Source organism: Mycobacterium sp. 852014-52450_SCH5900713 (assembly GCF_001667075.1).
Taxonomy (GTDB): Bacteria; Actinomycetota; Actinomycetes; order Mycobacteriales; family Mycobacteriaceae; genus Mycobacterium.
Genome location: NZ_LZIL01000006.1, coordinates 1 through 106,099, shown reverse-complemented (window position 1 = coordinate 106,099; position 106,099 = coordinate 1). Strand labels below are relative to the sequence as shown.

Below are 106,099 nucleotides of genomic sequence, written 5' to 3'. Positions count from 1 at the left end.
ATGGCCGGCGTCAGCTCGTCGGCGAATTGCTTGCCGGCCTCCTTGGCGGCGGTCAGCCGGTCGGGCGGGACGTCGGTGGAGGCCATGGACTCCGACACGTCGATGACCAGCATGACGACCGCGCGGTTGAGCGGGATCCGGACGTCGGAGGTCGGCCCGGCCATCGCGGTGGTCAGCAGCACCAGCGACACGGCCAGCAGGATGGTCGGCACGTGCCGCCACCGGCTGGGGTGCGCCGGTGCGACCCGCTCGAGCACCTCCATGTTCGCGAACCGCAGCACCCTCCGGCGGCGGGCGAACTGCAGCACGACGTAGAGGCCGAGGACCAACAGAACGAGCAGCAGGAACAGGAAGAACCACGCGTTCTGGAAGCCGGTGACCGAGACGGGGCCCAGCAGGGGCAGCTTCATGTGCAGCCACACTATGCGCGAACTGTGGACCGCGCACGGCCCGCCGGGTCAGCCGGCGACGAGGTCGCGGCGCTGCGTGAACTTGATGTCGAGGCTGCGCAGGTGGGTCTGCAGCCCGGCGTCCTGGATCGGGATCAGGTGTGCGGGCTGGTCGGTCTCGTTGTAGTGGGCGTGCCACATGCCCGGCGGGGTGGTGAACGCGCAGCCGGCCCGCCAGTCCACCCGGGTCGGGTCGACGATGTCGCCGTGCTCGTCGAGGCGGGTGCCCAGCAACGTGTAGCAGCCGCTGGCCGGCGCGTCGAGGATGAGGTCGAGGGCCACCGACTGGTGCCGGTGCGGGCGCTGCACCTGGTTCGGGGGCAGCACGCCGAACATGGCCCACAGGACGTGGGTGATGGTCAGCGTCTGTTCCTGGTTGGCGTTGGCCAGCAGCACGCTGACCCGGCTCTTCTCGTTGGCGCCAGGGCGCGACGCGATCTCCTCCAGCTTGGCCACCGCATCCGAGCGGCGGAACTTGGTCGCCCGGAACCGCGGCTGCGTCGCTTCGGCGCCGAGGTATCGCATCAGCGGCTCGTCGTGCACCCAGTACATGGCGGTGTCGGCAGCGGCGTAGAAGACCGAGCGGGTGCCCGCGGGAAGGGTGAGGAAGTCGCCCTTCTCCCACTGCACCAGGTGGCCGTCGACCGCGGCGAAGCCGCGCCCGTAGAGCACGTAGTACAGCTGCGAGGTGGCGTTGGGGCTGGTGTCGACCTGCTCGCCCGGCCGGATGCGCACGAAGTTGGCCAGCAGCGCGGGGCTGGTCGCCGCGCCGGTCTCGATCTGCAGTTCCTTGGACAGATCCAGCGGAATCACCCCGGTGGGCTGGTCGGTGTAGACATCCGCATCGAACCGGGTAACCGGAACCTGCGGGACGTGTCCCGAGCCGATGGGGTTGGCGGCCTTGGAGTATTCGAAATACTCGGCGTCGGAGGCCCAGTCCTGGAAGCGACCTTCGAAGCCGTACTCGGCCACGTTGATCATCGGCGCGGGAATTGTCGGATCCAGGTTCGGGGTCAGGGCGGTTTCGGTGACGGACATTTCGCGTCTCCTTCGGACTGCTCGCGGGCTTCGTCGCTGCATCTCATGTTTCTTTCGTATCTATCTTGTATCTCAGTTGTCGCCCTGTCAAGGGTGGCGGTGGTGTACGGTCACGACACTGCTGGGATACGACTTAGCTACCGGAAGGCTGGATGGCAACGAGTGACCCGCGGCCGGGCACGGCCAAGGACCGCGCGCTGGATTACGTCAAGACGCAGGTCCTCACCGGCGCGTTCCCGGGCGGGGAGCTGATCAGCGAGGGTGACGTGGCCACCGCCCTTGGGATGTCGCGCACCCCCGTGCGCGAGGCGTTCCTGCGGCTGGAGGCCGAGGGGTTGCTGCGTCTGTACCCGCAGCGCGGCGCCCTGGTGGTCCCCGTTTCGCCCGACGAGGTTCGCTCGGTGATGGAGGCGCGGCTGCTGCTGGAGCAGTTCGCCGCCACCAAGGTGGTGGGCCGCGGGCCCGCGGCGTGCGCCGCGGTTTTCGAGCGACTGTCGGGCGAGCTGCTACGGCAGGGTGCCGCCGTCGACCGGTCCGACTGGGCCGAGTTTCTCGACGCCGACCGTGCCTTCCACGCCGTCACGCTGGCCGAGTCGGGGAACGCCATCTTGTCGGGTTTCTATGGGTCCCTGCGGGATCGGCAGATGAGGATGATCGGCGAATCGGCGCTGCGCGAGCCCGACCGGGTGACGACGATCCTCGACGAGCACCGCGAAATCGCCGAGGCGCTGCGCGACGGCGACGCCCAGCGCGCGCTGCGCGCGGTGCAGACGCACCTGGCCGGCACGGTGCGCGCGATCGGGCTCGCGGCCGACCTGAACTGACTTCCACACGAATTGTGTTAGAAGTCCGTATTTTCGGGGAAATCCTTCTCGCAGATGGCGCCCACCCCGGGTGCCGTTACGACAGGAGCTGAAATGGTCGGATCCATCATCCTCGCCATCATCGTGGGCGCGATCGTCGGTGTGGTCGCTCGCCTGGTGATGCCGGGGAAGCAGAACGTCGGCATGATCATGACCGTCGTGATCGGCGCCGTAGGCGGTTTGATCGGCTCGGCGGTCGCCAGCCAGTTCGGATACCACAACGCCAACGGTGGCATCGCGTGGGTTCCGTTCTTCATCGGAGTCGGCGCCGCGATCGTCCTGATCGCGCTCTACGAAGCGCTGACGGGACGTCGCACCGGCACGCGCCTCACCCGCTGAGCCGAAAGCTGCGCCGCTCGCCCGCTTTTCGGGCGAGCGGTGTCAGCCTGCGATGAGCACGGCGTAACGCGGTTTGATCACATCGTCGATGATCGCCAGCCGCTCGTCGAACGGGAGGAACGCCGACTTCATCGCATTGATGGTGAACCGCTCGAGGTCGCTCCAGCCGTAACCGAAAGCCTCGACCAGTCGGCACATTTCAAGGCTCATCGTGGTATCGCTCATCAGCCGGTTGTCGGTGTTCACGGTGACCCGGAACCGGGTGCGGGCCAACAGGTCGAATGGGTGGTCCGCAATGCTCTTCACCGCGCCGGTCTGCACGTTGGAGCTCGGGCACAGCTCCAACGGAATTCGCTTGTCCCGCAAAATCGATGCCAGCCGGCCGAGCCGAACCCGGCCGTCGCCGAGGACTTCGATATCGTCGACGATGCGCACGCCGTGGCCCAAGCGGTCGGCGCCGCAGAACGCGATCGCCTCGTGGATGGACGGCAGACCGAACGCCTCCCCCGCGTGAATGGTGAAGCGCGCGTTGTGGTCTCGCATGTACTCGAAGGCGTCCAAGTGCCGCGTCGGCGGGTTCCCCGCCTCGGCGCCGGCGATGTCGAATCCGACAACCCCCTTGTCCCGGAACCGGATTGCCAGCGCGGCGATCTCCCGGGACACTGCTGCGTGCCGCATGGCCGTGACCAGCAGCCGCACCACGATCGGCCGGCCCGCGGCGGCGCAGGCCTTCTCGCCGTCGGCGAAGCCGGCCAGCACGGCGTCGACGATCGCGTCGAAGGACAGCCCACGGTCGATGTGCAGCTCGGGCGCGAATCGGATCTCGGCGTAGACGACCGAGTCGGCGGCCAGGTCCTCCACGCATTCGTAGGCGACGCGATGCAGAGCGTCGGACGTCTGCATCACCGCAACGGTGTGCGAGAACGGCTCCAGGTAGCGCTCCAGCGAGCCGCTGTGCGACTGGGTGCGAAACCAGGTGGCCAGCTCGTCGACGTCGGTGGTGGGCAGCCCGTCGTAGCCGGTCTGGCCGGCGATCTCGACCACGGTCGACGGGCGAAGCCCCCCGTCGAGGTGATCGTGCAGCAGCGCCTTGGGCGCCTTCTTGATCTGCTCGAGTCCCAGGGGTGTGGTCACTTGACGATCCGATCGATGATCAGCGGCCGCGAGACCGGTGGCGTGTCGCCGATGCTGTAGCCGCCGTCCAGTTCGGCCAGCGCCGCGGCGAAGCGCTCCGGGGTGTCGGTGTAGAGGGTGAACAGCGGCGCGCCCGCCGCGACCGGTTCGCCGGGGCGGCGGTGGATCCGGATGCCGGCGCCGGCCTGCACCCGTTCGCCCGGACGGGACCTGCCCGCGCCGAGCCGCCAAGCCGCCAGCCCCACTGCCATCGCGTCGATATCGCCCATTGTGCCGCCCCGGGCGGCGGTCACGGTGTCGGAATGCGCACCGATCGGCAACGGAACCGACAAATCGCCGCCCTGCGCGGCGATGAGCCGGCGGAACCGGTCCATCGCGGTGCCGTCGCGCAGCGTCTCGGCGGGGTCGCGACCGTCGACTCCGGCCAGCTCGAGCATCTCGGCGGCCAGCCGCAACGTCAGCTCGACCACGTCGGGCGGGCCGCCGCCGGCCAGCACATCCAGCGACTCGGCGACCTCGACGGCGTTGCCCACGGTCGCGCCCAGCGGGCCGTTCATGTCGGTCAACAGCGCGCGGGTGGGCACCCCGTGCGCCGCACCCAGCTCGACCATGGTGTGGGCCAGCTCGCGGCACCGGTCCGCGGAGCGCAGCAGCGCCCCCGCACCGACCTTCACGTCGAGCACCAGCGCGCCGGTCCCCTCGGCCAGCTTCTTGCTCATCACCGAGCTGGCGATCAGCGGCAGCGACTCGACGGTGGCGGTGACGTCGCGCAGGGCGTACAGCTTGGCGTCGGCCGGCGCCAGCTCTCCGGCCGCGAAGATGGCGGCGCCCACATCGCGGAGTTGGTCGCGCACCCGCCGGTTGGACAGGGCGGCGGTGAACCCGGCGATGGACTCGAGCTTGTCCAGGGTGCCGCCGGTGTGCCCCAGGCCCCGCCCCGACGCCTGCGGCACCGCGGCGCCACAGGCGGCCACGACGGCCACCAGGGGCAGGGTGATCTTGTCCCCCACGCCACCCGTGGAGTGCTTGTCCACGGTGGGCTTACCCAGGTCGTGGAAGTCAAGCCGTTCGCCGGACGCCAGCATCGCCGCGGTCCAGCTGGCGGTCTCGCCGCGGTCCATGCCGCGCAGGAAGATCGCCATCAGCAGCGCCGACATCTGTTCCTCGGCCACCCGGCCGCGGGTGTAGGCGTCGACGACCCATTCGATGGCGGCGTCGGACAACCGGCCGCCGTCGCGCTTGGTTCGGATCACCGTCGGCGCGTCGTATGCCGGCCGAGTCACGGGGTCGCCTGCGGTCTCAGGGCGCGGTCACGTTCTCTTTGACGAACGACGCCAGCGCGCCGACCAGCTGGCCGGAGAACGGCAGCGGCTTCGTATAGCCGGTCGCGGCTCCGCTCGGGTCCTCCTTGAGGACATGATTGACGCCGGTCAGGTGGACGTAGTCGGTCTTGGTGGCCGCCCCGGCCAGCCCGGAGGCCAGGTGGTCGACGTCCTGGCAGGTGATCTGGCGGTCAGCGTCGCTGCAGGTGAGCAAGACCGGCATGCCCCGGGGCAGCTTGGCCGCCAGGGCCACCGGGTCGAGCGCGTCCTCCTCCAACAGGGCCCGCGCGTTGGCGGCGTTGATGATCGGCCGCAGCCCCGGGGGCTCGTTCGGCGGGACCTGCCCGGTGTCGCGAAATTCTTGGATGGCGCCATCGACCGCCGCGGTGCTTTCGGCGGCCTGCGCGGCGGTGAGGCGCCCGGCCTGCACCGCCGCGTCGGCCTGGGCGTGGGCCTGCTCGGATACGAGGTCAAGCAGGCGCCGGCTCGCCGGTTCCACCAAACCGAGGGCGCGCACCGGGGGGACGATCCCGGGCGCGGCGGTGGCCAACGTCAACGCGTACAGGGCGCCCTCGCTGTGCCCCACCACCATCAGGCGCGACCGGTCGATGCCGGGTTGCCCGGCGAGAAACTGCAGCGCCGCGGTCGCCTCGCCCTGGAACGCGCCGATGTTGACCTTCCCCGGGTCCGCCGCGTAGGGGCCCAGGCCGGTCTGACCGGTGCCGAGCTTGTCGTAGCGCAACGTGGCGACGCCGTCGTCCGAGAGCGCCTGCGCCAGGTTGCGCAGCGTGTCGACCTGACCCGGCATCAAAGCCGAGTCGCCGTTGCGGTCCGTCGGCCCGCTGCCGGCGATCAACAGCGCCGCCGGCACCGTGGCCCGCCCCGCCGGGTGACGGAACGTGCCGTACACCGTCATGTCCGCCACCGAGAACGAGACCGCGTCGTCCACCCACCCCGCCTGCCCCGCCGAAGCAGTCGGCGACGGCGGCCTCGCGGCGGGCGGTTCCGACGCGCAGCCCGCCAAACACGGGCCGGCCGCGATAAGCGCGGCGCCCAGCACCACGGGCGCGATGCGGCGCCCCGTGCTGAGGCCGATCATCGGCGCCCCCGCTCCACGTCGGCGGCGCCGAAGGCGTCGGGCAGCAGCTCGCCAAGGCGGCGGGGCCCGGCCGGATCATCGATCAGCAACTCGGGGCCGCCGTGCTCGAGAAGTACCTGGCGGCACCGCCCGCACGGCGTCAGCGGGAACCCCCGCCCGTCGACGCAGGCCAGTGCGATCAGCCGGCCGCCGCCGGTCGTGTGCAGGGCGCACACCACGCCGCATTCGGCACAGAGACCAAGGCCATATGAGACGTTCTCCACATTGCAGCCGGTGACCACGCGACCGTCGTCGACCAGGGCGGCCGCCCCCACCGGGAACCGCGAGTAGGGCGCGTATGCCGCCGCCGCGGCGCCGATTGCCTTGTGGCGCAGCGTGTTCCAATCGACATCCGGCATACCTGACCCCGCTTCGCTCATGCCACGTGAGACTGCCACCCTAACCCTGACACGCGACTTCGCTTGGCGGACTGCTCGGCACGGGGCGTCGCCGCGCCGGGTTAGGCTGAACTGCGTCGATGTCAGAAGGTGGTGAGGACTGGGTGACCACACAGGCGACAACCGCGGATCCGGCAAAAGAATCTGCACCCTCGCGCAGGCGGCGTCCACCCCGGACCCTGTATCGGGGCGACCCGGGCATGTGGTCGTGGGTGTTGCATCGCATCAGCGGCGCGACCATCTTCTTCTTCCTGTTCGTCCACGTGCTGGACGCCGCGATGCTGCGGGTCAGCCCGCAGACCTACAACGCGGTGATCCACGACTATCAGACCCCGGTGGTCGGCCTGATGGAGTACGGGCTGGTGGCCGCGGTGCTCTTCCACGGGCTGAACGGCATCCGCGTCATCCTCATCGACTTCTGGTCCGAGGGCACCCGCTACCAGAAGCTGATGTTCTGGATCGTCGGCGTCGTGTTCCTGCTGCTCATGGTTCCGGCCGGGGTCGTCACCGGCATCCATATCTGGGAGCACCTCCGATGAGCGCCCCCGACCTGCAGCTGGGCCGGGGCCAGGTGGCCCCGGTGCACCAGCGCAGCCACGACCGGCCGGCCAGCCTCGACAACCCGCGTTCGCCGCGCCGCCGGGCGGGCATCCCGAACTTCGAGAAGTTCGCGTGGCTGTTCATGCGGTTCTCCGGCGTCGCGCTGATCATCCTGGCCGTCGGCCACCTGTTCATCATGCTGATGTGGGACAACGGCGTTTACCGCATCGACTTCAACTACGTGGCGCAGCGCTGGGCCTCGCCGTTCTGGCAATTCTGGGATCTGGCGCTGTTGTGGCTGGCGCAACTGCACGGCGGCAACGGCCTGCGCACCATCATCGACGACTACAGCCGCAAGGACAGCACCCGGTTCTGGCTCAACAGCCTGCTGCTGCTGTCGATGGGATTCACGTTGGTGCTCGGCACCTATGTGCTGGTGACATTCGACCCGAATATCGGAGGCTGACCGGTGATCCAGCAACACCGCTACGACGTGGTGATCGTCGGCGCCGGCGGCGCGGGCATGCGCGCGGCGGTGGAAGCCGGCCCACGCGTGCGGACCGCGGTGCTGACCAAGCTCTACCCCACCCGCAGCCACACCGGCGCCGCCCAGGGCGGGATGTGCGCGGCGCTGGCCAACGTCGAGGACGACAACTGGGAATGGCACACCTTCGACACCGTCAAGGGCGGCGACTACCTCGCCGACCAGGACGCGGTGGAGATCATGTGCAAGGAAGCCATCGACGCGGTGCTCGACCTCGAGAAGATGGGGATGCCGTTCAACCGCACCCCCGAGGGCCGCATCGACCAGCGCCGGTTCGGCGGGCACACCCGCGAACACGGTAAGGCCCCGGTGCGCCGGGCGTGTTACGCAGCCGACCGCACCGGACACATGATCCTGCAGACCCTCTACCAGAACTGCGTCAAGCACGACGTGCAGTTCTTCAACGAGTTCTATGCGCTGGACCTGGTTTTGACGGAGACGCCGAGGGGCCCTGTGGCCACCGGCGTGGTGGCCTACGAGTTGGCCACCGGCGAGATCCACGTCTTTCACGCCAAGGCCGTGGTCCTCGCGACCGGCGGGTCGGGCCGGATGTACAAGACCACCTCCAACGCACACACGCTCACCGGTGACGGCATCGGGATCGTGTTCCGCAAGGGACTCCCGTTGGAGGACATGGAGTTTCACCAGTTCCACCCGACCGGTCTAGCGGGGCTGGGCATCCTGATCTCCGAAGCGGTGCGCGGCGAGGGCGGCCGGCTACTCAACGGCGAGGGCGAGCGGTTCATGGAACGCTACGCGCCGACGATCGTCGACCTGGCGCCGCGCGACATCGTCGCCCGCTCGATGGTGTTGGAGGTACTGGAGGGCCGCGGCGCCGGCCCGCACAAGGACTACGTCTACATCGACGTCCGCCACCTCGGCGAGGACGTGCTCGAGGCCAAGCTGCCCGACATCACCGAGTTCGCCCGCACCTATCTGGGCGTAGACCCCGTGCACGAGCTGGTCCCGGTCTACCCAACCTGTCACTACGTGATGGGCGGCATCCCCACCACTGTCACCGGACAGGTGTTGCGGGACAACACTTCTACGGTGCCGGGCCTGTATGCGGCCGGCGAATGCGCGTGCGTGTCGGTGCACGGGGCCAACCGGCTGGGCACCAACTCGCTGCTGGACATCAACGTCTTTGGCCGCCGCGCCGGCATCGCCGCCGCTGACTACGCCGATGGGCACGACTTCGTCGACATGCCGCCCAATCCGGAGGCGATGGTGGTCGGCTGGGTCGGCGACATCCTGAACGAGCACGGCAACGAACGGGTGGCCGACATCCGCGGCGCGCTGCAGCAGTCGATGGACAACAACGCCGCCGTGTTCCGCACCGAGGAGACGCTGAAGCAGGCGCTGACCGACATCCACGCACTCAAGGAGCGCTACTCCCGAATCACCGTGCACGACAAGGGAAAGCGCTTCAACAGCGACCTGCTGGAGGCCATCGAACTGGGCTTCCTGCTGGAGCTCGCCGAGGTCACCGTGGTGGGCGCGCTGAACCGCAAGGAATCCCGGGGCGGGCATGCCCGGGAGGACTACCCGAACCGCGACGACGTCAACTACATGCGCCACACCATGGCCTACAAGCAGGGCACCGATCTGCTGAGCGACATCGCGCTGGACTTCAAACCCGTCGTGCAGACCCGCTACGAACCGAAGGAACGGAAGTACTGATGACTGCAGGCGAGTCCGCCGAACCCCGCGTGGAGCCGCCACTTCCGCCCATCCCCGAGGGGGCGGTGATGGTGACGTTGAAGATCGCGCGATTCAACCCCGACAATCCCGACGCCTTCGCGGAAACCGGTGGCTGGCAAAGCTTTCGGGTGCCGTGCCTGCCGAGCGACCGGCTGCTCAACCTGCTGATCTACATCAAGAGCTACCTGGACGGCACGCTGACCTTCCGGCGCTCCTGCGCCCATGGGGTGTGCGGCTCGGACGCCATGCGCATCAACGGCGTGAATCGGCTGGCCTGCAAGGTGCTGATGCGCGACCTGCTGCCAGGAGAGCGGCGCAAGGCCAAGAAAGGTGGGCTGACCATCACGGTCGAACCGATCCGCGGCCTGCCGGTGGAGAAGGACCTGATCGTCGACATGGAGCCGTTCTTCGACGCCTACCGCGCGGTCAAGCCGTACCTGGTCACCAGCGGGAATCCGCCGACGCGGGAACGCATTCAAAGCCCCACCGACCGCGCCCGCTACGACGACACCACCAAGTGCATCCTGTGCGCGGCCTGCACCACCAGCTGCCCGATCTTCTGGCACGAGGGCAGCTACTACGGCCCCGCCGCGATCGTCAACGCGCACCGCTTCATCTTCGACAGCCGCGACGAGGCGGCGGCCGAACGCCTCGACATCCTCAACGAGGTGGACGGGGTATGGCGGTGCCGCACCACCTTCAACTGCACCGAGGCCTGCCCGCGCGGGATCCAGATCACCAAGGCGATCCAGGAGGTCAAGCGCGCGCTGATGTTCACCCGCTGACCAGCCCGGCGCGTCAACAAAGTTCGTGATGACTAGTTCGGTTGCCCCCCAACCGTTTTGCCTGATACATCGCCGCATCGGCGGCGGTGATCAGCTCGCGTAGAAGAGCTTGCGGTTCGACCGCGGTGTCGTCGAGGCGGGCGCACGCGGTGCCGATGCTGGCGGTGACTCCCGCGGTCGAGGCCGCGATCGCCCGGCACATCCGCGCGGACAACGACTCGGCGTTGCAGCCGGCCGAAGTGCCGGCCAACAGGAATTCCTCACCGCCGCTGCGCGCCGCCACCGCCTGATCGTCGGCGGCGGCCAACAGCGCCTGGGCGACTTGGACCAGAGCGTGGTCGCCGGCGGCGTGGCCGCACCTGTCGTTGAGGGCCTTGAAACTGTCGAGATCGATCAGCATGACCACGAGGTGCGAGTCGATGCCCCGGCGCGCCAGGATCATCCCGAGCGCCTCGTGCTGGAATGCACGCCTGTTGAGCAGGCCCGTCAACGGATCGCGGTCCGCGGTCAGCAGGTCTCCCGACAGGGCGCGCACCAGGACTCGGATCGCCAACGGCAGCGCGATGTTGACCTCGATCACCAGCCACAAATCCACCCCGGCCAGGCTTGGGTGCCCGGATCGCGCCAGCGACAACGCCTCCCAGGATCCGACGGCGGCGGCGACCGCGAAGTTGTACAGCACGAATCCCGTCGTGTGGAAGAAGGCCATGTAGGCGCCGAAGGTCGCGAAAGCGATGCACCCAATCAGGGCGGCCAGCGGGTTCGGGTGCGCCAGACACGCCAGGGCGACCGCGATGTTGCACGTGACGGCGAAGGCGACCGACTGCCGGCGGGTGGGCCAGCGCCACACCCACAACAGCACTCCCGCGACCCCGCCGGCGACGGCAACCCACATCATCGCCACCGGGACCTGCCCGCGCGGGCCATCCGAGCCGGCCAGCAGCGCGAGCAGGCACAGCACCATCGACGCGGCGATGGACGCCATCACGGCCCGGGTTGCTCCGCTGAGGCGCCGCGAAGCGAGGTAACCCGAGAGCCAGTCATACTGGTCGGCCCGCCACCATGGGGTGAACAGCGCGGTCATCGTCGGCTCCCCATCGCTACCACTGATCCTCGATGTCGAGTGGCTAGCGGCATGCTACGACGCTCGCGCGGTCGACGAGGCGGATTGCCGCCTCTTAGCGGGGACGCCTACCGCGCGGTGGCCTTCGTCATCGCGGTCGGTTTCGGGCATCTCGGTCGCGGGTTGCTCGTCGGCCGGGGACTGGCTGGCACCGCCGGGCGTGCTCGACGGGCTGGGCGACCTGAAGCCGGTGTCCGTCTGGGGGCCGGTCGCGCCGCCCGTGCCTTACGCGCCGCCGGCCGCACCCTGTTGGCGTCCCTCGTATGGCGGCACCGCGCTTCCCGTGTCCTGCGGAGGCAACTCGCCCGTTCCGCCGTAGGTGTCCGACGCCGTCGAATCGCTCATGGGCGGATTGGCGTCTTCGTCGACCGTTCCGACGGGACGGTCCGCGCGGCCCGGCTCGGGCGTGTCCGAACCGGTGTCGCGCGCGCCGCCGCCAACCTCGGGATCATCGAAGTGTTCCAGCCGCGGATTCTCGGACTGCTGATCGTTTTGAGAGGTCATTCCAGTCTCCTCACCCTCTCATCGCGCCGCACCAGATCGCGGCGCCGATGGGAGACGGGTTACCCGAGGCGACCATGGGGAAACGCTCGCGGGCGCGCCCGTCACACTTGTCCGACCCGTCTCGTCTTCAGGGGTATGACACAGAAAACCCGCATCGAGCCCCTGTCCCCCAAGCGCGCCGGGCTGCTGACCCGCGCCATGTACCGGATCGCCAAACGGCGCTACGGCCAGGTACCCGAGCCCTTCACCGTGACCGCCCACCATCGCAAGCTGATGATCGCCGGCGCCGTGCACGAGACGATGATCGACCGGGCGTCCAAGGTGCTGCCGGTCAGCGTGCGCGAGCTCGCCGTCCTGTGGACCGCGCGCAGCGTCGGTTGTTCCTGGTGCGTCGACTTCGGGTCGATGCTGCAGCGCCTGGACGGCCTCGACATCGAGCGGCTCAAAGAGATCGACAATTACGTCACCTCAACGGCGTTCACCGACGACGAGCGCGCCGCGATTCGCTACGCCGACGCGATGACGACCGATCCGCACACCGTCACCGACGAGCAGGTCGCCGACCTGAGGGCCCGGTTCGGCGATGCCGGCGTCATCGAATTGACCTATCAGATCGGCGTGGAGAACATGCGGGCCCGGATGAACACCGCGCTGGGCATCACCGAGCAGGGCTTCAACTCCGGGGATGCCTGCCGCGTGCCCTGGGCTAGCGAGACCGCAGCGGAGAGCCGGTGAACTTGTCCGGGTTGGCGATATCCCAAAGCGCGCAGACCTTTCCGTCACGCACCGTGAACACCATGATCCGCGGCAGCATCTCCCGGTAGCCGTCCGACGCGGGGCAGCCGGCCGTGTAGACGCCCAGTTCGCCGTTGACCAGCCCCAGCTCATACGAGCTGAACATCGCCGATCCGTAGCGCTGCGCGAGGCCCAGCATGAACCGGACCACCTTGTCCGGGCCGCGGATGGTCTGAACGGCCGTGGGGGCCTTGCCATTCGAATCGCCGGTAAAGGTGACGTCGGGATGCAGCAACGAGACCACAGTGTGCAGGTCGCCGGCGGCCATGGCGGCCAGCAACCGGCCGACGACCTCGTCGTGCGACGGGTCGGGCTTTGGCGGCGGTTCCGCCGTGACGGCCTTGCGGGCCCGCGACGCCAGCTGCCGGGCGCCGGCCTCGCTGGTGCCCAGCACGTCGGCCACTTCAGCGAAGGGCACCGCGAACCCGTCGTGCAGCACGAAGGCGACCCGCTGGTCGGGCGACAGGCGTTCGAGCACCACCATCGCCGCGAACCGGGCGTCCTCGCGGGCCACCACGGCGGCCAGCGGATCAGCGGGGTCGAGCCCGGTCACCACCGGCTCCGGCAGCCAGTTGCCGGTATAGGTCTCGCGCCGGTGTGCGGCCGAGCGCAGCTTGTCCAGGCCCAGCCGGCTCACCACCGTGGTCAGCCACGCCCGCGGATCGGTAATGGTGGCTTCCCGCCCGTCGAAGCGCAGCCAGGCTTCCTGAACGATGTCCTCGGCGTCGGCCACCGTGCCGGTGAGCCGGTAGGCGACTGCCATGAGGTGCGGCCGCAGCGCTTCGAAGAGTGAGACCTGTTCGGTCCCGGTCATATCCCGAGCCTAGCGTGAAGACGGCGAGCGCCGGAACGGCGCGAGTAACGAACCGCGCCATAAAGCCGAGCGCTACGCTCACGGTCACCATGACAGAACACTTGTGGCTGCACTTCGCCCGGCACGGCGCCGGCATCGCGCCGCCGGTCATCGTCCGCGGCGACGGCGTGACCATCTTCGACGACCGCGGCAAGAGCTACCTCGACGCGCTGTCCGGGCTGTTCACCGTGCAGGTCGGCCACGGGCGCACCGAACTCGCCGAGGTCGCCGCGCGACAGGCGAGCACGCTGGCGTACTTCCCGCTGTGGGGTTACGCCCACCCGACCGCTATCGAGCTCGCCGAGCGCCTTGCCCACTACGCCCCGGGTGATTTGAACCGGGTGTTCTTCACCACCGGCGGCACCGAGGCCGTCGAGACCGCGTGGAAGCTGGCCAAGCAGTACTTCAAGCTGACCGGAAAACCCGGTAAGCACAAGGTGATTTCGCGGTCGATCGCCTACCACGGCACCACCCAGGGCGCCCTCGCGATCACCGGCCTGCCTTCCTACAAGGCGCCGTTCGAACCGGTGACGCCCGGCGGATTCCGGGTGCCCAACACGAACTTCTACCGCGCGCCCGACCCGTTTGCCAACGACCCCAAGGCGTTTGGGCAATGGGCCGCCGACCGGATCGCCGAGGCGATCGAGTTCGAGGGCCCGGCGACCGTCGCCGCGGTGTTCCTGGAACCGGTGCAGAACGCGGGCGGCGCCATTCCCCCTCCGCCGGGCTATTTCGAAAGGGTGCGGCGGATCTGCGACGAGTACGACGTGCTGATGGTCTCCGACGAGGTGATCTGCGCGTTCGGCCGCATCGGGTCGATGTTCGCCTGTGACGACTTCGGCTACGTGCCCGACATGATCACCTGTGCCAAGGGGCTGACGTCCGGCTACTCTCCCCTGGGCGCGATGATCGCCAGCGAGCGACTGTTCGAGCCGTTCAACGACGGCAAGACCACGTTCCCGCACGGCTATACCTTTGGCGGACACCCGGTTTCGACGGCCGTGGGGCTGGCCAACCTCGACATCTTCGAGCGCGAGGGCCTCAACGACCGCGTCAAGCAACACGCGTCCGGTTTCCGCGCCATCCTGGAGAAGCTGTACGACCTGCCCATCGTCGGCGACGTGCGCGGCGAGGGCTACTTCTACGGCATCGAGCTGGTCAAGGACAAGGCGACCAAGGAAACGTTCAGCGCGGAAGAATGCGAGCGCGTGCTGCACGGGTATGTGTCGCCAGCACTCTTCGAAGCGGGCCTGTATTGCCGCGCCGACGACCGCGGCGATCCCGTCGTCCAGGTGGCGCCGCCGCTCATCAGCGGCCAGGCCGAGTTCGACACCATCGAATCGGTATTGCGCGGCGTGCTCGCGGAGGCGTCCAACAAGATTTAGCGGCGCTTCACCGCGTCGGCCGCAACCAGAACCTCCCGGGAATGCGCCGCCGTCGGGTTGCTCACCATCCGGGTCACCGCGTTGCACAGCCAGGTGAGCGCTTCCCGCAGGCCGGCGTCGGACGTGGCGTCACGATGTTGCTGCAGTTCGGTCAGCACGCCTTCCAGGCCGGAGCGCCGTACCTGCGTCGCCTTCTCGACTTCCTTGACCAGCTGTTGCAGCGACCGCGGAGCATCGCGGTTCCGCCGCAACCGGGACCAGAGACGATCGGTGTGAATGGCGGGCCCTCGGTCTCGGCGGGAAGATTCGTTGCTGTCACGCTGACGGCATGCCCAGCGTAATGGCTCGGCGGCGTTCCCGCGCGATCCGGCGGCTTCGCAACTTCCGTACCACCAGTCACAGCGCGGCTCCCTCGAATCGAGCCTGTGATCGCCTAGTCTGCACAAGCAATGAACTTCCTACGCCCCGCATCGTGCCTGGCAGCGGCCGTTTTCCTGATCGCTGCCCCGGTGACGCTGGCCGCCCCCGCCGCCCATGCCGAGCCCGGCGCCGGACCCAACGCCGCACCCGCGAACTGCCCCTTCAAGGTGAACACCCCACCCGCAGTGGATTCGTCGGAGGTTCCGCAGGCCGGTGACGCGCCGATCCCGCTGGCGGTGCCCCCCAAGCCGGTCGGCGGCGAGGCGCTGGCCGGCTGCGGCATCGTCGCCGCCCCCGATACACCGGCGCTGCCCACCGACGTCTCCGCCGACGCCTGGCTGGTGGCGGACCTGGACAGCGGCGCGGTGATCGCGGCCAGGGACCCGCACGGGCGGCACCGCCCCGCCAGCATCATCAAGGTGCTGGTCGCGATGGCATCCATCAATGCGCTCAACCTGAACAAGTCGGTGCCCGGCACCGCCGACGACGCGGCCGCCGAGGGCACCAAGGTCGGCGTCGAAGAGGGCGGGGTGTTCACCGTCAACCAGCTGCTGCACGGCCTGCTGATGCACTCCGGCAACGACGCCGCGCACGCGCTGGCCATGCAGCTCGGCGGCATGCAGCAGGCCGTGGAGAAGATCAACGTGCTGGCCGCCAAGCTCGGCGGCAAGGACACCCGGGTGGCGACACCGTCCGGGCTGGACGGCCCCGGCATGAGCACGTCGGCCTACGACATCGGCCTGTTCTACCGCTACGCCTGGCAGAACCCGACGTTCGCCGACATCGTCGCGACGCGGACGTTCGACTTCCCCGGTCACGGCGACCACCCCGGCTACGAGCTGGAAAACGACAACCAGCTGCTCTACAAGTACCCGGGCGCGCTGGGCGGCAAGACCGGCTACACCGACGACGCCGGCCAGACCTTCGTTGGCGCGGCGAACCACAACGGGCGCCGCCTGATGGCCGTCCTGCTGCACGGGACGCGGCAGCCGATCGCCCCGTGGGAGCAGGCGGCGCACCTGCTGGACTACGGATTCAGCACGCCGCAGGGCACCCAGGTCGGCAACCTGATCGAACCCGACCCCTCGCTGGCACCCGCCAAACGCGACAGCGCGGCCGACCGGCAAGGCAACGGCGCGCAGGCCGCGGGGCTCATCCCGTCGGCGGACGCGCTGCCGATCCGGGTGGGCGTCGCCGTCATCGGAACCATCATCGTGTTTAGTTTGATCATGGTCGCACGCTCGATGAACCGCCGACCGCAACACCGGTGAGATCGCGGCCCACCCGATCGCCGCGGGGATTGCTGGTCGGGCTGACCGCCGCCAGCATCGGCATCATCTACGGCTACGACCTGTCCATCATCGCCGGCGCGCAGCTGTACGTCACCGAGGACTTCGGCCTGTCCACCCGGCAACAGGAGCTGCTGACGACCATGGTGGTGATCGGCCAGATCGCCGGGGCGCTCGGGGCGGGTGTGCTGGCCAACGCGATCGGGCGCAAGAAATCGGTGGTGCTGCTGCTGGTCGCCTACGCGGCGTTCGCGCTGCTCGGTGCGCTCTCGGTCTCGCTGCCGATGCTGTTGGCGGCGCGGGTCCTGCTGGGCCTGACCCTCGGCGTGGCGGTGGTGGTCGTGCCGGTCTACGTCGCGGAATCGGCCCCGACGGCGGTGCGCGGGTCGCTGCTGACCGCCTATCAGCTGGCCATCGTCAGCGGGCTCATCATCGGCTACCTGACCGGATATCTGCTGGCCGGGACCCACAGCTGGCGCTGGATGCTGGGGCTGGCCACGGTGCCGGCAATGTTGTTGCTGCCGTTGCTCATTCGCGCGCCCGACACGGCCCGGTGGTACGTGCTGAAGGGCCGGCCCGACGAGGCCCGCGCGGCGTTGCTGCGCGTGGAACCCGACGCCCGGGTCGACGAGGAGCTCGCCGAGATCGGCCGCGCGCTGAGCGAAGGGAGCGGCGGCTGGTCCGAGATGCTGCGCCCGCCGTATTCGCGGGCCACCGCCTTCGTGGTCACGCTCGGTTTCCTGATCCAGATCACCGGTATCAACGCGATCATCTATTACAGCCCACGGATATTCCAGGCGATGGGCTTCACCGGCAACTTCGCGCTGCTGGCGCTGCCGGCCGTGGTCCAGGTCGCCGGGTTGGCCGCGGTGGGGGCGTCGCTGCTGCTCGTCGACAGGGTGGGCCGGCGCCCAATCCTGTTGTCCGGCATCGCCATGATGATCGCCGCCGACGTCGTGCTGATGGGCGTGTTCGGGCGGGGCATCGGCGGCGCGGCACTCGGGTTCGCCGGCATACTGCTGTTCATCATCGGCTACACCATGGGGTTCGGCTCCCTGGGCTGGGTGTACGCCAGCGAGAGCTTCCCGTCCCGGTTGCGGTCCATCGGGTCGAGCACGATGCTCACCTCCAACCTGGTGGCCAACGCGATCATCGCCGCCGTCTTCCTCACCATGCTGCATTCCCTCGGTGGCGCAGGCACTTTCGCGGTGTTCGCCGGCCTGGCGGTGGTCGCGTTCGTCGTCGTCTACCGGTTTGCGCCCGAGACCAAGGGCCGCCAGCTGGAGGAAGTCCGGCACTTCTGGGAGAACGGCGGCCGATGGTAGTGATCGCCGCGGGCACCATGGTGCTCGACGGGCAGGTCCGCCGGCCGGGCTGGCTGCAGACGGACGGCGGGCGAATCGTGGCCTGCGGCGCGGGCGTCCCGCCCAGCCCGGCCGACGCGCACTTCCCCGACGCCACCGTGGTGCCCGGGTTCATCGACATGCACGTGCACGGCGGCGGCGGCGCCTCCTACACCGAGCGCGACGGTATCACCGGGGCGGCGGAATTCCATCTGCGGCACGGCACCACGACGACGCTCGCCAGCCTGGTGACCGCCTCGCCCGCGGAGTTGCTCGCCGGCGTGCGTGCGCTGGCCGAAGCCGCCCGGCACGGCACGGTCGCGGGCATCCACCTCGAGGGGCCGTGGCTCTCCCGGGCCCGCTGTGGGGCGCACGACCCGGCCCAGCTGCGCGACCCGGACCCGGCCGAGATCGACGCCGTGCTCGACGCGGGCGGCGGCGCGATCCGGATGGTCACCCTGGCGCCCGAGTTGCCGGGGGCCGACGAGGCGATCCGGCGCTTTCTCGGCGCCGGAGTGATTGTGGCGGTTGGGCATACGGACGCCACCTACGAGCAGACCGAACACGCCATCGCGCTGGGTGCCACGGTGGGCACCCACCTGTGCAACGCGATGCCGCCGCTGCACCATCGCGAGCCGGGGCCGGTACTCGCCCTGCTGCGCAACCCGGGAGTCACGGTCGAACTGATCGCCGACGGCGTGCACGTGCATCCGGCCGTCGTGCGCGCGGTGATCGGGGCGGCGGGGCCCGAACGGGTCGCTGTCGTCACCGACGCCATCGCCGCGGCCGGCCGCGACGACGGGGCGTTCCGCCTCGGCGCGGTGGCCGTCGACGTGGTGTCCGGTGTGGCGCGGGTGCGCGGGACGTCGACGATCGCGGGCAGCACCGCCACCATGGACCGGCTGTTCCGCGCCGTGCATGCCGATGCGGGACTGGCCGTCGCGGCGCAGACGACTTCGGCGACGCCGGCGGGGGCGCTCGGCCTCGAGCGGGTGGGCAGCCTGCGCGCCGGCTACGACGCCGATCTCGTTGTGCTGGACCGCGATCTGCGGGTCAGCGCGGTCATGATTCGGGGCGACTGGCGGGTGACTGCCTAATCGGTGTCACGTCATGCGGCCCTGCCGCGTCATAGAGGTGAACAGCCATCGACGTGGGAGGTCATGATGAATTTGTTGCTATGGACGTTGCAGGTGGCGCTCGCCGCGCTCTTTGCCGCGTCGGGCCTGGCCAAGATCAGTCAACCGAAAGATCGGCTGATCGCCAGCGGACAAACGGGCGTCACGCCGTTCCCCTTACCGGTGATCCGTGTCACCGCGTTCTGTGAACTGCTGGGCGCCATCGGCATTGTGTTGCCCCGGCTGGTCGGTATCGCGGCGTTCCTCACCCCGCTGGCGGCTTTCGGGTTCGCGATCGTCATGGTGGGCGCCATCGGCTCGCACGCATACCTTCGCGAACCACGCAACGTCGCCGCGACCGTCACGATCTTCGCCGCCGCCGTCACGGTGGCCGTCGGCAGGGCGCTCGGCCTGTGAGCGGCCACCCGTTCCGTCGCGCCGTGGAAGCCGGCGAATTCAACCGCATCGGAAGCCTATTCGCGCCCGACGCGGTGCTGCACAGCCCCATCGCGCACCGGCCCTATCGGGGGCCGGACGTGATCGCAACCATCGTCTCCGCTGTCGCCCACGTGCTGACGGGCTTTCGCTTCGAAAAGGAGCTCTCCGGTGTGGGCACCGGCGATCACGCGCTCATGTTCAGGGCCGCCGTTGCGGACCTGGAATCCAGGGCTGCGACTTCGTGCACACGCGCGCGGACGGCCTCATCGACGAGATCACCGTGATGGTCCGCCCGCTGAGGGCGGCGACGGTGTTCGCCGAACGGATGCGCACGGCCCTGGGCGGCTAGCGCAGCCGCCGGGTGACGCGGGAGAGGGCCAGCGCCCCAACGGCTCCCATCGCCATCGCGGTCAGCGTCTGCCGCGTGCTGATCCCCTCATCGGGTTGCACGCGCGGGGCGATGATCGCCGGGGCGGGCGGTGCGACGTGGCGGGTGCGCGGGTGATCGGATGCCGTCGCCGCCCACGCCGTGCAGAAGAGCACGAGATACGAGGTGATATATGCGAACACCATCAGACCCAGCACCGGGCCGAACGTGGCGCCCGCGGGGCTGCGCAATACCACCCGCAGATAGATGGAACCCACCTGCTTGAACGCTTCGAACCCGACGGCCGCCATCAGCGCGCCGCGCGCCGAGTCGGCCAGGCTGACCTTCTCGCGCGGCAGCCGGGCGATCATCCAGGTGAACAGCATCCACGAGATGGCCGTGGAGATCACGATCGACAACAGCCAAAACAGCCAATCCAACACCGAAAGCTGCGGCACCCCAAGCCATTTCAACAGTGCAGCAAGGGGCGCGTCATGGCCCACGGTGGTCAGCCCGACGGTGGCCACGATCACCGCGAATGTTCCCAGCATGGCCAACAGATCGGAAAGCTTGTTGCGCACGAAGCCCGGCGACTCGATGCGCTCGTCCCACCACATCTCCGTCAACGCCTGGCGCAGATGCGATATCCAGCCCAGACCCGCCCACACCGCGGTGGCCAGGCCGATGACACCCACCGACGCCCGCGCATTGATCGCCGAGTTCATCAAGTCGAGCAGCTGATCGCCCAGGGCGCCGGTCACCTGGGACCGGATGTGGTCGTCGATCGTTTTCAGCAGTTCGGGCCGCCTGGCCAGGATGAACCCGAAGGCCGCGAAACCGACCATCAACAAAGGGAATAGCGCGAAGATCGTGTAATAGGTGAGGCCGGCCGCGAAGAACCCGCCGTTGCGGTCGTCGAAGCGCTGGTAGGCACGCAGGACGTGGTCGAGCCAGCCGTACCGGGCCCGCAGCCGGTCGAGGGCACCCGCCTTGGCCGGCTCGCTCATGGTGAACTCATCCTCGCTGCGGAAGGAAACCTAACCGATCGTAGACCCGCCGAACGGTTTGGCCGGCCACATCCTCGGCCCGCTGGGCCCCGGCCGCCAGGATCCCCTCCAATTCGGCTGGGTCAGCCAGCAATTCGTCGACGCGGGCCTTGATCGGGCTGACGAACTCGACGACCGCTTCGGCGGTCTCCTTCTTCAGGTCGCCGTAACCCCGTCCGGCGTAACCTTCCACGAGCTTGTCGATGCCGACGCCGGTGACCGCGGACTGGATGGTCAGCAGGTTGGACACGCCCGGCTTGGCGTCGGTGTCGAAGCGGATCTCGCGCTCGCTGTCGGTGACCGCCGAGCGAATCTTCTTCGCGGACGCGGCGGGATCGTCGAGCAGGTTGATCAAGCCGGCATCGGTGGCCGCCGACTTGCTCATCTTCGATGTCGGGTCCTGCAGGTCATAGATCTTGGCGGTGGCCTTGGGGATCAGCAGGTCGGGAACCACGAACGTGTCGGGGAACCGGCTGTTGAACCGCTGCGCCACGTCGCGCGCCAGCTCGAGGTGCTGGCGCTGGTCCTCGCCCACGGGCACCAGCTCGGCGTCGTAGGCCAGGACGTCGGCGGCCTGCAACACCGGATAGGTGAACAGGCCCACGGTGGTGGAGTCGCCGCCCTGGCGGGCCGACTTGTCTTTGAACTGCGTCATCCGCGAGGCCTGCCCGAAGCCGGTGAAGCAGCCCAGCACCCAAGCCAGCTGGGAGTGCGCGGGCACGTGGCTCTGCACGAAGATCGTGCTGCGGGCGGGGTCGATGCCGAGCGCCAGGTATTGGGCGGCCGTGGCCAAGGTCCGGCGGCGCAGCGCGTCGGGATCCTGGGGGATGGTGATGGCGTGCAGGTCGACCACGCAAAAGAACGGCTCGTGATCGTCCTGCAGCGTGACCCACTGGGTGATGGCACCCAAGGCGTTCCCCAGGTGAAGCGAATCGGAGGTGGGCTGCACGCCGGAGAAAATCCGGCGGGATCCGGTAGCGGTGCTCATGATGCACCGATCTTTTCACGCGGGCCTTTCCGGGGACCCGCCACCGCCGAGTGTGCGGCTAGCTTCACACTCGCCGCCGAGTGTGCGGACAGCTTCACGCTCGCGAGCCGGGCGGTGCCCCGACCTCGCGGAGCTCCGCTCGCTTGCGGTACCGGCGGTACCGCCTTTAATGTCGGCGGTATGGGGAGCAAGAGGACGAACAGCAACACGGGGACGCGGCCACCGATCCACCTCGGTTCGGGAGAGCCGGTTCTGTTGCTGCACCCGTTCCTGCTGTCCCAGGCGGTCTGGGAGGACGTCGCCCGGCGGTTGGCCGACACCGGGCGGTATGAGGTCTTCGCCCCCACGATGGCCGGCCACAACGGCGGGCCGCCCGCGGGGACCTGGTTCCTGTCCTCGGCGGTGCTGGCCGACCACGTGGAGCACCAGATGGACGAGCTGGGCTGGGATACCGCCCACATCGTCGGCAACTCGCTGGGCGGCTGGGTCGCGTTCGAACTCGAGCGGCGCGGGCGGGCGCGCAGCGTGATGGGCATCGCCCCGGCCGGCGGGTGGACGCGCTGGAGCCCGGCTAAGTTCGAGGTGATCGCCAAGTTCATCCTGGGCATTCCGCTGCTGGTGCTGGCCTGGCTGTTCGGCCCGAAAGTAATGCGACTGCCGTTCAGCCACCGGCTGGCCACGTACGCGATCAGCGCAACGCCGGAGGGGGTCAGCGACTCTCAACTGCTCGGCTGCATCGACGACGTCGCCCACTGCCCGGCCTACTTCCAGCTGCTGGTCAAGTCGCTGCTGCTGCACGGGCTGCAGGAGCTGGCGGAAAACGCCGTCCCGGCGCACCTGGTGATCTGCGAGAAGGACCGGATTGTGCCCGCACCCAGGTTCAGCCGGCATTTCACCACCCATTTGCCCGACGACCACCAGGTCACCGAGCTCGACGGCGTGGGGCACATCCCGATGTTCGAGGCGCCCGAGCGCGTGGCCGAACTGATCACCGAGTTCCTCGACGAGTGCACCACCGCCAGCCGGGGCGCCAACCCGTCGGCTAGTTAGCCAGCGTTTTTTCCAGGTTCTCGGCGATCGAGTTGAGGAACTCCTCGCTCTGCTGCCATTCCTGGTCGGGGCCGATGAGGATGGCCAGGTCCTTGGTCATCTTGCCGCTCTCCACCGTCTCGACCACCACGTTTTCCAGCGTCTGGGCGAACTCGATCACCTCCGGGGTGTCGTCGAGCTTGCCGCGGTGCTGCAGCCCACGCGTCCAGGCGAAGATCGAGGCGATCGGGTTCGTCGACGTCGGCTTGCCGGCCTGATACTGCCGGAAGTGCCGGGTGACGGTGCCGTGCGCGGCCTCGGCCTCGACCGTCTTGCCGTCGGCGGTCATCAGCACCGACGTCATCAGACCCAACGATCCGTAGCCCTGCGCGACCAGGTCGGACTGGACGTCGCCGTCGTAGTTCTTGCAGGCCCACACGTAGCCGCCCTCCCACTTGAGGCAGGCGGCCACCATGTCGTCGATCAGCCGGTGCTCGTAGGTCAGCCCCTCGGCCTCGAACTTGTCCTTGAACTCCTCGTCGTAGATGCGCTGGAACTCGTCCTTGAACATGCCGTCGTAGGCCTTGAGGATGGTGTTCTTGGTGGACAGGTACACCGGCCACTTGGCGTTCAGGCCGTAGGCCAGCGAGGCGCGCGCGAAATCCCGGACGGATTCCTTGAAGTTGTACATCCCCATCACGACACCGCCGTCGTCGGGGATGGAGACCACTTCGTGCACCATCGGCTTGCTGCCGTCCGACGGTGTGAACGTGATCGAGACGGTGCCCGGCTTGTCGACCTTGAAGTTCGTCGCCCGGTACTGGTCACCGAAGGCGTGCCGGCCGATGACGATCGGCTTGGTCCAGCCCGGCACCAGGCGCGGCACGTTGGAGATCACGATCGGCTCGCGGAAGATGGTGCCGCCCAGGATGTTCCGGATCGTGCCGTTAGGCGACAGCCACATCTTCTTCAGGTTGAATTCGGAGACGCGGGCCTCGTCGGGTGTGATGGTGGCGCACTTGACGCCCACCCCGTGCTTCTTGATGGCGTACGCGGCGTCGATCGTCACCTGGTCGTTGGTGCGGTCGCGGTTTTCGATGCCGAGGTCGTAGTAGTCCAGGTGGATGTCGAGATGCGGCAGGATCAGCATGTCCTTGATGAACTTCCAGATGACGCGGGTCATCTCGTCACCGTCGAGCTCGACTATGGGCCCCTTGACTTTGATCTTGTGTTCGCCTGACATATCGAGCCCGACTTTCTCTTGGCGGCCCCTTGACCTTACGAGCCTTGCGAAGCGGCTAGCGCCTCATTGAACGTCTTGCTCGGCCGCATCACCGCAGTCGTCTTCTCGCTGTCCGGGTAGTAATAGCCACCGATGTCGACCGACTCGCCCTGCGCCTCGGCGAGCTCGGCCACGATGGTGTCCTCGTTGTCGCCCAACGACTTGGCCAGCGCGGCGAAATGCTCGCGCAGCTCTTCGTCGTCGGATTGCGCGAGTTCGGCTGCCCAGTACAGCGCCAAATAGAACTGGCTGCCACGGTTGTCGAGTTCGCCGGCCTTGCGCGACGGACTCTTGTTGTTCTCCAGCAGCTTGCCGATCGCCGCGTCCAGCGTCTTGCCCAGTATCTTGGCGCGCTCGTTGTCGGTCTTGATCCCGATGTCTTCGAAACACGCTCCGAGCGCGAGGAATTCACCGAGGGAATCCCAGCGCAGATGGTTCTCCTCGAGGAGCTGGTGCACGTGCTTGGGCGCCGAACCGCCCGCCCCGGTTTCGTACATCCCGCCGCCGGACATCAGTGGCACGATAGACAGCATCTTGGCGCTGGTGCCCAGCTCGAGGATCGGGAACAGGTCGGTGAGGTAGTCGCGCAGGATGTTTCCGGTCGCGGCGATGGTGTCCTGGCCGCGCATCGCGCGCTCCAGCGTGTACCGCATGGCCCACACCTGCGGCATGATGTTGATGTCCAGGCCCTCGGTGTCGTGTTCCTTCAGGTAGGCCTTGACCTTCTTGCGCAGCTCGACCTCGTGCGGCCGTTCGGTGTCCAGCCAGAACACCACCGTCATGCCCGAGTTCCGCGCCCGGGTGACGGCCAGCTTGACCCAGTCGCGGATCGCCTCGTCGGTGACGATGGGCATCCGCCAGATGTCGCCCTCTTCCACGTTCTGGGTGAGCAGGACTTCCCCGGTGTCGAGGTCGACGATGTCGGCGACACCGTCCTCGGGGATTTCGAACGTCTTGTCGTGCGAGCCATACTCCTCGGCCTGCTGCGCCATCAGGCCGACGTTGGGCACGGTGCCCATCGTCGTCGGGTCGAACTGCCCGTGGGTTTTGCAGAAGTTGATGATCTCCTGGTAGATCCGCGAAAAGGTCGACTCGGGGTTGACGGCCTTGGTGTCCTTCTGCCGACCGTCGGCGCCCCACATCTTGCCGCCCGCGCGGATCATCGCCGGCATCGACGCGTCCACGATCACGTCGCTGGGCGAATGAAAGTTGGTGATGCCCTTGGCCGAATCGACCATGGCCAGCTCGGGGCGGTGTTCGTGGCAGGCGTGCAGGTCGCGGATGATCTCCTCGTGCAGCGAGGCGGGCAGCGACTCGATCTTGTTGTAGAGGTCGACCAGTCCGTTGTTGACGTCGACGCCGAGCTCGTCGAACAGCTCCTGGTGCTTGGCGAAGGCGTCCTTATAGAAGACCTTGACGGCGTGGCCGAAGACGATGGGATGCGACACCTTCATCATGGTCGCCTTGACGTGCAGCGAGAACATCACGCCGGTCTCGTAGGCGTCCTCCATCTGCTCTTCGTAGAACTCGACCAGGGCCTTCTTGCTCATGAACATGCTGTCGATGACGTCGCCCTCGCGCAGCTCGACCTTCGGCTTGAGCTCGAGGGTCTTGCCGCCCTTGGTCTGAAGCACCATCTTCACGTTGCGCGCGCGGTCCAGCGTCATCGACTTCTCGCCGTGGTAGAAGTCGCCCTTGCGCATGGTCGCGACGTGGGTGCGCGAGGCAGGCGACCACTCCCCCATGCTGTGCGGGTGCTTGCGCGCGTACTCCTTGACAGCCTTTGGCGCGCGCCGGTCCGAGTTGCCTTCTCGCAGAACCGGGTTGACCGCGCTGCCCAGGCATTTGCCGTAGCGGGCGCGGATTTCCCTCTCCTCGTCGGTCTTCGGACTCTGCGGGAAGTCCGGAATCTTGAAGCCTTTGCCCTGCAGCTCCTTGACGGCGGCGATCAGCTGGGGCACCGAGGCGCTGATGTTCGGCAGCTTGATGATGTTGGTGTCGGCGAGCTTGGTCAGCTTGCCCAGCTCGCCCAGGTTGTCCGGAACCCGCTGCTCTTCGGTCAGGTCTTCTCCGAACTCGGCAAGGATCCGGGCGGCGACGGAGATGTCGCTGGTCTTGATCTGGATGCCCGCCGGCTCGGCGAAGGCGCGCACGATCGGGAGGAACGCGTAGGTCGCCAGCAACGGCGCCTCGTCGGTCAGTGTGTAGATGACGGTCGGCTGTTCGGCGCTCACGGTCCCTCTCCCGGCGTGGCAAATCTTCGAATATCGGTCAGATCTCTGGGGGGCTCAGCGTTCTTCCCGCCACGTTATCAAGGGCGTTTGGCCAGGTGTCGACCCGCCATTGGCACGAAGTCGGCACAGTAAGCTAATCTTCGTATTGGTCATGAGTGCCAGCATCAAGCCCCGGCTTGCTGGCCGGCAACCCTCCAACCGCGGTGGGGTGCCCCGGGTGATGACCAGGTCTAGTAGCCACAGGCTGCGCGGCAAGCGCGGGTCCGCCATAACGGACCCCTGACTAGAGGGGAAGACGTGATGTGCACATATCCAACTCCTTCGGATCGGCCGATGTGTCGAATCGTGTCGCGCTGCTAACCCGCAACCCCGATACCCGATTCGCCAATCTCGAAGCAGAAAGCAAACCCACGTGAGCCCCGACAACAGCAGCACCAGCAACGACGACACCGACCCGACCGCCCGCTGGTCGTTCGAGACCAAGCAGGTGCACGCCGGTCAGCAACCGGACCCGGCGACCAACGCCCGCGCCCTGCCGATCTACCAGACCACGTCCTACACGTTCGATGACACCACCCACGCCGCCGCGCTGTTCGGGCTGGAGGTTCCGGGCAACATCTACACCCGGATCGGCAACCCGACCACCGACGTCGTCGAGCAACGCATCGCCGCGCTCGAGGGCGGTGTGGCCGCGCTCTTCCTGAGCTCGGGGCAGGCCGCTGAGACCTTCGCCATACTGAACCTCGCGTGTGCCGGGGATCACATCGTCTCCAGCCCGCGGCTCTACGGCGGCACGTACAACCTGTTCCACTATTCGCTGGCCAAGCTCGGCATCGAGGTCAGCTTCGTCGACGACCCCGACGACCTGGACTCCTGGCAGGCCGCCGTGCGACCGAACACCAAGGCGTTCTTCGGCGAGACCATCTCGAATCCGCAGATCGACGTGCTGGACATCCCCGGGGTGGCCGGCGTCGCCCACGCAAACGGGATACCGCTGATCGTCGACAACACCATCGCCACGCCCTACCTGATCCAGCCGTTTTCGCACGGCGCCGACATCGTGGTGCACTCGGCCACCAAGTACCTCGGCGGGCACGGCTCGGCGATCGCCGGTGTCATCGTCGACGGCGGCACCTTCGACTGGACGCAGGGCCGCTTCCCCGGATTCACCACGCCCGATCCGAGCTACCACGGCGTGGTGTTCGCCGAGCTCGGCCCGCCGGCGTATGCGCTTAAGGCGCGCGTGCAACTGCTGCGTGACCTTGGCTCCGCCGCTTCGCCGTTCAACGCGTTCCTGGTGGCCCAGGGCATCGAAACGCTGAGCTTGCGCATGGAGCGCCACGTCGCCAACGCGCAGCGCGTGGCCGAGTACCTGGCCGGCCACGACGGCGTGTTGTCGGTCAACTACGCCGGCCTGCCCGCCTCGCCGTGGCACGAGCGCGCAAAGAAGCTGGCGCCCAAGGGAACCGGTGCGGTGCTGGCGTTCGAGCTGGCCGGCGGGGTCGAGGCCGGCAAGGCGTTCGTGAACGCCCTGAAGCTGCACAGCCACGTCGCCAACATCGGCGATGTGCGCTCGCTGGTGATCCACCCGGCGTCCACCACCCACGCGCAGCTGAGCCCGGCCGAGCAGCTGAGCACCGGGGTCAGCCCGGGACTGGTGCGGCTGGCCGTCGGCATCGAGGGCATCGACGACATCCTGGCCGACCTGGAGCTCGGGTTCGCCGCGGCGCGCAAGTACGGTGCGGACGCGCAAACCTCGGGCGCCGACCCGCAAGCCGTGGCGGCGTTCTAAGGGCCCCGGCGATGACGATCTCCGACGTCCCCACCCAGACGCTGCCCGCCGAAGGCGAGATCGGCCTGGTGCACATCGGCTCGCTGACCACCGAGAGCGGCGCGGTGATCGAGGATGTCTGCATCGCCGTTCAGCGCTGGGGTGAGCTGTCGCCCAACCGCGACAACGTGGTGGTCGTGCTGCACGCGCTGACCGGCGACTCGCACATCACCGGCCCCGCCGGACCCGGGCATCCCACCGGCGGCTGGTGGGACGGCGTGGCCGGCCCTGGCGCGCCGATAGACACGGACCGCTGGTGCGCCGTGGCCACCAACGTGCTGGGCGGTTGCCGCGGTTCGACCGGACCGAGCTCGCTAGCCCGCGACGGAAAGCCTTGGGGCTCACGGTTTCCGATGATCTCGGTGCGCGACCAGGTGGAGGCCGACATCGCCGCGCTGGCAGCACTCGGGATCGACGAGGTGGCCGCCGTGGTCGGCGGATCCATGGGCGGCGCAAGGGCTTTGGAGTGGATGGTCGGTCACCCCAGCCGCGTCCGGGCCGGCCTGCTGCTGGCGGTCGGTGCGCGGGCGACCGCGGACCAGATCGGCACACAGACCACGCAGATCGCGGCCATCAAGGCCGACCCGAATTGGCAGGGCGGCGACTACCACGGCACCGGCCGCACACCGGACACCGGCCTGACCATCGCCCGCCGCTTCGCCCACCTGACCTACCGCGGGGAAGCTGAGCTCGACACCCGGTTCAGCAACGACAAGCAGAGCGTCGAAGACAGCCGGTATGCCGTGCAGAGCTACCTGGAGCATCAGGGCGACAAGCTGCTGGCCCGCTTTGACGCGGGCAGCTACGTGACGCTGACCGAGGCGCTCAATAGCCACGACGTCGGTCGCGGCCGCGGCGGTGTGCGCAAGGCCCTGAGCGGTTGCCCGGTGCCGGCCGTGGTCGGCGGCATTACCTCCGACCGGCTCTACCCGCTGCGATTGCAGGAGGAGCTCGCCGAGCTGCTGCCGGGTTGCAGCGGCCTGCATGTTGTCGAATCCATCTGCGGGCACGACGGTTTCCTGGTGGAATCCGATGCGGTCGGCGAGCTGATCCGCAAGACGTTGGATTTGGCCGACGCGGAGGACGGCGAAGGCGCGTGCCGGCGGTGACCCGCTCTCGCCACGACCGCTCCCTGTCGTTCGGTTCGGCGGCCGCGGCCTACGAGCGGGGCCGCCCGTCCTATCCCCCGGAGGCCATCGACTGGCTGTTGCCACGCGGCGCGCGACAGGTGCTGGACCTGGGTGCGGGTACCGGCAAGCTGACCACCCGGCTGGTGGAGCGCGGGCTGGACGTGGTGGCCGTCGACCCGATTCCCGACATGCTGGAAGTGCTGCGCACCTCCCTGCCGGAGACCCGGGCGCTGTTGGGCACCGCGGAGGGAATCCCGTTGCCGGACAACAGCGTCGACGTCGTGCTGGTCGCGCAGGCGTGGCATTGGGTGGACCCCGAGCGCGCCATTCCCGAGATAGCCCGCGTGCTGCGCCCGGGCGGTCGGCTGGGCCTGGTGTGGAACACCCGCGACGAGCGGCTGGGCTGGGTGCGGGAGTTGGGCGACATCATCGGTTCCGACGGCGACCGGGGCCGCTTCGACGTCACGCTGTCCGAGTCGTTCACCGAGCCGGAGCGTCACCAGGTCGAGTGGACGAACTACCTTACGCCGCAAGCCTTGATCGACCTGGTCGCATCGCGCAGCTACTGCATCACCTCGCCGACCGAGGTCCGCACCAGGACACTGGAGCAGGTGCGCGAGTTGCTCGCCACCCATCCGGCGCTGGCGAATTCGACCGGGCTGGCGCTGCCCTACGTCACCGTCTGCATCAGGGCGACGCTGTCCGAGTAGCCCGAACTAAGGCCCATCGTCATCATCCTCATCCCGTAGCAGCTTCTCGGGGTGGTGAAGTCCACCCTCAGAAATCGCCATAGATGCACACTCGCGCAAATGATTTCGGATCAGTCGTCGACCAGGCTGAGTATCGGCGCCGGCACGGGACCAACCACTTCGGGGGCGCGAGCGTCAACGCCGGCGGGTGCGACCCGCGCGATCCGTGACTCGATGTCGTAGGGCACGATGATTGCCGTCGCACCGCGGACGCGGCTGACAACACGCGCCATTTTGTCCGCCGTGCGGTCGTGCAGTAGCCGGCCCAAGAGCGGCGAATAGGTGCGCCGCGGCAACAGCACCGTCACCCTGGTGTCCGGATGGTCCTTGAGGACGCGCACCACCAATTCGTGTGCGGCGCGGCTCAGATGGCGATCCGGACAGTTGATCAGCCACAGCGGGGTGTGGTGCTCAAAGCGATCCCAACGCTCGCGCAGCCGCACGGCATGGTCGACGTCGATCACGAAGTGCACCGCGGTGAGCTCGTCGGCATGCAGCCCATAGCCGAGACGCACCGCCTCGATCTCGGCCAGGTCGATCGTGTCCACGAACACCAGCACCTGCAGCCGCGGGTGCCGCCCGAGGTCAAGGTCTTCCGTGCGCGACATCTCCAGCACGGACGCCTCGTCGCGGTATTTCCGGTTCAGCCGCATCAAGGCCAGCACCAGCAACGGGAAGATGACGACGATGAGCCACGCGCCCTCGGTGAACTTGGCCACCACGAAGATTCCCACCACGAGCGTCGACATGATTCCCGCCGACAGATTCACCACCAACTTGAATCGCCACCCCTGCCCGCGCCGGGTCAGATGGTGCTTGGCCATGCCGTAGCCGGCCATCGCGAATGCGGTGAATACGCCGATCGCGAAGAACGGCACCAACGCACTCACCTTGGCTTCGGTGACGATGAGCAACACCATCGCCAGCGCGGTCAGCACGAAGATGCCGTTCGAGAACACCAGGCGATGGCCGCGTTTGGTCAAGGGGCGAGGCAAGAAGCGGTCCTCGGCAACGAAACTCGCCAGCGCGGGAAAGCCGTTGAAGCTGGTGTTGCAACCCGTGAACAGGATCGCCGCGGTCGACGCCTGCACCAGGAAGTAGAGCACATTCCCGATCACGCCGTGGCCGAAGACCGCCCGGGCGATCTCGGACAACATCGACGGGTATTCATCGCGATAGGGTGCGGCGTGGGTGACGTGCGTCAGCCACGCCACGCCCGCGAGCAGGAAGCCGAGGATGCAGGCCATCCACGTCAGCACCCGACGGGCGTTGACGCCCTGGGGTTTCTGAAAGACGTTGACGGTGTTCGACACCGCCTCGACGCCGGTCAGTGAGGTACCGCCGTTGGCGAAGGCGCGCAATACGATCAGGAGACTCGCCCCCATGACCAGGCCGCCACCCTGATGAACCGGCACTGCGCCCACGATGTGCTGCGGATCGTATCTCGGTAATCCCCAGAATATTTCACGAACAAAGCCGGTCAGGATCGTCACCGTGATCATGCCGACGAAGGCATAGGTCGTCATCGCGAACGTGCGCCCCGATCGTCGTAGCCCGCGCAGGTTGGCCAGGCAGATCAGGACCACCGCCGCGAGCGTGATCTCCAGGTGGTAGGGCCGTAGCTGCGGGATCGCCGACACCACCGCCACCGTCGCGGCCGCGGGCTGCACCGCCACGGTGACCACGTAATCGATGAGCAGCGCGGCCGCCGCGACCTGCGCCACCCGCGGTCCGAAGTTCTCCCGTGCGACCGTGTAGGACCCGCCGGCCCGCGTGTAGACCATGACCACCTGCCGGTACGACGCGGCCACCAACGCGAGGACCACCAGAATGACTCCGGTAATCGGAAGCACCAACGCGAAAGCCGCCATCCCGGCGGCCGGCAGCAGTTCGATCATGATCTGCTCGGTGCCGTACGCGGTCGAGGAGATCGCGTCGGGTGACAGTGCGCCGAGTGCAACGGGATTCGACAATCTCTCGCCGTCCAGCTGGTCGGTGGTCAACGGCTGGCCGAGGAAAAGCCGCTTGCACTTATCGGTAAAGGAGAGCGGTATCCCGCCACTCGGTTGCGTCACAGCATCCCTTCCTCGAAGGCTTTCCAAACGATTTAGATCCAGTGCCGGCCCGACTCGTGGCCGGATGACGTCATCCCGCGCGGGTGACCTCGGCGATGCGGGACTCGATGTCATAGGGCACGATCTGCGCGACCGCACCGGGAATGCGGCTGACGGCGCGGGCGATCTTGTCCGCCGTGCGGTCGTGCAACAGCCGGCCGACGAGCGGCGAATAGGTTCGGCGCGGCAGCAGCACGGTCGCCTTGGTGTCCGGATGGTCCTTGAGCACCTGCAGCACCAACTCGTGGGCGGCGCGCCCCAGGTGCCGATCGGCACAGTCCACCAAACGAAGGGAGGTGTCGTGTTCGAATATCTCCCAACGCTTCTGCAGCCGGGCGGCATGATCGGCGTCGATCACGAAATGCACCACGGTCAGCTCGTCGGCGTGCAGACCGTTGCCATATCGCAGCGCTTCCACCTCCGCGAGGTCGATGGAATCCACGAAGACGAAGACCCGGTGCCGGGTGTAGCGGGCCAGGACCGGCTTTTCCGTGCGTGACATCTCCAGCACGGACGCCTCCGCGCGGTACTGCCGGTTCAGTCGCATCAGCGCGAGCACCAGCAGCGGGAAGACAACGACGATGAGCCAGGCGCCCTCGCTGAATTTGGCGACCGCGAAAATCCCCACTACGACGGTCGACAGGATCCCCGCGGAGAAATTGACCACCGCCTTGCGCCGCCAGCCTGGGCCGCGCTTGCTCAGGTAGTGCTTCGTCATCCCATAGCCGGCCATGGAGAATCCGGTGAACACACCGATCGCGTAGAAGGGCACCAGCGCATCAACCGAGCCCCCGGTGATGAGGAGCAACGCGATCGACAGGGCGGTCAGGGCGATGATGCCGTTGGAGAAGACCAGGCGATGGCCGCGTTTCATCAGCGGACGCGGCAAAAACCGGTCCCCGGCAACGAAACTCGCCAGCGCGGGAAAGCCGTTGAAGCTGGTGTTGCCGCCGGTGTAGAGGATCGCCGCGGTCGACGCCTGCACCAAGATGTAGAGGACACTGCCGATTGCGCCGTGACCGAAGACGGCCCGGGCGATCTCGGACAACATGGACGGGTAGCCGTCCGTGTAAGGGACGGCGTGGGTCACGTGCGTCAGCCACGCCACGCCTGCCAGCAGGAACGCGAGGATGCAGGCCATGATCGTCATGACTCGCCGGGCGTTGATGCCCTCCGGCTTGCGGAAAGTGGTGACCGTGTTCGATATGGCTTCGACTCCGGTCAGTGATGAGCCACCGTTGGCGAACGCGCGCAACACAATCAGAACGGTCGCGCCCATCACCAATCCGCTGCCCTGGTGGACCGGCACCGCTCCGGTGATGTGCTGGGGATCGTATGTCGGCAGGCTTCCGCTCAGCTCGCGAATGACTCCGACAACGATGGTCAGCGACACCATGGCCACGAACGCGTAGGTAGGCAACGCGAAACGGGCTCCCGCTTCGCGCAGACCGCGCAGGTTCGCAAAGCACATCAACAACACCATGCCGACGGTGATCTCGAGGCTGTAGGGGCCCAGCACCGGTAACGCCGAAGCCACCGCAACGGTCCCCGCGGCGCATTGCACGGCGACCGTGACCACGTAGTCGATCAGCAGTGCCGCCGCGGCGACCTGCGCCACCCGAGGGCCAAAATTCTCCCGCGCGACCACGTACGATCCGCCGGACCGCGTATAGACCATGACAACTTGGCGATACGACGCCGCCACCAGCACCAGGATCAGGAGAATGACGCCGGTGATGGGAAGCAGCAGGGCGAACGCCGCCATCCCGGCCGCAGGCAGCAGTTCGATCATGATCTGCTCGGAGCCGTAAGCGGTCGAGGAGATTGCGTCGGGCGACAGCACCCCGAGCGCGACCGGGTTCGACAACTTTTCGTGTTCGAGCTGCGAGTTGATCAGGGGCCTGCCGAGAAGGCCCCGCTTGCACACGTCGGACAGCGATGACCATGCCCTGTGCTCGCCGGGCCGCCCGTCAGCCAAAGATGTTGGCACCGCGCATATTCCTTCCCCCACCTGTTTGAAACGTCTTCCCCGAGCCATGATGCTCGCCGAAAGCGTATCTGCCGCAATTGTTTTTGTCGTCCTACCTCTATCGGCCAGCAACGATAAACACAGGAAATTGTCAGAAGAATTGCCAGCACACTCTCAGCGCGTGACTTGGATGTAACAAAGACGGCGCCATTGGTAATAAACGCTCATACTTCGCGTTGATTGGTGTGCCGCGCCAAGGGTGTTGTGAGGTAAGGCACTTCGTCTCAAAACAGATTTCGCACGCGTCGTCCGATATGGACAGTAAACGCACAGGCAGGTTAAAGGTGTTGTACAGCAGCCCTTCTGGACGCCATCGCGACGCTTCCTTTATATCATTTGACACAATCCACACTTGTAAAAATTGAGTTTTACTGCGCTCCAGTCTATTCAGAGCGCGAATCGCCAGCGGCGCGGTGCGCTTGATTGGAGGACAGACGCGTTCGTGCCCGCCGCATCCTGAATCTGTCTGTTAGCATCGAATTCGATCTTCATTTCCTTGGAGTAGCGCGCGATACCCGCCTCAGCAAAGTAAGTGCTTGTGCCACATGGGTTTCGCGCCACTGCTCGTGATCAATGTCGAATGAGGGGTAGCCGTGATTCGCGGAGGAGTGGAACGTCATGACCCAGTGCATCATCGTCAGCGGTGATGACGCGCTGGCGTCGACCATCGTCGACGAGTTGAAGAGGGCTGGCGCGAGCGTCGCGCGGCTCCTCGATTCGGAACTCGCCGGCGCCCGCGTCAAGACCGAACTCGCCAGGGCGGGAGTCGCCACGGCGTCGGCTGTGGTGTGCGCCGGAGATGACGACGCGACGAATTTGGAGATTGCGCTGCTGGCGCGGAAGGCCAACCCGAACATCCGCGTGGTGGCCCGGGTGGCCAATGACGTACTGCGCGAGGCCGTCGCCGCGGACGAGGGCCCGAGCGCGATCCTCGGCGTTGCCGACCTCGCCGGCGCCGCGGTGGTCGAGGCTTGCCTGGCGCGCACCACGCACCCGTTCGAGGTGGCAGGGATCGACTTCGTCGCCTTCGGCGCCGAGGCTCCGTTCGATGCGTCGCTGCGGGAGATCTACGGCGACCTGGCCCCGGTGGCGATGGTCCACAACGAAGACGCCGCCAACGCCGGTGAGGTCGTCGTATGCCCGGGACGGGATCTGCGGGTGGGCGCCGGCGACTGGACGGCGATGATCGGCACCACCGAGGAGGTCGCCGCCTGCGGAATCAAGGTTCCACGTCAGGCGCGAAGGCGCGCACGCCAGTCACGCTTGCGCCGAATCTTGTACGCCGCGCGCGCCCTGCCCGACGAGGTCAACCCCGCGTTCTATCCCGTGATCGTCGCGCTCATGTTTCTGGTCGTCGGCTCGACGACGCTGCTGCATTACTCCTACACCCACCCGGGGATGTCCTGGACCGACGCGTTCTACTTCACCAACGAGACGATCACGACGACGGGCTACGGCGACTTCAGCTTCGCCAAACAGCCCACCTGGCTGCGGCTCTACGCCGCCGTGCTGATGCTGGCCGGCGTGACCACCACCGCCCTGCTTGTCGCGTTTATCGCCGACGTGCTGCTATCGCGACGCTTTCTCACGTTGTCCGCACGCCCACGGGCACGCCACCTGCGCAACCACATCATCGTGGTCGGGTTGAGCGCGCTCGGGGTCCGGGTCGTCACCGACCTGACCGAGGCCGGTTACGACGTGGCGGTGATCGAGCGCGACCAGGGCAATCCCTTCCTGTCGACGACGGCCGAGCTCGACGTGCCGGTCATCTTCGGGGACGCGACATTACGCCCGACCCTGGAAGCGGCCCGGGTCGACAGTGCCCGCGCGGTCGCGGTGCTGACCCGAGACGACATGGTCAACATCGAGACCGGGATCGTGGTTCGCGAAATGTTGGGCTCCGCGCCGGCCCCACTGGGCAATCGATGGAGCAAGGTCCCGCTGGTCCTGCGGGTGTACGACCATGACCTGGGATCCGCGGTCGCCCAGCGGTTCGGCTTCGAAAACGTCCGGTCGACAGTCGAACTGGCCGCACCGTGGTTCATCGGCGCAGCGATGGGCCTGGAGGTGCTGGGCACGTTTTCGGTCGGCAACCGATCGTTCCTGATAGGCGGAATGTACGTGCAGGCCGGCAGCGAACTCGACGGGCTGCAGATGTTCGAAGTTTCCACCCAAACGCGTGTTATCGCAATCACTCGGGAGGACGCCCCGGTTCGGCTGCACCCGCGTCGCGACTCCCGGCTCAGCGCCGGTGACACCGTTTACCTGGTCGGTCCATACCGAGAACTCATCGCCACCCTGCGCAAGGGGCAGCCCCTGCGGCGGCCGGCCGCCGACGGATCAAGCACCGAAGGTGATTGTCGTTGCGCCGAAACTGAAATGGACGCCGATGTGTCGAATGAAGACAACGTTCGACGCCTCCAGCCGGTCAGAGAGGGGCGCGGCGTAGCGAGCCATTGACCGCAAAACCCACTGATCCGAAACGTCGCGGCGCAGGCTGAGCCGCGCCGTGCCAAAAATTCATTGAGGGGGAGACCTTTGTCGTCCATCGCTGGGGGGATTGCCGCTTACCCGGTCAACCCGGACTCGTTCAAATAGGCCGGCGGTGCAATGGATTTCGCGACGCTTCCGCCGGAAGTCAACTCGGGCCTGATGTATGCCGGTCCGGGTTCGGGACCAATGCTTGCCGCCGCCCAGGCATGGGAATCGGTTGCAGCAGAGCTGTATACCGCCGCCGGCTCGTACGAATCGGTGGTCTCCGCTCTCATCGCCGGACCATGGCTGGGTCCCTCATCGGCCATGATGGCCGCCGCCGCCAACTCCTACGTGTCGTGGTTGAACGCGACCGCCGCGCAGGCGGAGCAGACCGCTACGCAGGCCATTTCGGCCGCCGCGGCCTATGAGGCAGCGTTCGCGGCAACCGTGCCGCCGCCGGAGGTCGCGGCCAACCGGAGCCAGCTTGCGATGTTGGTCGCCACGAATCTGTTGGGGCAGAACACGCCTGCGATCGCCGCGACCGAGGCTCAGTACGGCGAGATGTGGGCGCAAGACGCCGTCGCGATGTACGGCTACGCGGGATCCTCGGCCGCGGCCACGCAGATGACGCCGTTCACGCCACCGCAGCAGAACACCGATTCGGGGGCGCAGGCCAATGCGCTCAGCCAAGCCGCCCAGCTGCCCGCCGGGTCCACCCAGAGCGTGGTCTCGAGCGCCGCGGGGTCGGTGAGCTCGGCGACTGGGGCGGCGTCCGCGCTCGGCGTGAACTCGCCGTTGGACCTGATCAACGTCGGCGCCGACGCCATTGCGTACGGAGTCGACGCCCCATTGGCCCCGCTGGGGGCGGTATCCATGCCCATCGACCTGGTCGGTGCTGAAACCGGTTTGCACACCGATGACATCGTCAGTGATTGGGATGCGAATGGCGCGCCCGTCTCGATAGTGCGGGGGGTGACGCCGGCCGTTCCGGCGACAACCCCGAACGTGTTGTCAACGACGACGTCGGCGGGGCTGGGCGAGGCGGACTCGATCGGGCGGCTCTCGGTGCCGCCGACCTGGGCGGCAGGCACGCCGGCGGTACGCCCGATCGCGCTCGCGTTGCCCGCCGCGCCCGCCGGTGCCGCCGCCACGGCGGTGGTACCCGGTTTCGAGAGCACGTTCGGCGAGATGGCCCTGGCCGGCACGGCCGGACGCGCCATTCGCGACGCCGTCGGCCGGCGTGACCATAATCAGCGGATCGCGGAACCCGTTGGCAGGCAGGCGATCAGCGAGCGGCCTTCCGATGCGGATGAGGACGTGCCCGCGGAGAGCGAGCCGCGCACCGTGGTGACGGGGATCGCCGCCGAGATACGCGAGTTCGCCCGGTTGCGCGACGAGGGACTGATATCCGACGAGGAATACGTCGAACAACGGAATCGTCTGCTCGGCCGCTGAGAACTCAGAAGTTCAGCCCGGAGAACATGACTCGATTCGGGTCGTACTTCTGCCGCACGGTCGTCAGCCGCGACAGGTTCGAGCCGAAGTAGCGCGCCGGCGCGCCATTGGCCTCCAGGTAGTTCACATATCCGCCGACCGAAATCTGTTGCACCGCTTGGTGCGCTGAGCTCAGCCAGCTGTTCGCGGCGCTGACCTGGCTACTGGAGGGTTCGACGTACCACTGCAGGACGGCGGCCTGATTGCGCCACGGAAAGGCGGTGTCACCCGCGGCCACGTCCGCGACGGCGCCACCGAGCGGATCGACGAGGACCGACGCCTGTCCGGCGCCTGCCGGCCATTGCCCTATCGCGGTGGCAATGGCATGGGCCGCAGCGGAATCCACCCGCCCGACGACGTCGGATCCGGCCACGAAGGAGCGCGCCGGAGGGTCGGCGCTGCCGCCGGCCAGGAACATCACCAGATCCGTGCGGTTCATCGTCTTGTTCGAAACAGAGGTGGGCGCCACCCCGACCGCGGACTTGATCGCATCGACCACTCCCGACCCCGTGCCGGCCGGGCACGTTGCGAGCACATGGCAATTCGGGGCGGAGCCGACCATGAGATCGACGATGCCCCAGGTGTTTCGGTCGGCGGCGTTGAGCCAGGACTGCCAGCCGACGAGCACCTGGGTGGCCGACGCGGGCGGGAAGTCGAGCCGCACGACGTCGCTGTCGGCCGTCGCGAGGGTGGAGAACGTCATCGACGTCGTCACCCCGAAATTGCCGCCGCCACCGCCGCGAAGCGCCCAGAACAGATCGGGGTTGTCGTTGGCGGAGGCGGTCACCACGTCGCCGCTGGGCAGCACGACCGTCGCCGACTGCAGCGCGTCACAGGTCAGGCCCGCGCGCCGGGTGTCGGGCCCGATCCCACCGCCGAGCGCGAGACCGGCGACGCCGACGGTCGGGCACGTACCGCTGGGTATCGCGCGACCGGCGCCGGTCAAAGCCTGGTGGATCGCGTACAGGGTGGTCGCCGGGGTGACGGTGACGTTGTTGCCGTCGAAGTTGGCGCCGCCCGGAAGCCCACGCAGGTCCAGGACCAACGTGCCGTTGGCGCTCGAGGCACCGACGTACGAATGCCCACCGCCGCGCGGCGCGACCTTGAGGTTGTTCGCCGCCGCGAATGCGACCGCCTTCTGCACGTCGGCCTGCGACGAAACCGTCACGACCGCAGCGGGACTGGAGTTGTCATAGAACGAGTTGAAAACCTTTTTGCTGGTGGAGAATTGAGCGGCATTGGTCGGCAGGACAACAGTGCCGCCGATGGAGGAGGCCAGACCGCCCCATCCGGCGACGGGATCCGCCGCGGCCCGCGCGGTGCCCAGAACCGCACCGGTTGCCAGCATTCCGACGGCGCCGCGGAGAAAGGCCTGGCGCGAGATGTCCCTCTGCAACCAGGGGTCCAGCGGACGGCTGCGATTCGTCGTCATGTGCGGAGATTCTTAAACATTTCTCACCGAAAAGCCCGGAGCTTACGGCCGTGTCAGATCACAGTGTGGCCTCGATCCGCCGCGGGTCTTGACGCCACACGGCGCCCTAATAATCGACGCTGCGGCCGCGGTGACCGCGCAAAACGCTTATTGTGCGAAGCTTTATCCCACCGTGTCGCAAACGTGACAGTGATAGCTCAGAGTTCGTAACGTGATTCGAGTGCTTCCGGCGCACTCCACGAATGAGGGGGAGGCTGCATGAAGGCACGTTCACGAACGCAACACTGGATCTGGGTGTTTCGGAACCAGCCCCTGACCGTTCGCCTGCTGGCGGTGGCCGCCGGCCTGCTCACCGCGGCGTCGGCGTTCGCGGCTCCAGCCGGCGCGGACAACCCCGACGACAATTTCATCGACGCGCTCAACCACGCCGGCATCGACTTCGGCGAACCCGGGAACGCGATGTCGGTCGGTCAGTCCATCTGCCCGATGCTCGCCCAGCCGGGCGGCAACTTCGCCGCGGCCGCGTCCAGCGTGTCCGGCCGGGGCATGTCCCCCATGATGGCGCGCATGTTCACCACCATCGCGATACAGACTTACTGTCCCGAACAGATGGCAAACCTGGCCAGCGGCAATCTGTCCGGCGCGGTGCCGCAGATGCCCGGCATGGCCGGGCAGATCCCCGGCATGCCCGGGATGGCGGGGCAGATCCCCGGAATGGCGGGGCAGATCCCCGGGATGGCCGGGCAGATCCCGGGTATCTAACGGGTGCCGAGCGGATCGATGGTCCACGCGATGTAGACCATCGCTCCCGCGACCGTCGCGGTGGTGATGAAGTCAATTCCCTTGCTGCGCACCGCCAAAAGACCGGACCGATCATCGGACAGCACCAATCGCAACGCCGCCGCCAGACCGACCCCGATACCGATCAGCAGCGAACCGCGACGCCAGAAGCTGGCCCCCACCAGCGCGAGCGCCGTGGCGAAGGTCAAGCCGACCAGCAGGATCGGCCACTGGGCCCTGACGACGGACCTCGCGTTCATTGCCGCTCGGCCAGCTCGACGACGTTGCTCAGCAGGAACGCCCGGGTCAAGGGACCGACTCCGCCGGGATTCGGCGACACGTGGCCGGCGACCTCCCACACGTCGGGGTGCACGTCGCCGACCAACCCGTTGTCGGTCCGGCTGACGCCCACGTCGACGACCGCGGCGCCCGGACGCACCATGTCGGCGGTCAGCATGTGCGGCACCCCGACGGCGGCCACGACGATGTCCGCCTGCCGGGTGTGCGCGGCCAGATCGCGAGTTCCGGTGTGGCACAACGTCACCGTGGCGTTCTCGGAACGGCGGGTGAGCAGCAGCCCCAACGGGCGGCCGACCGTCACCCCGCGGCCGATGATGACCACATGCGCCCCCGCGATCTCGACGTCGTAGCGCCGCAGCAGGTGCACGATCCCCCGCGCGGTACACGGCAGCGGTGCCGGAACGCTGAGCACCAGCCGGCCCAGGTTCGTCGGGTGCAGTCCGTCCGCGTCCTTGTTCGGGTCGACACGCTCCAGCGCCGCGTTCTCGTCCAGCTGCTTGGGCAGCGGCAACTGCACGATGTAGCCGGTGCAGTCGGGGTTGGCGTTCAGCTCGTCGATCGTGTCTTCCAGCGTCGCGGTGCTGATGTCGGCGGGCAGGTCGCGGCGGATCGACGTGATGCCGACCTTGGCGCAATCCGCGTGCTTGCCGCGCACGTAGGCCTGCGAGCCGGGATCGTCACCGACCAGGATGGTGCCCAGTCCGGGGGTGCGACCCGACGCGGTCAGCGCGGCCACCCGTTGTTTGAGGTCGACGAAGATCTCGTCGCGGGTGGCCTTGCCGTCCAGTGTGATTGCGCCCACGCCTGACAGTCTGGCAGACAGCGGGGATGGCGACCCGCCACGCCCGGCTTCGCCGCGCTTGCGACCACCATTAAGCTCCCGATATGTCAACCCCTCCGGACGTGTTCAGCCCGGCCAAGCTCGGCCCGATCACGCTGCGCAACCGCACCATCAAATCGGCGACCTTCGAGGCCCGCACGCCCGACACCTTGGTGACCGACGACCTGATCGAATACCACCGCCTGCCCGCGGCGGGCGGCGTCGGCATGACGACCGTCGCCTACTGCGCCGTCTCCCCCGGCGGCCGCACCGAGGGCAACGGCATCTGGATGCGCCCGGAGGCGGTGCCTGGATTCCGGCGGCTCACCGACGCGATCCACGCCGAGGGCGCGGCGGTCAGCGCGCAGATCGGCCACGCCGGTCCGGTCGCCAACGCCAAATCCAACAAGGCCAGGGCGCTGGCGCCGGTGCGGTTCTTCAATCCGATCGGGATGCGGTTCGCCAAGAAGGCGACCCGCGACGACATCAACGATGTCATCGAGGGGCACGCCAACGCGGTCCGGCTGGCCATCGAAGCCGGCTTCGACGCGGTCGAAATCCACTTGGGCCACAACTACTTCGCCAGCTCGTTCCTGTCCCCGCTGATCAACCGCCGCGACGACGAGTTCGGCGGATCGCTGGAAAACCGGGCGAAGGTGGCCCGCGGCATGGTCATGGCCGTGCGCCGGGCGGTGGAAAAGGAGGGCACGCCGATCGCGGTCACCGCCAAGCTCAACATGACCGACGGCGTCCGCGGCGGCATCTCCATCGAGGAATCGCTGACCACCGCCAAGTGGCTGCAGGACGACGGCGGGCTGGACGCGATCGAACTCACCGCGGGCAGCTCGCTGGTCAACCCGATGTACCTGTTCCACGGTGACGCGCCGCTCAAGGAATTCGCCGGGGCGTTCAAGCCGCCGCTGAGCTGGGGCATGCGCATGACGGGCAAGAAGTTCCTTCGCGAATACCCCTACCGCGAGGCCTATTTGTTGCGGCACGCCAAGCTGTTCCGCGCCGAGCTGACCATGCCGCTGATCCTGCTCGGCGGCATCACCAATCGGGAAACGATGGACCTGGCGATGGCCGAGGGATTCCAATTCGTCGCGATGGGCCGGGCGCTGCTGGCCGAGCCGGACCTGATCAATCGGATCGCGGCAGACGGCGCCGCGCACAGCGTGCGTTCGGCCTGCACGCACTGCAACAAGTGCATGGCCACCATCTACACCCGCACCCAGTGCGTGGTCACAGGCGCGCCCGATCTGCTAGCCCGCTGACGATCGCGGGCCGCCAACGCACATTTGGGCCTCAGGTTGGCCTCGGGTCCACGAGTTACAGTTGGTGCGATGAGCTCAGCAGCCCCGCCCGTCTTGACGGTTCGTTTTGACGGGTCAGAACGCACCTTTGCCGCCGGTCACGACGTGGTGGTGGGGCGCGATCTGCGCGCCGACATGCGCATCACGCACCCGTTGATCTCGCGCGCGCATCTGTTGCTGCGCTTCGACCAGGGCCGGTGGCTGGCGATCGACAACGGTTCGCTCAACGGCACTTTCGTGAACGGTCGGCGGGTGCCGGTGGTCGAGATCCACGACGGTCAGTGCCTCAACATCGGAAACCCGGACGGGCCTCAGCTGCTGTTCGAGGTTGGGCGGCACCAGGGAATGGCCGGGCGCCCACCGCAAACCGAATCGATGGGCATTCCGGCCGCCGCTCACCCCGGCGGGACGGCCTGGTCCGCCGCGCCGGGTGGCCCGCCCGTCGCCGCGCCACCCGGTCCCCCACCCGGACCGGCGGGCCGCCCGCCCAACTGGGCGTCGCCGCCGCGGCGCCCGCACCCGGGCGCGGCCGGGCAGCGCCCCGCCCCGCCGGGGCAACCGATGTACCCAGGCGGCGGCCGCGCGCCGGCTCCTCCGCCCGTCGTACCAGCGCCACCTTCCACCTTCCAGCCGCACCCGCCGATGCCGGCGCCGGAAACCCGGATGTCACCCACCAACGCCAAGCCGCCCGAGGTGGCGAACCTGGCGACGAAGATGTTCCAGGCGCTCAGGCCCTCGCGATCCGGGGCCATCCAGAAGCCTTCCGGCGCGCTGACCATCGGCCGTGCCACCGACAACGACGTCGTCATCCAGGACGTCCTCGCGTCACGCCATCACGCGTTTCTGACCCAGACGCCGCTGGGCACCGAGATCCGCGACGCCCACAGCGTCAACGGGACCTTCGTCAACGGTGTGCGGGTGGGGTCCGCGGTGCTGACCGAGGGCGACGTGGTCACCATCGGAAACGTCGACCTGGTCTTCACCCGCGGTGAGCTGCTCCGCCGCACCGAGGCGGCGACGCGCACCGGCGGCCTGGAAGTGAACTCCGTGTGCTACACCGTCGACCACGGAAAGCAGCTGCTCGACCACATCTCGCTGACCGCCCGGCCCGGCACGCTGACGGCCATCATCGGTGGTTCGGGTGCCGGCAAGACCACGCTGTCGCGACTGATCGTGGGCTACACCAGCCCCACTTCGGGCACCGTGACCTTCGAGGGTCATGACATCCACGCCGAGTACGCGTCGATGCGCAGCAGGATCGGGATGGTCCCGCAGGACGACGTCGTGCACCGCCAGCTGACCGTCAACCAGGCCCTGAACTACGCCGCCGAGTTGCGGCTGCCCCCCGACACCAGCAAAGCCGAGCGGGCTCAGATCGTCGCCCAGGTGCTCGAAGAACTCGACATGACCAAGCACGCCGAAACCCGGGTCGACAAGCTGTCGGGCGGCCAGCGCAAGCGCGCCTCGGTGGCCCTCGAGCTGCTCACCCAGCCCTCCCTGCTGCTGCTCGACGAGCCGACCTCCGGCCTGGACCCCGCGCTGGACCGTCAGGTCATGCTGATGCTGCGCCAGCTCGCCGACGCCGGCCGCACGGTGTTGGTGGTGACCCACTCGGTGTCCTACCTGGACGTCTGCGATCAGATCCTGCTGGTCGCGCCGGGCGGCAAGACCGCGTTCTGCGGGCCACCCGACCAGGTCGAGGCGGCCATGGGCACCCGCAACTGGGCCGACATCTTCGCCAAGGTGGGCGCCGACCCCGACGAGGCCAACCGCCGGTTCAAGGAGCGCAATCAGCAGCAGTCCCAGGCGCCGTCCCCGCAGAGCCCGGCCGACCTGGGCGAACCCCCGAAGTCGGACCTATGGCGGCAGCTGTCCACGATCGCCCGCCGCCAGGTGCGCCTCGTCGTGTCCGACCGCGGTTACACGATCTTCCTGGCGATCCTGCCGTTCCTCATCGGCGCGCTGTCGCTGACGGTGAAAGGCCCCCACCCCGGCCTCGGCCCGGCCGATCCGCTGGGCGTCGCCCCCACGCAGCCGCAGTACATCATGGTGCTGCTGAACATCGGCGCCGTCTTCATGGGCACCGCGCTGACCATCCGCGACCTGATCGGCGAGCGCGCCATCTTCCGGCGGGAGCAGGCCGTCGGGCTGTCCACGACCGCCTACCTGCTGGCAAAGATCGCGGTGTTCTGCATCTTCGCGACGATGCAGGCGGCCGTCGCGACGATGATCGTGCGGCTGGGCAAGGGTGCGCCGACGGCCCACCCGCCGTTCTTCGGCAACTCCACCTTCTCGCTGTTCGTCACCGTCGCCGGCACCTGTGTGGCGTCGGCGATGCTCGGCCTGCTGCTGTCGGCCGTGGCGCAGTCCAACGAACAGATCATGCCGCTGCTGGTGGTGTCGATCATGTCGCAGCTGGTGTTCTCCAGCGGCATGATCCCGGTCTATCAGCGCTTCGGCCTCGAGGAGCTCGCGTGGCTGACACCGGCCCGCTGGGGCTACGCCGCGGGCGCGTCGTCGATCGACTTTCCGTCGCTGGTGAAGGTCAAACAGATCCCGACCAACGACCCGATCTGGCAGCACTCGAAACACATCTTCGTGTTCGACATGGCGATGCTCGCGTTCCTGTCCATCGCCTACACCGGCTTCGTCCGATGGCACATCCGGCTGAAACGCTGAGATGACTCAAGGCGCGGCGCCCGTCCTGACTGTTCGATCCGACCGATCGAAGGGCAGCTTCTCGGCTGGCCGCGACGTCGTCGTCGGAAGCGACCTGCGCGCGGACCTGCGGGTGGCGCACCCACTGGTCGCCCGCTCGCACCTGCTGCTGCGCTTCGATCGCGGCAAGTGGATTGCGCTGGACAACAATTCGCTGAACGGGGTGTACGTGAACGGCCAGCGGGCGCCGCTGGTCGACATCGAGGACGGCCAGACCGTCAACATCGGCAAGCCCGACGGCCCCCGGATCACTTTCGAAATCGGCCACCACACCGGGGCCGTGGGCATGCTCCCGCCGACCACGGAGTCGATCCCGGTCATCTCGCCGCCCAGCGACGCCCAGCCCGCGCGTGCGCAGCCTGCCGGTCAGCGTCCGCCGGCGCCGCCGCGGCAACCACCGGCGCAGCCGCCGCGCCCGTGGGAGGGTCCGCACCGCACCACCGCCGTACCGATCGTCCGGCCGGACGCCGCAACCCGCTCGGTATCGCAGACGGGCGGGCTGCCGGAGCTCAATCAGCCGACCCAGATCGGCGTGAGCGGCCAGGTCGCGGAGTTCCCGACCACGCGGGTGAAGAACCTGGGTCCCGGTTCCGAGCGGGCGACCGACCGGCCCGGACGCGCGGCCTGGATCGGCCGCGCCCTTGACAACGACATCGTCATCCACGACGTGCTGGCGTCCCGCCATCACGCGTTTTTGACCCCGACGCCGGCGGGCCCCGAGATCCGCGACGCCAACAGCAGCAACGGCACCTTCGTCAACGGGGTCAAGGCCGCGTCGGCGGTGCTGTCCGAGGGCGACGTGGTGACCATCGGCAACGTCGACCTGGTGTTCTCCGGCGGCATCCTGGTCCGCCGCCAGGAGGCGGCCGCGCGCACCGGCGGCCTGGAGGTGCGGGGCGTCGACTTCAGCGTCAGCGGCAAGAACCTGCTCGAAAAGATCTCCCTGACGGCCCGGCCGGGCACGCTGACCGCGCTCATCGGCGGGTCCGGCGCGGGCAAGACCACGCTGTCGCGGCTGATCGCCGGGTACGCCACCCCGACCTCCGGGCTGGTCACGTTCGAGGGCCACAACATCCACACCGAGTACGCGTCGTTGCGGACCAGGATCGGGATGGTCCCCCAGGACGACGTGGTGCACCGCCAGCTCACGGTCAACCAGGCCCTGGGCTACGCCGCCGAGCTGCGGCTGCCGCCCGACACCACCAAGGCCGACCGGGAAGAGGTCGTCGCGCAGGTGCTCGACGAACTGGGGCTCACCCAGCACGGCGACACCCGGGTCGACAAGCTCTCCGGCGGGCAGCGAAAGCGTGCCTCGGTGGCCCTCGAACTGCTCACCGGGCCGTCGCTGCTGATCCTCGACGAGCCGACCTCCGGCCTGGACCCGGCGCTGGACCTGCAGGTCATGACGATGCTGCGCCAGTTGGCCGACGCCGGCCGGGTGGTGTTGGTCGTCACCCACTCGCTGACCTACCTCGACGTCTGCGACCAGGTGCTGCTGATGGCGCCCGGCGGCAAGACCGCCTTCTTGGGGGCGCCCGACCAGATCGGGACGGTCATGGGGACCACCAACTGGGCGCAGATCTTCGCCAAGGTGGGCGCCGACCCGGACGAGGCCAACCGCCGCTTCCTGGCGCAGAACAAACCCCCGCCGCCGGTTGAGGCGGAGGCACCGGCCGATCTGGGCGTCGTGCCTAGCACCAGCATGCGGCGCCAGTTCTCCACCGTTGCCCGCCGCCAGGTTCGCCTGGTCGTCTCCGACCGCGCCTATTTCGTGTTCCTGGCGCTGCTGCCGTTCGTGATGGGTGCGCTGTCGCTGACCGTTCCCGGCCACACCGGTTTCGGCTACGCCGACCCGACGAGTGATTCGGCCGGCGAGGCCGGCACCATCCTGACGCTGCTCACCATGGCGGCGGCGTTCATGGGCACAGCGCTAACGATCCGCGACCTCATCGGCGAGCGCCCGATCTTCCGGCGGGAGCAGGCGGTCGGGCTGTCGACGACGGCCTACCTGCTGGCGAAGATCGCGGTGTTCTGCGTGTTCGCCGTCATCCAGGCGGCCATCGCGACCGCCATCGTGGTGGCCGGCAAGGGCACCCCGAAGCGGCCGGCCGTGCTGCTCGGCAACGCCACCCTCGAGCTGTTCGTCGCCGTCGCGGCGACGTGTGTGGCCGCCGCGATGCTGGGCCTGCTGCTGTCGGCGCTGGCGCGCTCCAACGAGCAGATCATGCCGCTGCTGGTGGTGTCGCTCATGGGGCAGATGGTGCTGTCCGGCGGGATGGTGCCGGTCACCAACCGGATCTTCCTCGACCAGTTGTCCTGGGCTGTGCCCTCGCGGTGGGGGTACGCCGCGCAGGCGTCGACGGTCGACCTGTGGACCGTGTCGCCCGGCCCGCAAAGCCCGCGGGACAGCCACTTCCAGCACACGCCGGGCGCCTGGCTGTTCGACATGGGCATGCTGGCGGCGTTATCGGTCGGCTACGCCGTTCTGGTGCGGTGGCGCATCCGGCTCAAGCACTGAGCCGATCAGCCGTCGAGGCGCAGCCCCTGAGCCGCCGCGAAGGCCACCGCCTGGCCGACGTCGACGCGGGCGCCCGCCAGCGACGCGGTTCTCCACAACGAGGGATCCACGGTCGCGCCGCGCAGGTCGGCGTCGTCCAGCCGGGCGCCCGTCGTCCGCGCGCCGGACAGGTCGGCGCCGCGCAACACCGCCTTGCGCAGGTCCGCTTCCACCAGGCTGGCCTCGCGCAGCCGGCAGCCGCTCAGGTCGACGCCGCGCAGGTCGTTACCACCGAGCACCGCGAGCGTGAAGTCGACCTCGTCGAAGGCGATCGGCCGCATCCGGCACTGCACGAAGACCGAGCCCAGCATACTGCACTGCGCGAAATCGCTGTGCCACAACGAAGTTCGCTTGAACGTGCAATTGCGGAACGCCGACCCGCGGTGCTGCGACTCGGCCAGGTTGGCGCCGCTGAAGTTGCACTCGTCGAACACGACCCGTTCGGTCTGCCACCGGCTGAGGTCCTCGTCGGTGAAGTCGTGGCCGTCGAAGTGACGATCAACCCACCGGGTGCTCAACTGGCAGTCAGGCTGGCCAGAGCGTATTCGCTGACCGCGATCAGCGCATCGGTCGCCGACCGGCGATCCCGGGCGTCGACCGAGATCATCGGGATGTGCGCGGGCAAGGTGAGCGCCTCGCGCACCTCCGCAACGGGATAGCGCGGCGCGCCATCGAACTCGTTGACCGCGACCAGGAACGGCAGGTTGCGGTGCTCGAAGAAGTCGACCGCGGCGAAGCTGTCCTCCAGGCGCCGGCAGTCCACCAGCACGATCGCCCCGATGGCGCCCCGAACCAGGTCGTCCCACATGAACCAGAACCGGCGCTGCCCCGGCGTGCCGAACAGGTAGAGCACGAGGTCCTCGTCCAGCGTGATCCGGCCGAAGTCCATCGCGACGGTGGTGGTCCGCTTATCCGGGGTGGCCTCCAGCGCGTCGACGGCCGTCGAGGCGTCGGTGAGCATCGCCTCGGTGCGCAACGGCATGATCTCCGACACCGCCCCGACGAACGTCGTCTTGCCGGCACCGAACCCGCCCGCGATGACGATCTTCGTGGAAGCGTGGGCGGAGTCGGAGTACATCTCGGAGTGCGCCTCAGAGTGCCTTAAGGCCACGCAGCGTCCTTCCTATCAGTTCGTGGCGCTCATCGGAGGTCGAACGCTCGGACAACGTCCTATGCACCCGAAGGTAGCCGGACAAAACCAGATCGCCGACCAGGACGCGCGTGACACCGAGCGGCAAATCCAGCCGGGCGGAGATCTCCGCGACCGACGGACTGCCCACGCAGAGTTGGATGATCTTGCCTTTCGCGTCGTCGGCTGGCCACCGGTAAGCCAGGCCGGCCTGCAACGTCTGTATCGGCGCTTCCACCGGAAGGTCGACGTCGGTGCCGGTCCGTCCGGAGGTCAGGGTGTACGGGCGGACCAGATTCCCTCTACCTGCGCCCGGCCGGGGTTCGCGTTCGTCCATCGCGGCTCACGAGACGCCAGACCGGCGGGTGGACTGCACCACGCCCCCGACCCGCTCGACCAGGATGGCCATCTCGTAGCCGATTTGACCGATGTCACACGACGTGGCGGCGAGCGTGGCCAGATGCGAGCCGTCACCGACGCGCATCAACAGCAGGTAGCCGTGTTGCATCTCGACCACCGACTGCAGCACCTGGCCGCCCTCGAACAGCTGCGCGGCGCCGGTCGCGAGGCTGGCCAGACCGGAGGCCACCGCGGCCAACTGGTCGGCGCGCTCACGTGGGAGATGCTCGCTGGCGGCGAGGGGCAGTCCGTCGACGGAGACCAGCAAGGCGTGCGCCACGCCGGGAACCTCGCGGGCGAACCGCGTCACCAGCCAGTCCAGTGAATTGTCAGGTGAATTCATTCCTGATCGGGCCCTTGAGTCGTGTCGCGGGCGTGCGACCGGCCGGGGCGCACGCCGCCGAAGTGATTACTGAAGGAGGCGCGAACCGCCTCGGGATCGCGCGCCGCCGCGGCGTGCTGCGGCTCGCGGGCGGAGTGGCTGCCACCGTTGGTTCCCTGGTCTTCCTCGGCCGGCTGGTCCTCCTCGGGCAGGCCCGTCCCGTTGGCCGTCCCCGGCACCAGCCGGGCGCCGGGCGTGCGCACCGGAAGGCCGTGCTCGGCGGTGCGTGATTCGACGGGCTTCTCCTCCGCCGCCGCCGCCAGCGTCCAACCGCGGTCCCACACCGACTGCCAGTCCAGGTCGGGGCTGTTGACCAGGTCGTGCGGGTCGCCGAGCATCTCCGACAGCATCCGCCGGTAGATCACGTCGTCGTCGGCCGGGGCGCTGTCGCTCTTGGGGGCGGCCGGAATCGACGGGCCGGGCGCGCTCGGGGCGGGGGCCGCCGGCTTGTCGGCCTCCCGCGACCGCGCGGCGAAGAACGCCGACGTGTCCGACGCCGTCCGCGCCGACGCGGGTTTGGGGTCCGGCTCCGCCGGGGTGCCGCTCTCCCACCACGGGGTGGGGAGTTCGCGCCGGTGCCGCTGGGGCTGCCGCTCTTCGGCGGGCACCTCGGTGATGCCGCTGGAACCGGGGTTGCGCCGCGGCAGCAGCGTGACCGGCGGTACGGGATCCTCGGCGGCGTGCTGGAGCGCCGGCTCGGGCCTGCGTTCCTCGGCCGGCGCGGCGAGTTGTGCGCTGGGGGACGAAACGGCCCGGATCCGCGTGGCTCGGACGGGCCGGGCCGCGCCCTCGAGGATGGTCGGCGGCAGGTAGATCTCCGCGGTGGTGCCGGAGCCCGTCTCGTTCGCCGCCGGGCCGCGCAGCCCCACCCGGATGCCGTGCCCCGCCGCGATCCGGCCGACCACGAAAAGCCCCATGTGGCGCGCGTTGTCGGGGCTGACCTCGCCCCCGGCCTGCAGCCGCATGTTCGCCATGCGGCGATCGGTGTCGTTCATGCCCAGGCCGGAGTCGGCGATCCGCACCACGACTCCCCCGTCCCCGCCGCGGCCCGCCGAGACCCGCACGGGAGTCGACGGCGGTGAGTAACGCAGGGCGTTGTCGATCAGCTCGGCGAACAGATGAATGGCGCCGCCGGCGGCCGCGCCGATCAGCGTGCTGTTGTCGGGCAGTCCGGCGATTTCGACGCGGCGGTAATCCTCGACCTCGGACACCGCGGCGTTGAGCACCGTCGACAGCGGCACCGGGTCACGCTGGTCGCGGGCCAGCTGCGCGCCCGCGAGCACCAGCAGGTTGGCGCTGTTGCGGCGCAGCCGGGCGGCGAGGTGGTCCAGCCGGAACAGGCTGTCCAGGCGTTCGGGGTCCTCCTCGTTGCGCTCCAGCCGATCGATGAGCGACAGCTGCTGGTCGACCAGCGACCGGCTGCGGCGCGACATGGTCTCGAACATGTCGTTGACCAGCAGTCGCAACCGCGCCTCGTCGCCGGCCAGCAGCAGGGCCTGGGTGTGCAGTTCGTCCACCGCGTGGGCGACCTGGCCGATCTCCTCGGTGGTGTACACCGGCAGCGGTTGCGGCGTCGGCTCGGCGCCGCCCGCCTTGACCCGGGCGATCTCCTCCTCGAGGTCGGTGTGGGCCACCTTGAGGGCGCCGTCACGCAGGATGCGCAGCGGCCGCACCAGCGCGCGCGCCACCAGCAACACGACGACCAGCGCGATGACGATGGCGCCCAGCACCAGGATGGTGTCCAGGATCGCGGCGTTGCGCTTGTCCGCGGCCTGCGCGTGCACCGACTTGGTTACCGACGCGGTGGCGTCCTTGATGACCTGTTCGGCGATGTCGTCGGTGGTCTGTATCGAGCGCAGCAGGTCGGCGTTGTCGACGAGCACGCTGGCCGGATCGGACATGATCGCCATCCGGGCCACCAGCTGCTGCTGCAGCGTCTTGGCTTCCGGCGATCCGGCGCCGAGCACTTCGCTCATCCCGAACAGGGTCGACGGCTCGGTCCCGGCCAGGGTGATCATCGAGGTCCGCAGTTGCGGCTCGGGCAGCTCGGCGCCGCGGGTGACGAGGATCTTCTGCATCGTCATCTGCCCGCGCGCCCCGACCGCCCGGCTCAGCCCCTCGGTCTGCGCGCGAATCTTCTCGTCGTCGACGCGCACCGACGCATTGATGACGTCCTCCGCGGTCAGCAGGATCGGGGCATACAGGGTCACCCGCTCCCGTAAACCTAGGCCGTTGTCGGACGCCTTGTTCACCAGCATCTGACCACCGTCCAGCAGGTTGTTCACGCCCGAGCGCACTTCGGCGCTCACGTCGGTGTCGTGCAGCCGCGTGTCCAACTCGTACTTGCGCGCCTCGAAGTTCTTCTTGGCCCCCTCCACGTCACGCCCGGTGCTGCCCGCCATCAGGGCGACGTCCAGGGCGGACATGTATTTGGTGACCACCGGGACCACGTCGGCGCGGGCGGCCGCGAGCCGCAGACCGCCCGCGTTCGCCATCGCGCCCTCGATGCGCAGCACCCCGAACACCGTCGCCAACACCAGCGGGACCAGCACAATCGCCAGCACTTTCCACCGGACCGGCCAGTTGCTCAGCGACCAGGTCGGCGGGCGTTTATCCGGCGCCGGGTCGGTGCCGTGCGGCTGCGGGGACTCGGAGGCGGCCGCCTCGGCCGGGTTGGCCGGGCGGGCGAACATGGTCACGTCGCCACGGCCGTGCGACCGGCCGCCGCGCTGATGGTCAGCGCTCGAGAAATCGAGAGGCTCATGAGACTTCCTGCTTTATCCACCCGTACCACGCCAGATGGGCGCGAGCGCGTCAACGTGGCAATCCGACGAGTATGACAGCCCGCGGCCCAGGTCACCAGAATCGTTACTGAGCAGACAGGTCCCTCCAAGGTGGACCCGCGCACGGGCGGACGATTCTGGCAAACGGTTCCTACACCGGCCGGAGGACCGCGACGAGGAAATCCGAGCCATCGGCGAACGGTCGCAGGTCCCAGGTGGAGAGCAGCAGATCCGGCGCGAAGCCGGCCGCCGCCGCGTCGTCGAGGAAAGCGGCGAACGCGTAATCGCGGCCGGCGCCGAAGCCGATCGCCGCCCGGCCGTCGCCCTTGAGGTGGGCGCGCAGCCGGCCCAGCACCCGCCCCCGCGTGCTGGGGGCGAGGAAAGTCATGACGTTCCCGGCGGACACGATCACGTCGAACGGCTCGGCGATGCCGCGGGCGGGCAGGTCCAGTTCGGCGAGGTCGCCGACGAGCCAGCGCGGGCCGGGATGATCCTGCTCGGCCGCTTCGATGAGCGCCGGGTCGACGTCGACGCCAACGACGTCGTGACCGGCGGCGGCCAGGTACCCGCCCAGCCGGCCGGGGCCGCAACCCGCGTCGAGGATCCGGGCGCCCCGGGGCGCCATCGCGTCCACGAAGCGGGCCTCGCCGGCAAGGTCATCACCGGCGCGGGCCATCGCGCGGAACCGCTCGATGTACCACTGCGAATGTCCGGGATCGGCAGTGACTTTCTGCATCCAGATGCTCTGCTCGACCATGCGACCATTATCGCGTTGTGTTCAAGCTGATGTTCTACTCCCCGCGCATCGCCCCCAACACGGGCAACGCGATCCGGACGGCGGCGGCGACGGGCTGCGAATTGCATCTCGTCGAGCCGATGGGCTTCGACCTGTCCGAACCGAAGGTGCGGCGGGCCGGGCTGGACTATCACGACCTCGCGTCGGTGACCGTCCATGCCTCACTCGAGGCCGCCTGGGAGGCGCTCGCGCCGGCCCGGGTGATCGCGTTCACCTCGCACGCGCCCACCTCCTTCGCCGATGTCCGCTACCGGGCGGGCGACGTGTTGATGTTCGGGCCCGAACCCACCGGGCTGGACGCGGCGACGCTGGCCGACGCGCACATCACCGAGCAGGTGCGGATCCCGATGCTGGCCGGCCGCCGCTCGCTGAACCTGTCCAACGCGGCGGCCGTCGCCGTGTATGAGGCCTGGAGGCAGCACGGCTATCACGGGGCGCTCTGAGCGATGAGTTCCGGGCGCGGCGCGAGTCAGCAGTGACATGGCAACCTTCATCACGATCGGTTACGGCGACGAGGCCGGATACCACCAGTTGAGCGACGACCGCAGACAGGCCGCACACGCCCGCGACGACGAACTCAGCGCGTCCGGCGCGCTCGTCGCCCGAGCCGGAGACCCCGTGCAGGTGCGCAACCCGGACGGCACGGGGGTGCGGATCGAGCAGGGCCCCTTCCTCCGATCGGCGATGCCGATCGCGGGGTTCGCGGTGTTGGAGGCCGACGATCTTGACGCGGCGATCGAGCGGGTGAGTCAGACGCCCTGCGCGGTCGCGCACGGGGTGGTCGAGGTGTGGCCGCTTCAGACCTGATTACCAAGCGTCCCAATGGGTGACCTGCTCGGCGGGCAACCGCTTGGCGGGGCGGAAGTCGGTGCCCTTGGTGTAGGCGATCGGGAACAGCCCGCCCTGGCTGTACTTGTCGTAGGGAATGCCCAGCACGTCGGCCACCTGCTGCTCGCCGTCGCGCAGTAGGTGCAGCGTCGTCCAGCACGAGCCCAGCCCGCGGGAGCGCAGAGCCAGGCAGAAGCTCCAGACCGCCGGGAACAGCGACGCCCAGAACGACACGCCGCCCAGTGGCGTCTTGTCCTCGCGGCCTTCGATGCAGGGGATCAACAACACCGGCGCCTCGTGCATGTGCTCGGCGAGGTAGGTCGCGGAATCGCGGACCTTGTCCATCCGCTCGCCGCGGGTGTCCCCCTCGCCGTATTGCGCCGCCGGCGCGCTGAGGTAGCCGCGGGCGTTGGACAGATAGACGTCGCCGATCGCCTTCTTCTTCTCCGCGTCCTCGACGAACACCCATTGCCAGCCCTGTGAATTGGACCCTGTGGGCGCCTGCAGCGCCAGGTCGAGGCATTCCATCAGCACCTCGCGGCCGACCGGCTTGTCGAAGTCGAGACGTTTGCGGACCGAGCGGGTGGTGGTGAGGACTTCGTCGACGGACAAGTTGAGGGTCATGCTTGGAGACTACCGATGCCGCAATCAGGGAGGTCGTTTCGGGACCGATGGCCGAAGCGTCTGTGACCAACGGCCCTACGTCGGGCCGCGGATATGCGGCGATAGTCGTCCCGAACAGCAGTTTCTTGCATGACAGACATGAGGGGGCGATTGGCGATGCCGGCAGGCAACCAATCCGTGGATGCTCGCGTTCACGCGCATTCCGGGCGCTCACCACGGAACCAATTGGGCCGCAACGCTACTGCCGCTGAGCGCATCGGTGTCCTCGCGCTGGCCGTGTTCATCGTGGTGGCCGTGGGGTGGGCGTCCAGGACGCCGAGCCACGCGATGCCCACCGGCGACAAGGGCCTGCCCGGGAAGTGGCTCGGAGATGCGCAGTGCTACGACGGCTCCAAGGGCACCGCGGCCCTGGAGGTCACCAGCGTCGTCTTCAACGAGTTCCACGGCAAGATGAGCTACTCACCGTGGGGCTTTTGCGAACAGTATCACGATGAATACCTCTGGGGCAGTGTGAATCCGGACGGCAGTCTGCAGGGCAATGTGTTCGCCGGAACCTATTTCTACAGCCGTGCCAATGACTGGACGCTGCAATACAACTGGGACCAACGGTGGGGCGGCGTGGACAAATGGATCCACGGGCGGCTGGTCAAGCAGACCGGCGAACCCATGCCCGTACCGGCACAGCCCGCCAACTAGCTGGGAAGGATGAAGCAGATGAAAATTCTTGGTCGTGCGGCAATTTGGGCCGCAGTGGTGACGGTAGGACTCGGTATGACATCCGGGGTGCGTGCCAGTGCCGAAGACTATCTGTATGTGCATACCCAGACCGGAAGGACGCGGTGTTCCATCGGAACGCACGACGTTCTATGCGTGAGCCAAACCCTGGAATTGCCAGTAGGATTCGGCAACAACGCGGCACAGGTCGATGACACGGGCAAGTTGCAATACCTGGGCGTGGGTATGGTCGGCGACCCTGATCGCGATATCGTGCTGCATTACGGCGAGACGTATCACCTGCAGGGCTGGACGGTGCTGCCAACGGATCATGGCACCCGGTTCACCAACGACCGCACCGGCCACGGCATGTTCGTGAGCGTTCACGGGATCTATTCGTTCTGAGGCGCGAACGCAAGAGCCTCACCGGAAGTCGCGGGACTTCGAGCCTACGGCCAGGGTGATGCTGCCCAGCCGCTCGGCGACGACGGTGACTGCCCCGCTGGCGTTTTGGACCTGACCGCGCACCAGCATCGCCGGCGCGGCGTTGGCCAGCTTGCGGTGCCGCGCCCACACCGCCGGCGTACAGAGCACGTTGACCATGCCCGTCTCGTCCTCGAGGTTGAGGAACGTCACCCCCTGGGCCGTCCCGGGCCGCTGCCGGTGGGTCACCGCGCCGGCGATCAGCACCCGGTCGCCGTCGGGCACGCTGAGCAGCTGCGCGGCGGGAACCACGCCCAGCGCGTCCAGGTCCGCCCGCAGGAACTGCGTCGGATAGCTGTCCGGGGAGACGCCGGTGGCCCACACGTCCGCGGCGGCCAGTTCCAGCTCACTCATCCCGGGCAACGCCGGGACGTGCGACGACGAGCCCACACCCGGTAAGCGGTCCGGCCGTTGCGTGGCGGCCGCCCCGGCCGCCCACAGCGCCTCCCGCCGCGACATGGAAAAGCAGCCCAGCGCCCCGGCCGTCGCCAGCGCCTCGGTCTGCGGCACCGAGAGCTGCAGCCGGGTGGTCAGGTCCAGCAGGGATACGAAGGGGCCGTTGGCCTTTCGCTCCTGCACCAGCCGCTCGGCGAGGTCGTCACCGATGTGGCGGACGGCGCCCAGGCCGAGGCGGACCTCCGCCCCTTCGTTCTCGAGCGTGGCGTGCGCCAGGCTGGCGTTGACGTCGGGCCCGTGCACCGTCACGCCGTGCCGGCGGGCGTCGGCCACCAGCGACTGCGGCGAATAGAAGCCCATCGGCTGGGCGCGCAACAGCGCCGCGCAGAACGCCGCCGGGTGATGCAGCTTGAACCACGACGAGTAGAACACCAGCGACGCGAAGGACAGCGCGTGGCTTTCCGGGAAGCCGAAATTGGCGAAGGCCTCCAGCTTTTCGTAGGTCCGGTCGATGACATCGTCGGGGGCGCCGTGCAGCGCGCGCATGCCGTCGTAGAACCGGCCGCGCAGCCGTCGCATGCGTTCGGTCGAACGCTTGGAACCCATCGCGCGGCGCAGCTGGTCGGCCTCGGCGGCGGAAAAGCCGGCGCAGTCGACCGCCAGTTGCATCAGCTGCTCCTGAAACAGCGGCACCCCCAGCGTCTTTCGCAGCGCCGCCTCCATGGACGGGTGGTCGTAGGTGACCGGGTCGAGGCCGTTGCGCCGCCGGATGTAGGGGTGCACCGACCCGCCTTGGATGGGTCCTGGGCGGATCAGCGCCACCTCCACCACCAGGTCGTAGAAGATCCGCGGCCGCAGCCGGGGCAGGGTGGCCATCTGCGCCCGGGACTCCACCTGAAACACACCGACGGAATCGGCGCGGGCCAGCATCTCGTAAACCGCCGGCTCGGAGAGGTCGAGTTTGGCCAGGTCCACCTCGATCCCCTTGTGCTCTGCCACCAGGTCGATGGCGTAGTGCAGCGCCGAGAGCATGCCCAGCCCGAGCAGGTCGAACTTCACCAAACCGATTGCCGCACAGTCGTCTTTGTCCCACTGCAGAACGCTGCGGTTCTCCATGCGCGCCCACTCCACCGGGCACACGTCGGCGATCGGGCGGTCGCAGATCACCATGCCGCCGGAATGAATGCCCATGTGCCGCGGCAGGTTCCGGATCTGGTTCGCCAGATCGACCACCTGCTCGGGGATGCCTTCTATGTCGGGCGAGTCCGCCAGGCCGTTCCAGTGGCTGATCTGCTTGCTCCACGCGTCCTGCTGCCCCTGCGAGAAGCCGAGGGCGCGGGCCATGTCGCGCACGGCGATCCGGCCCCGGTAGGTGATGACGTTGGCGACCTGGGCGGCGTAGTCGCGGCCGTATTTGTCGTAGACGTACTGGATGACCTTTTCGCGCTCGTCCGACTCGATGTCCATGTCGATGTCGGGCGGCCCGTCCCGGGCGGGCGACAGAAACCGCTCGAACAACAGCTCGTTGGCCACCGGATCCACCGCGGTGACGCCCAAGGCATAACAGACCGCGGAATTGGCCGCCGATCCCCTGCCCTGACACAGGATGTTGTTCTCCCGGCAGAACCGGGCGATGTCGTGCACCACCAGGAAGTAACCCGGAAATGTCAGCTGCGCAATAACTTTCAGTTCGTGCTCGATCTGGGAGTAGGCGCGCGGCGCGGCATCGGCCGGTCCGTAGCGGTCCCGCGCCCCGGCCATGGTCAGCTGCCGCAGCCAGCTGTCCTCGGTGTGCCCGGCGGGCACGTCGAACGGCGGCAGCTGCGGCGCGATCAACGCCAGCCCGAACGCGCACTGTTCGCCGAGCTCGGCGGCGGCGGTCACCGCTTCGGGCCGCTGCCCGAACAGCCGGGCCATCTCCTCGCCGGACCGCAGGTGCGAGCCGCCCAGCGGGGCCAGCCACCCGGCGGCGGCGTCCAGGGACTGCCGCGCCCGGATCGCGCCCATCGCCATGGCCAGCCGCCGCCGCGACGGCCCCGCGAAATGCGCCCCGGTGGTGGCGACGACGCCGACGCCGAAGCGTGGTGCCAGCGCGGCCAGCGCCGCGTTGCGTTCGTCGTCGAGCGGGTGGCCGTGGTGGGTCAACTCGATGCTGACCCGGTCCGCACCGAACCGGTCCACCAGGTCGGCCAGCGCCCGCCCCGCCGCGTCCGGACCTTGTGACAGGGCTTGGCGCACATGGCCTTTCCGGCAGCCGGTCAGGATGTGCCAGTGCCCGCCGGCGGCCTCGGTCAGCGCGTCCAAGTCGTAGCGCGGCTTGCCTTTCTCCCCGCCGGCCAGGTGCGCCGCGGCCAGCTGCCGCGACAGCCGCCGGTAGCCCTCCGGGCCGCGGGCCAGCACCAGCAGGTGCGGGCCGGGCGGGTCCGGCGTCTCGGTGCGGGCCCCCGGCCCCAGGGACAGCTCGGCGCCGAACACGGTACGCAGCTCGAGTTCGGCGGCCGCTTCGGCGAATCGCACCGCCCCGTACAGGCCGTCGTGGTCGGTCAGCGCCAGCGCACGCAACCCCAGCCGGGCGGCCTCCTCGACCAGCTCCTCCGGCGTGCTGGCCCCGTCGAGGAAGCTGAACGCCGAATGCGCGTGCAGCTCGGCATAGGGAACGGACGAGCGGGCCCCCCGGGTGTCGTCCGGCGGTCGGTAGGTTCCGCGCTTAGGCGACAGGGGGGCGTCCTCCCCGGGTACCACCGGCACGCCGGCATGGCGCGGCTTGCCGTCGAGCACCCGCTCCATTTCCGCCCAGCTCGGCGGGCCGTTAAACCAACCCATACCAGCCCACAACCGCAGTCTATCGAATGTTTGTTCGAATTGCCTCCGACCCAGGACAACCGTTGTTAAACCGATCTTCAACTCCTAAACAAGGTCTTAACGCCGAGGGCCTAGCCCGGGCACCAACCCGGGCAGACACTGGTACCAGGGCAAAAAGTCGACCGCGGGGGCGAGCATGGCGCAGGTGAGGGCACTGGATGCGGCGTTCCTGACGGCTCAAGACCCCGATCAGCACGCCGGCCTCGCAACCGGCGCGGTGGCCATCGTCGACGGCGGCGCACCCGACTTTCAGCGCCTCAAAAGTATTCTGGCGGAACGCATTCGGGTCGACTGCCCGGAATTCGACCTCGCCCGCCACGTGCGCCGAATGGCGATTCCCCGACCGGGCGACGACGCCGAGCTGTCCCGGGCCATCGCGCACGCCCTCGAGCGCCCCCTGGGCTCGGATCGTCCGCCATGGGAATGCTGGGTGATCGAGGGCCTCAAGGGCAACCGGTGGGCGATCCTGATGAAAACGCATCACCGCCTCCTGGACGGCGACTCGCCCGCCCAGCTGCTCACCAGGCTGTGCGACGACGCCGATGTCGCTACCTTTGCCAATGACCCCGCATCCCAACAGGTCCCGCGGCAGCCGGTGCGGCGACAGGGCTGGTCCGATGTGCTGTGGCGGGCGTCCTGGACTGCAACCGGCGCCGCCCTCGGCGCGGTATGGCCCGTGCTGCAGGCGCACGACCGGGTCGCCACTGGGCGGCGTTATGCCACAGTGCGGGTCCCGATCGCCGACGTCGACCGCGTCTGCCGCAAGTTCGCCGTGGCCGTCAACGACGTCGCGCTGGCCGCCACCAGCGAGGGCTTCCGGATGGTGCTGCTCGGGCGCGGCGAGGAGCCGCGGGCGGACTCGCTGCGTGCCCTGGTGCCGACGCCGATCCGTTCGCCGTATCTGCCGGTCGAAGGCGACGACCCGGTGCAGCGCTTGCGGACCGTGCAGACCAGGTGGAACGACAAGGAAACGGGCCCTCCGCCATCCGGGGGCATCGTCGGGTGGGTGCTCAATTCCTTGCCAACGGTGCTGCGGGACAGCGTCATCCAGTTGGTGACGCGGCTGCCGCAGCGCGCCATCGTCACGCTGGTGACCCATGCGCCCGGGCCCCGCCATCGGCTGCGCCTCATGGGCCAGACCATGGAGCGCTTGCTCCCCATTCCCCCGACCGACGTCCAGTTGAGCACCGGGGTCGCGGTGCTGAGCTACGGCGACGAACTCGTATTCGGCATCACCGCCGAGCCCGGTGCCACGTTTGACGTCAAGCAGTTGGCCGCCGGCATCGAACTGGGCATGGCGCGCCTCGTGGCGCTCAGCCAGGACTCGGTGCTGCTGTTCGGCGATCGCCGCCGCAAGCGGTCGCCGCGCGCGTTTCCCGGTCGCGCGCCGGGGGCGCGCCCACCCGCGCCGGGGCACGCGCGGCACTGACCCGCTCCCGGCCGGGCTGACCACCGTGAGAAGGTTGGGTCATGCCAGAGTCGGGGTCGGTCGTCATCGACCCGCGCCGCCATGACGCGGTGCTGTTCGACGCGCTCGACCCCACCCTGGACGGGCAACTGCGCGGGATCGGGGTCGGCACCGCGATCTTTGCCGACGACCCGGTGGAAGCGGCCCGCCGGCTGCGGGTGTTTCCCGGCCGGTGCGTGGTCGTCACCGCCGACGAAGCGGGCGTCGAGGCGGCGCGCGCCGGCGGATTCGCGCTGGTCATCGGTGTCGACCGAGGGCAGGGCGGCGCGCTGCGGGACGCCGGCGCCGACGCGGTCGTCGCCGACCTCCGCGAGGTGACCGTGCGCACCGGGGACCGCCGGATGTCACAGCTGCCCGACGCGCTGACGGCCCTCGACGACCTGGCCGCGCGGCGGCCGGCGGTGTTCTTCGACTTCGACGGCACGCTGTCCGAGATCGTCAACGATCCGGATGCGGCCATCCCGGTCGACGGCGCCACCGAGGCGCTGCGGCAGCTGGCCGAACAGTGCCCGGTCGCGGTGCTGTCCGGCCGCGATCTGGCCGATGTGTCGAGACGGGTTGGCGTGCAAGGCATTTGGTATGCCGGCAGCCACGGATTCGAGCTGACCGCACCCGACGGCACGCACCACCAGAACGACGCCGCCGCCGCGGCCATACCGGTGCTGGAGCGTGCGGCCGGCGAATTGCGCGAGCGACTGGGCTCCATCCCGGGTGTGATGGTGGAGCACAAGCGATTTGGGGTCGCGGTGCACTACCGCAACGCCGGGCGCGACCGCGTCGGCGAGGTGGCGGCCGCGGTGCGCGCGGCGGGCCGGCGCGACGAGCTGCGGGTGACCACCGGCCGCGAGGTCATCGAGCTGCGGCCGGACCTGGACTGGGATAAGGGGAAAACGCTGCGCTGGGTGCTCGACCACCTGACCGGGGCGGAGTCGGGTCCGCTCACGCCCGTCTATCTAGGCGACGACATCACCGACGAGGACGCGTTCGACGCGATCCACGACGGCGGCGTGCCCATCCTGGTGCGGCACGACGACGACGGCGACCGCGCCACCGCGGCAGAGTTCGCGCTGGACAGCCCCGCGCGCGCCAGCGAGTTCACCGCCCGGCTGGCGCGCGAGCTGTCCCGTTAGGCCTGCACGTACTCCACCGCACCGTCGTCGAGCACCACCCGCGTCCCGACGCCCTCGGCGCCGGACGCCTCGGTGCGGAACACCGCCTTGCCCGGCTCGGTGCGCCAGATCAGCGTGGTCAGCGTCTCGCCGGGAAACACCGGCGAGGTGAATCGCGCCGCAATCGAGGTGATGTTGGCTGCGACCCCGCCACCCAGCTCGGCGAGCAGCGCGCGACCCGTCACCCCGTAACTGCACAGCCCGTGCAGGATCGGCTTGGGGAAGCCGGCCATCTCGCGAGCGAACCACGGGTCGCTGTGCAGCGGGTTGCGGTCACCCGAGAGCCGGTAGATCAGCGCCTGGTCCTCCCGGGTGGGCAGCGCGACCCGGGCGTCGGGCTCGCGGTCGGGGATCTCCGGGGCCACCGGCCGCTGACCCGGCATGCCACCGAACCCGCCCTCGCCCCGGATCACCAGGGTGGTGAGCGTCTCGGCGATCAGCTTCTCCGAGTCGGGGTCCGTGCCCCGGCCGCGCAACACCAGGATCGCGTTCTTGCCCTCGCCCTTGTCCTGGATGTCGGCGACCTCGGTGACCACCGACAGCTTCCCCGCGGGTGGCAGCGGCGCGTGCAGCCGGATTTCCTGCGAGCCGTGTAACAGCATGGCCCAGTTGAACGTTCCGACCTTGCCGGCCGCCCCGAACGCCGGGCAGCAGATCACCGCATAGGTGGGCAGCACCTGCTGGTCGATGCCGTGGCTGTTCTCGGTGGTGAACGACAGGTCGTCGAGGCCGGCGCCGACGCCGAGCGCGTACAGCAGGGTGTCCCGGTCGGTCCATTCGAACAGCATCGGTTCGGTCACCGCGCCGACGGCACTCGGGTCAATCGCCATCTGAGTCTCCTTCGCCTCTATTTTCTCCACCTAACCATCGCAAACCCTTCCCACCGATGCCGTCGGCAGGGCAGGCTATCGACATGCCGAAGCGCAGCTTGGTCCGGAATGTCTCGAAGGCGGTCGCGGCGCTGACCGCAGTCCTCATCGTCGGTGCCTGCGGCGGATCGCCCCAGGCGCGCAGCATCACGGTGACGTTCATCCGGCACGCCCAGTCGGAATCCAACGCCAGCGGGATCATCGACACCTCGGTGCCGGGCCCCGGCCTGACGCCCGAGGGGCAGGGGCAGGCCCAACAGATCGCGCACCAAGCGGGCCGCAAGGACTACGACGGCATCTACGCCTCCACCATGGTCAGAACCCAGCAGACCGCAGCGCCGCTGGCCTCCGAGCTGGGCAAGCAAGTCGAGGTGCTGCAAGGCATCCAGGAGATCAACGCCGGTTGGTTCGAGGGCAAGCCGATCGCGCAAGAGAACGCGACGTACCTGTTGGCGCCGGCGGACTGGCTCAGGGGCGACATGCAAGACAGCATCCCGGGGTCGGTCAGCGGTAAGCAGTTCAACGAGGGTTTCACCGCCGCCATGCAGAAGGTCTACAACAGCGGCCAACACAATCCGGTGGTGTTCTCGCACAAATTCGCCATCGAGTACTGGACGCTGATGAACACGAAGAACGCCAAGGACACCCTGCTGACCAGCCACCCGCTGCCCAACACCGGGCGCGTGGTTATCACGGGGAACCCGATGACCGGCTGGACCCTGGTGGAGTGGGACGGCATCCGGGACTTCCACAGCTGACTGGATCAGTGGGTTGACGTGGGCGGTCGCCAGCCGCCACGATGGCTCCATGCGTTATGTCGTTACCGGCGGTACCGGGTTTATTGGTCGCCGCGTCGTCGACCGTCTGCTGGAGACGCGGCCCGATGCGCAGGTGTGGGTGCTGGTCCGGCGGCAGTCGCTGGGCCGCTTCGAACGGCTCGCCGCCGAGTGGGGTGAGCGGGCGAAACCACTGGTCGGGGTGCTACCGGAGCTGGAGCTGACCGACGAGACCCTCGCCGAGCTGGGCCGCATCGATCACGTGGTGCACTGCGCGGCCATCTACGACATCACCGCGGGCGAAGCCGAGCAGCGGGCCACCAACGTCGAAGGCACCCGCGCTGTCATCGAGCTGGCGCAGCGGCTGGGGGCGACGCTGCACCACGTGTCCTCGATCGCCGTGGCCGGCGACTTCCGCGGCGAGTACACCGAGGACGACTTCGACGTCGGCCAGCAACTCTCGACCCCGTATCACCAGACCAAGTTCGAGGCCGAGCTGCTGGTGCGGTCGGCACCCGGACTGCGCTATCGGATCTACCGCCCGGCGGTGGTGGTGGGCGACTCGCGCACCGGCGAGATGGACAAGGTCGACGGGCCGTACTACTTCTTCGGCGTCCTGGCCAAGCTGGCGCTGTTGCCGTCGTTGACGCCCATCCTGCTGCCCGACACCGGGCGCACCAACATCGTGCCGGTCGACTACGTCGTCGACTCGCTCGTCGCGCTGATGCACTCCGAGGGTTCCGACGGCCGCACCTTCCACCTGACCGCCCCGAAAACCGTTGGGCTGCGCGGCATCTACCGCGGCGTCGCCAAGGCGGCCGGGCTCCCGCCGGCGCGCGGGTCGCTGCCCGGCTCGGTCGCCGCCCCGGTGCTCAAGGTGCGCGGGCGGGCCCGGGTGCTGCGCAACATGGCGGCCACCCAGCTGGGGATCCCGGCCGAGGTTTTCGACCTCGTCGACCTCAAACCCACCTTCGTCAGCGACCAGACCCGGAAAGCGTTGCGCGGCACCGGCATCGACGTGCCCGAATTCTCCAGCTACGCGCCCCAGCTGTGGCGGTACTGGGCCGAGCACCTCGACCCGGACCGGGCGCGCCGCGACGATCCGAAGGGACCGCTGCGCGGCCGGCACGTCATCATCACCGGCGCGTCCAGCGGCATCGGCCGGGCGGCGGCGATCGCGGTCGCGGAGCGCGGGGCGACGGTGTTCGCCCTGGCCCGCAACGCCGAAGCGCTGGACGAGCTGGTCGCCGAGATCCGCGCCAGCGGCGGTGACGCCCACGCTTTCAGCTGCGACGTCACCGACTCCACCTCGGTCGAGCACACCATCAAGGACATCCTGGGACGGTTCGACCACGTCGACTACCTGGTCAACAACGCCGGCCGGTCGATCCGCCGCTCGGTGGTGAACTCGACCGACCGGCTGCACGACTACGAACGGGTGATGGCGGTCAACTACTTCGGCGCGGTGCGGATGGTGCTGGCGCTGCTGCCGCACTGGCGCGAGCGCCGCTTCGGTCACGTGGTCAACGTCTCCAGCGCCGGCGTGCAGGCACGCAACCCCAAGTACAGCTCGTACCTGCCCACCAAGGCGGCGCTGGACGCGTTCGCCGACGTGGTCGGCTCGGAGACGCTGTCCGACCACATCACCTTCACCAATATCCATATGCCACTGGTTCGTACGCCGATGATCGCGCCGTCGCACCGGCTCAACCCGGTGCCCGCGATCAGCCCGGAACGCGCGGCCGCCATGGTGGTGCGCGGCCTGGTGGAGAAGCCGACGCGCATCGACACCCCGCTGGGCACGCTGGCCGAAGTCGGCAATTACTTCGCGCCGCGGACGTCGCGGCGCATCCTGCACCAGCTCTATCTGGGTTATCCCGACTCGGCCGCCGCCCGCGGCTTGGCCACTGAACCGGCGGCGGCTCCACCGCGCAAACCGAGGCGCCCGGCGCGGGGCGTCACCCGCGGCATCCGGACACCGCGACCGGTCAAGCGCTTGGTGCGCCTGGTGCCCGGGGTGCACTGGTAGGTCAGCGCGTTTCGGGCGCGTCCGATTGCGGTATTCCGGCGCGATGACGCGGACTCTTTCGGGGAAGCGGGCCGACGCCGATCCGGTGGCCGCCGCGGCCCGCCAGGTCGCCACGACGGGCGCCGCGGTGGTGTCCTCGTTCGACATGACCCGAAGCCTGGGCGCGGGCCGCGAAGAATGGACCCGGTTCGCCCGGCACTGGCCGCATCTGGCCCCCGACCCCTACGCGGCGGAGCTTGGCGTGCAGCGGCTGCGCCGCTACGGGCAGTACTCGTTTCGCGATGGCCGGCTGCGCCCGATGCCTAGGCGCGCGTTCGTGCAGCCGGAGGACTCCAACCCGCTCTACATCGGCAGGGGCCGCGACTTCGAGCCGCTGACCGACGCGTTCGCCCGGGACCCTTTGTTGCACAAGGTGATAGGACTGCTGGCCCGGGTCGCCTCGGCGCTCGACGATGTGGCGGACTGGAACGTCAAGGTGCATCCGTTCCGCACCCGGTCGTCGACGGACGAGGGCGCGCATCCGACGCCAGAGGGCATGCACCGCGACGGCGTCACGCTGGTCACCTCGCTGCTGGTCGGACGGCGCAACGCCATCGGCGGCGAAAGCACGGTGTGCGACCTGGACGGCAGGCAGCTGCTGGCGACGACGCTGGCCGAACCCGGCACGCTGATGCTGGGCGACGACCGCCGCACCCTGCACGGCGTCTCCCCGATCCGGCCCATCGACGGCTCGGGCCCGGCGCAGCGCGACGTCCTGGTGATCACCTTCGCCTCGGGCTGGCGGTAAGCGTCGGTATCGTTGCGGCGGTGGCCCCAGTTTTCGTCGACGTCGACACCGGCGTCGACGACGCGCTTGCGTTGATGTATCTGTTCGCCAGCCCGGACGCTGATGTGGTCGGCATCGCCTCCACCGGGGGAAACGTTGGGGTGCAGCAGGTTTGCCAGAACAACCTGGGCCTGCTCGAGCTGTGCGGCGTCACCGGCGTGCCGGTCTCCAAGGGCTCCAAGGAGACCCTGACCGGGCCGATGCGCCTGCCGTCAAAGGTCCACGGCCCCAGGGGATTGGGTTATGCCGACCTGCCGTCCACGGATCGTCGCCTCACCGACCACGACTCGGCGACCGCCTGGGTGCGCGCCGCGCGCGCCTTTCCCGGTGAGCTCATCGGCGTGGCGACCGGCCCGCTGACCAATCTGGCGCTGGCGCTGCGCGCCGAACCGGCATTGCCGACGCTGCTGCGCCGCCTGGTCATCATGGGCGGTTCCTACGATCACCGAGGCAATACCACCGCGGTGGCCGAATGGAACATCAGCGTGGACCCCGAGGCCGCGGCCGAGGTACTGGCGGCCTGGGACCCCGAAACCGTTGGCCAAGAGCGTCTTCCGGTCCTATGCGGCCTGGACCTGACCCGCAAGGTGGCGATGACGCCCGATCACCTCGCCAGGTTGGCGGATGCCGCGGGGTCGACGGCCACGCCGATGAGCGCGGACGACGAGCCCGGCACCCGGTCGACGGCGTCCAACCCGTTGATCCGGGTGATCGAGGACGCGATGCGGTTCTACCTGGAGGCCTACCACGACATCGGCCACGGATACCAGGCACATCTGCACGATCCGCTGGCCGCCGCCGTGGCGCTGGACCCCGGGCTGGTCACCACCCGGCCCGCGACGGTCGACATCGAGCTGACGGGGACCCTGACCCGCGCCATGACGGTGACCGACTGGTCGGGGCGGCGGGAACCGAATGCGCTGATCGGGATCGACGTGGACGCGGCGGCCTTCTTCGACCGTTTCATCGAGCGGGTTGGACCGTTTGCGCGCCGGTTACCCTGTACGCCATGAAGATTCGTTTCATCGAGGTTCTGCGCGCGGGATGGGGCACCGTGCTGCTGGCCGCCCCGTCGGAGGTGCTGAACCACATCCACGGGGTGCAGGTCGACGGCAAGGCGCTCGTCGTCACCCGGATCCTGGGCGCGCGTCACCTCGCCCAGGCGCTGCTGTCGGGCATCAACCCCGGCCCGGAGGTGCTGGCCGCCGGCGTCTGGGTCGACACGGTGCACTCGATCACCGCTCTCGGCCTGGCGGTGGTCGATCGGCGCCGGGCGCGCGGCGGGGTGACCGACGCCGCCGTCGCGGCGTCGTGGGCGGGCCTGGGCTGGCGCCACCTGCGGGCGGGCAAGGCCAGGACGGACGGCGTTCGCGGGCGCGATCGGTTGGCCCGCACGGTCGTGGGTGCGCTGCCCGGCGGTGGCCCGCTGATGGCGCAGGCGCAGGCGGTCCGCGCCGAGCCGTCCTAGGGCGCGAGTCGTTCGCACCGGTGGGTGTGGGTGACGGCCACGGTCATGGCACCGGCGGCCGGTCCGCCTGGGCGCCCGCCGTGCATGAACGTCATTTCTGCAACGTGAACTGATTGACGTCGATGTATCCGATACGGAACATCTCGGCGCAGCCGGTCAGGTATTTCATGTACCGCTCGTAGACTTCCTCGGATTGCAGCGCGATGGCCTGGTCCTTGTGGGCTTGCAGTGCGGCAGACCAGATGTCGAGCGTCTTCGCGTAGTGCGGTTGCAGCGACTGGACGCGACTTACCGTGAAGCCATTCGCGGTGGCGCGTTCTTGCACCATCGGTATCGAGGGAAGCCGCCCGCCCGGGAAGATCTCGGTGACAATAAATTTGACGAATCGGGCGAATGCGAACGACATGGGCATGCCGCGTTCGACCATCTCCGTCGGATGCAGCCCGGTGATGGTGTGCAGCAGCATGATCCCGTCTGCGGGCAGCAGGTCATGCGCCAGGGTGAAGAACGCGTCGTAGCGGTCGTGCCCGAAGTGTTCAAAGGCGCCGATGCTGACAATCCGGTCGACGGGCTCGTCGAACTGCTCCCAGCCTCGCAGCAGAATCCTCGCGGAACGTGGGCTATCGGATTGGGCGATCAGCTGCTCGACGTGATTGGCCTGGTTGCGGCTCAGGGTGAGGCCGACGACGTTGACGTCGTACTTTTCGAGGGCGCGCATCATGGTGGCGCCCCAACCGCAGCCGACGTCGAGCAACGTCATGCCCGGTTGCAACCCAAGTTTGCCGAGGGCGAGGTCGATCTTGGCGATCTGCGCCTCTTCCAGCGTCATGTCGTCGCGCTCGAAGTAGGCGCAGCTGTACGTCTGGGTCGGGTCGAGGAAAAGCCTGAAGAATTCGTCCGACAAATCGTAGTGGGCCTGCACATCGTCGAAGTGCGGCGTTAAATCAGTACCCTCGGGGGGCTCCGACGTCGTAGGCATTGTGACAGCCTAGTCGCCGATTTGAGCATCCCGGAAACAGTGAAGTCTCCCGTTTGCTTCGGCATCGATACCGGCGAGGACGATGCAGTGACTAGGGATAAGCATCATTACTCGTAGCTGCCCTCGAGGTACCAGCGCCGCTGGCGATAGCACAGCAGAAACGCCCGCTCGCCCTCCAGCAGGACCTGCGCGCGGGCGGTTCGGCCCTTTCCGACGTCGGGATCCCACCACCGCTCGTCGACCGGCCACGGCCCGGCCCACCAGTCCAGCCGCTCGTCCCGGCCGTGCACGGTCAGCCGCGCCGGGTCGGCGGAGAACAGCCCCCGACTCGTCACCCGTACCGGGTTCCCTTGGGCGTCAAGCATTTCCACCGGATCGTCGAGCAGTACCGCCGGTGCCGGCTCGGGCAGCCGGCCGGGCCACGGCAGACCCGGGTCCGCCCGCGGAACCGGTTCGTCACCCAGCGGGGTCAACGTGATGCGTTCGGCCGGCCCGCGCCCGCCGGACAGCACCGGCACCCGCACCGCCTCCGGGCCGAGCAGGCCCTGCACCCGCACCAGGGCCCGGCGGGCCCGCAGCCGGTCCTCCTCGCCCAGCCCGCCCCACAGCGGCAACTGCAGCGCCCCCGCCGACACCACCTCGACGGCCTGCAGCCGCAACAGCGTCACCGCGGCCGTCGGGCGGGGGTTGCGCGCGGTCCGGCTGCTCAACCAGCCGTCCAGTTGCCAACGCACCCGGTCGGCGGTGGCGTCCTCGGTCAACGGCTCGGCGCACCGCCACACCCGTTGCAGTTCTTCGCCGTTGGCGGTGACGGCGTGAATGGCCAGCCGGGTGCAGCCCACCCCGGCGGCCATCAGCGTCCGGTGCAGCGCGGCGGCCAGCGAGCGCCCGGCGAAGGCTGCGGCGTCGACCCGGTCGATCGGCGGGTCGCAGTCCAGCACGGCCTCCAGCTCCTCCGGCGGCTCCCGGCCGGACGGCCCCCGTTCGGGTTCGCCGCGGGCCAACCGGTGCGCGGTCACCCCGTCGGCGCCGAACCGGGACGCCACGTCGGTGGCCGACAGCGCGGCGAACTGCCCGACGGTGCGAATTCCCATCCGCCACAACAGGTCCGTCAACTCTTCCCGCCCCGGGCCGCACAGGCTGGGCTCGGTGGCGAGCTGGCGGATCGAGAGCACCGACAGAAACTTCGCGTCGCCGCCCGGCGGGACAATCCGGCCCGCCCGCGCGGCGAAGACCGCGGTGGACAACTGGTCGGCGATCCCGACCTGGCACTCGGCGCCGGCCGCTGAACTCACAGCCACCGCGTCGATCAGCCGCTCGGCGGCATCAGCCTCGGAGCCGAAATAGCGGGCCGCCCCGCGTACCGGCAACACCAAGAGCCCGGGCCGCAGCACCTCGGCGCGCGGCACCAGGTCGTCCACCGCCGCAACGACCCCCTCGAAGAAGCGGGCGTCGCGGTCCGCGTCGGCGGCGCCAACGTGCAGCTGCGGGCACCGGGCCGCCGCCTCCCGGCGCCGCAGCCCCCGGCGCACTCCCGCCGCACGGGCGGCCGCCGAGCAGGCGATCACCCGGTTGGCCAGTGTGACCGCCACCGGGGCGGTCGCGGGCAGACCCACGGCCGCGGCCGCCGCGACCGCGGGCCAGTCCATGCACCAGATGGCCAGCACCCGGGAAGCCACTTTAAAACTCACCCGGCTCGCGCTCGGGCGGTCACCCGTCGTCCCGCACACACCCCGCTGACCTGCAGCCGCACCCGGCTGATCCGCCCGAATCCAGGGCGACTTCCCGAAGTGAGCTCGTAGCCGCAGACCCGGGCCTCCAGCCGCGTGGGCGCGCCCTGCCAGTCGCCGTCGGTGACCAACACCGTGCACCCCTTGCTGCGGGCCCGCGCCACCACCGCCCGTGCCCGGGTCTGCGGCACCCGGCGCCCGCCCAGGCCGAGGACCACCAGATCCATACCGTCGACGAGCACCGCGGCCACCTCCACCGGATCGGTTCCGGGATCCGGTATCACCGCAACCCGGCTCAGATCCGCCCCCATCTCCGCGGCGGCCAGCAGCCCGATGTCCGGCTGGCCGACGATTGCCACGTTGCCGCCCGCCGCCGTCACCGCGGCCACCATGGCAAGCAGCAGCGACCGGGCGCCCGAGAGCACCGCCACCGTCCCGCGCGGCAGGGGCGCCGGCAGCGACTCCGCCAGCCACGGCGGCAACGCCAGCCGGGATTCCGATTCCGGCAGCAGGTCGTCGGCACAAGAGGCGTGGCCGGGTGCGGTCCCCGGCGCCTTCCCGGTGATCACGGCCATCCGCCGGCGCAACGATTCGAGCTGCTCAGCCCGGTTTTCCTGAGGGCGATCGGGGGCGAAAGCCGCAGTCATGACCGCCTCCTACCACCACTCCCGCACGACTATTTTCGAAAGTATGTTCGACTGATTGAGAGTAAACACCCGCCCTCCGACAACCGTCAAGAAACGGGAGGGGCGGCTTTATGCGATCGATACCGGTGGGGCGGATGGGTGTGATGTGGCGGCGCTTACCCGCCCACCGGTCACTCCCACTCGATCGTGCCGGGGGGTTTGCTGGTGATGTCCAGCACCACGCGGTTGACCTCGGCCACCTCGTTGGTGATGCGGGTCGAGATGCGCTCGAGCACCTCGTAGGGCACCCGGGTCCAGTCGGCGGTCATGGCGTCCTCGCTGGACACCGGCCGCAGCACGATCGGGTGCCCGTAGGTGCGGTTGTCGCCCTGCACGCCGACCGAGCGGACGTCGGCCAGCAGCACCACCGGGCACTGCCAGATCAGGTTGTCCAGGCCGGCGGCGGTGAGTTCCTCGCGCGCGATGGAGTCGGCGCGGCGCAGCGTCTCCAACCGCTTCGCGGTGACCTCGCCGACGATCCGGATGCCCAGACCGGGCCCCGGGAAGGGTTGGCGCGCAACGATTTCCTCCGGCAGGCCAAGCTCACGCCCGACCGCGCGCACCTCGTCCTTGAACAGCAGCCGCAGCGGCTCGACGAGCTTGAACTTCAGGTCGTCGGGCAATCCGCCGACGTTGTGGTGGCTCTTGATGTTGGCGGTCCCGCTCCCCCCGCCGGATTCCACCACGTCCGGATACAGCGTGCCCTGCACCAGGAAATCAACCTCAGACCCGGTGTCGCTCAAGATATCCCGCACCGCGCCCTCGAAGGCGCGAATGAACTGGCGACCGATGATCTTGCGCTTGCCCTCGGGGCTGGTCACTCCCGACAGCGCCTGCAGGAAGGTGTCGGCCGCGTCGACGGTGACCAGGTTGGCGCCGGTGGCGGCGACGAAATCGCGCTGCACCTGCGCGCGTTCGCCGGCGCGCAACAGCCCGTGGTCAACGAAGACGCACGTCAGCCGGTCACCGATGGCGCGTTGCACCAGTGCGGCGGCCACCGCCGAGTCCACGCCGCCGGAGAGTCCGCATATCGCGTGGCCGTCACCGATCTGTTCGCGCACCTGCTCCACCAGCGCGCTGGCGATGTTGGCCGGCGTCCACTCGGCGCCGAGCCCGGCGAAGTCGTGCAGGAAGCGACTGAGCACCTGCTGGCCGTGCGGGGTGTGCATGACCTCGGGGTGATATTGCACACCGGCCAGGCGGCGCGCCCGGTTCTCGAAGGCCGCCACCGCCGCGCCCGCGCTGCTGGCGACCACGTCGAATCCGTCCGGTGCGGCGGTGACCGCATCACCGTGGCTCATCCAGACAGGCTGGGAGTTCGGCAATCCCGAATGAAGTTCGCCGCCAACCACTTTCAGCTCGGTACGGCCGTACTCGCTGGTGCCGGTGTGGGCGACCGTCCCGCCCAGGGCCTGCGCCATGGCCTGGAATCCGTAGCAGATGCCGAACACGGGCACGCCGAGGTCGAACACCGCGGGATCGAGTTGCGGGGCGCCCGGCTCGTAAACGCTGGACGGCCCCCCGGAGAGCACCAGCGCCGCGGGCTGGCGGGCCTTGATCTCGTCGATCGAGGCGGTGTGCGGGATGACCTCGGAGAAGACCCGCGCCTCCCGGACGCGCCGGGCGATCAACTGCGCATACTGTGCGCCGAAATCGACGACCAACACGGGCCGCGGCGAGGGTGCTTCCACGGCAGCCAGCTTAGTGGCCGCGCCCTCACATCAGATGAGTCGGCTGGGTAATGCCGAAGCGGGTCCCGGCGTACCGCTTCAGGGCGGACGGGCTGAAGTACACGTGCTGACCGGCGGTGTGTAGATCCCGGAAGCAGCGTTGCAGCGGATGGCTCGCGTGCACCGCGCCCGCTCCGGTCAGGCCGAACGTCGCGTCGACCACTTGACGAGCCGCACGCATCGCCTGTTGGGCGGCCAGCTGGAAGCCGGCGCGCTGCTGCAGCGACGGCGGGTCACCGGCAAGGGCGGTTTCCCACAAGCCACCCGCCTCGTCGAGAACGAACGCCCGCGCCGACCTTAAACCGGCTTCGGCACGGGCGAACTCGACTTGGGCGGCGGGGTCCCCAGCGAGCGGCTCGAAGGTGCCGGCCCGCGTCTTGGTCGTCGCGAGGTCGGTGAATTCGTCGAGTGCGCGTCGCGCGATCCCGAGCGGAACGCCGACCAGGCCCACTCCCACCAGCGTGAAGAAGGGCAGTCTCCACAACGGCCCGTCCTGGCGCGCCGAGGCGAAGAACGGACTGATGGTGTGCTCTTCGGCAATGTGCAGATCCCGCGCGACCACGTCGTTGCTGCCGGTGGCGCGCAGCCCCAGGACGTCCCAGTTGTCGACGATCTCGGCGTCGGCGCGCGGAAAGAAACCGAGCCGCCAGTCCGGGCCCTGGTCGGCGATCATGCGCGGGGCCCGACCGTCCGCACCCTCGAAGACGAACATCCCGGCCAGCATCCATTCGGCGTGGCGACAACCGCTGGCAAAGGGCCACCGGCCGTCGACGCCGAACCGCCCGCGGCCATCCGGGACGGCACGCCCGGTGGGGGCGAAGACCGTGGCCGCCAAGAAGTCGGATTCCGAGCCGAAAAGCGCTGTGGCGACGGCGGGTTCGAGCCATGCGGTGAACGCGGGCGCGCCGGCACCGATGGCCGCGACCCAGCCCGTCGAACCGTCGGCACGCGCCAGTTCCTCGATCATGCGAATGAAGTCGATCGGGGGCAGTTCGAATCCGCCGAGCGAGCGCGGTTGAAGGGCACGGAAGATGCCGGCCTCGCGCAGCCGTTCGACCAGATCGAGCGGCAAGGTGCCGAGCGCCTCGGCGTCGTCGGCGCGCCGACTGATCTCGGGTGCCAAAGCCTGTGCTACGGCCGCCGGATGGTCGCCGGCCGACAGGGCGGCGGCGGGGCGTGTTGCGGATGTCATGCCACGCTCCCTTTCTTTTGATACAGTTGACTGTAATAGATATAGGAGCATGTATTCAAATCATGGCAGCTGTCAAGGATCAATCTCCGCGCCGCTACGACTCGACCCGTCGCCGCCAACAGGCCCAGCACAACCGCCATGCGGTGCTCGTGGCCGCCCGGCGGCGGTTTCTCGCCCAGGGCTATGCGGTGACGACCATCGCCGAGATCGCGCGGGACGCCGGCGTATCGGTCGAAACGGTGTACAAGGCGTTCACGACCAAGGCCGGCCTACTGAAGGCGCTTTTCGATGTGTCCGTGGCCGGCGACGACCAACCGATTCCGATGGTCGAGCGAGACGTCATCCAGAACGTGGCCAACGCGGCCGAGGCCGCCGACAAGCTGAGGCTCTACGCCAAGCACCTGGCCTCCAGCATGCCGCGCAGCGCACCGGTCCAGCTGCTCGCGCGCGACGGCGCCGCCTCGTCCCCGGACGCCGCGGAGGTGTGGAAGCAGATCAGGGGCGAGACCCTGACCGGCATGACGATGTTCGCCTCCGATCTCACCCGGACCGGACAGCTGCGGGTCAGCCCGAGAGAGGCGCGCGATGTTCTGTGGACGTACCACGCACCCGAGCTGTACGAGCTCCTCGTCCTCGAACGCGGCTGGTCGGCAACCCGCTACGGCAAGTTCATCGCCCAGGCGCTGACCGACGCCCTGCTCGACCGCCCGGGTTGAGGCCTACAGCGAGAAGGCCGCCCGCACCGCGTCGACGGATGCCGGGTCGCCCGTCACGGTGATTCGCCGCAGCGCCGCCGCGCGCTTGGCCTCGCTCGCGCCCAGGCGGGCGGTCACCAGATCCGCCGCACCGGCGGTGATCGTCACCGAAGGTTCACCGTGACCACCGGCTAGGCGGCCTTGGGTCACCGCGAAGTCGAATCGCCGGCCGTCGATCTCGGCCCGGCACGTCGCCTCCAACCCCGCCGCCTTGCCCGAGTCGAAGCCGAGCAGGATGCCGGCCAAAAACCCGTTGAGCGGTGACACCGCGCCGCCGCCAACCGGGTCCAACCGGTCCAGGCCGAACAACGCGACGCTTCTCAAGACGGGCAACGCCCGCTGCCAGCCCATGTCACTGAGGGTGTAGACGGTCCGGCCGATCGGGGCCGGCAGGTCGGCGCGGTCGACGACTCCCGCGTCCTGCAATTCTTTGAGCCGCTCGGCCAGCAGATTCGTTGCGATGCCGGGCAACTCGGCGCGCAGGTCCCCGTAGCGTCGGGGGCCGCCGACCAGCTCGCGCAGGATCAGCAGCGTCCAGCGCTCGCCCAACACGTCGAGCCCGAGGGCTATCGGGCAGTTCTGGTTGTAGGTCCTGCGGGTCGCCACCAGGCCAGACTACCAGCGGTAGACGTGATTTTCTATCAGTTACTTGATTTCTTTGTCTATTAGCTTTAGCGTCTTGTTCATGCGAACCGAACCCCTCCTACGGAACCGCCCCATCCCGGCGCTGGCCGTCATCTGCCTCGGGGTCTTCGTCATCAGCGTCGACGCCACCATCGTCAACGTCGCGCTGCCGACCCTGTCTCGCGAACTTGGCGCCGACACCGCCCAGCTGCAATGGATCGTCGACGCCTACACCCTGGTGATGTCCGGACTGCTGCTCTCCGCGGGCAGCCTCAGTGACCGCTTCGGCCGACGGGGTTGGCTGAACTCCGGGCTGGCGCTGTTCGCCGTAACCTCCGCCGTTGCGGCGCATACCGATTCGGCTACCCAGTTGATAGCGGCGCGCGCCGCCATGGGGGTGGGAGCGGCGGTGATCTTCCCGACCACCCTGGGCCTGATCACCAACATCTTCACGGATGCGGCGGCTCGGGCCAAGGCGATCGGCCTGTGGGCGGCGATGGTCGGCGTCGGGGTGGCCGTGGGGCCGATCAGCGGCGGCTGGCTGCTCGAACACTTCTGGTGGGGCTCGATCTTCATGGTCAACATCCCGATCGCGGCGCTGGCCATCGCCGGCGGCATCCTGTTCGTGCCGACCTCGCGCGACCCGGCCGCACCGCGCGTCGACGTCGGTGGCCTGCTCTTGTCGGCGGCCGGGATCACCGCGTTGGTCTATACGGTCATCGAGGCGCCCACCTGGGGATGGACCAACGGCCGGACCGCGATCGGGTTCGCCTCGGCCGCAGCGGTTCTGGCCGGGTTCGCGCTGTGGGAGTGGCGCAGCGACCACCCCATGCTGGACGTGTCGGTGTTCGTCGACCGCCGGTTCTCCGGCGGTAGCCTGGCCGTGACCGCCGGCTTCCTCACGTTGTTCGGCTTCATCTTCGTCATCACCCAGTACTTCCAATTCATCAAGGACTACACCGCATTTCAGAGCGGGGTGCGGCTGCTACCGGTCGCCGCCTCCATCGCGCTGGCCAGCATCGCGGGACCCCGGCTGGTGGAACGGGCGGGCACCACCGCCGTCGTCGCCACCGGCCTCACCGTCTTCGCGACCGGGCTGGCGTGGGCGTCCACCGCCGACGCCGCCACGCCGTACACCCAGATCGCCATGCAGATGCTGCTGCTCGGCAGCGGCCTCGGCCTGACCGTTTCGCCGGCCACCGAGGCGATCATGGGGTCGTTGTCCGCCGACAAGGCCGGGGTGGGCTCGGCCGTGAACGACACCACGCGCGAACTCGGGGGCACGCTCGGCGTCGCCATCGCCGGCAGCATCTTCGCGTCGGTGTACTCGGGACATCTCGGGACGGAGGCGCTGACCGGGCTGCCCGCGGACGCCATGCGCCACTCAATGGCACTCGCGCACAGGGTGATCGAGCAGTTGCCGGCGCAGCGGGCCGGTGGCGTCCGCGCCGCGGTCGACCGCGCGTTCCTGGACGGCCTGCAGGTGAGCTCGCTGGTCTGCGCGGGCATCGCGCTCGGCGCCGCGATCGTCGTGGGCTGGTTATTGCCGGCACGTCAAACCGAAAGGACAATCCCATGAACGCGAGCACATATGTCCTCGGCCACGCCGACGTGGAGGTGCGGCGGCTCATCCTGCAGGGCCGGCTGTACAACGACCACACCGAGCATGCGCTGCGGCTCGCAGGACTGCGCCCCGGCATGCGGGTGCTCGACATCGGTTGCGGGCCCGGCGACGTGTCGTTTGTCGCGGCTCGGCTGGTGGGTCCGACGGGAAGTGTCCTCGGCGTGGACGCCGCACCCGCGATGGTCGAGCTCGCACGCAACCGCGCCGCCGAACAGGGTCTGCGCACAGTGCAATTCACGCAGACCGCCGTCGATGCGATCGTGCTGGACGAACCGGTGGACGCGGTCATCGGCCGGCTGATCCTGATGCACCTGCCCGACCCGGCCGGCACACTGCGGCGGCTGGGCTCCTTCGTGCGCCCCGGCGGCGTTGTCGCCTTCTCCGAGAACGACATCACCGCGACGCGCAGCATCCCGGACCTGCCGCTGTTCGGACAGGTCACGGCGGGCATCGTCCGCGCCTTCGAGGCGATGGGCCTGTCCGCGCGGTTCGGCACCACGCTGCACACCGTCTTCGCCGAGGCCGGCTTGGGCGCCCCGCGCCTGACCCAGGGGACGCCCATCGGAACCGCCGCCGACGCCGACATCCTGGCCTACGCCGCCGAAGTCTGGCGGTTGGTCTCCCCGATCGCGGAGCAGGGCGGCTTCGCCATCGACGAGCTCGCCGACGTCGAGGACTTTGTGCCGCTATTTCGCCGGGAGGTGCTCGCGGCCGGCGCGCTGGTCATGATGCCCCCGCTCATCACGGCCTGGACGGAGGTCCACAGATGAACGAGACAGTCCAGAGCCAGTACTCGACCGGCCTGTCCCGACCCAACATCGAGCGCGCGCTGATGTCCGCCGGCAAAGACCTCGACCGGCTCGAACCCGCCGACCTGGGCATGCTGGAGGACTTTCACACGATGGGCCGCTTCGCCACCACTCAACTGGTGGATCTCGCGAGCATCACCAGCCAAAGTCGGGTGCTCGACGCGGGCAGCGGGATCGGCGGCACCGCCCGCTACGTAGCCGATCGGTGCGGTTGCACGGTGGCGGCCGTGGATCTCACCGACGAGTACTGCGAAACGAGCCGTTGGCTCAATCGCCTGGTCGGTCTCGACGACCGGATATCCGTCCGGCAGGCGGACGTCACCGACCTTCTCTTTGCCGACGGCAGTTTTGACGTCGTCATCAGCCAGCACGTTCAGATGAACGTCGCCGACAAGGCGAGCCTCTACTCCGAAGCGCACCGGGTACTGGCAACCGGGGGCCGGATTATTCTGTGGGACATCACGATTGGAAACCACGGCAAGCTGGAGTATCCGCTGCCGTGGGCCGATGAACCCGACCGCAGCCACCTGGTCACCCCCGACGAGTTACGCGCCGTCGTCGAGTCCGCCGGGTTCGCCGTCGAGCACTGGAACGACCTGACCGGGCAGGCGACCGAGTTCATGAACGCGCTGCTAGCCCAGCCCCCGACCCCGCTGGGTTTGCACGCCTTCGTCGACGACTTCGAGCTGAAGGTCGGCAATCTGACCCGCGCGCTGGCCGACGGACGGCTTCGGACCATCCAAGCAGTGTGTAGAAGGTGAAGGCCCTGGGCGCGGGCCGCTTCTCGGCCCTCGAGCGCCCAAAGGAAATGGTCGGGTCATCCGGGAAAGCCGTCGGCGTAGGTAACGAGCACCAGCGCCTGGTGGGCCGAGGTAGCGCTCGGATTGCTCCGCATGGTGGAGTGGGTATCGCTTAGCTAGTCCTCCCAAGGCCAGGAAGCGAGGTCCACCCGTGCTCGGTCTGCCCGAAAAGGTGCATGCCTGTCTGTTCGACCTCGACGGTGTGCTCACCGATACCGCGAGCGTGCACACCAAGGCCTGGAAGGCCATGTTCGACGACTACCTGTCCGAACGGGCCGAACGCACCGGCGAAGAATTCGTGCCGTTCGATGCGGCCGACGACTACCGGAAATACGTGGACGGCAAGAAGCGTGAGGACGGGGTCCGGTCCTTCTTGGAGAGCCGCGGTATCGAGCTGCCCGACGGCAGCCCCGACGACGCGGGAGACGCCGAGACGGTGTACGGCCTTGGCAACCGCAAGAACGACATGTTCCAACGGGTGCTGCGCGAGGACGGCGTCGAGGTCTTCGAGGGCTCGCGGCGATATCTGGAGGCGGTCTCGGCGGCCGGCCTGGGAATTGCCGTGGTGTCTTCGAGCGCCAACACCCGTGACGTCCTCGAGATCACCGGCCTGGACCAGTTCATCCAGAAGCGGGTGGACGGCGTCACGCTGCGCGACGAGCACATCGCCGGTAAGCCGGCGCCAGACTCCTATCTGCGTGGGGCGGAGTTGCTCGGCGTCGAGGCCGGGGCCGCGGCCGTGTTCGAGGACGCGATTTCGGGTGTGCAGGCCGGCCATGCCGGTAACTTCGGCTACGTGGTGGGAGTCGACCGAGTGGGCCAGGCCGACGATCTACGACGCAACGGCGCCGATGTGGTGGTCACCGACCTCGCCGAGCTGCTGCAGTCATGATCGACGACGAAGCATTTCCCGTTGATCCATGGCACGTCTGCGAAACGAAGCTCGACCTGAACCTGCTGGCCCAGTCCGAATCCCTGTTCACCCTGTCCAACGGGCACATCGGGCTGCGCGGCAACCTCGACGAGGGTGAACCCTACGGGCTGCCCGGCACCTACCTGAACTCCTTCTACGAAATCCGGCCGCTGCCCTACGCCGAGGCCGGCTACGGCTATCCGGAGGCCGGCCAGACCATCGTCGACGTCACCAACGGCAAGATCATCCGACTGCTGGTCGAGGACGAGCCGTTCGACGTCCGCTATGGCGAATTGCTTTCGCACGAGCGGGTTCTCGATATGCGCGCCGGGACGATGACCCGGGGCGCGCATTGGCGCTCCCCCGCGGGCAAGGAGATCAAGCTGGTGTCCACCCGGCTGGTGTCGCTGGCCCAGCGCGGCGTCGCCGCCGTCGAATACGTCGTGGAAGCGGTCGGCGATTTCGTTCGCGTGACGGTGCAGTCCGAACTGGTCACCAACGAGGACCAACCCCAGACCTCGGGTGACCCGCGGGTGTCGGCCATTCTGGAGAACCCCCTGGTGGCCGTCGATCACGAAAACACCGAGACCGGGGCGCTTCTCATGCACCGCACCCGCAGCAGCGCCCTGATGATGTCGGCCGCGATGGACCATGAGATCGACGTTCCCGGCCGCGTCGAGTTCAGCACCGACGCGCGCGACGATCTGGCGCGGACCACCGTGATCTGTGGGCTGCGCGCCGGGCAGAAGCTGCGCATCGTCAAGTACCTGGCGTATGGCTGGTCGAGCATGCGCTCGCGCCCGGCCCTGCGCGACCAGGCCGCCGCCGCCATCCACAGCGCCCGCTACACCGGGTGGCAGGGGCTGCTGGATTCGCAGCGGGCCTACCTGGACGACTTTTGGGACAGCGCGGACGTCGAGGTCGAGGGCGACCCGGAATCCCAGCAAGCGGTGCGGTTCGGGCTTTTCCATCTGCTGCAGGCCAGCGTGCGCGCCGAGCGCCGCGCGATTCCGGCCAAGGGGCTCACCGGAACCGGCTACGACGGCCACGCCTTCTGGGACACCGAAAGTTACGTGCTGCCGGTGCTCACCTACACCGCACCGCGCGCGGTGGCCGACGCCCTGCGGTGGCGGGCGTCGACCCTGGACCTCGCCAAGGAGCGGGCATCCGAGCTGGGCCTGCAGGGCGCCGCTTTCCCCTGGCGGACCATTCGCGGGCAGGAGTGCTCGGCCTACTGGCCGGCCGGCACGGCGGCCTGGCACATCAACGCCGACATCGCCATGGCCTTCGAGCGGTACCGCATCGTCACCGGCGACGAGGAACTGGAGAAGAATTGCGGCCTCGGCGTGCTCGTCGAGACCGCCCGGCTCTGGCTCTCCCTCGGCCACCACGACCGGCACGGCGTCTGGCACCTCGATGGCGTCACCGGCCCCGACGAATACACCGCGATCGTGCGCGACAACGTCTTCACCAACCTGATGGCCGCGCACAACCTGCGCACCGCTGCGGAGGCCTGCCTCCGCCACCCCGAGGCGGCGGAGGCGATGGGCGTCACCACCGAGGAGACGGCTTCCTGGCGCGACGCCGCCGATGCCGCGAACATTCCCTACGACGCCGGCCTGGGGGTGCACCAGCAGTGCGAGGGGTTCACCACCCTGGCGGAGTGGGACTTCCAGGAGAACCACGCCTATCCGTTGCTGCTGCACGACCCGTACGTGCGGCTCTATCCGGCGCAGGTGATCAAGCAGGCCGACCTGGTGCTGGCGATGCAGTGGCGGAGCCACTTCTTCACGCCGGAAGAAAAGGCGCGCAACGTCGATTACTACGAGCGACGCATGGTGCGCGACTCGTCGCTGTCCGCCTGTACCCAGGCGGTGCTGTGCGCCGAGGTCGGGCACCTGGAATTGGCGCACGACTACGCCTACGAGGCCGGGCTGATCGACCTGCGCGACCTGCACCACAACACCCGCGACGGCTTGCACATGGCGTCGCTTGCCGGCGCCTGGACGGCGCTGGTTGGCGGCTTCGGCGGCTTGCGCGACGACGAGGGCATTCTGTCGCTGAATCCCGCTCTGCCCGACGGTATTTCGCGACTAAGGTTCAGACTGCGGTGGCGCGATTTCCGGCTCACCGTCGACGTGAACCATTCAGACGTCACCTACACGGTGCGCGACGGGCCCGGCGGCCAACTCACCATCCGGCATGCGGGCGAGGAGATCACCCTGAGCACCGATGCGCCGAAAACCGTTGCGGTGCACGCCCGCAAGCCGCTGATGCCGCCACCGCAGCAGCCTCCAGGCCGCGAGCCACTGCACCGGCGGGCGCTGGCGCGGAACAAGTGAGCGTCAGCCGGATTTGAGGATCCGCCCCACCTCTGCGCCCACCGCCTGCCGTATCTCGTCGTCCGCCAGCTCGTCGATCCCGGTCGCCGAGCGCAGGATCGGCGCAAACAGCCGCCAACCGAATTGCAGCGCAAGGGCATTGGCGACGGCCAGGCGCGCTTCGACCTCGTTGTCGTGAAGGGGCCGCACCCAGCCGAGTAGCGTCGCGATGTTGGGAAAGCGCTTCTGCAGCTGCCCCGCCGGATACCCGTCGAGCACAGTGCGGGCCATGACCCGCATCTGCCGGTCGAGTGCCCGGTCCAGGACGTCGGCCGGCGCCTCCTCAGTGAGCAGGGCGCTCAAGTTGGCGCCCAGGTGATCGAGCACGGCGCCGACCAGATTCTCCTTGGTGCCGAAGTGGCGAAACACCAGCCCGTGGTTGACGTTGGATCGCGCGGCGATGTCGCGGATCGACGTCGCGGCCGGACCCCGTTCGGCGAACAGGTCGGTGGCGGCCTCCAGGATCGCCGCGGCGACCTCGGCCCGCCCGGTGGGCATGTTCGCGCGGCCACTTGCGGAACGTGTAGTCATGTGACTACAGTACTCGATGTAGTCAGTTGACTACACCCCTTTTCACACGAGGATTGATGAAAATGATCGGTCAGATAACCGTCACCAAGCTGGGTAGCCGCATCGGCGCGCGGGTCGACGGGGTGCGCCTCGGGGGCGACCTCGACCCGGACGCGATCGAGAAGATCCGCCAGGCGCTGCTGGCCCACAAGGTGATCTTCTTTCGCCACCAGCACCACCTCGATGACCAGGAGCAACTCGCGTTCGCCGCACAGCTGGGCACGCCCGTCGGCCATCCGGCCGCCGAGGTGCTCGCAGCCAAGAACGCGCCGGTCATCACGCCGATCAACTCCGAATACGGCAAGGCGACCCGCTGGCACACCGACGTCACGTTCGTGGCGAACTACCCGGCCGCGTCGATCCTGCGGGCGGTCACCCTGCCCCGGTATGGCGGCTCGACGCTGTGGGCCAACACCGCCGCCGCGTACGAGTACCTGCCGGAACCGCTCGCCTGGCTCGTCGACGATCTGTGGGCGGTGCACACCAACCGGTACGACTACATCACCCCTGAAGCAATGACCGACGCGCAGCGCGCGTTCCGGCAGGCCTTCGAGAAGCCGGATTTCCGCACCGAGCATCCCGTCGTGCGGGTGCACCCGGAGACCGGTGAACGCACGCTGCTACTGGGGGATTTCGTGCGCGGGTTCGTTGGCCTGGACAATTACGAATCGACGGTGCTCTTCGATTTGCTGCAACGGCGAATCACCGTCCCCGAGAACACCATTCGTTGGAACTGGGCGCCGGGTGACGTGGCAATCTGGGACAATCGGGCCACCCAGCACCGCGCCATCGACGACTACGACGACCAGCCTCGGCTGATGCACCGCGTCACCCTGATGGGCGACGTGCCCTTCAACGTGCACCGGCAACGCAGCCGGGTGGTCAGCGGCGCCCCGCTCGAGGCGATCGCGAGCTAGGCGCAGCCGAGCGCTGCGGGTCGCCGACCGACCAACCAGCGAGGCGATCGCGAGCTAGCCGGCCGAGGGCACCGGGGTGATCGGCAACCAGCGCAGCGCACCCGGCGCGGTGGCCGGCACCACCGGATGCCCCGGGGCGATCGGGTCCAGCCGGCGGTAAGCCTCGCCCTGCGCCGGGCGCTGATCGTTCTCGCCCTTGTTCGGCCACAGCGAGGCGGCCCGTTCGGCCTGTGCGGTGATGGACAGCGACGGGTTGACGCCCAGGTTCGCCGAGATCGCGGCGCCGTCCACCACGAACATCGTGGGATAGCCGTAAACCCGGTGATACGGGTCGATCACGCCGTGTTCGGCGCTGTCGCCGATCGCCGCGCCGCCGAGGAAGTGGGCGGTCAGCGGGATGTTGAACAACTCACCCCAGGTGCCGCCGGCCACGCCGTCGACCTTTTCGGCGATGCGCCGGGTGACCTTGTTCCCGACGGGGTTCCAGGCCGGGTTGGGATCTCCGTGCCCCTGCTTGCTGGTGTACCAGCGGATGCCCAACTTCCCGCGTTTCGTGTAGGTGGTGATCGAGTTGTCCAGGTGCTGCATGACCAGGGCGATCAGTGTGCGCTCGCTCCACTGGCGGACGTTGAGCATCCGCATCATGCGACGCGGATCCTCGCGGGCCTGGTCCAGCAGCTGCTTCCAGCGCGGCACGTCGGTGCCCTCCGGACCGGTGCCGTCGGTCATCAGTGTCTGCAGGAGCCCCATCGCGTTGGACCCCTTGCCGTAGCGGCAGGGTTCGACGTGGGTGTCGGCGGTGGGGTGGATCGACGACGTGATGGCCACCCCATGGGTCAGATCCAGTTTGGGGTCGACCTCGAGCTTCCCGGCCCCGACGATGGACTCGGAGTTGGTGCGGGTCAGCACGCCGAGCCGCTCGGAGAGGCGCGGCAGCTTCCCCTTGTCGCGCATCTTGAACAGCAGATGCTGGGTTCCCCAGGTGCCCGCGGCCAGGATCAGGTGCGTCGCGGTGTAGGTGCGCCGGTCCCTGCGCAGCAGGCTGCCCGTGCGCACCGTGCGGACCTCCCAAACCCCGTCGGAGCGCTGCTGGAAGCCCTTGACCGTCGTCATCGGAATGACTTGCGCCCCAGCCGATTCGGCGAGGCCGAGGTAGTTCTTCAGCAGCGTGTTTTTGGCGCCGTAGCGACAGCCCGTCATGCAGCAGCCGCATTCCAGGCAGCCGGTGCGCTCGGGTCCCGCGCCGCCGAAATACGGGTCCGGCACGGTCTTGCCGGGGGTCTTGGCGCCGTCGGGGCCGAAGAACACACCGACCGGGGTGGGCACGAAGGTATCGCCGCAGCCCATCTCGTCGGCGACTTCCTTGAGGACGCGGTCGGCGTCGGTGAAGGTCGGGTTCGTCACCACCCCGAGCATCCGTTTCGCCTGCTCGTAATGCGGCATCAACTCGTCGCGCCAGTCGGTGATGTGCGACCACTGCCGGTCTTTGAAGAACGGCTCCGGCGGCACGTAGAGCGTGTTGGCGTAGTTCAGCGAGCCCCCGCCCACCCCGGCGCCGGCCAGGATCAGCACGTTCTTCAGCGGGTGGATCCGCTGAATGCCATAGCAACCCAGCCCGGGCGCCCACAAGAACTTGCGCAGGTCCCAGGAGGTCTCGGCGAAGTCCTCGTCGGCGAAGCGCCGCCCGGCCTCCAATACGCCGACGCGATAGCCCTTTTCGGTCAGCCGCAGCGCGCTGACGCTGCCTCCGAAACCCGAACCGATAATCAGAACGTCGTAATCCGGCCTCATCGCACCAGTATGGCCTTACTCACGGGTAACGAGCCAGTGGCCCCGGGGTGCCGTCAGCTCCCGACGGTCAGCCCGACCTTCTGGAACTCCTTGAGATCGCAATAGCCGGCCTTGGCCATCGACCGGCGCAGGCCGCCGACCAGATTCAGGGACCCGAACGGGTCGTCGGAAGGCCCGTTGAGCACCCGCTCCAGCGGCGGGCGCTCGCCCAGCGCGATCTGCAGCAATGCCCCGCGGGGCAACGAGGGGTGCGCGGCCGCGGCCGGCCAGAACCAGCCCTCGCCGAGCGCTTCGGCGGATTCGGCGAGCGGGGTGCCGAGCACCACCGCGTCGGCGCCACAGGCGATCGCCTTGGCCAGCTCGCCGGAGGTGTGGATGTCGCCGTCGGCCAGCACGTGCACGTAACGGCCGCCGGTCTCGTCGAGGTATTCGCGCCGCGCGGCGGCGGCGTCGGCGATGGCGGTGGCCATCGGCACGCTGATGCCCAACACCTCGTCGCTGGTCGTCACGCCCCGGGTAGAGCCGTAGCCGACGATCACGCCGGCGGCGCCGGTGCGCATCAGGTGCAGCGCGGTGCGGTGGTCGAGCACCCCGCCGGCCACCACCGGGACGTCGAGTTCGGCGATGAAGGTCTTGAGGTTCAGCGGTTCCCCGTCGCTGGCCACCCGCTCGGCGGACACGATGGTGCCCTGGATGACCAGCAGGTCGATGCCGGCCTGCAGCAGCACCGGGGTCAGGGCCTGGGCGTTCTGTGGGCTGACCCGCACGGCCGTGGTGACCCCGGCCTCCCGGATGCGCGCCACCGCGGCTCCCAGCAGGTCGGGGTTCAGCGGGGCGGCGTGCAATTCCTGCAGCAACCGGATCGACGCCGACGGTTCGGGCTCCTTGGTGGCGGCCTCGACGAGCTCGGCGATCTTGCCCTGCACGTCGGCGTGCCTGCCGATCAGGCCTTCGCCGTTGAGCACGCCCAGCCCGCCGAGGCGGCCGAGCTCGATCGCGAACTCGGGCGACACCAGTGCGTCGGTCGGATGGGCCACCACCGGGATCTCGAAGCGGTAGGCGTCCAGCTGCCAGGTGGTCGACACGTCCTGCGACGACCGGGTGCGCCGCGACGGCACGATGCTGACTTCGCTCAGTTCATAGGTGCGACGGGCGTTGCGGCCCATCCCGATTTCGACCATCCCGGCCTCAGCGCGCAAAGTAGTTGGGCGCTTCGACGGTCATGGCGACGTCGTGCGGATGGCTTTCGCGCAGCCCGGCCGAAGTGATCCGGACGAACTGCGCCTGCTGCAGCGCCTCGATGGTGGGCGATCCGGTGTAGCCCATCGCGGCGCGCAGACCGCCGGTCAGCTGGTGGATCACCGACGACAGCGGTCCGCGGAACGGCACTCGGCCCTCGATTCCCTCGGGGACCAGCTTGTCCTCGCTCAACGCGTCGTCGGCGAAGTAGCGGTCCTTGGAGTACGACTTCGCGCCTCCCCGGCCCTGCATGGCGCCCAGCGACCCCATGCCGCGGTAGCTCTTGAACTGCTTCCCGTTGACGAAGATCAGCTCGCCGGGGGCCTCGGCGGTGCCGGCCAGCAGCGAGCCCAGCATGGCCGTCGAGGCGCCCGCGGCCAGGGCCTTGGCGATGTCGCCGGAATACTGCAGTCCGCCGTCCGCGATCACCGGCACGCCCACCGGTCCGCAGACCGCGACGGCCTCCAGGATCGCCGTGATTTGTGGCGCGCCGACCCCGGCCACCACCCGGGTGGTGCAGATCGAGCCCGGTCCAACGCCGACCTTGACCGCGTCGGCTCCGGCGTCGACCAGCGCCAGGGCCGCGGACCGGGTGGCGACGTTCCCGCCGATCACCTCGACCTTGTCGCCCACCTCGGCCTTCAGCTTGCCGACCATGTCGAGCACCAGCCGGTTGTGCGCGTGCGCGGTGTCGACGATCAGAACGTCGGCCCCGGCGTCGACCAGCATCATCGCGCGCACCCACGCGTCGCCGCCGACGCCCACGGCGGCGCCCACCAGCAGCCGGCCGTCGCTGTCCTTGGTGGCCAGCGGATGCTGTTCGGTCTTGACGAAGTCCTTGACGGTGATCAGCCCGGTGAGCCGGCCGTGGCCGTCGACGACGGGCAGCTTCTCGATCTTGTTGCGGCGCAACAGGCCCAGCGCCGCATCGGCGCTGACGCCCTCCTGGGCGGTGATCAGCGGGGCCTTGGTCATCACCTCGGCGACCTTGCGGGTCTGGTCCACCTCGAACCGCATGTCGCGGTTGGTGATGATGCCGACCAGCGCGCCGACGTCGTCGACCACCGGCAGGCCCGAGATCCGGAACCGGGCGCACAACGCGTCCACCTGCGCCAGGGTGTTGTCCGGGCGGCAGGTGACCGGGTCGGTGACCATGCCGGCCTCCGAGCGCTTGACCATCTCGACCTGGCCGGCCTGCTCGGCGACGGGCAGGTTGCGGTGCAGCACACCCATGCCGCCGGCCCGGGCCATGGCGATGGCCATCCGCGACTCGGTGACCGTGTCCATCGCCGAACTGACGAGCGGCACTTTGAGCCTGATCTTCTTGGTGAGCTGGCTGGAGGTGTCCGCCGTGGCGGGAACCACATCGGAAGCGGCGGGCAGCAGCAGGACGTCGTCGAACGTGAGGCCGAGCATCGCGATCTTGTGCGGGTTGTCACCCCCGGTCGGCACGGGGTCGTCGATCAGTCCTCCAATATGGGGGTCACGCACGTAGGGGCTGCCGACGAGGTCGGAGCTGTCTTCCAGGTGGGACATGCCACGGGTCATCGGTGGGGCCCTCCATACGATGCGGCGCGAGACTCCCATCCTATCGGCTCGCCCGTCGCCCCGACCCGCTTGTCGGGGCGCGCCGCGAACGGCAAAGGGCCCGGAAACGACGGGCGGCCTGGCTGCTGGCGTTATCCCGGCCCGGCTGCGTAGGCTAGTGTGCGTGCGCGATCACCTCCCACCGGGTTTGCCGCCCGACCCCTTCGCCGACGACCCCTGCGATCCGTCGGCTGCGCTGGAAGCCGTAGAGCCGGGGCAACCCCTGGACGCCCAAGAGCGGATGGCGGTCGAGGCGGACCTTGCCGACCTGGCGGTTTACGAGGCACTGTTGGCGCACAAGGGCATTCGCGGGCTGGTGGTGTGCTGCGACGAATGTCAGCAGGATCACTACCACGACTGGGACATGCTGCGCGCGAACCTGTTGCAGCTGCTGATCGACGGCACCGTCCGCCCGCACGAGCCTGCCTACGACCCCGAGCCGGACGCCTACGTCACGTGGGATTACTGCCGGGGATATGCCGACGCCTCACTCAACGAGGCCACCTCGGACGCCGACGGATACCGGCGCTAGACCGCTAGGGGTTGTTCGGGGCCACCGTCGGCGGCGTCGAAGTCTGCCCGTGGTGCCGGTGCTTGCTCCACGATTGACTCGGCGATGGCGTTGCCGACGGACTCGGCGAAGCTTCCGAGGGCGTGGTGGCCGCGGTCGGCGCGGCGGTGGTCGGAGTCGACCATGCCGACGGCGTGTTCGCCGGGGGCGGCAGCGTCGCATTCGGGTTGCGCGATTGAACCCTGAGATTCAACAGCTTCAGCTGGTTCGTCAGCTCCTGTTTGCTGGCCGGGTCGTCGATCGACTGGACCAGGCTGCTCACCTCGGTGAGCTGGTTCTGGGCCTGGTCCCATTGACCCCGGTCGATCGATTCCTGCACCTTGGCCAGGTCGGCTCTGGCCGACAGCATGACCTGATTCTTCTCGTTGACGCGCGGCTGGTCGAAGAACATCGCGTGCAGCCCGTGCAGCGGGGTCCCGGGACGCGCCTCGACCACCATCGCGCCGAAGCCGCTCATCACCAACAGCGCCGCGGCGACCGATCCGATCGTCGCCAGCCCGCGCCGGCCGCTGCGACGGTCGGCCAGGCCGGTGCGCAGGGCGGCGACGGCTTCCTCGGCCGAGACCAGCGCACTCGCCGGTGGCCACCGCAGGTTGTCGCGCCAGTCCTCCAGCAGCGTGGCCATCGCGTCCATGTCGGGGTCACCGACGTGCACCGGCCGCCGCTCGGCGAGCGCGTCGAGAAGCAGGTCGCTTTGGGCGAATTCGTCCAGGGATTCAGGCACAGTCACCTGCCGCGATCATTTCGGACTTCAGCCGGGACAGCGCACGGTGCTGGGCCACCCGGACCGCTCCCGTGGTGCTGCCGACGGCGGATGCGGTCTCCTCGGCGGACAAGCCGACGACGACACGCAGGATCAGGATCTCGCGCTGCTTGGCGGGCAGGATTTCGAGCAGTTCGCTCATCCGGCTGACCGAGTCGGCTTCGATGGCTCGCTGTTCGGGGCCCGCGTCGGACGACCAACGCTCGGGGATGACCTCGGTCGGATAGGAGAGATCACGGCCGGCGGCCCGATGGGCGTCCGCGACCTTGTGCGCCGCGATGCCATACAGGAAGGCGAGAAATGGACGCCCTCGGTCCCGGTAGCGCGGCAGCGCCGTGATAGTCGCCAAGCACACCTCCTGTGCCACGTCATCCGCTGACAGCCCACCCCGCTCGACTGTCCCGACTCGCGCGCGGCAATATCGCACGACAATCGGACGGATCGTCTCCAGCACCTCCCGTAGTGCGTTACTGTCCCCCGCCACGGCCTTGGCCACGACAGCGTCGAGACGATCCCCTTGAATTGTCATCGACGGCGGTATCTCCAACGTTACGAACCGGACACATCGCGGGCTAACCGGGCTAACTAACGAATTGACAATAACGGCCCGGAGGCCATTTCAAGCGGAACGCCACGTCGCACCGGCGCGCCGCACTTGGCCTGCGGAGACATCGCGAATTTCGCGTAGCTTTTGTGTCGAAACGGTGACGCTGCCGAGATCAATCAGCAAGCACGCCAACGCCCACCGAAGCGGGACCAGTCCGAGCCGGCCGGTGGCGTCCAGCGCCGCCTCCGCCACCGCCCGCGCGCGCTCGACGGCCCCGGCGCTGCACAGGGCGGCCGCCAGCACCACCTCGCTCTTGACCGCGTGCCGCGCCGACGGGAGGGCCATGGCGCCCGCCAGCTCCACCGCTTCGTTCGCATGGCGGACGGCGGTTTCGCCGTCGCCACGGGCCATCGCCAATTCGGCGGCCACCCACCCTCGGCGCACCGGCTGCCGCTCGGGCACCGGCCCCGCACCCAGCTCGGAGTCCGCGCGGCCCAACAACGTCGCCGCCGCCGCGAAGCGGCCGACACCCAGCGCGTCGGCCGCCAGCCCGATCAAGGCGTCGGCACGCGACTCGCGGTCCACACCGGCCAGCGCGAGGGCGCGCCCGTCCCACCCCCGCGCCAGCGTGTGCCAACCGAGTTGGCGCAGAAAGGATCCCTGCGTGCTGTGAGCCAGGGACGCCCACCGACCGGCGGGGGCGTCGCGCCGCAGCGCGGCCAGATCGCGGTAGGCGCTGCCGTAGCGGCCCTGCCCGCCCGCTGCGACGGCGCGCAGCCACAAGTCCTCCGGCGTGACCGCCGTCGGCAGCGGCCAGCTACCGGCCCGGTCGCCGAAAGCGGCGGCAGCCAACTCCGCGCCAATCACAGAAGTGTGACGAGTTTCAATCACGGCGATGGTAGTAAACAGTTTGTGCTGTTCGCGTTACCGAACTGTTAATCACAATAGATCCTGTACTAATCCCGGTCGCCCCTCCCCCGGCCCCTGAGCTGGGAAATCTCGATTCGGTCAAGTGCCTGGTAGCACGGTGCGTGTTTCGCCATTGGGCGGCAGATGAACGCGACGTTAATTCTTTTATAACCATTACATACTTTGTCGGGCTAAGTGGCTATTGACGCAAATTCACCGCCCGCCCTAACGTACGCATCACGGGTAGTCATCGGTGACGCCGCTTCAATTCAGTGCACCATCGCTTCGTCGAACCTGACCTTACTGGGCGTGCCGTGCAGAGAGGGAGACACCAATGCCACAGCCGGAGCAGCTACCCGGACCCAACGCCGACATCTGGAACTGGCAATTGCAGGGCTTGTGCCGCGGCGTTGACTCGTCGATGTTCTTTCACCCCGACGGTGAGCGCGGCCGCGCCCGCATGCAGCGCGAGCAACGCGCCAAGGAAATGTGCCGGCAGTGCCCGGTAATTCAGGAGTGCCGTTCCCACGCGCTCGAAGTCGGTGAGCCCTATGGGGTTTGGGGCGGCTTGTCCGAATCGGAGCGCGACATGTTGCTGAAGGGCGACATCGGCCGTAACCGCGGCATCCGCCGCTCGGCCTAGCGGTTCATCGATCGTCCGCAAGGGCGGCACTTTTTTCGCACGACGCGGTTGAACGATTCGCCGTCTCGGTCCGTGTATCCGTCATGGGCTCGGCCGCGGCCGGCTGAATCCAGTTTCGGGCGTTCCGTCGTGCAGAGGAGCCCGCGTCGGTTCGCTCACGCGCACAGGAGGTGCCGTGAAGCAACGACCACTTGCAGTAGTGACCACCCTGGGAAGGCAGGAATGGCTGGACCGGCCGAGCTACCGCCTCGAGCACGGCCTGACATTCCTCTTCGCGGCCATGGGCCGATATCGGGACCGGGTCAGCAATGCGCTGCACGGCACCTGGCTCGGCCATCCGCTGCATCCCGCGTTGACGTCGGTGCCGACGGGAGCGGTCACGACGACGGTCGCGATGGATGCGGCGTCCATGCTCTCGGGAAGCGGCGCGCAATGGCGCGACGCGTCGAGGTTCGCGTTGGGTGTCGGACTCGCCGGGAGCGTCGGCGCGGCCGCTACCGGTCTAACGGACTGGCAACACACACATGAGGAATCGCGACGGGTCGGCGTTGTCCATGGCTTGCTGAACGGGGTCGCGACGAGCCTGTACGTGTTGTCGTGGCGGGACCGCCGCAACGGTCGGCAGCGGCGCGGGATGGCCTGCAGTGCGCTTGGCTACGCCATCACCCTGAGTAGCGGCTATCTGGGCGGCGCTCTGGTATACGGATCGGGAGCAGGGGTGGACCGCTCGGGCGCTCGGCTCCGTGGCGCCCACTGGACGCCGGTGTTGCCGGTAACGGCCTTGGACGGGCAACCGCGGCGGGTCGAGGTGGACGGCGTCGGCGTGGTTCTCTACCGCACCGACGACCGGGTCTTGGCCGTCGGCGCGCGCTGCCCCCACCTCGGTGCGCCGATGGACGACGGCTGGATCGATCGCGGTCGCATCGTTTGTCCGTGGCATGGCTCCCGGTTCGCCTGCGAATCGGGGGACGTGCTGCGCGGACCGGCGACGGCCGCGCTGCCGCACTACCCGGCACGCGTCCGCCATGGATACGTCGAGGTGCGCGGAGACGCGAAATGAACGCCTACGATGTGCTCTTTGAACACCACAGGGTCTTACGCAGGCTTTGCGAGAAAATCACCGCGCTACCCGCGGATACCGGCGAGCGGCAAGACGCCCTCGATGAATTGTTGATCGAACTCGACATTCATATGCGGATCGAGGACGACCTGTTCTATCCGGCGGTGTCGGAGGCAAGCACGCTCGTAGCGATCGCCCACGCGGAGCACCGGCAAGTCTGGGATCAGCTGGCGGTGCTACTTCGGACCTCCCCGACTGCGCCGCAATACGAGGGCGAGTGGCGCTCGTTCGTCACGGTCCTGGATGCACACGCCAGCGAAGAGGAGCGCGACTTATGCCCGGCGCCAATAGATTTGAGCGCCGAGATGCTCGATGCACTCGGAGATCGAATGCTCGTGCGGATCACCCGTCTGCGCCGATCCACCATCAACAGGCTTCGCGTCCGAGGCCGCGCCGCCCTATTGAGTTCGCTTTAGTCGTTTGGACCGCGACCAATCGGGGTACGACCCGCCCATGAATAAGGGCGTATCGTTCGCGGCCGTGGCGCTTGCCGCCACCATCGCACCGTTGGCAGCATGCGCAAACCAGCAGGGTGGCCAATCCGCCACCTCAACGTCCTCCAGCGCGCCCCCCGGCACGGAGCGGATGACCACGCAGTTGAAGAGCGCCGACGGAAACCAGGTCGGCACCGCCACCATTGATTTCGCGAACGGGTACGCGACCGTGACCGTGGAGGCTGGACCCAACCAAGTCCTGAGCCCGGGTTTCCACGCGCTGATGATCCACGCTGTGGGCAAATGCGAGGGGGACTTCGATTCGGCCGGAAGCGTCTATCAGGCACCGAATCACACCGGTTTTCCGGCCAGCGGCGACCTGACCGCGTTGCAGGTGCGCAACGACGGCTCGGCGAAGCTCGTCACCACCACCAGCTTGCTCACCGCCTCGGACCTGAGAAGCAGCTCTGGGACCGCGCTGATCGTCCATCAGAACGCGGACAACCTGAGCGGGGGTTCCACCGGTGAGTCGGGCAAGCGGGTGGCCTGCGGTGTGCTCGCCGCGGCGTCCGCGACGACGACGTCATCCACCTCGACGACGACCAGCGTCACGACGATCACGACGACGACCGAGGTGCCACCGCCGTCGACCAGCACGAGCACCGTCACCGTCACCAGCAGCCCGACGTACACTTCCACGCCGATTACGACTGTGACGACGACTCCGCCGAGCCTTCCGCCCGGAACCCGCTGACGCGCCGTCGGCGCGGATCACGATGACGGCAGACGCGCGTCGCCCCGCGCCCTAGTGTGCTGACATGCAGAAGGTGCTTTTCACGCTCGGGCTGGTGCTTTTCCTGATCGGCCTGCTCACCGGATTCGCCGTCGCAGCGCTGAAGAACCCGCGCATGGCGCTGTCGAGCCATCTCGAGGCCGTCCTCAACGGGATGTTCCTCGTGCTGATCGGTCTGCTCTGGCCTTACCTCCACCTGACTCACGCCTGGGGGGTTACGGCCGTCGCGCTGATCGTGTACGCCGCCTACGCGAACTGGCTCGCGACTCTGCTCGCGGCGGCGTGGGGCGCCGGCCGCAGGCTCGCGCCGATCGCGGCGGCCGACCATGAGGCCTCGGCGGCCAAGGAGTGGGTAGTCAGCTTCCTGTTGCTGTCGCTGGCCGTTGCGGTCATAGCGGGCGTGATCATCGTCATCGTCGGGCTCTAACGTGAACGCCTCAACCGATCTGCTTCATCAGCGCATCCATGTCGACGAGGTCCCACACCTTCGCGAAATTCTTGGGCGCCATCGCGATTCATGTGCTCACCCGTCGGCAGAAGCGGTGAATCGCGTGAGCAGATCCGTCAAGTATTCGGCCTCCCCGGGCTTCATCGCCGCGACAAGGCGGTCCGCCAGTGGCTCCGCGGCGACGTGAGCCGCGTCGAAAACCTTTAGTCCCTTGGGAGTGATCTCCACCGCCCGCACGCGCCGGTCCCCCGGAACAGGTTTACGGACGGCGAGCCCGTTGCGCTCCAAATCGTCCACGACACGCATGATTCCCGCCTTGTCCGAACCGGTCGCCTCGACCAAGGCCCGCTGCTCCGTGGGCCCGCGGTTGACGAGGACAAGCAGCACGGCGAAATGCCGCAATTCGATGCCCAACGGCCGAAGCGCTTCCGACATCACCGCGGCGGCGCGCCAATGCGCCTTGCGCAGCAACAAACCGAGAGCGAAAGGCGAGGGATCTCCAGGGCGGTCGGTCGCACGCCGGGCGGTGGCATCGCTGGACGCGTCGCGGGTCATCGAACTGGCACCTTTTCATCCGGCTTGAACACCGGACTAAGACCGGATGGCATGTTCCAGCCGGGCCGACTCGTCGTCGACGAACGTGACCGTCTCCTCGAGCGGTGCCCGACCTGTGCGAGCGTACTTCACCGTGGGGTCCTCGTACCCAATTGACATGCCGCAGAAGAGGATTAGTCCGTCAGGTGGTGACAAGACGTCCGCAACCGTTTGGCGAACCTGCGACCACGCCATCTGAGGGCAGCTGTCTAGCCCTTCGGCTCGGAGTAGCAGCATGACGGTCTGTAGATACATCCCAACGTCGGCCCACTGTGCCACGCCGAGGTCGCGGTCGATGTAGCAGAACAGCGCGACGGGCGCACCAAAACAATTCCAGTTCGCGATGGCCGCCCGCTGACGCGCCTCCCAGTCCTCGCGCGCAATACCGAGTGCGCTGTAACGCTCCTTGCCGAAGGCGGATCGTCGGTCGCCGTACGGCGACTTCAATCCCGGCGGGTACATCTCGTACTCCCGCGCGTCCCAGGGGTCACCGTGGGCCACGCGCTCGACGGCGCGCGTCTTGAGCTCGTCGAGCAGCGCGCCAGTCACGACGTAGGTGTTCCACGGCTGGATGTTCGATCCGGACGGCGACCACGCCGCGGCGGAGAGCACCCGCTCCAACACCTCTCTCGGCACCGCCTGGTCGGTGAATCCGCGCACTGCACGCCGGGTTGTGACCGCCTCGTATACGTCCATGATCGCCTACCTAAGGGTCAGTATATCTGTTTCAAATAACACTGTATCAATTGATACTATTTCTGGGTCGGCGAAGTCTCAAGCTGCGCATGGCGGCAGCCCGACGGGCGGGAACCGGCTTTCCTCACGCCCCGGCCCGCTCATCAGTTACCTGTGCGCGAATTCCGCGAGCTTGGCATCGACCGCCGCAGGGTCGGGTCCCGCGTACATCTTCGGATCGCGCTTCTTGACCCAGGAGAAGAACGGGCAGCTGGTCGCGGGACCGTCCACCGCTCCGAGTTGGTCGATGTGCTTGCCGGTCCTCGCCTCGCGCAGTTCGATGTTGTACTGCACCGCGTAGTAGTCGACGGCGACGTGTTCGCCCGCGTCAGTGTGGAAGTCGCAGGTGCGTGACTTCACCTCGGTTCCGGGTTTGCGGGTAAGGCAGGCAACGACATTCGTCGACCGGAAGTCGTCGGGGTTCGCCCGGTAGTCGGCGCGGGAATCGAGCGTGACCTGGCTCCAGTGCGTCGATGCCACTTCGCGCATCGGGTCGGGCTCGTCGTACGGGGCGAACGCAACGATCTTGTCCGGCTTCTGGTACCAGGCGGCGTTAATGATCGACCCGCGATCGCACACCACGTCGAATTCCGAGAGGGAGGTGGCCTTCTTGGCGCCACCGCGCCCGTCCAGGCCCTCGCGGGCCATGCCCTGGACGAGATAGAACCCGACCAGCGCCACCGGGATGAGGACGACGATCGCCGCCAGGGCAAGCACGATGATCAGCCCGATATTGGTCTTGCGCAACGCGGGCGCCGGCGGCGGATAAGACCCGGGCGGCGGGTACGGCGGGGGCCATTGCTGGGGGTGCTGCGGTAGTTGCGGTGGCCACTGCTGCGGATAACTCACGCTCGTGCCCCCCACGTCATGGTGCGGCCAGCTTAGCAATCGGCGCCGACCCCGGACTCCCAGCCGATCGGCAGGCTAGGGGCACATGAAGCTGATCGGCGGGCAATGCCTGATGGTGATCGCCTCGATCGGCGGGTTGTCGCCGTCCCAGATCGAGGTCGGCCGGCCCTGCATGGTGACGTTGCCCATCCCGTATTGGGTCGGATACCAGGTGTGGCAGACGTTCCAGTCCCAGTCGATGTACTGGTTCACGACGTAGGGCATCTGCTTCGGGTTGCCCGGGCACCAGCGGTGCGGTTCCATCGTGTCCGCGTGAGCGATGCCCACGGCCCACCCGCTTAGCGCGGTGCCACCCGCCAGCAGTGCGGCCGCGACAAGCCTCTTCGTCATGTGGGCAGGCGGCATGATGGTCGTCCTCTCCGGTGCGTTCGTGGCAACCAGTGCACGAGCCTCACGTCGCTACCGATCCCAACAAACCGAATCTAAAGGAATCAACAGCCCATCGAGAAGTGCTGCAACCGACGAAACCGGACGCAACTCCGCTCGACGAGAACACCCCCGGCCCATGTGGACCGGGGGTGTTGTCTTCGCAACTACTTAGTGCGCGTGGCCGTGATGGCCGTGGCCGGCGTGGGCGTCTTCCTCGGCCGGCTTGTCCACGATGGCGGTCTCCGTGGTCAGCACCATCCGTGCCACCGACGCCGCGTTGAGCACCGCGGACCGCGTGACCTTGACCGGGTCGATGACGCCGTCGGCAATCAGGTCGCCGTACTCCAGCGTCGCGGCGTTCAGGCCGTGCCCGGCCGGCAACTCGCCGACCTTGTTGACCGCGACCGCACCGTCCAAGCCGGCGTTGGTGGCGATCCAGTACAGCGGTGCCGCAAGCGCCTCGGCGAACACGTCGACGCCCGTCGCCTGGTCGCCGGACAGCGACCCGCGCAACTCTTTCAGCGCGCTGCGCGCCCCGATGAGCGCCGACCCGCCGCCCGCGACGATGCCCTCCTCAACGGCGGCCTTGGCGGCCGCGACAGCGTCCTCGACGCTTTCCTTGCGTTCCTTGAGCGCGGTCTCGGTGGCGGCACCGACCTTGAGCACCGCCACGCCCCCGGCCAGCTTGGCCAGCCGCTCCTGCAGCTTCTCGCGGTCCCAGTCGGAATCGCTCTTCTCAATCTCGGCGCGCAGCTGCTTGATCCGGTCGGCAACCGCATCCTTCGAGCCGCCCCCGTCGACGATGATGGTGTCGTCCTTGCTGACCACCACGCGGCGGGCCGAGCCCAGCACATCGGTGCCGACCTCCCGCAGCAGCAGGCCCGCGTCGGGGTTGATCACCTGGCCGCCGGTAACCACCGCCAGGTCCTCAAGGAACGCCTTGCGCCGGTCGCCGAAGAACGGCGCCTTCACCGCAACCGCTCTGAGAGTCTTGCGAATCGAGTTGACCACCAGCGTCGCCAGGGCCTCGCCCTCGACGTCCTCGGCGATGATCAGCAGCGGCTTCCCCGACTCGGCGACCTTCTCCAGCATGGGCAGCAGGTCGGGCAGCGAGCTGATCTTCTCCTGGTGCAGCAGGATGACCGGGTCGTCCAGCACGGCTTCCTGCGAATCGAAATCGGTGACGAAATACGCCGACAGGAAACCCTTGTCGAAACCGACGCCCTCGGTGAACTCCAGCTCGGTGCTCAGCGTGGAGGATTCTTCGACGCTGACCACGCCGTCGGTGCCGACCTTGGTCATCGCCTCGCCGACCAGCTCGCCGAGCTGTTGGTCGCGCGACGACACCGTCGCCACCTGAGCGATAGCTTCCTTGCCGGACACCGGGGTGGCCGCCGCCAGCAGCGCCTCGGACGCCGCGTCGGCCGCCTTGGAGATTCCCACGCCGAGTTCAATGGGGTTGGCGCCGGCCGCAACCAGGCGCAGGCCACCCTTGACCAGCGCCTGCGCCAGCACGGTCGCGGTCGTGGTGCCGTCACCCGCCACGTCGTTGGTCTTGGTGGCCACCGACTTCACCAGTTGCGCACCCAAATTCTCGAACGGGTCTTCCAGGTCGATCTCGCGCGCGACGGTCACGCCGTCGTTGGTGACCGCGGGCCCACCAAATGCCTTGGCCAGCACCACATGCCGGCCGCGCGGCCCCAGCGTCACCCGGACCGCGTCGGCCAGCGCGTTGACACCGGCCTCGATCGCGCGGCGCGCGGTCTCGTCGTACTCAATAACCTTGCTCATCAGGCTCCTCACTAACGCATGCCGCCCCGGAAATCACCCGCGGCCATGCGCGGGGATCGCCGGGGCGGGACACGGTGCTTACTTCGATACGACGGCCAGCACGTCACGCGCCGACAGGATCAGGTACTCCTCGCCGTTGTACTTGATCTCGGTGCCGCCGTACTTGCTGTAGATGACGGTGTCACCCTCCGAGACGTCGAGCGGGATTCGCTTCTCGCCGTCCTCGTCCCAGCGGCCGGGACCGACGGCGACGACGGTGCCTTCCTGCGGCTTCTCCTTGGCGGTGTCAGGAATGACCAGACCGGACGCGGTCGTGGTCTCGGCCTCGTTGGCCTGCACGAGAATCTTGTCCTCGAGTGGCTTGATGTTCACCTTCGCCACGATTGGAGCCTCCACTAGTTAGATCGGGTCCGGGGCGGGTGCCCCGGAATTATCAAGGGATTCGGCAGTCGTCCGAGCCCGAGCGCCGTCGTCGCGGGTGCCGGCACAGGGTTTGGCCGATTGCCACCTAGCACTCTATACACGAGAGTGCTAGCACTCAAGGGCGCCCCGGTGCGTCCGCGATGTTCGTTCGCTACGGGCGATCACCTCACCTGGGCTTTTACCACCGGGAGCCCGGGGTCGGTGGGCGCGTCCAGCGGAGACTGCGGCGCCCCGGCGGCCACCAGGTGCGCGGCGAAGGAAGCGATCATCGCCCCGTTGTCGGTGCAAAGCCGGGGCTTGGGGACCCGCAGCGTCAGCCCGGCCGCCGCGCACCGCTGCTCCGCGAGCTCCCGCAGCCGCGAATTGGCGGCCACTCCCCCGGCGATCAGCAAGGTCGAGACGCCGAGTCCGGTCGCCGCGCGCACCGCCTTCATGGTCAGCACGTCGGCGACGGCCTCCTGAAAGCCAGCGGCGACATCGGCGTTTACCGCGTCCGGGTGGCTCTCCAGATAGCGCGCCACGGCCGTCTTCAGGCCGGAGAAGCTGAAGGCGTACGGGTCATCGGCGGGGCCGGTCATGCCGCGCGGGAAGGCGATGGCGTCGCTCTCACCGGTGCGGGCCAGGTCGTCGAGCACCTTGCCGCCGGGGTAGCCCAGCCCCAGCAGCCGCGCCACCTTGTCGTAGGCCTCGCCGGCGGCGTCGTCGACGGTGCTGCCCAGCTCGACGATCGGTTCGCCAAGGGTGCGCACATGCAACAGGTGGGTGTGGCCGCCCGACACCAGCAGCGCCACGCACTCGGGGAGCGGTCCGTGTTCGTAGACGTCGGCGGCCAAGTGCCCGCCCAGGTGGTTGACGGCGTAGAACGGCACCCCCCACGCGGCCGAATATGCTTTGGCCGCAGCCACTCCCACCAGCAGGGCGCCGGCCAGACCCGGCCCGATCGTGGCCGCGACGATGTCGGGCTTCTGCAGCCCCGCCGTCGTCAGCGCGCGGCGCATCGTGGGGCCGAGCGCCTCCAGGTGCGCCCGCGACGCGATCTCGGGGACCACGCCGCCGAAGCGGACGTGTTCGTCGACGCTGGACGCCACCTCGTCCGCCAACAGCGTCACGTTGCCGTCGGCGTCGAGCCGCGCGATGCCGACTCCCGTTTCGTCGCAGGAGGTTTCGATGGCCAGGATGATCGTCATCGTGCTGACCGCCGCATGGTGTAGGCGTCGGCGCCGCTTGCGCGGTAGTAGCGCCGGCGCAGGCCGATCTGCTCGAATCCCACGCTGCGGTACAGCGCGATGGCCGCCTCGTTGTCGGTGCGCACCTCCAAGAAGACGGCGCCGCCGTCGGCGAAGACCAGCAGCTCGTCGAGCAACCGGCGGCCGATCCCCTTGCCCTGATAGGCGGTGTCCACGCCGATGGTGTGGACCTCGTACTCGAACGGCGGGGTGCGGCCCAGCCGCGAGATACCGGCATAGCCGACGAGCGTGCCGCCCGCCCGAGCGCCGACGTAATGGTTGTGCGGGCTGGCCAATTCCCGGTTGAACGCCGCGGCGGGCCAGGGGTCGTCGCCGTCGAACAGTTGGCGTTCGAGCTCGGCGCAGCGCGCCGCGTCGGCGGGGACCAAGTCGCCGAGCGTCACGGGCTCGCCCAGGGCGGTCATCCGCGCGCCGCCATCGGTTTGGCGTCGGGGCGGCGCAGATACAGCGCCACCAAGGGCAACGGGCGCTGCGACCAATCGGGCACCGCGGCGACAAGCCCGGCCGCTGTGGGATAGGTCGGCCCGCGGTGGGGCAGGTCGAACAACGCGGCATGCTCCTTCGAGCCGGCCACGGCCTGTGCTGCACCCGGGTCGACGTCGGCGGGGGCATTGACGCCCGGCCCGTCCATCCGAAACCCGTCACGGTAACGGGCCCAATAGATTTCGCGCCGGCGCGCGTCGGTGACCACCAACGTCTCACCGGTGGTGCGCACACCGATGGCGTCCAGGCTGCACACCCCGTGCACCGGGATGCCCAGCGCATGCCCATAGGCGGCCGCGGTGGCCATTCCGGCCCGCAGGCCGGTGAACGGGCCGGGTCCACAACCCACCACGACGGCATCGAGGTCGCCCATCGTCAGCCCGGCGTCGGCGAGGGCGTCCAGCACGTTCGGGGTGAGCCGTTCGGCGTGCGCACGGGCGTCGACGGTGACCCGTTCGGCCAGCACGATCAGATCGTCGCGGCGCACGATCCCGGCGGTGACCGCCGGGGTGGAGGTGTCGAGGGCAAGCAGGACACTCATGAACGCACCCACTGCCACGACGCGATCCGCACGTCGGATCCGCTGAGGCGTTCCAGACGAATGTCGAGGTGCCGCTCGGCGAGGCGTTCGACGAGGCCCTCGCCCCACTCCACGACCACCACCGCGCCATCGAGATCCGTGTCGAGGTCCAGCGAGTCGAGCTCGCCCAGCAGGTCGGCGCCGTTCTGGTCCAAAAGCCGATACATGTCGACGTGGATCATCGCCGGTGCGCCTGCCCGCCGCGAGGGGTGCACGCGCGCCAGCACGTACGACGGTGACGTGACCGGGCCATCGACGTCCATCGCCGCGGCAATACCCTTGGCCAGCACGGTCTTTCCCGCGCCGAGCGGACCGGTGAGCACCACCACGTCGCCGGCCCGCAGCCCCTCACCGAGCCGCGAGCCCAGTGCGATGGTGTCCTCGACGCGTTGCAGCGTGGCAGTCCCCTCATCCACGGTGCCGCAGCCGTTCCCGCATCCACCGGGTTGCCAGCGCGGCGCGACCCGGAGTGGCCCGTTTGACCAGCCGGACCAGCCCGTCGTTGATCGCCTCCGGCTTGTCCAGCAGCGCAAGGTGGCTGGCGCCCCGAACGATGACCAGCTCGGACTGCGGCAGCGACGCCGCCATCTTGCGGGAGTACTCGTCGGGGGTCAGCAGGTCGTGGTCGCCGCAGGCGATCAGGGTGGGGATGCGCAGCAGGGTCCACAGCCCGGCGGTCTCGTCGTGGTGCTCCAAGGCATCAAGGAACTCCACCATGGTCGGGATCGGGGTGCCGTTCATCATTCGCTGCGAGAAGGCGTCCAGGCTCCGGCTGACCTGCAAGTCACTGAAGGAGGCCGCCCGCAGGACGGGGCCGATCAGCGAGCGCGACACGTTGCGGCCGCGGTGCATCAACTTCGGCGCCGACCGCGCGGTGAACCGGAACGCTTCCAGCGCAGGGTTTTTCAGGATTTCGCCCAGCGGCGACCTGGCGACGCCTTCCGCCGCAGAGGAAATCAACGCGGCGCCGACGATTCGGCGCCCATACTGGCCGGGGAACTGGCGAGCATGCGACAACACCGTCATGCCGCCCATGGAGTGGCCGACCAGCACCACCATCCCGCGCGGCGCGACCACCTGAAGCACACTCTCCAGGTCCTGACCGAGCTGAGTCAGCGTGTACGTTTCGGGCGCGGCCTCGCCGGACTGCCCGTGCCCGCGCTGGTCGTAGAAGACCATCCGGACGCTCGGGCCCACCTGCTCGGGCAGCCGCGTCCGCTGAAAATGAAAGGCACCCATACGCAGACAGAACCCGTGAACGAACACCATGGTCAGCGGGGCGTCCGCCGGACCGGCTTCCCGGATCGCCAACGACACGCCGTCGGGGGTGGTTACCACGGAGCGGCGATCGTCGTCGATCCTGTCGAAATCCTCGTCGGCGTAAGGATCTTCGATGCCGCGGGTGCGCTGGATCATCGAGCGGCGGGCCGACGCTCCGACGATGGTGGCCAGGGCGGTCACCCCCGCCCCTCCCGCAAGCCAAGCCCCTCTCTGGCGCCTGCGGGCTCTCTCAGGGCTCAATGGTTCGCGCCTCGCGATAGGTTCTGGTGATGCGCCCGCGGGGGCTGGTCACCACTTCGTAGTGGATGGTGTCGAGCAGGTCGGCCCAGTCCTGCGCGGTGGGTTCCCCGCTGCTGCCCGGGCCGAACAGGATCGCCTCGTCGCCCTCGGCCACGTCGATCGGGCCGGGGCCCAGGTCGACGACGAACTGGTCCATGCAGATCCGCCCGACCCCGGGGCGCCGCTTGCCGTTGATCAGCACGTCCAATCGTCCTCCCAGCGACCGGAAGACGCCGTCGGCGTAGCCGATCGGCAGCAGGGCCAAATTCGTGTCGCGCTCCGCGGTCCAGGTGTGCCCATACGACACGCTCTCGCCCGCACGAATCGATTTTACTAGCGCCACAGGGCATTTCACCGTCATCGCCGGCACCAGCCCCATGTCCCCGAGCTCGGGCACGGGGCTCAGGCCGTACACCGCCACGCCGGGCCGCACCAGGTCGAAGGCCAGATCGGGACGCGACATGGTGGCCGACGAGTTCGCCAGGTGCGCGACCTCGAACCGAACCCCCTGATCGCTCGCCTGGGTCAGCATGTCGCTAAAGCGTTGGGCCTGAACGTCGTTGATGGGGTTGCCCGGTTGATCGGCGAACACCATGTGCGACATCAGGCCGCGCAGCCGGACGGCCTCCTCGGCGACGGCCCGGCGCAGCGCGGCCAGCATCGAGGGGTATCGGGCGGGGTGGACGCCGTTGCGGTTCAGGCCGGTGTCGACCTTGAGCGTGACGGTCGCGGTCCGGCCCGTCCGGCGCGCCGCGTCCAGCAGCTCGTCCAGCTGACGTTCCGAAGAGATGGCGATCTCCACGTCGGCCAGCAGCGCGGGCCCGAAGTCGATGCCGGGCGGGTGCAACCAGGCCAGCACCGGCGCGGTGATCCCATCGGCGCGCAGGGCCAGCGCTTCGGCGACGGTGGCGACGCCCAGCTCGCTCGCACCGCCGGCCAGCGCCGCCCGCGCGGACGGGGTGGCCCCGTGGCCGTAGCCGTCGGCCTTGACGACGGCCATCACCTGTGCGCGGCCGGCGTGCTCGCACAGCAACCGCACGTTGTGCTCAATGGCGCGCAGGTCCACCACGGCCTCCGCGAGGAGGCCGGGCGTCAGCGATATCGGCGTAACAGCCACGGCCGCCATTGTCCCAGAACCGGTCGGGCAAGCCGACCGTTGAGCCACGAAACTCACATCCGCCCAGGCCGTCACCTCAGACGCTGTGGTGGCCGACACACCTTTTGCCGCCCGCGCCTGCATCGGTCGTCATGCGACTGCGCTTACCCGGCGGTAAGGCCGCGAAACCGGCCTAGTGCGCGAAGTGCTGGGCGTCGTAGTGGCCGCCGGGCTTGATCTTGTCCAGCGAGGACAGCGCCGAGACGGCGTCGTCGTGCAGCGCGCGGGCGAGGTCGGCCGAGAGCCCTTCTCGCACCACGATGCGCAGCACCGAGACGTTGGTGGCGTTGTCGGGCATGGTGTACGCGGGCACCTGCCAGCCGTAGGTGCGCAGCTCGTGCGAGACGTCGAACTCGGTGTAGCCGCGGTCCCCGGCGAGCCGGAAGGCGACCACCGGGATCGCCGAGCCGTCCGAGATGAGCTCGCAATGGTCGCTGACGCGCAGCTGCTCGCCCAGCCACCGCGCCGTCCCCGACAGCGTCTGCATCACCTTGGTGTAGCCGTCGCGGCCCAGCCGCAGGAAGTTGTAGTACTGGCCGACCACTTGGTTTCCGGGGCGGGAGAAGTTCAGCGTGAAGGTCGGCATGTCGCCGCCGAGGTAGTTCACCCGGAACACCAGCTCCTCGGGCAGGTATTCCTTGCTGCGCCACACCACGAAGCCCACACCCGGGTACGTGAGCCCGTACTTGTGGCCGCTGACGTTGATCGACACCACCCGGGGCAGCCGGAAGTCCCACTTCAGTTCGGGGTGCAGGAAGGGCACCACGAACCCGCCGCTGGCGGCGTCGACGTGCACGGGTACGTCCACACCGCCGCCCTCCGCCAGCTTGTCCAGCGCGCCGCAGATCTCGGCGACGGGTTCCAGCTCACCGGTGTAGGTGGTGCCCAGGATCGCCACCACGCCGATGGTGTCCTCGTCGACGGCGTCGACGACCTGCTCCGGGGTGATGACGTAGCGCCCCTCCTCCATGGGCAGGTAGCGGGGTTCGACGTCGAAGTAGCGGCAGAACTTCTCCCACACCACCTGGACGTTGGAGCCCATCACCATGTTGGGGGTGCGGCCCTTCCAATCCTTGCCGACCTTCTGCCGCCACCGCCACTTCATGGCCAGCCCGCCGAGCATGACCGCCTCGCTGGAGCCGATCGTGGACACCCCGCACGCGCTGTAGGGGTCAGCGTCGTTCAGGCCTTCGGCGTGGAACAGGTCGGCCACCATCGACACACAGCGCTGCTCGATGGCCGCGGTCGCCGGGTACTCGTCCTTGTCGATCATGTTCTTGTCGAACGTCTCGGCCATCAGCCGGCCCGCCTCCGGGTCCATCCACGTGGTGACGAACGTGGCCAGGTTCAGCCGCGAACTGCCGTCGAGCATCAGCTCGTCGTGGATGAAGCGGTAGGCGGCCTCGGGGTCCATCGATTCGTCGGGCAGCCGCAGCGCGGGCACCGGGGCGGTGAACAGGCGGCCGGTGTAGGCGGGGGCGATGGCGTGGGC

General features: G+C 68.5%; 98 protein-coding genes, 3 pseudogenes and 1 riboswitch. Of the genes and pseudogenes, 47 read left to right on the top strand and 54 right to left on the bottom strand.

The genetic code is table 11. The features are described from left to right. Window positions 1–410: BatA domain-containing protein (locus A5773_RS02155; RefSeq protein ID WP_197507839.1), on the bottom strand; the 410-nt coding region annotated here is incomplete at its 3' end. Window positions 411–458: 48 nt separating this feature from the next. Next, window positions 459–1,487, bottom strand: coding sequence for a cupin domain-containing protein (locus tag A5773_RS02150; RefSeq protein ID WP_066945367.1), 1,029 nt, complete (start codon window positions 1,485–1,487; stop codon window positions 459–461). Between the two features lie 152 nt (window positions 1,488–1,639). Here A5773_RS02150 and A5773_RS02145 point away from each other — a divergent pair, with 152 nt between their 5' ends. Both A5773_RS02145 and A5773_RS02140 read left to right on the top strand, forming a co-directional pair. Beyond that, the gene (locus tag A5773_RS02145) at window positions 1,640–2,311 is read left to right on the top strand and encodes a GntR family transcriptional regulator (RefSeq protein WP_066945370.1); all 672 of its coding nucleotides are present in this window, start codon (window positions 1,640–1,642) and stop codon (window positions 2,309–2,311) included. A gap of 93 nt (window positions 2,312–2,404) precedes the next feature. Continuing rightward, window positions 2,405–2,689 carry a GlsB/YeaQ/YmgE family stress response membrane protein gene (locus tag A5773_RS02140; RefSeq protein ID WP_066945373.1) on the top strand — a complete coding sequence of 95 codons (285 nt, stop codon included), beginning with the start codon at window positions 2,405–2,407 and terminating at the stop codon, window positions 2,687–2,689. 42 nt (window positions 2,690–2,731) lie between these two features. Here the strand turns inward: A5773_RS02140 and A5773_RS02135 are convergent, their stop codons facing one another. From A5773_RS02135 to A5773_RS02120, 4 genes are read right to left on the bottom strand one after another with little or no spacing between them, the layout of a single operon-like run. Further along, window positions 2,732–3,823 (bottom strand): adenosine deaminase, encoded by a 1,092-nt coding sequence (locus A5773_RS02135; protein ID WP_066945376.1) that lies wholly within the window; start codon window positions 3,821–3,823, stop codon window positions 2,732–2,734. After that, the gene (locus A5773_RS02130; RefSeq protein ID WP_067263362.1) at window positions 3,820–5,106 is read right to left on the bottom strand and encodes a thymidine phosphorylase; all 1,287 of its coding nucleotides are present in this window, start codon (window positions 5,104–5,106) and stop codon (window positions 3,820–3,822) included. Before A5773_RS02130 ends, A5773_RS02135 begins: the two co-directional genes overlap by 4 nt. Window positions 5,107–5,122: 16 nt before the next feature. Then, a complete protein-coding gene (locus A5773_RS02125) occupies window positions 5,123–6,244 on the bottom strand; it encodes an alpha/beta hydrolase (protein ID WP_067789190.1) in 1,122 nt (373 codons plus the stop codon). Then, window positions 6,241–6,642 (bottom strand): cytidine deaminase, encoded by a 402-nt coding sequence (locus tag A5773_RS02120; protein ID WP_066945386.1) that lies wholly within the window; start codon window positions 6,640–6,642, stop codon window positions 6,241–6,243. Before A5773_RS02120 ends, A5773_RS02125 begins: the two co-directional genes overlap by 4 nt. Before the next feature lie 239 nt (window positions 6,643–6,881). On the opposite strand from A5773_RS02120, the gene sdhC reads away from it, so the two are divergent. The 4 genes from sdhC to A5773_RS02100 are packed head-to-tail and all read left to right on the top strand — an operon-like array spanning window position 6,882 to window position 10,251. Further along, the gene (gene sdhC / locus A5773_RS02115) at window positions 6,882–7,220 is read left to right on the top strand and encodes a succinate dehydrogenase, cytochrome b556 subunit (protein ID WP_066945389.1); all 339 of its coding nucleotides are present in this window, start codon (window positions 6,882–6,884) and stop codon (window positions 7,218–7,220) included. After that, window positions 7,217–7,687: a succinate dehydrogenase hydrophobic membrane anchor subunit gene (locus A5773_RS02110; protein WP_066945393.1), complete on the top strand. Its 471-nt coding sequence runs from the start codon at window positions 7,217–7,219 to the stop codon at window positions 7,685–7,687. The genes sdhC and A5773_RS02110 overlap by 4 nt, the downstream gene beginning before the upstream one ends. Window positions 7,688–7,690: 3 nt before the next feature. After that, the gene (gene sdhA / locus A5773_RS02105; RefSeq protein WP_066945395.1) at window positions 7,691–9,445 is read left to right on the top strand and encodes a succinate dehydrogenase flavoprotein subunit; all 1,755 of its coding nucleotides are present in this window, start codon (window positions 7,691–7,693) and stop codon (window positions 9,443–9,445) included. Continuing rightward, complete coding sequence (locus A5773_RS02100; protein WP_067263373.1) at window positions 9,445–10,251, top strand: succinate dehydrogenase iron-sulfur subunit; 807 nt, start codon at window positions 9,445–9,447, stop codon at window positions 10,249–10,251. The genes sdhA and A5773_RS02100 overlap by 1 nt, the downstream gene beginning before the upstream one ends. 13 nt (window positions 10,252–10,264) lie before the next feature. Here A5773_RS02100 and A5773_RS02095 read toward each other — a convergent pair whose 3' ends face one another. After that, on the bottom strand, window positions 10,265–11,335 hold the full coding sequence (locus A5773_RS02095) for a diguanylate cyclase (RefSeq protein ID WP_067789187.1): 1,071 nt from the start codon (window positions 11,333–11,335) through the stop codon (window positions 10,265–10,267). Window positions 11,336–11,599: 264 nt separating this feature from the next. After that, entirely contained in the window at window positions 11,600–11,878 is a 279-nt protein-coding gene (locus A5773_RS02090; RefSeq protein ID WP_066945401.1) for a hypothetical protein, read from the bottom strand. A 101-nt stretch (window positions 11,879–11,979) separates the two neighbouring features. On the opposite strand from A5773_RS02090, the pseudogene A5773_RS02085 reads away from it, so the two are divergent. Beyond that, window positions 11,980–12,613 (top strand): annotated as a pseudogene (locus A5773_RS02085) (carboxymuconolactone decarboxylase family protein); the annotation flags it as partial. Here A5773_RS02085 and A5773_RS02080 read toward each other — a convergent pair. Next, entirely contained in the window at window positions 12,585–13,487 is a 903-nt protein-coding gene (locus tag A5773_RS02080) for a sigma-70 family RNA polymerase sigma factor (RefSeq protein WP_067789181.1), read from the bottom strand. The pseudogene A5773_RS02085 and the gene A5773_RS02080 sit on opposite strands and share 29 nt — an antisense overlap. A gap of 59 nt (window positions 13,488–13,546) precedes the next feature. On the opposite strand from A5773_RS02080, the gene A5773_RS02075 reads away from it, so the two are divergent. Continuing rightward, window positions 13,547–14,911: an aspartate aminotransferase family protein gene (locus A5773_RS02075; protein ID WP_082948049.1), complete on the top strand. Its 1,365-nt coding sequence runs from the start codon at window positions 13,547–13,549 to the stop codon at window positions 14,909–14,911. Here the strand turns inward: A5773_RS02075 and A5773_RS02070 are convergent. Then, entirely contained in the window at window positions 14,908–15,132 is a 225-nt protein-coding gene (locus tag A5773_RS02070; protein ID WP_066945907.1) for a hypothetical protein, read from the bottom strand. The genes A5773_RS02075 and A5773_RS02070 overlap by 4 nt on opposite strands. 228 nt (window positions 15,133–15,360) lie before the next feature. Here A5773_RS02070 and A5773_RS02065 point away from each other — a divergent pair, with 228 nt between their 5' ends. The 5 genes from A5773_RS02065 (at window position 15,361) to A5773_RS02045 (ending at window position 19,800) form a co-directional block, all read left to right on the top strand. Then, window positions 15,361–16,602: a D-alanyl-D-alanine carboxypeptidase family protein gene (locus A5773_RS02065; protein WP_066945412.1), complete on the top strand. Its 1,242-nt coding sequence runs from the start codon at window positions 15,361–15,363 to the stop codon at window positions 16,600–16,602. Continuing rightward, entirely contained in the window at window positions 16,599–17,945 is a 1,347-nt protein-coding gene (locus A5773_RS02060; protein ID WP_067789176.1) for a sugar porter family MFS transporter, read from the top strand. Before A5773_RS02065 ends, A5773_RS02060 begins: the two co-directional genes overlap by 4 nt. Next, entirely contained in the window at window positions 17,939–19,060 is a 1,122-nt protein-coding gene (nagA, locus tag A5773_RS02055) for an N-acetylglucosamine-6-phosphate deacetylase (protein WP_066945418.1), read from the top strand. The genes A5773_RS02060 and nagA overlap by 7 nt, the downstream gene beginning before the upstream one ends. 66 nt (window positions 19,061–19,126) lie before the next feature. Continuing rightward, the gene (locus A5773_RS02050) at window positions 19,127–19,495 is read left to right on the top strand and encodes a DoxX family protein (RefSeq protein ID WP_066945909.1); all 369 of its coding nucleotides are present in this window, start codon (window positions 19,127–19,129) and stop codon (window positions 19,493–19,495) included. After that, a complete protein-coding gene (locus A5773_RS02045) occupies window positions 19,492–19,800 on the top strand; it encodes a nuclear transport factor 2 family protein (RefSeq protein ID WP_369817299.1) in 309 nt (102 codons plus the stop codon). Before A5773_RS02050 ends, A5773_RS02045 begins: the two co-directional genes overlap by 4 nt. 61 nt (window positions 19,801–19,861) lie before the next feature. Here the strand turns inward: A5773_RS02045 and yhjD are convergent, their stop codons facing one another. Together yhjD and trpS are read right to left on the bottom strand one after the other, a co-directional pair. Beyond that, window positions 19,862–20,890: an inner membrane protein YhjD gene (gene yhjD, locus A5773_RS02040; RefSeq protein ID WP_066945424.1), complete on the bottom strand. Its 1,029-nt coding sequence runs from the start codon at window positions 20,888–20,890 to the stop codon at window positions 19,862–19,864. A gap of 7 nt (window positions 20,891–20,897) precedes the next feature. After that, entirely contained in the window at window positions 20,898–21,917 is a 1,020-nt protein-coding gene (trpS, locus tag A5773_RS02035; protein ID WP_067789173.1) for a tryptophan--tRNA ligase, read from the bottom strand. Window positions 21,918–22,169: 252 nt separating this feature from the next. Between trpS and A5773_RS02030 the strand changes: the two genes are divergently transcribed. Further along, entirely contained in the window at window positions 22,170–22,967 is a 798-nt protein-coding gene (locus A5773_RS02030; protein WP_066945912.1) for an alpha/beta fold hydrolase, read from the top strand. Here the strand turns inward: A5773_RS02030 and A5773_RS02025 are convergent. Both A5773_RS02025 and A5773_RS02020 read right to left on the bottom strand, forming a co-directional pair. Then, window positions 22,960–24,189, bottom strand: a complete 1,230-nt coding sequence (locus A5773_RS02025) for an NADP-dependent isocitrate dehydrogenase (RefSeq protein WP_067789170.1) — start codon at window positions 24,187–24,189, stop codon at window positions 22,960–22,962. The genes A5773_RS02030 and A5773_RS02025 overlap by 8 nt on opposite strands. A 35-nt stretch (window positions 24,190–24,224) precedes the next feature. Next, window positions 24,225–26,462 (bottom strand): NADP-dependent isocitrate dehydrogenase, encoded by a 2,238-nt coding sequence (locus tag A5773_RS02020; RefSeq protein WP_067789167.1) that lies wholly within the window; start codon window positions 26,460–26,462, stop codon window positions 24,225–24,227. Between the two features lie 147 nt (window positions 26,463–26,609). After that, window positions 26,610–26,726, top strand: a riboswitch (SAM riboswitch). A gap of 148 nt (window positions 26,727–26,874) precedes the next feature. Here A5773_RS02020 and A5773_RS02015 point away from each other — a divergent pair. Genes A5773_RS02015 through A5773_RS02005 form a run of 3 tightly spaced genes read left to right on the top strand, consistent with a single transcriptional unit; the run spans window position 26,875 to window position 30,133 of the window. Further along, complete coding sequence (locus A5773_RS02015) at window positions 26,875–28,254, top strand: bifunctional o-acetylhomoserine/o-acetylserine sulfhydrylase (protein ID WP_066945437.1); 1,380 nt, start codon at window positions 26,875–26,877, stop codon at window positions 28,252–28,254. Window positions 28,255–28,265: 11 nt separating this feature from the next. Further along, window positions 28,266–29,402, top strand: a complete 1,137-nt coding sequence (locus A5773_RS02010) for a homoserine O-acetyltransferase (RefSeq protein ID WP_067789164.1) — start codon at window positions 28,266–28,268, stop codon at window positions 29,400–29,402. After that, window positions 29,399–30,133, top strand: a complete 735-nt coding sequence (locus A5773_RS02005) for a class I SAM-dependent methyltransferase (RefSeq protein ID WP_067789201.1) — start codon at window positions 29,399–29,401, stop codon at window positions 30,131–30,133. The genes A5773_RS02010 and A5773_RS02005 overlap by 4 nt, the downstream gene beginning before the upstream one ends. 110 nt (window positions 30,134–30,243) lie before the next feature. Here the strand turns inward: A5773_RS02005 and A5773_RS02000 are convergent, their stop codons facing one another. Together A5773_RS02000 and A5773_RS01995 are read right to left on the bottom strand one after the other, a co-directional pair. Continuing rightward, window positions 30,244–32,247 (bottom strand): APC family permease, encoded by a 2,004-nt coding sequence (locus A5773_RS02000; protein ID WP_082948045.1) that lies wholly within the window; start codon window positions 32,245–32,247, stop codon window positions 30,244–30,246. A gap of 88 nt (window positions 32,248–32,335) precedes the next feature. Then, window positions 32,336–34,264, bottom strand: a pseudogene (locus A5773_RS01995) (APC family permease); the annotation flags it as partial. Between the two features lie 669 nt (window positions 34,265–34,933). On the opposite strand from A5773_RS01995, the pseudogene A5773_RS01990 reads away from it, so the two are divergent. Further along, window positions 34,934–36,643 (top strand): annotated as a pseudogene (locus A5773_RS01990) (NAD-binding protein); the annotation flags it as partial. Window positions 36,644–36,925: 282 nt separating this feature from the next. Next, window positions 36,926–38,245: a PPE domain-containing protein gene (locus tag A5773_RS01985; RefSeq protein WP_067789160.1), complete on the top strand. Its 1,320-nt coding sequence runs from the start codon at window positions 36,926–36,928 to the stop codon at window positions 38,243–38,245. A 4-nt stretch (window positions 38,246–38,249) separates the two neighbouring features. Here the strand turns inward: A5773_RS01985 and A5773_RS01980 are convergent, their stop codons facing one another. After that, window positions 38,250–39,680 carry an FAD-binding oxidoreductase gene (locus tag A5773_RS01980; protein WP_066945917.1) on the bottom strand — a complete coding sequence of 477 codons (1,431 nt, stop codon included), beginning with the start codon at window positions 39,678–39,680 and terminating at the stop codon, window positions 38,250–38,252. A gap of 294 nt (window positions 39,681–39,974) precedes the next feature. Here A5773_RS01980 and A5773_RS01975 point away from each other — a divergent pair, with 294 nt between their 5' ends. Beyond that, a complete protein-coding gene (locus A5773_RS01975; RefSeq protein WP_067789157.1) occupies window positions 39,975–40,478 on the top strand; it encodes a DUF732 domain-containing protein in 504 nt (167 codons plus the stop codon). Here the strand turns inward: A5773_RS01975 and A5773_RS01970 are convergent. Both A5773_RS01970 and A5773_RS01965 read right to left on the bottom strand, forming a co-directional pair. Beyond that, window positions 40,475–40,756, bottom strand: a complete 282-nt coding sequence (locus tag A5773_RS01970) for a DUF3017 domain-containing protein (protein ID WP_066945449.1) — start codon at window positions 40,754–40,756, stop codon at window positions 40,475–40,477. The two genes, A5773_RS01975 and A5773_RS01970, sit on opposite strands and share 4 nt — an antisense overlap. Beyond that, entirely contained in the window at window positions 40,753–41,598 is an 846-nt protein-coding gene (locus A5773_RS01965; protein ID WP_066945453.1) for a bifunctional methylenetetrahydrofolate dehydrogenase/methenyltetrahydrofolate cyclohydrolase, read from the bottom strand. Before A5773_RS01965 ends, A5773_RS01970 begins: the two co-directional genes overlap by 4 nt. Window positions 41,599–41,681: 83 nt before the next feature. Here A5773_RS01965 and A5773_RS01960 point away from each other — a divergent pair, with 83 nt between their 5' ends. The 3 genes from A5773_RS01960 (at window position 41,682) to A5773_RS01950 (ending at window position 48,165) form a co-directional block, all read left to right on the top strand. Then, window positions 41,682–42,890 (top strand): NADH:flavin oxidoreductase, encoded by a 1,209-nt coding sequence (locus A5773_RS01960; RefSeq protein ID WP_066945456.1) that lies wholly within the window; start codon window positions 41,682–41,684, stop codon window positions 42,888–42,890. A gap of 69 nt (window positions 42,891–42,959) precedes the next feature. Continuing rightward, on the top strand, window positions 42,960–45,608 hold the full coding sequence (locus A5773_RS01955; RefSeq protein WP_067789154.1) for an FHA domain-containing protein: 2,649 nt from the start codon (window positions 42,960–42,962) through the stop codon (window positions 45,606–45,608). 1 nt (window position 45,609) lies between these two features. Beyond that, a complete protein-coding gene (locus A5773_RS01950) occupies window positions 45,610–48,165 on the top strand; it encodes an ATP-binding cassette domain-containing protein (protein ID WP_066945464.1) in 2,556 nt (851 codons plus the stop codon). Window positions 48,166–48,170: 5 nt separating this feature from the next. Here the strand turns inward: A5773_RS01950 and A5773_RS01945 are convergent, their stop codons facing one another. The 6 genes from A5773_RS01945 to A5773_RS01920 form a co-directional block, all read right to left on the bottom strand. Then, entirely contained in the window at window positions 48,171–48,722 is a 552-nt protein-coding gene (locus A5773_RS01945) for a pentapeptide repeat-containing protein (protein WP_066945467.1), read from the bottom strand. Then, window positions 48,719–49,315 carry an ATP/GTP-binding protein gene (locus tag A5773_RS01940; RefSeq protein ID WP_156659117.1) on the bottom strand — a complete coding sequence of 199 codons (597 nt, stop codon included), beginning with the start codon at window positions 49,313–49,315 and terminating at the stop codon, window positions 48,719–48,721. The genes A5773_RS01945 and A5773_RS01940 overlap by 4 nt, the downstream gene beginning before the upstream one ends. Beyond that, window positions 49,296–49,670, bottom strand: a complete 375-nt coding sequence (locus A5773_RS01935; protein ID WP_066945473.1) for a DUF742 domain-containing protein — start codon at window positions 49,668–49,670, stop codon at window positions 49,296–49,298. The genes A5773_RS01940 and A5773_RS01935 overlap by 20 nt, the downstream gene beginning before the upstream one ends. Before the next feature lie 6 nt (window positions 49,671–49,676). Beyond that, window positions 49,677–50,075 (bottom strand): serine protease inhibitor, encoded by a 399-nt coding sequence (locus A5773_RS01930; RefSeq protein WP_066945476.1) that lies wholly within the window; start codon window positions 50,073–50,075, stop codon window positions 49,677–49,679. Next, complete coding sequence (locus A5773_RS01925; protein WP_067789196.1) at window positions 50,072–52,807, bottom strand: ATP-binding protein; 2,736 nt, start codon at window positions 52,805–52,807, stop codon at window positions 50,072–50,074. The genes A5773_RS01930 and A5773_RS01925 overlap by 4 nt, the downstream gene beginning before the upstream one ends. Before the next feature lie 241 nt (window positions 52,808–53,048). Then, complete coding sequence (locus A5773_RS01920) at window positions 53,049–53,654, bottom strand: bifunctional 2-polyprenyl-6-hydroxyphenol methylase/3-demethylubiquinol 3-O-methyltransferase UbiG (RefSeq protein WP_066945478.1); 606 nt, start codon at window positions 53,652–53,654, stop codon at window positions 53,049–53,051. 17 nt (window positions 53,655–53,671) lie between these two features. On the opposite strand from A5773_RS01920, the gene A5773_RS01915 reads away from it, so the two are divergent. Together A5773_RS01915 and A5773_RS01910 are read left to right on the top strand one after the other, a co-directional pair. Then, window positions 53,672–54,136: a tRNA (cytidine(34)-2'-O)-methyltransferase gene (locus A5773_RS01915; protein ID WP_066945481.1), complete on the top strand. Its 465-nt coding sequence runs from the start codon at window positions 53,672–53,674 to the stop codon at window positions 54,134–54,136. A gap of 37 nt (window positions 54,137–54,173) precedes the next feature. Then, window positions 54,174–54,500 carry a YciI family protein gene (locus A5773_RS01910; protein WP_066945484.1) on the top strand — a complete coding sequence of 109 codons (327 nt, stop codon included), beginning with the start codon at window positions 54,174–54,176 and terminating at the stop codon, window positions 54,498–54,500. On the opposite strand, the gene A5773_RS01905 is transcribed toward A5773_RS01910, so the two are convergent. After that, a complete protein-coding gene (locus A5773_RS01905; protein ID WP_067789151.1) occupies window positions 54,501–55,145 on the bottom strand; it encodes a nitroreductase family protein in 645 nt (214 codons plus the stop codon). It abuts the gene before it with no gap. 225 nt (window positions 55,146–55,370) lie between these two features. On the opposite strand from A5773_RS01905, the gene A5773_RS01900 reads away from it, so the two are divergent. Both A5773_RS01900 and A5773_RS25885 read left to right on the top strand, forming a co-directional pair. Then, window positions 55,371–55,841: a hypothetical protein gene (locus A5773_RS01900; protein ID WP_156744691.1), complete on the top strand. Its 471-nt coding sequence runs from the start codon at window positions 55,371–55,373 to the stop codon at window positions 55,839–55,841. A gap of 9 nt (window positions 55,842–55,850) precedes the next feature. Next, window positions 55,851–56,264 (top strand): hypothetical protein, encoded by a 414-nt coding sequence (locus A5773_RS25885; protein WP_156659121.1) that lies wholly within the window; start codon window positions 55,851–55,853, stop codon window positions 56,262–56,264. A gap of 18 nt (window positions 56,265–56,282) precedes the next feature. Here A5773_RS25885 and A5773_RS01890 read toward each other — a convergent pair whose 3' ends face one another. Next, the gene (locus tag A5773_RS01890) at window positions 56,283–59,561 is read right to left on the bottom strand and encodes an error-prone DNA polymerase (protein WP_066945497.1); all 3,279 of its coding nucleotides are present in this window, start codon (window positions 59,559–59,561) and stop codon (window positions 56,283–56,285) included. 175 nt (window positions 59,562–59,736) lie between these two features. Here A5773_RS01890 and A5773_RS01885 point away from each other — a divergent pair, with 175 nt between their 5' ends. After that, entirely contained in the window at window positions 59,737–61,029 is a 1,293-nt protein-coding gene (locus A5773_RS01885; RefSeq protein WP_067789145.1) for a wax ester/triacylglycerol synthase domain-containing protein, read from the top strand. Between the two features lie 41 nt (window positions 61,030–61,070). Beyond that, window positions 61,071–62,198 (top strand): trehalose-phosphatase, encoded by a 1,128-nt coding sequence (gene otsB / locus A5773_RS01880; RefSeq protein ID WP_067789142.1) that lies wholly within the window; start codon window positions 61,071–61,073, stop codon window positions 62,196–62,198. Here otsB and A5773_RS01875 read toward each other — a convergent pair. Then, complete coding sequence (locus A5773_RS01875; protein WP_067789193.1) at window positions 62,195–63,067, bottom strand: MaoC family dehydratase; 873 nt, start codon at window positions 63,065–63,067, stop codon at window positions 62,195–62,197. The genes otsB and A5773_RS01875 overlap by 4 nt on opposite strands. 83 nt (window positions 63,068–63,150) lie before the next feature. On the opposite strand from A5773_RS01875, the gene A5773_RS01870 reads away from it, so the two are divergent. Genes A5773_RS01870 through A5773_RS01850 form a run of 5 tightly spaced genes read left to right on the top strand, consistent with a single transcriptional unit; the run spans window position 63,151 to window position 68,205 of the window. Beyond that, window positions 63,151–63,864: a histidine phosphatase family protein gene (locus tag A5773_RS01870; protein ID WP_066945506.1), complete on the top strand. Its 714-nt coding sequence runs from the start codon at window positions 63,151–63,153 to the stop codon at window positions 63,862–63,864. Between the two features lie 49 nt (window positions 63,865–63,913). Continuing rightward, on the top strand, window positions 63,914–65,911 hold the full coding sequence (locus tag A5773_RS01865; protein ID WP_066945510.1) for an SDR family oxidoreductase: 1,998 nt from the start codon (window positions 63,914–63,916) through the stop codon (window positions 65,909–65,911). 43 nt (window positions 65,912–65,954) lie between these two features. Continuing rightward, window positions 65,955–66,698 (top strand): 2OG-Fe dioxygenase family protein, encoded by a 744-nt coding sequence (locus A5773_RS01860; protein WP_066945513.1) that lies wholly within the window; start codon window positions 65,955–65,957, stop codon window positions 66,696–66,698. A 20-nt stretch (window positions 66,699–66,718) separates the two neighbouring features. Beyond that, window positions 66,719–67,750 (top strand): nucleoside hydrolase, encoded by a 1,032-nt coding sequence (locus tag A5773_RS01855; RefSeq protein ID WP_082948041.1) that lies wholly within the window; start codon window positions 66,719–66,721, stop codon window positions 67,748–67,750. Then, window positions 67,747–68,205, top strand: a complete 459-nt coding sequence (locus A5773_RS01850; RefSeq protein WP_066945516.1) for a hypothetical protein — start codon at window positions 67,747–67,749, stop codon at window positions 68,203–68,205. Before A5773_RS01855 ends, A5773_RS01850 begins: the two co-directional genes overlap by 4 nt. A gap of 91 nt (window positions 68,206–68,296) precedes the next feature. On the opposite strand, the gene cmaA1 is transcribed toward A5773_RS01850, so the two are convergent. The 5 genes from cmaA1 to A5773_RS01825 form a co-directional block, all read right to left on the bottom strand. Beyond that, window positions 68,297–69,184, bottom strand: coding sequence for a cyclopropane mycolic acid synthase CmaA1 (gene cmaA1, locus A5773_RS01845; RefSeq protein WP_066945519.1), 888 nt, complete (start codon window positions 69,182–69,184; stop codon window positions 68,297–68,299). Between the two features lie 107 nt (window positions 69,185–69,291). After that, window positions 69,292–70,833: a DNA polymerase Y family protein gene (locus A5773_RS01840; RefSeq protein ID WP_066945930.1), complete on the bottom strand. Its 1,542-nt coding sequence runs from the start codon at window positions 70,831–70,833 to the stop codon at window positions 69,292–69,294. Window positions 70,834–70,871: 38 nt separating this feature from the next. Continuing rightward, window positions 70,872–71,561 carry a hypothetical protein gene (locus tag A5773_RS01835; protein ID WP_067263384.1) on the bottom strand — a complete coding sequence of 230 codons (690 nt, stop codon included), beginning with the start codon at window positions 71,559–71,561 and terminating at the stop codon, window positions 70,872–70,874. 170 nt (window positions 71,562–71,731) lie between these two features. Continuing rightward, window positions 71,732–73,300, bottom strand: coding sequence for a glutamine-hydrolyzing GMP synthase (gene guaA, locus A5773_RS01830; protein WP_197505422.1), 1,569 nt, complete (start codon window positions 73,298–73,300; stop codon window positions 71,732–71,734). A gap of 16 nt (window positions 73,301–73,316) precedes the next feature. Further along, on the bottom strand, window positions 73,317–74,522 hold the full coding sequence (locus A5773_RS01825; protein WP_067263385.1) for an acyl-CoA dehydrogenase family protein: 1,206 nt from the start codon (window positions 74,520–74,522) through the stop codon (window positions 73,317–73,319). A 62-nt stretch (window positions 74,523–74,584) separates the two neighbouring features. Here A5773_RS01825 and A5773_RS01820 point away from each other — a divergent pair, with 62 nt between their 5' ends. Further along, entirely contained in the window at window positions 74,585–75,238 is a 654-nt protein-coding gene (locus tag A5773_RS01820; RefSeq protein WP_067263388.1) for a TetR/AcrR family transcriptional regulator, read from the top strand. Between the two features lie 3 nt (window positions 75,239–75,241). On the opposite strand, the gene A5773_RS01815 is transcribed toward A5773_RS01820, so the two are convergent. Beyond that, window positions 75,242–75,883, bottom strand: a complete 642-nt coding sequence (locus A5773_RS01815; RefSeq protein ID WP_066945535.1) for a helix-turn-helix domain-containing protein — start codon at window positions 75,881–75,883, stop codon at window positions 75,242–75,244. A 79-nt stretch (window positions 75,884–75,962) separates the two neighbouring features. Between A5773_RS01815 and A5773_RS01810 the strand changes: the two genes are divergently transcribed. The 5 genes from A5773_RS01810 to A5773_RS01790 all read left to right on the top strand — a co-directional run bounded on the left by A5773_RS01810 (window position 75,963) and on the right by A5773_RS01790 (window position 82,389). Beyond that, complete coding sequence (locus A5773_RS01810; protein ID WP_067789139.1) at window positions 75,963–77,480, top strand: MFS transporter; 1,518 nt, start codon at window positions 75,963–75,965, stop codon at window positions 77,478–77,480. Further along, window positions 77,477–78,295 carry a methyltransferase domain-containing protein gene (locus A5773_RS01805; protein ID WP_066945537.1) on the top strand — a complete coding sequence of 273 codons (819 nt, stop codon included), beginning with the start codon at window positions 77,477–77,479 and terminating at the stop codon, window positions 78,293–78,295. Before A5773_RS01810 ends, A5773_RS01805 begins: the two co-directional genes overlap by 4 nt. Beyond that, a complete protein-coding gene (locus A5773_RS01800) occupies window positions 78,292–79,095 on the top strand; it encodes a class I SAM-dependent methyltransferase (protein ID WP_067263391.1) in 804 nt (267 codons plus the stop codon). Before A5773_RS01805 ends, A5773_RS01800 begins: the two co-directional genes overlap by 4 nt. Before the next feature lie 190 nt (window positions 79,096–79,285). Further along, window positions 79,286–80,026 carry a beta-phosphoglucomutase family hydrolase gene (locus A5773_RS01795; RefSeq protein ID WP_066945543.1) on the top strand — a complete coding sequence of 247 codons (741 nt, stop codon included), beginning with the start codon at window positions 79,286–79,288 and terminating at the stop codon, window positions 80,024–80,026. After that, on the top strand, window positions 80,023–82,389 hold the full coding sequence (locus A5773_RS01790) for a glycoside hydrolase family 65 protein (RefSeq protein ID WP_066945546.1): 2,367 nt from the start codon (window positions 80,023–80,025) through the stop codon (window positions 82,387–82,389). Before A5773_RS01795 ends, A5773_RS01790 begins: the two co-directional genes overlap by 4 nt. A 3-nt stretch (window positions 82,390–82,392) precedes the next feature. Here A5773_RS01790 and A5773_RS01785 read toward each other — a convergent pair whose 3' ends face one another. After that, a complete protein-coding gene (locus tag A5773_RS01785) occupies window positions 82,393–82,959 on the bottom strand; it encodes a TetR/AcrR family transcriptional regulator (RefSeq protein ID WP_066945549.1) in 567 nt (188 codons plus the stop codon). Window positions 82,960–83,021: 62 nt separating this feature from the next. Here A5773_RS01785 and A5773_RS01780 point away from each other — a divergent pair, with 62 nt between their 5' ends. Continuing rightward, window positions 83,022–83,915, top strand: coding sequence for a TauD/TfdA family dioxygenase (locus A5773_RS01780; protein ID WP_066945552.1), 894 nt, complete (start codon window positions 83,022–83,024; stop codon window positions 83,913–83,915). A 54-nt stretch (window positions 83,916–83,969) separates the two neighbouring features. On the opposite strand, the gene A5773_RS01775 is transcribed toward A5773_RS01780, so the two are convergent. From A5773_RS01775 to guaB, 3 genes are read right to left on the bottom strand one after another with little or no spacing between them, the layout of a single operon-like run. Continuing rightward, the gene (locus A5773_RS01775) at window positions 83,970–85,706 is read right to left on the bottom strand and encodes a GMC oxidoreductase (RefSeq protein WP_066945555.1); all 1,737 of its coding nucleotides are present in this window, start codon (window positions 85,704–85,706) and stop codon (window positions 83,970–83,972) included. Between the two features lie 53 nt (window positions 85,707–85,759). Further along, window positions 85,760–86,887: a GuaB3 family IMP dehydrogenase-related protein gene (locus A5773_RS01770; RefSeq protein ID WP_066945558.1), complete on the bottom strand. Its 1,128-nt coding sequence runs from the start codon at window positions 86,885–86,887 to the stop codon at window positions 85,760–85,762. Window positions 86,888–86,894: 7 nt separating this feature from the next. Then, on the bottom strand, window positions 86,895–88,493 hold the full coding sequence (gene guaB / locus A5773_RS01765; RefSeq protein ID WP_066945561.1) for an IMP dehydrogenase: 1,599 nt from the start codon (window positions 88,491–88,493) through the stop codon (window positions 86,895–86,897). A 163-nt stretch (window positions 88,494–88,656) separates the two neighbouring features. On the opposite strand from guaB, the gene A5773_RS01760 reads away from it, so the two are divergent. Beyond that, window positions 88,657–89,064: a DUF5319 domain-containing protein gene (locus tag A5773_RS01760; RefSeq protein ID WP_046186907.1), complete on the top strand. Its 408-nt coding sequence runs from the start codon at window positions 88,657–88,659 to the stop codon at window positions 89,062–89,064. A 4-nt stretch (window positions 89,065–89,068) separates the two neighbouring features. Here A5773_RS01760 and A5773_RS01755 read toward each other — a convergent pair whose 3' ends face one another. From A5773_RS01755 to A5773_RS01745, 3 genes are all read right to left on the bottom strand, one after another. Further along, complete coding sequence (locus tag A5773_RS01755; RefSeq protein WP_231989191.1) at window positions 89,069–89,833, bottom strand: anti-sigma-D factor RsdA; 765 nt, start codon at window positions 89,831–89,833, stop codon at window positions 89,069–89,071. After that, entirely contained in the window at window positions 89,820–90,395 is a 576-nt protein-coding gene (locus A5773_RS01750; protein ID WP_066945594.1) for a sigma-70 family RNA polymerase sigma factor, read from the bottom strand. Before A5773_RS01750 ends, A5773_RS01755 begins: the two co-directional genes overlap by 14 nt. Window positions 90,396–90,485: 90 nt before the next feature. Then, window positions 90,486–91,304, bottom strand: coding sequence for a hypothetical protein (locus tag A5773_RS01745; RefSeq protein ID WP_067789136.1), 819 nt, complete (start codon window positions 91,302–91,304; stop codon window positions 90,486–90,488). A 352-nt stretch (window positions 91,305–91,656) separates the two neighbouring features. On the opposite strand from A5773_RS01745, the gene A5773_RS01740 reads away from it, so the two are divergent. The 5 genes from A5773_RS01740 (at window position 91,657) to A5773_RS01720 (ending at window position 94,739) form a co-directional block, all read left to right on the top strand. Continuing rightward, window positions 91,657–91,965, top strand: a complete 309-nt coding sequence (locus A5773_RS01740) for a WhiB family transcriptional regulator (protein WP_066945603.1) — start codon at window positions 91,657–91,659, stop codon at window positions 91,963–91,965. 175 nt (window positions 91,966–92,140) lie between these two features. Next, window positions 92,141–93,025 (top strand): Rieske 2Fe-2S domain-containing protein, encoded by an 885-nt coding sequence (locus tag A5773_RS01735; RefSeq protein WP_066945607.1) that lies wholly within the window; start codon window positions 92,141–92,143, stop codon window positions 93,023–93,025. Then, window positions 93,022–93,501 carry a hemerythrin domain-containing protein gene (locus tag A5773_RS01730; protein WP_066945610.1) on the top strand — a complete coding sequence of 160 codons (480 nt, stop codon included), beginning with the start codon at window positions 93,022–93,024 and terminating at the stop codon, window positions 93,499–93,501. The genes A5773_RS01735 and A5773_RS01730 overlap by 4 nt, the downstream gene beginning before the upstream one ends. 37 nt (window positions 93,502–93,538) lie before the next feature. Further along, window positions 93,539–94,273 (top strand): superoxide dismutase family protein, encoded by a 735-nt coding sequence (locus tag A5773_RS01725; protein ID WP_066945937.1) that lies wholly within the window; start codon window positions 93,539–93,541, stop codon window positions 94,271–94,273. Between the two features lie 64 nt (window positions 94,274–94,337). Further along, the gene (locus tag A5773_RS01720; RefSeq protein ID WP_066945614.1) at window positions 94,338–94,739 is read left to right on the top strand and encodes a hydrogenase; all 402 of its coding nucleotides are present in this window, start codon (window positions 94,338–94,340) and stop codon (window positions 94,737–94,739) included. 96 nt (window positions 94,740–94,835) lie between these two features. Here A5773_RS01720 and A5773_RS01715 read toward each other — a convergent pair whose 3' ends face one another. The 13 genes from A5773_RS01715 to A5773_RS01655 form a co-directional block, all read right to left on the bottom strand. Beyond that, the gene (locus tag A5773_RS01715) at window positions 94,836–95,315 is read right to left on the bottom strand and encodes a MarR family winged helix-turn-helix transcriptional regulator (RefSeq protein ID WP_066945618.1); all 480 of its coding nucleotides are present in this window, start codon (window positions 95,313–95,315) and stop codon (window positions 94,836–94,838) included. A 36-nt stretch (window positions 95,316–95,351) separates the two neighbouring features. Then, a complete protein-coding gene (locus A5773_RS01710) occupies window positions 95,352–96,050 on the bottom strand; it encodes a nitroreductase (protein ID WP_066945622.1) in 699 nt (232 codons plus the stop codon). Between the two features lie 147 nt (window positions 96,051–96,197). After that, window positions 96,198–96,938, bottom strand: a complete 741-nt coding sequence (locus tag A5773_RS01705; RefSeq protein ID WP_231989192.1) for a hypothetical protein — start codon at window positions 96,936–96,938, stop codon at window positions 96,198–96,200. Window positions 96,939–97,013: 75 nt separating this feature from the next. Beyond that, on the bottom strand, window positions 97,014–97,328 hold the full coding sequence (locus tag A5773_RS01700; protein ID WP_066945626.1) for a hypothetical protein: 315 nt from the start codon (window positions 97,326–97,328) through the stop codon (window positions 97,014–97,016). A gap of 207 nt (window positions 97,329–97,535) precedes the next feature. After that, the gene (groL, locus tag A5773_RS01695) at window positions 97,536–99,158 is read right to left on the bottom strand and encodes a chaperonin GroEL (protein WP_066945630.1); all 1,623 of its coding nucleotides are present in this window, start codon (window positions 99,156–99,158) and stop codon (window positions 97,536–97,538) included. Between the two features lie 78 nt (window positions 99,159–99,236). Then, complete coding sequence (gene groES / locus A5773_RS01690; RefSeq protein WP_007167930.1) at window positions 99,237–99,539, bottom strand: co-chaperone GroES; 303 nt, start codon at window positions 99,537–99,539, stop codon at window positions 99,237–99,239. Between the two features lie 203 nt (window positions 99,540–99,742). Then, window positions 99,743–100,768: a tRNA (adenosine(37)-N6)-threonylcarbamoyltransferase complex transferase subunit TsaD gene (tsaD, locus tag A5773_RS01685; protein ID WP_067263394.1), complete on the bottom strand. Its 1,026-nt coding sequence runs from the start codon at window positions 100,766–100,768 to the stop codon at window positions 99,743–99,745. Next, complete coding sequence (rimI, locus tag A5773_RS01680; RefSeq protein WP_066945637.1) at window positions 100,765–101,232, bottom strand: ribosomal protein S18-alanine N-acetyltransferase; 468 nt, start codon at window positions 101,230–101,232, stop codon at window positions 100,765–100,767. The genes tsaD and rimI overlap by 4 nt, the downstream gene beginning before the upstream one ends. Then, entirely contained in the window at window positions 101,229–101,852 is a 624-nt protein-coding gene (gene tsaB / locus A5773_RS01675) for a tRNA (adenosine(37)-N6)-threonylcarbamoyltransferase complex dimerization subunit type 1 TsaB (protein ID WP_066945943.1), read from the bottom strand. Before tsaB ends, rimI begins: the two co-directional genes overlap by 4 nt. Continuing rightward, window positions 101,849–102,307 (bottom strand): tRNA (adenosine(37)-N6)-threonylcarbamoyltransferase complex ATPase subunit type 1 TsaE, encoded by a 459-nt coding sequence (tsaE, locus tag A5773_RS01670; RefSeq protein ID WP_066945640.1) that lies wholly within the window; start codon window positions 102,305–102,307, stop codon window positions 101,849–101,851. The genes tsaB and tsaE overlap by 4 nt, the downstream gene beginning before the upstream one ends. Further along, the gene (locus A5773_RS01665) at window positions 102,300–103,352 is read right to left on the bottom strand and encodes an alpha/beta fold hydrolase (protein ID WP_197505421.1); all 1,053 of its coding nucleotides are present in this window, start codon (window positions 103,350–103,352) and stop codon (window positions 102,300–102,302) included. Before A5773_RS01665 ends, tsaE begins: the two co-directional genes overlap by 8 nt. A 49-nt stretch (window positions 103,353–103,401) precedes the next feature. Beyond that, the gene (gene alr / locus A5773_RS01660) at window positions 103,402–104,568 is read right to left on the bottom strand and encodes an alanine racemase (protein WP_156659123.1); all 1,167 of its coding nucleotides are present in this window, start codon (window positions 104,566–104,568) and stop codon (window positions 103,402–103,404) included. Between the two features lie 172 nt (window positions 104,569–104,740). Next, a partial coding sequence (locus A5773_RS01655; RefSeq protein ID WP_067789133.1) for a glutamate decarboxylase occupies window positions 104,741–106,099 on the bottom strand: 1,359 nt, incomplete at its 5' end.

Coding starts and splice junctions, on each gene's coding strand:
- A5773_RS02150 (WP_066945367.1), bottom strand. CDS start 1,487: ATGTCCGTCACCGAAACCGCCCTGACCCCGAACCTGGATCCGACAATT.
- A5773_RS02145 (WP_066945370.1), top strand. CDS start 1,640: ATGGCAACGAGTGACCCGCGGCCGGGCACGGCCAAGGACCGCGCGCTG.
- A5773_RS02140 (WP_066945373.1), top strand. CDS start 2,405: ATGGTCGGATCCATCATCCTCGCCATCATCGTGGGCGCGATCGTCGGT.
- A5773_RS02125 (WP_067789190.1), bottom strand. CDS start 6,244: ATGATCGGCCTCAGCACGGGGCGCCGCATCGCGCCCGTGGTGCTGGGC.
- A5773_RS02120 (WP_066945386.1), bottom strand. CDS start 6,642: ATGCCGGATGTCGATTGGAACACGCTGCGCCACAAGGCAATCGGCGCC.
- sdhC (WP_066945389.1), top strand. CDS start 6,882: ATGTGGTCGTGGGTGTTGCATCGCATCAGCGGCGCGACCATCTTCTTC.
- A5773_RS02110 (WP_066945393.1), top strand. CDS start 7,217: ATGAGCGCCCCCGACCTGCAGCTGGGCCGGGGCCAGGTGGCCCCGGTG.
- A5773_RS02100 (WP_067263373.1), top strand. CDS start 9,445: ATGACTGCAGGCGAGTCCGCCGAACCCCGCGTGGAGCCGCCACTTCCG.
- A5773_RS02095 (WP_067789187.1), bottom strand. CDS start 11,335: ATGACCGCGCTGTTCACCCCATGGTGGCGGGCCGACCAGTATGACTGG.
- A5773_RS02090 (WP_066945401.1), bottom strand. CDS start 11,878: ATGACCTCTCAAAACGATCAGCAGTCCGAGAATCCGCGGCTGGAACAC.
- A5773_RS02080 (WP_067789181.1), bottom strand. CDS start 13,487: ATGACCGGGACCGAACAGGTCTCACTCTTCGAAGCGCTGCGGCCGCAC.
- A5773_RS02065 (WP_066945412.1), top strand. CDS start 15,361: ATGAACTTCCTACGCCCCGCATCGTGCCTGGCAGCGGCCGTTTTCCTG.
- nagA (WP_066945418.1), top strand. CDS start 17,939: ATGGTAGTGATCGCCGCGGGCACCATGGTGCTCGACGGGCAGGTCCGC.
- A5773_RS02050 (WP_066945909.1), top strand. CDS start 19,127: ATGAATTTGTTGCTATGGACGTTGCAGGTGGCGCTCGCCGCGCTCTTT.
- yhjD (WP_066945424.1), bottom strand. CDS start 20,890: ATGAGCGAGCCGGCCAAGGCGGGTGCCCTCGACCGGCTGCGGGCCCGG.
- trpS (WP_067789173.1), bottom strand. CDS start 21,917: ATGAGCACCGCTACCGGATCCCGCCGGATTTTCTCCGGCGTGCAGCCC.
- A5773_RS02025 (WP_067789170.1), bottom strand. CDS start 24,189: ATGTCAGGCGAACACAAGATCAAAGTCAAGGGGCCCATAGTCGAGCTC.
- A5773_RS02010 (WP_067789164.1), top strand. CDS start 28,266: ATGACGATCTCCGACGTCCCCACCCAGACGCTGCCCGCCGAAGGCGAG.
- A5773_RS01985 (WP_067789160.1), top strand. CDS start 36,926: ATGGATTTCGCGACGCTTCCGCCGGAAGTCAACTCGGGCCTGATGTAT.
- A5773_RS01975 (WP_067789157.1), top strand. CDS start 39,975: ATGAAGGCACGTTCACGAACGCAACACTGGATCTGGGTGTTTCGGAAC.
- A5773_RS01970 (WP_066945449.1), bottom strand. CDS start 40,756: ATGAACGCGAGGTCCGTCGTCAGGGCCCAGTGGCCGATCCTGCTGGTC.
- A5773_RS01960 (WP_066945456.1), top strand. CDS start 41,682: ATGTCAACCCCTCCGGACGTGTTCAGCCCGGCCAAGCTCGGCCCGATC.
- A5773_RS01955 (WP_067789154.1), top strand. CDS start 42,960: ATGAGCTCAGCAGCCCCGCCCGTCTTGACGGTTCGTTTTGACGGGTCA.
- A5773_RS01950 (WP_066945464.1), top strand. CDS start 45,610: ATGACTCAAGGCGCGGCGCCCGTCCTGACTGTTCGATCCGACCGATCG.
- A5773_RS01935 (WP_066945473.1), bottom strand. CDS start 49,670: ATGGACGAACGCGAACCCCGGCCGGGCGCAGGTAGAGGGAATCTGGTC.
- A5773_RS01930 (WP_066945476.1), bottom strand. CDS start 50,075: ATGAATTCACCTGACAATTCACTGGACTGGCTGGTGACGCGGTTCGCC.
- A5773_RS01925 (WP_067789196.1), bottom strand. CDS start 52,807: ATGTTCGCCCGCCCGGCCAACCCGGCCGAGGCGGCCGCCTCCGAGTCC.
- A5773_RS01920 (WP_066945478.1), bottom strand. CDS start 53,654: ATGGTCGAGCAGAGCATCTGGATGCAGAAAGTCACTGCCGATCCCGGA.
- A5773_RS01910 (WP_066945484.1), top strand. CDS start 54,174: ATGGCAACCTTCATCACGATCGGTTACGGCGACGAGGCCGGATACCAC.
- A5773_RS01905 (WP_067789151.1), bottom strand. CDS start 55,145: ATGACCCTCAACTTGTCCGTCGACGAAGTCCTCACCACCACCCGCTCG.
- A5773_RS25885 (WP_156659121.1), top strand. CDS start 55,851: ATGAAGCAGATGAAAATTCTTGGTCGTGCGGCAATTTGGGCCGCAGTG.
- A5773_RS01890 (WP_066945497.1), bottom strand. CDS start 59,561: ATGGGTTGGTTTAACGGCCCGCCGAGCTGGGCGGAAATGGAGCGGGTG.
- A5773_RS01885 (WP_067789145.1), top strand. CDS start 59,737: ATGGCGCAGGTGAGGGCACTGGATGCGGCGTTCCTGACGGCTCAAGAC.
- otsB (WP_067789142.1), top strand. CDS start 61,071: ATGCCAGAGTCGGGGTCGGTCGTCATCGACCCGCGCCGCCATGACGCG.
- A5773_RS01875 (WP_067789193.1), bottom strand. CDS start 63,067: ATGGCGATTGACCCGAGTGCCGTCGGCGCGGTGACCGAACCGATGCTG.
- A5773_RS01870 (WP_066945506.1), top strand. CDS start 63,151: ATGCCGAAGCGCAGCTTGGTCCGGAATGTCTCGAAGGCGGTCGCGGCG.
- A5773_RS01865 (WP_066945510.1), top strand. CDS start 63,914: ATGCGTTATGTCGTTACCGGCGGTACCGGGTTTATTGGTCGCCGCGTC.
- A5773_RS01860 (WP_066945513.1), top strand. CDS start 65,955: ATGACGCGGACTCTTTCGGGGAAGCGGGCCGACGCCGATCCGGTGGCC.
- A5773_RS01850 (WP_066945516.1), top strand. CDS start 67,747: ATGAAGATTCGTTTCATCGAGGTTCTGCGCGCGGGATGGGGCACCGTG.
- cmaA1 (WP_066945519.1), bottom strand. CDS start 69,184: ATGCCTACGACGTCGGAGCCCCCCGAGGGTACTGATTTAACGCCGCAC.
- A5773_RS01840 (WP_066945930.1), bottom strand. CDS start 70,833: ATGGACTGGCCCGCGGTCGCGGCGGCCGCGGCCGTGGGTCTGCCCGCG.
- A5773_RS01835 (WP_067263384.1), bottom strand. CDS start 71,561: ATGACTGCGGCTTTCGCCCCCGATCGCCCTCAGGAAAACCGGGCTGAG.
- A5773_RS01825 (WP_067263385.1), bottom strand. CDS start 74,522: ATGACATCCGCAACACGCCCCGCCGCCGCCCTGTCGGCCGGCGACCAT.
- A5773_RS01820 (WP_067263388.1), top strand. CDS start 74,585: ATGGCAGCTGTCAAGGATCAATCTCCGCGCCGCTACGACTCGACCCGT.
- A5773_RS01810 (WP_067789139.1), top strand. CDS start 75,963: ATGCGAACCGAACCCCTCCTACGGAACCGCCCCATCCCGGCGCTGGCC.
- A5773_RS01805 (WP_066945537.1), top strand. CDS start 77,477: ATGAACGCGAGCACATATGTCCTCGGCCACGCCGACGTGGAGGTGCGG.
- A5773_RS01800 (WP_067263391.1), top strand. CDS start 78,292: ATGAACGAGACAGTCCAGAGCCAGTACTCGACCGGCCTGTCCCGACCC.
- A5773_RS01790 (WP_066945546.1), top strand. CDS start 80,023: ATGATCGACGACGAAGCATTTCCCGTTGATCCATGGCACGTCTGCGAA.
- A5773_RS01785 (WP_066945549.1), bottom strand. CDS start 82,959: ATGACTACACGTTCCGCAAGTGGCCGCGCGAACATGCCCACCGGGCGG.
- A5773_RS01780 (WP_066945552.1), top strand. CDS start 83,022: ATGATCGGTCAGATAACCGTCACCAAGCTGGGTAGCCGCATCGGCGCG.
- A5773_RS01775 (WP_066945555.1), bottom strand. CDS start 85,706: ATGAGGCCGGATTACGACGTTCTGATTATCGGTTCGGGTTTCGGAGGC.
- A5773_RS01770 (WP_066945558.1), bottom strand. CDS start 86,887: ATGGTCGAAATCGGGATGGGCCGCAACGCCCGTCGCACCTATGAACTG.
- guaB (WP_066945561.1), bottom strand. CDS start 88,493: ATGACCCGTGGCATGTCCCACCTGGAAGACAGCTCCGACCTCGTCGGC.
- A5773_RS01750 (WP_066945594.1), bottom strand. CDS start 90,395: ATGACAATTCAAGGGGATCGTCTCGACGCTGTCGTGGCCAAGGCCGTG.
- A5773_RS01740 (WP_066945603.1), top strand. CDS start 91,657: ATGCCACAGCCGGAGCAGCTACCCGGACCCAACGCCGACATCTGGAAC.
- A5773_RS01730 (WP_066945610.1), top strand. CDS start 93,022: ATGAACGCCTACGATGTGCTCTTTGAACACCACAGGGTCTTACGCAGG.
- A5773_RS01725 (WP_066945937.1), top strand. CDS start 93,539: ATGAATAAGGGCGTATCGTTCGCGGCCGTGGCGCTTGCCGCCACCATC.
- A5773_RS01720 (WP_066945614.1), top strand. CDS start 94,338: ATGCAGAAGGTGCTTTTCACGCTCGGGCTGGTGCTTTTCCTGATCGGC.
- A5773_RS01715 (WP_066945618.1), bottom strand. CDS start 95,315: ATGACCCGCGACGCGTCCAGCGATGCCACCGCCCGGCGTGCGACCGAC.
- A5773_RS01710 (WP_066945622.1), bottom strand. CDS start 96,050: ATGGACGTATACGAGGCGGTCACAACCCGGCGTGCAGTGCGCGGATTC.
- A5773_RS01700 (WP_066945626.1), bottom strand. CDS start 97,328: ATGACGAAGAGGCTTGTCGCGGCCGCACTGCTGGCGGGTGGCACCGCG.
- groL (WP_066945630.1), bottom strand. CDS start 99,158: ATGAGCAAGGTTATTGAGTACGACGAGACCGCGCGCCGCGCGATCGAG.
- tsaD (WP_067263394.1), bottom strand. CDS start 100,768: ATGACGATCATCCTGGCCATCGAAACCTCCTGCGACGAAACGGGAGTC.
- rimI (WP_066945637.1), bottom strand. CDS start 101,232: ATGACCGCCCTGGGCGAGCCCGTGACGCTCGGCGACTTGGTCCCCGCC.
- tsaB (WP_066945943.1), bottom strand. CDS start 101,852: ATGAGTGTCCTGCTTGCCCTCGACACCTCCACCCCGGCGGTCACCGCC.